The following is an 83828-nucleotide window of genomic DNA, read 5'->3' as shown; positions in this document are numbered from 1 at the left end:
GGGGGTGCCGGGCCCCAAGACCCTTCATCCCCTCCACCTCCGTTGTGCCGGCTTCCCAGGAAAAGGCATCCGCGGCCATGAACGCTCCCCCTTTCATGATGCTGTAGGCGATCGCATAATACAGCCCCGCCGTGAACGCGAAGGGAAAGGCGTACAGCAGGCCCATGCCGAAGCCGAGGAGGATGTACCCCATCTGCGCTATGCTCGAATATGCAAGGATATACCGGAGGTCCTTCTGGTTAAGGGCAAGGAGGTTGCCGGCCGTCATGGTGACAAGGGCAAAGAACGTGACAATGAGCCCGAGAATATAGATCGTCCCGTTGTCGGATGGCAGGGCTGTCAGGGAGAGGAAGAGGGCGACAAGCACCCCGGTCTTCGTGGCGCCGACCATGATCGCCGTCACGCCGGGAGGCGCGAGTGCATAGGCATCCGGAAGCCACGTGTGCAGCGGAACGATAGCGAGCTTGACACCATATCCGAGGAGGATGAGAACTGCCGCAAGCAGGATTACGGCCGGGCTGGTTCCCGAAAGAGCTGCTGGGAGGCTGGAGAGGTCCGTTGTCTTTCCGGCAAGGAACAGGACCGAAACCCCGAGAAGGGCGGTCAGGGTCCCGGAAACCCCCTGGAAGAGATACTTCATTGCGGCGGGGACCGCGTTCTTGTCCTCGCGGTACCGGTAGGCAACGAGGGCATAGACCGGAATGGCGGAGAGCTCGACCATGACAAAGATGGTGAAGAGGTCGGTTGCAAAACCGACCGCGGTGGCTCCGGCAAGGGCAAACAGGCAGAGCGGGTAATAGAACCGCACCGGCCCATCCGGGTCAAGGTTCCCCTGCGAGGCGAACGCAGCAAGCCCTCCGAGGCCGGTCACGAGGAGCCCGCAGGTCAGGCCGAGGTACGGTGTACCCGGGGATGGCGGGCTTTCGAGAATGGTGAAGAGAAGATACAGGAACGCTGCCGCGAGCCAGAGGGCCGTGAGCGTGCCGCTCCACCGCCGGTAGCCGGAAGGAATCCGGCTGATAATACCGTACAGGACGATGCCTCCGAGAGCGATATAGAGGGGCACGAGCATGCCGGGATCTGCCGTAATCATACCCCGACCCCCACAAGCATGATGCCCACCAAGGCTACAACGACTGCGAAGAAGACGGCCATGTCATGGTTCACGTCACGGTTCTCCCATGCCATGGCTATCTTCCCTGCCGTAAAGAGCAGGAGGGTTCCTGCAGTCGCCACCTCATACACCAGCGCGAAGGCATCACGGAGCCGGCCGGCAAACGCAACAAGCCCGCGGCCTGCTGCATGATAAAGAATATCTACATCTTTCAGCCGGGTGTCGTGCGGCCGGAGCAGGATCCTGCCGGCAGTAAAGAAGAAGATTGCGGCAGCGCCCAGGACAACGACTGCGCTGATCACGTGGGCCGGGTCATAGGCGGCATAGGTTACGGGATAGGGAAGGAGGGCATAGAGGGCTGCCGGGTAGATGCCGATGATGATACAGAGGGCTGCGGCGCTGAGCATGGCAGCCTGCATCAGCAGCGGGGGATCGGATGCCTGCGAGTCCCCATCGCGGAGGAACGCGAAATAGCCCAGCTTCAGGAATGACAGGAATGTGCCGAACGAGGCTATCTCCAGGAGAACCCAGAGCCAGATGCTCGTATGCTCCGCGGCGGCGAGGACCATGCCCTTGGAGACAAAACCATTGAAAAGCGGGACACCGGCGATAGAGAACGCAGCAACCCAGAAGGCGAGGGCGGTTACGGGCATCTTCTTCTGCAGGCCCCCGACCCGGCTCAGCAGGTTCTCGCCGGTCTTCCAGATGACAACGCCAATGGCCATGAAGAGGAGGGCCTTGTACAGGATGTGGTTGAAGACGTGCGCCATGCCGCCGTCAAGACCGAGCTGCCCGGTGGCACTTGCGGCTCCCAGCCACCCGAGGATCCCGACCCCGGCAACCATATAACCGACCTGCGAGACGATGTGGTACGAGAGGAGCCGGCGCATGTCATTCTGGAACACCGCAAACACCACGCCGTACACTGCCATCAGGGCACCCATGAAGGCGATGTATTCCGTGCCGGGCTGGGCACGGGCAAGGAGATACACGGCAGCCTTGGTGGTGTACACGGAGAGGAAGACACTGGCGGCAATATGCGCCCGCGGGTAGGCATCCGGCAGCCAGGTATGGAGCGGGATGAACGCAAGGTTCACGCCGATCCCGAGCACGATGAGCACCGAAGCCCAGAGCTGGTACGTAACATCGGGGATGCCGGCAAGGGGCCCGACAATGGGAGAACCACCGCCGATGAAGAGCAGGGCAATGCCGGCTCCAAGCAGCGTGCCGCCAAACCCGTGGAAGAGGAGGTAGCGGTAGCCCGCACCGATGGCTTCACCAGCTTCCTGCCAGATGAGGAAGGCGGAGGTGATTGCCATGACCTCCCAGAAGAAGAAGAGCGTGATCCAGTCGCCGGCAAAGACCACACCCATCGACGCCCCGGCGTAGAGGAGAGCATAGAGATGGAGGCGGGCCGGGGCGAAGGCCGCTGCGTACAGGATCGCAAGGAAGGTGATGATCGCAAAGATCACGCCAGTGAGGTACGAGAGGCTGTCCACCCGGAGCAGGGTGAGGGTATATCCCATGAACGGCAGGTTCCACTGCATGATTCCGCCGGCAACGGGGCCGGAGAAGTATCCCCCTGGCAGGAAGAGAACTGCGGCAAGGGCAAGGGCACCGATGAGGATAAGGATAACCTGCCGCGCACGACCGGTTGCGAGAAGGGCGAGCGGGGCACCGAGGAAGAAGATCAGGAATGGCGGAATTGCAGTCCCGATAACGAGCGTGCCCGATACCACGGCTGCGGTACTGCCTGTTATCCCTGCTGCCACCTGCTGGCAGAGAGCAAAGGGGCTCCAGGGACCAACCGTCCAGAGCCCGCAGGCAAGGGCACCGGCAGCCGTCACAATGACCGGGACGCGGAGAGTCCAGCGCACGTCCGGGATGTCAATCGTGCAGGGCGGGAAGAAGGCACGCATCACCACAGGCAGGAAATAGGCAAGGTTCAGCACGCTTGCTGCAACCAGGATTGTGAGGATCCACCACTCGCCGGTGTACCCGGCACCAATCCCAAGCGAGAGATACCATTTCGCTACGAAACCGGCCATGGGGGGGAGACCTGCCATCGAGAGTGTCGCGAGCGTGAAAGCGGCAAATTCCCAGGGCATCTTCCTCCCGAGGCCGTCAAGCTCGGAGATCTTTGTTTTACCGGTCTCAACCGCAACGGCCCCGGCAACAAAGAACATGGTCAGCTTCCCAAATGCATGGGCCGTGAACGCATAGGCTGCCCCGATCACGGCCGCAGCACCCCAGCCACCGGCTGCAACGGTCAGTCCTGCCGGCAGGAGGACTGCCGCCCCAAGGACCATGTAGCTGAGCTGGCTCACCGTTGAATACGCGAGCCTGAGTTTGAAGTCGTCCTGCCTCAGGGCGAGGAGCGCACCGACAATGATGGTGATGACTGCGATTGCAATAACAAGGTCCCGGAGGCCCAGCTCGAGCATCAGCCGGGGCCCGTACAGGTCCCACATCAGGCGCATCAGCCCGAAGACACCGGTGTTGACAACTGCAACCGCATGGAGGAGCCCGCTGACGGGCGTGGGCGCAACCATCGCGCTCGAGAGCCAGCCGTGGACCGGCACGAGCGCCGCCTTGACCCCGAATCCACCCATCAGGAGGAGGAACCCAATGCGGGCGAACTCCGGCGAGAGGAGGGCGATACCCGGGTTCCCGCCGGCAATGAAATCGAGCGAGCTCCCCATCCCGAGGAGGGTCATCATGCCGGCGAGGATGGCAACCCCGCCTGCCTGCGTGTAGACCAGGTACTTCCGTCCCGCGGCAAGCGCCTCTTTTGTCTCGCCGTGCGCCACCAGGGGATACGCCGCGATCGCGAGGATCTCGTAGAAGACAAAAAGCGAGAAGAGGTTCGAGGAGAGCGCAACCCCCATCACGGCACCGATCGTGATGGCAAAACAGGCATAGTACCGCGTCTGCGCATGCTCGTTCCGGCTCCGCATGTAGCCGATGTTATAGACCGTTGTGACAACCCAGAGCCCCGATGCTATGCAGGCAAAGAGCAGCCCGAGCGCATCCGCGGCAAGGTGGAGGGAGAGTCCCGGGAGGACCGCAAACGCCGGTGTCGAGAGCGGGGCGGGCGCGAACGCCGAGGGGAGTGCAAGGAGACAGAGGGTAAATGTCAGTATGGCGGAAACAAGGGAAACACCCTCACGGGCATCCGGCCGCCGGTCCAGCAGGATGATGAGGCAGGTAGCGATGAACGGTATCCCCACGATCAGCGGCAGTATCCAGGGTCCGTCGGCCATCACGGCTCACCCCGGTCCAGCCGAAGGAGAGCGGAGGAGTCGAAGGTCTTCCAGGTGCGCCGCAGGACAATAACGAGGGCAAGCGCAAGGCCGGCCACTACGGCCTCGATGGCGATGAGGGTGAAGACGACTGCCTGCGAGATTGCGACGTTACCGGCCGCGTATCCTCCAAGGATGAAGAAGACGCTGATCCCTTTCCCGAGGAACTCCAGCCCCATCACCATCTTGATGAGGTGGCTGCGCGATACAAGGCAGACAAGCCCGCAGGCAAAAAGGCCGGCGCCAATGACAAGGCCTGTGAGGATCATGAAAGTCCCCCCCGCGAACGCCCTGGTCCGAGCAGAAGGATGATGGACATGACCGCCGACAGGATCATGATCCCCTGGAGGATCACCTCGAACGCGCGTCCCTTCCAGAGCGCATCCCCGGCACTGGCCGTGACGGGAGATGCCACCGGTCCTGCAGCAATACCCGATGCAAGAATAAGAATAAAAACCAGTAAAAAAAGGATACACAGTGCCAGGCCCAGGACCGACCGATGGTTCATGTCCCGGCCTCCCCCGCTTCTCCGCCGGCAAGGATGAGCGCGACCAGGAACAGGACGGCAACAAGGCCGGCGCCGACAGTCAGTTCGAGTGCTGCTGCAAAGGGGGAGGAAAGCAGGTAAAAGATCGCCGCAAGGCAGACACTGGAGACCGCGTAAGCAGCAACAGACCGGATCAGGTCTTCGTGCATGACCGCGATTAACGCTGACACGATCGTCGCGCATCCGAGCGCAGTCATCACCAGCAGATCAGGATCCGGCACTTCAATCTGTCCCCCCCAAGGTGAGTCACAGGATACCAGTGCTTAACAATGGGACAATATCACAGGGGAGGGCATAAAGGTTCTGCTTTTATCAAAGGCTCCCCGGGCCCGGGGACTCTTTCAATGAGAGGGGCCTGAAGAATTCGTCTCACGGCCCGGATCTGACTGCCCTTACCGTCCCATCGGACCGGGGGGCCTGCTTTGAAAAAAGGGTTCTATTGTATTGGTTCTTCCTTCTTCTCGGGCTTGGGCGGCTTCACGTAGGTAATGGTGAAGACCTCCACACCTTTCGCAGAAGCCGGCGCGGTATAGACCGGATCCATGGAGAGGCACTTGGCCGGGCAGGTATCCACACACGAGCTGCACATCACGCAGCGGAACCGGTCGATCTGCCAGCTCTTCGCCTCCTTGGAGAGAAGGATTGCCTGCGCAGGGCACTTCCGCTGGCAGATGCTGCAGGAGATACACTTGCTCCCGTCAAAAATGATGTGCCCGCGGGTCAGCGGGGTCCTCTTCGCTGCCTGTGCAGGGTACAGGATGGTGGCCGGTCGTGACAGTACGGTCCTGAGCGCTGTCTTTGTCATCTCAAAAAATCCCATCGGACATCACCTCTCCGTGCAGCTGATGCAGGGGTCAATCGACAGTACGATAACAGGCACATCGGCAAGGTCGCATCCCTGCAGCATCTTCACGAGCGGCGGGATGTTGGTCAGGGTCGGGGTCCGGATCCGTGACCGGATGAGGAACTTGGTGCCATTGCCTTTCAGGTAGTGGACCAGCTCGCCCCGGGGCTGCTCGGCCCGCATGAAGAACTCGCCGTTTGGCGCACCGGTCACCTTGACATCGACCGGGCCATCAGGGATCTTTGCAATGGCCTGCTGGATGATATCAACGGAGGTGAAGAGCTCCTTGCACCGCACAAGGCAACGGGAATAGCAGTCACCACAGCTGTCCGTGATTACCGGGAAGTCCAGCTCGCCGTAGGCGCCATAGCCGGTCTTTCTGAGGTCAATGGCAACACCGCTGCCCCGGGCAGTGGGCCCGACAGCGCCGAGGTGGAAGGCATCCTGTCGTGAGATTACACCCACATTCCGCGTCCGGTGGATGACCGTGTCGTCCTTGAGGAAGACGGTCGTCAGTTCCTCCATCTCCCGTTTAATGCTGTCAAGGTCTCGGTTCATCTCGGCGAGTTTAGCATTGGAGATATCTTTCCGGACCCCGCCGATCTTGCAGGATCCCTGGATAACGCGGCCGCCTGTGGTCTGTTCCATCACGTCAAGGATCCGCTCGCGGATCCGCCACGCGTTCATGAAGAGGTTCTCGAAGCCGAAAGAATCGGCATAGAGGCCGAGCCAGAGGAGGTGGGAGTGCAGACGCGAGTACTCGGACCAGATTGTCCGGAGGTAATTCGCCCGTTCGGGGACCTGGATGCCCATAATCTGCTCGATACCCTGGCAGTACGTTGCACCATGAATGAAGCTGCAGATCCCGCAGGTGCGCTCGGCAATGAAGACGTACTCGGTGAACTCCCGCTTCTCCACAAGCTTCTCGAACCCCCGGTGGATGTACCCGATGGAGGGGATGACATCCACAACCTTCTCGTCCTCGAGGACAAGGTCGAGGTGGATCGGTTCGGGCAGCACCGGGTGCTGGGGCCCGAAGGGGACGATGATCTGCTTGGTCATTTCTTCTCCTCCTTTGCAACCGAGACACCGAACGGATACCTGATCGCCGTCCTGATGAACGTGCCCTTGAAATCGATGTTGATGCCTTTCACCTGGATCCCAAAGAGGTCGTGCATCTCGTTCTCATACACAAACGCCCCCCAGTACATGCCGGTAATGCTCGGGACTTCCGTCTCCGCTGTCACAGTGATCCGCAGGTTCTGCAGGACATAGTCCTTGTCAAACGAGTAGTTGATCTCAAAGGAATTGTCGCCCACCTTCGTGCAGCCGATCTGGGCGAGGCGATAGCCCTCGTTCCTGAACTGTTCCACGCTCCCGATGAGCCTGCCGACCTCGATGGGGATTATTGTCTGTTCCTGCTTCATGCTGTATCACCAGCCGGTATCTTCATGGCCTTTCGTTTCTCTTCCAGGATACCAAGAGCCTTCACCACGCCGTCGATGATTGACTCGGGGCGGGCGGCACAGCCCGGGACCCAGACATCGACCGGAATGACCTTGTCGATCCCGCCCATGACATTGTAGCACTCCCGGAAGATACCCCCGGAAGAGGCACAGATCCCGACAGCGATGACAACCTTGGGATTGGGGATCTGGTCATAGGTATTCTTCAGGATCTCGCGGTTCTGTTCGTTGACACTGCCAGTCACAAGGAAGATGTCAGCATGCTTGGGGTTCCCGGTATTGATGATGCCGAAGCGTTCAACATCGTAAACGGGAGTGAGTGCCGCGAGCACTTCGATGTCGCAGCCATTGCAGGACGATGCGTCGTAATGGAGGATCCAGGGGGATTTGGTGAGGTAACTCATGGGACGATCACCATCCTGAGGTAATACAGGACACCAAGGTTGATGATACCGAGGGTACCGGCAACCAGCCAGGCGCTCCGCAGGGTCATCTGCCACTTGACCCTTGAGGTCGTATTGTCGATGAGGATCTCGAGGAAGTAGGCGATGATGATCGCTGCTATCGCAAGCAGGGGGTTGAACCCGAAGAACAGGTATACAACCCCGAGCAGGAAGACGTACTCGTACCAGTGGGCGATCTCGATCTTCGCCAGGTTCGGGCCGGCGAAGTCGGTCGTAACGCCCTTCACGAGCTCCTGGTGCGCATGGTGGGAGGTCGAGAGATCGAACGGGGACTTCCGGAGCTTGATCGTCAGGACAATCAGGTACCCGATGAAGACGCCCGGGAGGTAGAGGACGATCGGTACCGCGGACTGCACGATGTCGCTCACGTAGAAGCTCTTCGTGACCATGTACATGCCCGCTGCCGTGATGATGATCATCGGTTCGTAGGCGATGATCTGGATCAATTCGCGTTCCGCCCCGACATGGCTGTACGGGGAGAACGCGGCATAGGCCCCAAGAACGAGGAATATGTGCGAGAGCGTGAACGCAAAGATCACAAGCAGCATGTCCCCGCCCGAGAAGAACAGGGCTCCCGACACTGCCATGAAGACGAGGTAGCTCAGCACATAGAAGTTCTGGGTCGTCGTTACTACAAGATTCTCCTTCTCGAAGAGCTTCCCCACATCGTAGAAGGGCTGGAGGAGCGGCGGCCCTACCCGGCCCTGCATCCGTGCCGTGATCCTGCGATCGATACCAGCGATGAGCCCGCCGACAACCGGTGCCAGCAGGAGATAGATGACCGCGTTGACGATGGCGGCCCACGGTTCAGGGATCATAGCACCACCCCCACGACCATGACCAGCGCGATGAGGATGATGCCCCAGCATGCAAGGACACCTACCATGAAGAGCTTCTCCTCACCGAAGTAGGTACGGAGGTAATAGTTGGAGAGCACCAGGTCGCGGGACATCCCGAGGGAGCCATGGAACTTCATGCCACCTTCAGTTGTCCTGCCGCCCATGTAGGGCGGGGCAATTCTGGGTGTTTTACTCTCGAACAACATCGAGAACGGCATGATCATGAGGAGGCCGAGCATCAGCAGCATGATGATGATATTGGCCTCGGCAAGCCGGGTTGTGTACCCGTAGACATCCATGATATACGGCTCAATGAGCACGGACGAGATGAGCGGGAAGATCAGGGCCACGATGACGACAAGGGCAGTCAGGATCCAGAGGACAGTATATTTATCCTGCGGGACCGTTTTCTCCACGTTCTCCTGGTTGCGCATAACCGAGATAATTTTTCCCATCCACTTGCTCCAGAAGAAGAGGGTGGCAGAACCCCCAAAGGCAAGGATGATGATGAAGATGAGGCCGAACGGTGCCTGGATGAATGCCTCGATTGCCGCCCACTTGGAGATGATCATACCAAACGGCGCAAGGAACATGCCTGCCATGCCGATGAACATCATGACGGCCATTTTGGGCATCCGCTCGATGAGGCCGCCCATGTCCTCGATATCCCGGCTCCCGATCCGGTGCTCAACGGTGCCGACACAGAGGAAGAGGAGCGACTTTGCGATGGCATGGAAGATGATCAGCAGGATTGCCACCCACATGAGGTTGTAGGTCCCGACCCCGGCGCAGGCCACGATAAGGCCGAGGTTTGCAATGGTCGAGTAGGCAAGCACCTTCTTGGCATTGCTCTGGGAAATGGCCATGCAGGACGTCAAAAGGAACGTGAAGCCACCGACAAGGGCAATCATGAGCCCTTCGGTCGTACCGGTCAGGACCGGGGCAAACCGGACGATAATATAGACACCGGCTTTCACCATGGTGCTGGAGTGCAGCAGCGCCGAGACCGGCGTGGGGGCAACCATTGCTCCCACAAGCCACGATGAGAACGGCATCTGGGCGGCCTTTGTCAGGCCGGCGAAACAGATGAGGACGGCAGGGACGATGGCAACAGCATATCCGGATTTGAGCAGGGTGCTAAGCTCCAGCAGCCGGCCGGATGGGTCAAGGGTCGCAAGGTAGATCAGGGCAACGACAAAGGCAATCCCCCCCAGCATGTTCATGGCAAGGGCGAGGAACGCATTGTTCGTTGCCTCAGTGGTCTGCGAGTACCCGATGAGGAGGAACGAACAGAGCGTCGTGATCTCCCAGAAGAAGAGGACCCAGAGCAGGTTGTTGGAGAAGACCAGGCCGAACATCGCCGAGAGGAAGACAAAGAGAATAAAGAAGAACATCCCCTGCCGGTCCACGATCTCCTTATGGTGCTCGTGGAAGATCTCCATGTAGCCCAGGGCATAGACGCAGATGAGGCTGCCGATAATCCCGATGATCATCGCCATGATGATGGAGAACTGATCAACGAAGAGGTTGTTGGGCAGTTCGACGAGTGTATGGCCGAAGGCCAGCTCGAACCAGAGGAGCAGGGCTGCCTGGATCACGACCAGGATCACGACAGAATATTTCTTGTGTTTCAGGCCGAGCCAGAGCAGGTAGACCGCTATCACCAGCTCGATTGCGAGCATGGCAAGATCCAGCGCTTTGCCGGAAACACCAAACATCATCATTCCCTTGTCGAACCCTGCAACAAGGAGCCAGAGCGAGACCGCACCGATTGCGAGTGCGGCCAGTTTCACGATCCAGTTCCGCTCAAGGCTTTTTCTTGCAAAAAGCAAAAAAAATGCAGCAATCAGTGGAAAAAGGACCAGGAATATTAACAGCTGAGAGACTTGCACCAGATACCCTCCCTCCGGGAATATGGGAATTTTCCATTATTAATCATATTGAATTGTGCACGAAAGGCGTGGGCAGGGGTTTGGTACGGAAATGCGAAATCACCAGATACTGCGTTAAAACGGTAAATATCTCCCAATTCTTCCGCTTTTCCCGAGCGGTGCACGGCAGGGATATAAGATAAAAATTTAATGCTACAAAAATGCACTAATAATCTCTTAGGATGGGTTATGTACGTGTGCAGGGCATCATCCCTGAAGCATAGAGTGCCCTCCTTTGGGTCATTTGAGCAGGTCTCTGCTGATGCCAATTAATCATACCTGATGCGTCTGTGCACGTATCCAGTCAGTAAGAGGCGTTACCGGGATATGCCGGGTGCAGCCTCCCTGAGGGAGAGGTCTGACGCAACAGGGAGGTCATGGAATGATCGACTTTGCATTACTAATCGTGATTGCGATCTGTGTCATCGCACTGGGCCTTGCAGCGGTCCTGACGCGTAACCTGCTCTCGAAGGACCAGGGTACGCCCAAGATGCGCGAGGTTGCCGATGCGATCCGGGTGGGTGCGGAAGCATTCATCAAACGTCAGTATTCGACTATCGCCGTGCTAGCCATCGTGCTTGCCATCGTGATCTTCGCTGTCTATTACCTTACCGGCCAGCAGGATCTTGCACTTGCCACCGCAGCTGCGGTCATCGTCGGTGCCGCCTGCAGTGCAATCGCCGGTGTCGTTGCGATGTGGATTGCCGTCCGGACCAACATCCGCACGGCAGCCGCAGCCCAGACCAGCGACGGTAAAGCACTCGACTACTCGTTCCGCGGCGGGGCCATCTCCGGCCTGATCATCACCTCGATGTCGCTCCTCGGTGTCTCGCTCACCTACATTGCGCTCGGTGCAGATCCGCTGCATACCCCGTTCGTCATCATCGGCTTCGGCTTCGGTGCCTCGTTCGTTGCGCTCTTTGCCCAGCTCGGTGGCGGTATCTATACCAAGGCCGCGGACGTGGGTGCAGACCTTGTCGGCAAGGTCGAGGCCGGTATCCCTGAAGACGATGTCCGCAACCCCGCGGTCGTTGCTGACCTTGTCGGCGACAATGTCGGGGACTGTGCCGGACGTGGCGCTGACCTCTTCGAGTCTACCGCAGCCGAGAACATCGGTGCGATGATCCTCGGTGTCGCGCTCTTCCCGATCTTTGGCGTTAACGGCATCCTCTTCCCCCTTATCATGTGTGCGCTCGGTCTCCTTGCCAGCATGATCGGTATCCTCTGCGTCCGCGGTAAGGACGGTGCAGACCCGATGGATGCCATGAACATGGGGTATTACATCACCGCGGTCATCTCGGCCATCTTCCTCTACTTCGGTGTGCAGTGGCTTCTCGGTGCAACCCCCAACTGGATCTACTTCTTCGTAGCAGGTCTCGTGGGTATTGCACTCTCAGTTGCCTTCCTCCGGATCACGCTCTACTACACCGACCACAACTACCGCCCGGTGCAGGAGATTGCCCAGGCATCCGAGACAGGACCAGCAACCAACATCATCTCCGGTTTCTCGGTCGGTCTTGAGACCACCGCCGTTCCGGCAATCCTGATCGGTATCTCGCTCCTCCTCTCCTACTGGTGCGGCACCATGACCGGCATCGAGGGCGGTGGCCTGTACGGTACTGCCGTTGCAACCATCGGTATGCTGATGGTCTGCGCCTATGTCCTGACCATGGACACCTTCGGGCCCATCGCCGACAATGCCGGCGGCATCGTCGAGATGAGCGGCGCACCGGACGAGGTCCGCCACCGCATGGACAAGCTCGATGCAGCCGGTAACACCACGAAGGCACTCACCAAGGGGTACGCCATCGGCAGTGCATCCCTCGCGGTGTTCCTGCTCTTCAATGCCTACATGGCCGACATCACCAAGCTCACCGGCAAGGCGTTCGAGATCGTCAATCTGGCAAGCGTCCCGGTCTTTGTCGGCGCACTCCTCGGGGCAATGCTCGTCTTCCTCTTTGCAAGCCTTGCCATCCGGGCAGTCTCCAAGACCGCCCAGGATGTCATCGATGCCGTCCGTATCCAGTTCAAGGACCCGGCTATCATGGCAGGCACCAAGAAGCCCGACTATGCAGCAGTCATCGATATCACCACAGCGGGTGCTCTCAGGAGCATGGTTCTCCCGGGCATCCTCGTGGTCGCCTTCCCGGCAGTCATCGGTATCCTCATGAAGTACGAAGCCCTTGCCGGCTTCCTGATGGTTGCTACCATCACCGGCATCCTCCTCGCACTCATCCTGAACAATGCAGGCGGTGCATGGGACAATGCCAAGAAGTACATCGAGACCGGTGCCCACGGCGGCAAGAAGAGCGAAGCCCACAAGGCAGCAGTCATCGGCGACACCATCGGTGACCCGTTCAAGGACACTGCCGGCCCGTCGCTCCACGTGCTCATCAAGCTTCTCGCTACGCTGACACTCGTGCTTGCGCCGATCTTCATCTAACCATACTTTTTTCTTTCGCGTTTCTCTCCCGCTCACGCCGGGCAATTGTAAAAAAGATCATGCACATCAGGCGCCGGCCGGTGCCAGGCCGTGGCCGCGATCTGGTGCGATCGTGGCAAGCCGGTACTGGCAGTCGGCCGCGTCTTCTTCTCTCCCAAGCCGGGACAGGCAGGTTCCCAGTGCCCGGTACGCCACGGCAAACCGTGGTGCGATGATGATGGCCTGCCGCAGGTATCTCACCGCCGCTTCATCCTTCCCCTGCTCCGAAAGGTCCAATCCCCGCCGGTAAAGAATCCGGGCTTCCAGCGGGATCATTGCAAAACCATACATGTTCATTTCCCTCCTTGTTTTTCCCCCTCATGCAAACACTGCTTCTTCTTTCTGCATCTCGTGCGTTCTGTCCCGGGAACCCGCCGGCAGATGTTCTCCCGGCGCTCCCTCCTTCTCATAGGCTGCTCTCACTGTCCTGCTCCAGCTTCAGTCTTGTCAGCGCCTCATCCGCAACAAGGCGGATCATGCAGTGATCGCAACTGAGTGCCGGCGGGATGACCGCTGGCTGTGAAGAGCGGATCCTGGCAAGCGACCGGGCGGCAGCCAGCCGCAGATCGCTGTCCCATCCGGCCAGGAGTGGCTGGAGATACTTTGCTGTACGGGGATCCCCGAGAGCCCCAAGCAGCTCGGCCGCCATAACCCGGACCCACTTGTCATTGTCATCGAGCCCGTTGATCAGGTATTCAACCAGCGGTTTTTGGAATTTTTGAACAGCTGTTACTGAAACAACGTGCGATTCCATTGTCCTCACCGGTGTTGATCCTGCGATTCCCTCCATAGCACTTCACACCAACCCGATCCGGGGTCAGCCATCCGTTCTTTGCCGTGGATTATTCAATATTTGCCCGGTGTTTTCGCAAGACGGGTGTGCTGGGGGGGTCTGCCATGCACTCAGGGATACGCCGGAACGGGACGTTGCTGGAAACGAGCCTGTGCCCGGTGAGAGGGGATGATATCCGCCTTTGTTGAACAGAATCCATCCTGCCCGAATTATTGAGGGGAGAGTATATCTACTACCGCATATGCACAATACAGATATATGGGAGTTCTGGATTCTGAAAAGGTTGACAGGATCAAGAGAATCCTCAAGTGGCACCCGCGGGGAATGACCATTTCAGACCTTGCCTCCGAGATGAAGATGAACCGCAACCTTGTTGCCAAGTATCTCGACATGCTCCTTGTTTCCGGACAGGTTGAGATGCAGGTTGTGGGCGCGGCAAAAGTCTACTTCGTCTCCCGTCGGGTGCCGATCTCTGCCCTGCTCGAATTTTCCAAGGACCCGGTCATCGTCACCGGCAGTGACCGGAAGATCCTCCAGGTTAACGAGCCCGTGATATCCCTGACCGGGATGCCCCGCGACTCGCTCCTCCACCACCCTCCAGAAGAGATAGACAATCCCTTTTTTCACCTTATCTGTTCCAGCGGGGAGTCGCGCGATCCCCATGCAACCGGTGAACATGTCAGCGATCTCAGCTGCGAGATCCATGGCGATGAATTCCATTTCCGGATCAAGCAGGTGCCAACGGCTTTCGAGGACGGTAGCGACGGCTTCACGTTCATTGCAGAAGATGTCACCGGCAGCAAGAAATACGAGGAAATGCTCCGCATCAGCGAGGCGCGGTACCGGGGAATTGTCCAGTCCATCGGGGAGGCCATCATCGGGAGTTCTCCGGAAGGATTGATCACCAGCTGGAATAAGGCAGCGGAGCGGCTGTACGGGTTTACGGACGGCGAAGTCCTTTCCAAGCCCATCACGGATCTTCTACGCGGGCCGTCACGGGATGACCTCGCATCAATTCTCGGGCAGGTGGCACGCGGGGAGACTGTCCGAAGACGGGAGATGCGGATGACCACGCGGGGAGGCCGGGTCCTCGATGTCCTGCTCTCGATATCTCCCGTTGTCGGGGAGAACGGGGCGATCCTGGGGACTTCATCTATCGTGCAGGACATCACCGGCGAGAAGATGGAGCAGTACCTGCGCCAGCACGAGGACCAGTACCGCACTCTTGTGGAAGACTTAAATGTCGGGATCTACCGGAGTACCGGGGACCCCCGCGGCAGGTTTGTCTGGGGAAACACGGCTCTCCTCAATATCCTCGGCTACCAATCCATCTCCGATCTCCGCGATGTCCCGGTTGCCGAGATCTTCAACCAGCCGGATGGTCGGCGCGAGCTGATCGATGACCTCAGGAGAAACCGGTTTGTGAAAAATCGGATCCTTGACCTGAAGAAACCCGACGGGACACTGTTCTCTGTCAATGTCACGGCACTCGCGGAGTTTGATGAGGACGGAAACGTTGTTTTCATCAACGGGATCGTCCAGGACATCTCCCACATTGTTCTGCAGAATTCTAACCGCTGAACAGGACTGCACATACCATTGGGTGGGGACGCCCGATCAGCGAACCTGTTGCCATTTTGGTGCACTTGCCTCTAATCTGTCCGATCGCGTGGTGCACCTTTCATGACTGCTTCCGGATTATTTTCTGCAGTCCCGCCCGGATTTTCAGTAAAAATGTGATCGCGATGAAAAAATTTTGCACGCGGTGACATCCCAATGTGAAAAAAGTTAAACAGGTTTGCCGGAGGGGAGGTGTGGAGGGCATGTGGTGCAGTGGGTGTGGTGCAGGGAACGCGTTTTGCTGGATCATGTGGGGGATTTGACGCTCTATTATGACGGCGAGTACCGTAAAAAGGACGCGAATAGTGAGTGTGCTGCCCTCATCACCGGAAGGATTGTCCTCACAAGACTCCAGATCCCGATCGGTATGGATGCCAGCCGGTCCGGGCACTGACTGGCAGGTAACTCACAGGGGTATTCTGGACGGAGGCGGAGGTTAGAGGGAATTGGCGGGCTTCATGTGGGAATGCCCGTTGGCGGAGATCCTGAATGCCTCCTTCGGGACCAGGATCTCGAACCGGGCGCCCCTGCCGTACTCACCCACCTCACGGATCGTGAGGCCCGTGATCCCGAGTGCCTCCTGCACAAGGAAGAGGCCAAACCCGGTGTGTTTACCCACCCCTTTCTGGAAGATCCGCTGCTTGTCGCCGTTGGGAATGCCATCGCCATCGTCCTCAACAACGATGAGATACCCGTCCCGGCTCTCCTGGCCCATGACCCGTATCATGGTTATTTTTCCCCCGTGCATTTCGGCATTCTCGAAGAGATTGGCAAAAACTGTCCTCAGCAGGGGATCGGCATAGACCTCGCAGGAAAGCAGGGAATCATCGATATCGACGATACAATACCCGTCATCCATGCAGACTGTCGTGACCGCGGCATGAAGGTTCTGCCACCGGGGCTTGTGAATCCCGATATCCTGGTACTGCTGGGTGAACGAGATCTGGCTCCTGATGATCTCGCTTGACCTTACTGCGCGGGAGAGGAGCCTCCGGCAGTCCGGGTGTGCAATCTGCATCTCAAGGAGCCCGAGGGAACCCTGGAGCACAGTCAACTGGTTCAGGATGTCATGGCGGGTAATGTTCGAGAGCAGGTTCAGCTTCCGGTTCGATTCATGGAGTGCCTGCTTGATCCGCTTGCTCTCTGTAATGTCCCTGCCAACAGACTGGAATTCGATAATCTGTCCCCTGGTGTCAAAGATGGCGCGATCGCTCCAGCGCTGCCACCTTATCTCACCGGAAGGCATGATGATCCGGTTATCAATGGTCACAACGGGATTCTCCCGTGTAACCTTTTTCAGCGCTTCATTGATCCGCCGGGCATCTTCCGGAGGGACTATCACAGGATGATGGCGACCAAGGCATGACTCCCGGTCAAGGCCGAAATACTGGCAATAGGCCTCGTTCACAAACGTCAGCTTCCCGTCAGGCGTGAACCGGCAGATGAACTCGGTCTGGTCCTCGACCACGTTCCGGTACCGCTCCTCGCTCCGGATAAGGTCCTCCTGGCTTTTCGCCAGTTCCTCGTAGTTCTGCCTCAGTTCCTCTTCGGTTGCGGCCAGTTGCTCATACGCGGAATGCAATTCTACCTGGCTCTGTGCCAGTTCTTCATAGTTCTGACGGAGCTCCTCCTCGGTTGCTGTAAGTTGCTGGCAGGTCGCGTTCAGTTCCTCATGGGCACGTTTCAGCCTCTTCTCGGTCTCCTTTCTCTGGGTGATGTCACGGACAGACTCAATAGCACCGACAATCCTTCCCCCGGAATCATAGAGCGGTGATGCCGTGAGCCAGTAATAGCTGCCTTTCTCATCCGTTCGTGGCGGGGTGTATGCCTCGACGATCAGACGGTCTCCGCTCCGCCGCAGGTCCGGATACGCTTTCTCCGGCTCTTCTTCCGCCCGGACGATGCAATCTGCAAGAGCGTGACCATGGTTCCTGTACAGGGAGAGGGTTGAGGGGACATTCTCTTTTCCGAGGACTGCCGCGGGGGGGATGCCGGTCAGCTCCTCCATCATCCGGTTCCAGACAATGACATGGCCCTTCATATCGATGGCATAGGTTGCGTCCGGCAGGAAATTGATCAGGTCTGCAAGCTGCTTCTGCGAGTCCCTGAGTTCATTCCGTACCCGCCTGCGGTCTATCGCGGTCCGGATCTTGTAATCCAGCTCCGCAAACTGGGATTTTGGTTCCCCGCCTTTCTGGAGGTAAAAATCAGCACCGCTGTTGAGGGCTTCGATAACCACTTCCTCGCGGCCTCTTCCCGTGAAGAGGATGAACGGGATGTCCCGGTACTGATCCCGGATGAACCGGAGGAAGTGGATCCCGTCGGTATCCGCCATCTGGTAATCCGATACGATGGCATCGTACGTCAGGGTTTTCAGTTTATGTTTCGCTTCATCAACCGAAGCTGCCACATCGACATGGAAATGCCCGGCCTTTTCGAGATAGATCTTGCCGATATCGAGAAGAGCTGGTTCATCATCGACATATAATACTGAATACATCTGGGTTGTGGATCCTTCAGGAATATTAGCTGAATAAAAATATATGTCCACCGATTCCCTTCGTATGGCCGGCGATAAATATTCATATTATAATAAGAAAGATTATCCCACGGAATAATAATGCTGATATCCGGCAGCAGGAAGCCGGAACCGGAGCAGAGGAATGTGGGCACCCGATCTCAGGACCGTCTTTTTGCTGATATGCTTAATAGACGCGTTTCTCGCGCTCATGATCCTCATCTACTGGAAGACACAGAAAGCGTATGAAGGGCTTGCATTCTGGTCGCTTGGCCTGCTCTCCCAGTCCATTGCCTTCCTCCTTTTCATGCTGCAGGGTGCTGCCCCTGCACTTCTCACAATCCTCCTTGCCAATGCGTTCAGCATGCTTGCCATCTTACTTCGTATCGATGCCATAAGGAGGTTTTTCTGGTCCCGGCCAATGCCGGACCATTACTACCTTCTCATCGTTCCAATCCTCCTCACATACGCGTATTTCACGTTTGTTGCAGACTCCATAACGATGCGGGCGGTCATCTCCGCATTTTTCATTGCACCGGCCCTCATCATCGCAGCAACTCTCGCCATCCGGTCAAACCAGAGAGAGAACCGCATTATCCGGTATTCCTTTGCGGCAGCTCTTGTGGGGCCGGTTGTCTTCCTCGCAGCCCGAACGGTTGTATGGTTTTTTGTTCCCGGGTACTACACGCTTTTCAGCACTGATGCCTTCAACACCGCATTCTTCAGTGTCGCCATAATCGCGGATATCCTTGCAACAGGATTTTTCCTGATGCTGAACATGATCCGCTCCCGGACTGAACTCGAAGAGAGCGAGGTGAAGTACCATTCTCTTTTCGAGAACATGCTGGAGAGCGCGGCCTACGGCAGGCTGATCCCTGACACCACGGGAAAGCCTTCCGACTGGTTATATCTCGATGCCAATGCTTCATTCAAGCAGACGTGCGGGAGAGAGGACATCATCGGGAAACGGAACAGGGAGATCTTTCCTGAAATTCCGGACGAGCGCCCCGAGCTGCTACAGACCTTTTCACGGGTTGTTTTAACCGGAAAGCCGGAACGTTTCGAGATCCGGTTTCATGAAATCGGCAGGTGGTTCAGGTGTTCGGTGTTCAGCCCGAAAGCCGATCACTTTGTCACCATTTATGATGATATCACGCAGCAGAAACGCGCTGAGTCAGCCCTTCTCCGTACAAACGCAAAGCTGAACCTGCTCTCAAGCATCACGCGGCATGATATCCGTAACCAGCTCCATGCCCTGTCTGGATACCTGGAACTGGCCCGGCTCAATTCCCAAAAACCGGAATCACTTACGGGATCTCTGAAAAAGGCTGACGCGGTCGTTGAAACGATCACCCGTCAGCTGGAATTTACGAAGGATTACGAGGAGATGGGTGTCAATGCTCCCACGTGGCAGAATGTCGATGCAATCGTCTCCCAGGCCGTTGCTTCACTGCCACTCAGGGGAACCCTGATTGAGATCGAACGATCGGATCTGGAGGTCTATGCTGATCCGCTCCTCAGTAAGGTCTTCTACAACCTGATCGATAATGCTCTTCGGTACGGGGGAGCGGGCCTGACAAAAATCCGGATCTCTTCGCGGGAAACTGACACCGGGCTTGTTCTCACGTGCGAAAACGACGGGAACGGGATACCCACAGAAGAAAAGAAGCGGCTTTTCGAGCGGGGGTACGGGAAACACACGGGGCTTGGTCTCTTCCTCTCATCAGAAATCCTGTCCATCACCGGCATCAGTATTTCCGAGAACGGGAACCCGGAGAGTGGGGCGCGGTTCGACATGGTTGTGCCAAAAGGGGAGTACCGGTTCCAATAACCACTGGTGATCGACCTTTTTTTGCAAGGGAGCACTTCCAAAAAATTGATTTTCGCGGCAATTTGCTGATAATTCCGGTGATTGGTCGTAGAAGTGCCAGCACTAGTTCGAAATAAAAGACACGCTATTGATCCGTGCACTCTTCACACCATCATTTCCGTTCTGGTTGCTGTCAATGGCATCGGTATCGTTACTGCAAGGATTAGTCTCTTCCGAGAACGACTTTTCTGCCAACGGGCAATCTCTCATGACAGAGACGGTAAATGCCTGTTGCCATGCAGACCTGATCTGCAAAATCCCTTGGCAAATTTTGATATTTATCTCACTGTGATGCTCCAGTTGTCCCGATTGGGAGGAGGAGTGGAATATGGAACAAGCACTAATGGATTTAAAGGACCGGGTGCGACCGGAGCGGTGGAAATCCATCGTCACCCTGGGAACACACGGTGAGCCGGCACTTGAATACCTGCACCATGCCCTGGCTGATGAGGATAAATGGGTACGGTTCTTTGCTGTGGATGCTCTGGGGAATATCGGCAACAGGAGTTCAGTCGATTATCTCGCCCGGACACTGATGGACGAGGACCAGGATATTCGCTGGGTCACTGCATCTGCCCTGGGAAAGATAGGAGGGCCACGGGCAGCACATGCCCTGCAGCAGGCCTACAACAGCGACAATGCATTCGTCAAGATCTTCATTGCAGAAGCGCTGGAAAAAATCTCCGCTGAAGATATTACAGGACCGGGGATTGCTGTATCCCAGTGAATGCCACATCATTTTTTTATACAATCTTTACACTGAATTTCCCTGACAATCTTGAGGCAGTGCATCACCTTCACTCCCCGCATACCGCGTCCCTTATCCATGATTCCGGCAACACATTGGTATGGACCCGGTTATTGCCCGGATACGGATGGAACTTGAGATCATTGCCGATCCCGCACTACAGGAGAGCTCGAAGCGGTTCTTCAAAGAAGAGATCCGCTGTTATGGCACGAAAACTGCTGCCGTCATCGCACTGGCAAAAAAATACTGGAAAAAAGTAAAGAGCCGGCCGAAGCCGGAGATCTTCGCCCTGTGCGAGGAACTCTGCCAGTCCGGGTACATGGAAGAGTCTTTTATCGTATCCGAATGGGCGCATTCCCTCTCAGGGCAGTACGAACGAGACGATCTCCCCGTGTTCCGGCGCTGGATCGAGACGTACATCACCAACTGGGCATCCTGTGACGGGTTCTGCAACCATACACTGGGAGATTTTGTTGAGCAATTCCCGGACACTGTTGATGAACTGAAACGCTGGACGCAGTCAGAGAACCAGTGGATGCGACGGGCAGCAGCGGTTTCCCTCATTGTCCCCGCAAAGCATGGGAAGTTCCTTTTAGAGTCCATGGAAATTGCCGATCTGCTGCTGACCGACACTGATGACATGGTGCAGAAAGGATATGGCTGGCTCTTAAAAGAGGCCAGCAGAAAGCATACCGGGGAAATTTTTCAGTATGTCATGAAGAACAAGCAACGGATGCCCCGGACGGCATTGCGGTATGCAATCGAGCTCATGCCACCGGAGCTGCGCTCCGAGGCGATGAAAAAAGACTGGAAGAGATAGTCCGCCGCGGATTTATGGAATCTCCAGCGATCGCTGACGCACAAGGCTGATGAGATCATCAAGGCTGGCGCACCTGTTGATCTCTTCGCTGCTGGCAACGATCAGGAAATCTTTTCCCATCTGGACAAGAATTGCCGGGAACGTGATGAGCCCGGCCCCGATCTCGGAGATGAATTCATTCCGGTTCAGGAACCGGGCCGGAATGTTTAAGTCCCGGACGAACCGTTTCCAGTCTTTCTTCATGCCGATCGGGGTATTGGTTATTGCAGTTAAGTTGCAGAAATTCCGTTCGTGCACTGTGCCGGCCTTCGAGGAATACTCCTTCAATCCCGGCAGGATGCCACTATCGGCATTGTAGATGAAAAGGAGGGTCTTCCCATATGACATGGAGAAAGGAGTGTTTCTTTCCCCCATATATTTTGAGAGGATGACCGGAGTTCTGGTAATCGTGTAGAACAGGTCGGGTAATCTCAGCTGCACCCGGTCCAGCCGCAGTGCTTGCAGATCCCCTTGTTGCAGCCTTCCCCAAAGTCGAGCGGCTCCCCGCAGTCCGGGCAGGGGTTCTTTGCCCCTATATCACGGATATCCCAGTCTTTCAAGGTGGTGATACTCTGGTTCTTTGCCGAGAGCTCGATGCAACGCCCGACAACATCCGCACACGAATGCCCTTCCGAAGACGGGTTCTTGATGGCCACAACACAGTTGACCTTGGCAAACTGCTTGACGAACTTGTTGAACGGAACCCCGTTCTGGAGGCCGGTACTGATAGCACGGCCAAGAGCGCTGCTGTTCGCTTCGCAGCCCCCGCTCCCGACCGTCCTGATAAATACCTCCATTGGTTTCCCGTCCAGGAGGTTGACCGTGACATAGAGCCGGCAGCAGCCGGACTGGCAGAGATAGGTCCGTCCTGAGAGCTCTTTTGGCCGGTCGATGGAGAGGGACGGGATCGTTTCCGGCACAGTACGTCCTGGTGCCACAGGCACCTCCGCTGAAGGGGCAGGGGCCTTGTCTTTCAGGGAGAGGACAACATCCTCGCGGCTGCCGGTCCGGTAGATAGTGATTCCTTTCAGCTTCAGGCTCCAGGCCATGAGGAGGGCTTCTGCACAATCTTCCCTTGTTGCTGAAGCCGGCATGTTGATCGTCTTGCTGATAGAGGCGTGGACATGTTTCTGGAACGCGGCCTGCATCAGGATATGATCTTTCCAGCTGATATCAAGGGCTGTCTTGCAGAGGCAGCGGAACGCCTCAGGAAGCCAGTCCAGATCCTGCACGGACCCCGTTTCATGGACGTGCGCTACTACTTCCTCAACTTTGTTCTCCAGTGCCTTGCCTGCCAACCCTGTCGCAGAGAGGGTGGCTGCGAGCCGGTCGCGGAAGACAGGGTTGACGATGACAAACACTTTGCCAACAGTATTTTTCCGCGTATAGGCAAACGAGAAGATGGGTTCGATCCCGCTCGAACACCCGGCAAGCAGCGAGATGGTGCCGGTGGGGGCGATGGTTGTCATCGCTGCATTCCTGACCGGGAATTCCTTCCAAATGCTTCCCTCCCATGAGGGAAATGGTCCGCGTTTTGTGGCAAGCTGCCGCGACTCATCAACAGCGGCGCGGGTGACGAACTGCATGACCCGCTCACACCATGCCCGTCCCTCAGGAGAATCATAAGCCAGCCCTGCCATGAGCAGGGCGTCGTGGACTCCCATCAGGCCAAGGCCGATCTTCCGTGTCCGCTTCGTTGCCTCCGCAATCTGCGGGATGGGAAAGGTGTTCTTGTCTATGACCAGGTCGAGGAAGCATGTGCCCATGCGGGCGGTCTCCTCGAGTAATCGTTCATCAAGCACACCACCCCGCATACAGGCGGCGAGGTTGATGCTCCCAAGGACGCAGCTCTCGTAGGGGAAGAGCGGCTGCTCGCCGCAGGGATTTGTGGTATCAATCTCTCCCAGCTGCGGTGTCGGGTTCTTCCGGTTGATCTCATCAAAGAACAGGATCCCCGGTTCGCCATTCTTCCAGATCCCCTCGACAATGGCTGTCCAGATCCGGCCTACCGTTACCGTGTCTCCCGTTCTGGGATGGCTAAGCCAGACGGTATTGAACTGCTTTTTGGAGACAAGGTCCATGAACCGGTCATTGACCATCACGGAGATGTTGAAATTGGCAAACTCACCCTCTTTTGTCTTTGCCGTAATGAAAGGAAGAATGTCCGGGTGCCAGACATTCAGGATCCCCATGTTTGCCCCGCGCCTGCGGCCGCCCTGCTTGATGACTTCCGTTGCTGCGTTGAAGACCCGCATGAACGAGACAGGACCTGAGGCCACTCCCTCGGTTGACTGGACGGGGGAACCTTCGGGGCGGAGACGGGAGAAGTTATACCCGGTCCCGCCACCGGTCTTGTGGATGATGGCCCCCTGCTTCATGGCGTCAAAGATACCATCAATGGAGTCAGGGACCGGCAGCGTGAAGCAGGCAGAGAGCTGGCCGAGCTCGGTGCCGGCATTCATCAGGGTCGGGGAGTTCGGAAGGAACCGGAGAGAGGTCATGGCCTCAAAGAACCGGGCTTCTTCCTCGTTATTGTCGGCAAGGGCTGCTGCTGTGCGGCGGCAGATATCAGAAAAATCCTTCTCACCTTTCCGGAGGTACCGGGCGGAAAGGATGCTGTCAACAACCGGTTGTGAACTCATGGATATCCCTGACCTGATCTTATGAGGGGTTAACGCGTACGGGAGTCTGGATTGCAGACTGGCTGCAGCTGAAAGAAACTGGTATTGTTGTGGTTATTCTCTTGTGCATAGCACCGCGAAAGTAAAATCACTTTCCGATCAGGCACCAGTACCGGACCTGTTCATACTTCTCTGCAACAATCACGAGGCCAGATTCGTAATCCCCTGCCGTTGCAGGAACCGTTCATGGAGACGGGTGTCCTCCCCGAGCTCGGGATGGAAGGAAAACGCCATGTGTTTTCCCTGTTCGACAGCGACGATCCCCTGCGGGATCTCAGCAAGGATATGAACAGCGTTTCCTGCCGATCTGACCACGGGTGCCCGGATGAAGACGGCATGGAACGGTCCTCCCTCAAGCCCGTCCATGACGAGGTCGGCTTCAAACGATTCCCGCTGCCTGCCAAACGCGTTCCGGTCAACGGCCATGTCAATAAGACCAAGCGGGCGGATCCGGGGATCTTCCACGTGGCTGGCCATCAGCACCATCCCGGCGCAGGTTGCAAAGATCCCTCCCGGAAACGCCCGAAGGGGCTCATACAGCCCGTTCTTGTCGATCAGGCGGGAGATGGTTGTCGACTCTCCGCCCGGCAGGGCAAGGGCGTTGCATTCCGCAAGATCGGCCGGGCTCCTCACCTCGAAAACCTCGGAAGAGGGGCCGTGGCCCATCCGTTCGAGCACCGACAGGAACGCGTCGATATGTTCGCTCACGTTCCCCTGGAGCGCGAGAACGCCGATCTTAGCGTCCACGGGTCTGCAGCACCTCGTCGTCCGAGAGCTTGTGGACATCGAGGCCTGGCATGGCGTCGCCAAGGCCTTTGCTGACCTTTGCGAGCACTTCCGCATCATCGAAGTGGTTGACCGCCTCGACAATGGCTTTGGCCATCAGCTTCGGGTTCGAGGACTTGAAGATGCCGGATCCGACGAAGACGCCGTCAGCTCCCAGCTGCATCATGAGCGCAGCGTCTGACGGCGTAGCAATGCCGCCTGCGGAGAAGTTAACGACCGGGAGCCTGCCACGCTCGGCACATTCGAAGACCAGTTCCGCGGGGGCTTCGATCTCGCGGGCATAATCGGCCATCTCCTGTTTGTCAAGGCCGCGGAGCATCCGGATCTCGCCCATAATCGTGCGCATGTGGCGGACCGCTTCCACGACATTTCCCGTACCGGCCTCGCCCTTAGTCCGGATCATGGCCGCACCCTCGTTGATCCTCCGGAGCGCTTCGCCAAGATCGCGGGCACCGCAGACGAAGGGGACCGTGAACTGCTTCTTATCGATATGGTATTGCTCGTCTGCGGGGGTCAGGACCTCGCTCTCATCGATCATGTCGACCCCAAGGATTTCTAAGACCTGCGCTTCGACAAAGTGGCCGATGCGGACCTTTCCCATCACCGGGATGGAGACTGTCTCGATAATCTCGATGACCTTCTCGGGATCTGCCATGCGGGCAACGCCCCCTGCTTTCCGGATATCCGACGGCACCCGCTCAAGGGACATCACGGCAACCGCGCCGGCATCCTCGGCGATCTTCGCCTGCTCGGCATTGACGACATCCATGATCACGCCCCCTTTCTGCATGGCTGCGAAGCCGCGCTTGAGGAGCTCAGTGCCAAATCTCAGCTCTTCCAGTTTCATATGCCTAAATGATTGATCACGGCACCCAATAAAATCAGAGTACTACAGGTAAGAGCTGCATACATCACGGTGACGGCCCTGACCGCAGACAGGATATCCGCGCCCGCTTCATCAAGTGTCCGGTTTCCGTCTCCAATTCTATAGATACCAGGTTTTTCAAACCGGGTGCATGTTCCCCCAGCCATTGCCCCCATAATAATACCCCCGTTGAAACCGGGACGCAGGTGGCCGTCGCGCTGCATTACCCGCCATGCCTGGGGCAGTGTGCCTTTCAGAGCAAACCAGGCGAGAAGGAGGAGGACGGTTACCCGCGCCGGAATGAAATTCATGATATCATCCATCCGTGCAGTACACCACCCGAGGCGTTCACGCTCGTCCTGGTACCCGAGCATGGCATCCATGGTGTTGATGGCCCGGCATGCTGCGGCTCCCGGGAGGCCAAGAAGGGTAAACCAGAAGAGGGGGGCGATGATACTGTCGTTTAAGTTCTCGGTCATGGACTCAAAACCAGCCGAGAGGATATGATCGCGGTCAAGAGACGCAGTGTCCCGGGACACCAGGAGCCCGACTTTCTCCCGACCCTTTTCCATGCCCTCCTTTAGTGCCGAGACCACGGCAAGGGCGTGTTCCTCAAGAGACCGCCAGGCGAAGCAGAATTTCAGGAGCACGGGAGCAAGGAGGAGATACAGGTACCAGGGGGCATAGAGAGAGACAAGGATGAATGGAATACAAAACAGGAGTACTGTCACTACCCATAACAGGACTCCGACAATACGCTGGATACTTACCGGGTAACAATCCGGCTTCCCCCAGAATGCTATAAACGATCCAAGAAGGGCGACAGGGTGATACCGGGACTGCGGATCGCCCATGATCCGGTCAAGAACAAGTGCCGCGCACAGGACCAGGGGTGCAAGCGTTATTGCTGACGGTACCATGTGTAGAGTGCCCCGACAATGAGCGTGATGAATGCCGCGATATTGAGGAACACTGTCCCGGTATAGAACCAGGCGCAGTACAGGAGGAGCGCGACACCCATCATGATCATCAGGGGATGAGGCCGGCCGCGGGCAACAGGTTGGAGAGGATATTCCTCGCGGATGGTCGGGCGTGATGCCTGCGGGGGCAGGATGCTGACAGGAATCTGTGCTTTCATCAAGCCGTAGCCCGAGATGACATCAAGGTCGAACGTGCCCGGCGGGCAGTCTTTGAGAATGGGTATTGCTAGGATCGATTCATCAACAACATACAGGTTCTCATGAAAAAAACTGGTGAATGCCCCGGCATTGGAGGCGGTGATGGTGATATGAATCGGCGCCCCGTGGTTCATGAATCGTATGCGGAGGAGGCCCCCTGGCTCTGCAACGATCTTCTCCCGGGGTACATCAATGGAGTTGATACTGCTCCGGTTCAGATGGACTTCGTACCCGGCATCTCCCTCTCCGCCTGCTGCAACCAGAACAGAAAAAAGAGTGGGGATTGTCATACCGGAACCTTCAGTATCAGGGTCCCTGTGGAGGGAGGAGGTTGGGGATACCCTCGTGGATGGGATAATCCACCCTGCAGGAGGCACAGTGCAGGGTCCCTTCAAGGATTTCTTTTGCATCTTCTGCATCAACTTTGAGAGAAAGATCCCCTTTGCATACCGGGCAGCAGAGGATATCCATCAGTGAACGTTTCATTTCAGTTCATCCCGGATATCGATGATCTGGGTAATCTCCGGTCCGGTGGAGATCAGGGCAACGGGGCAGCCGATGTCTTCCTCGGCCTGCTTGATGAAGTCCCTGGCCTTTTTGGTCAGTTTTGCGTATTCGGTGATCCCGAAACAGTCCTTGTCTACCCGGTCGATGCCGGTGATAGCTGCCTGGGTGCAGCCGTTGATCATGGCCGAGTACCGTGCCATCTCGCCATCCCAGCCACCGATACGGCGCTTTCTGTGGGTAACGGTGCCAAACTCCTGGATTCCCATGGCATCGGACTTCTCGGCCGACATCTCGGTTGAGAACGGCCCTTCGCCGACACGGGTGGGATATGCCTTGAAGACGACAACGACGTCATCGATCCGTGTCGGGCCGACACCGTTGTCTGCGGCAATCTGGGAGGCTGATGTGTCCTTGCTGGTCACGAAGGGGTATGTCCCATAATACAGGGAGATGCCAAATCCCTGGGTGCCTTCGAGAAGAACGTTCTGGTTCTGTTTCAGGGCATCGTCGATTGCTTTTGGCACATCGAGCAGGTACTCAGCAAGTTCGGGAACGTCCTTTGCCTGCGGGGAGGTTCGCATGACCCGGTCGGAATTTGCCGGCCCGCAGCCCGAGCCTGTGCTGCCAATCTTCTTTGCCAGATGGGCGCTTCCCTTGTCGCGGGCAATATGGTCTTCCGTTATGATGCCGCAGCGTTTGTCTACGAAAACACGTCCCCTGACACCCAGTGTCTCGACTTCATGTTTCAGGATCCGGGGATCAACAAGGACTCCGCTGCCAATGCATAACTTTGCGTCCTTATAGACAAATCCGGATGGGACCATGCGGACGCCATATTCCTTGGTTCCAACCTGGACAGTGTGCCCGGCATTCGGGCCCACACCGCCGCGGGAGATGATGACGGGTTTGTCCTTATAGGCAATGTGGGCAACAACCTTGCCCTTCCCCTCATCCCCAAAAAATCCACCAACGATGATAGAACAGCTCATTGTCTTTCATGTAGTATTGTGTGAGTTTCCCAATAAACTATTCCCTGAGACAAATGTATAGAAAAATAGGCCGATAGTGAGGTTGTCCCCACCTGAGAGATTACAGGCTCTGCAGGAACCGGTCCATCCGTTCAAGGGCCTCGCCAAGTTCCTTTCTTGAGACCGCGTAGGCACACCGCAGATGCCCCTCGCCACCGGGGCCAAAAACACTACCCGGGACAACGGCAACCTTCTGCTCCTTTAAGAGGCGCTCGGCAAACTCCGTGTCCGAGAGCCCGGTCTTCTCAACTGACGGGAAGGCGTAGAACGCACCTTCCGGTACATGGCAGGGGAGGCCGATCCGGTTGAGGCCGGCCACGAACAGGTTACGGCGGAGACGGTACTCGTTCACCATGTTGTTCTTATCCTCCTCTGCCGACCGGAGCGCTTCAAGTGCCCCGACCTGCCCCATAACGGGTGCACAGAGCATCACGTACTGGTGGATCTTGAGAGCTGCATCGCAGAGCTCTTCCGGGGCACAGAGGTACCCGATCCGCCACCCGGTCATGGCATAGGCCTTGGAGAACCCGTTCAGGGTGATGGTCCGTTCCCAGAGATCACTGACCGTTGCCGCAACGCAATGGCTCCCCTCGTACGTCAGCTCGGCATAAACCTCGTCGCTGATGAGCAGGAGGTCGTGGTCGATGATGATATCCGCAACAGCTTTCAGGTCGCTTTTGGTCATTACCCCGCCTGTCGGGTTATTCGGGAAGTTCATGACCAGCGCCTTTGTCTTTGGCGTGATCTGTTCGGCAAGCGTATCCGGATTAATTTTGAAGTGGTCCTTCTCCGTGCACCGGAGCGGGACCGGTGTCCCCCCGGCAAGGGTGATACAGGGGCCGTATGAGACGTAGCCGGGCTGGGCAACAATAACCTCATCGCCGGGGTCGGTGATCGCCCTGACAGCGATATCAAGCGCTTCTGACACCCCGGTTGTGATGATCATCTCGCTATTGTTGTCATAATTCACGCCATAGTGCTGGGCGAGATAGCGCGAGAGGGTGTCCCGAAGGGCCTGGAGCCCGCGGTTGGAAGTATAGGACGTCCCCCCCTGTTCAATCGAGTAGATGCCCGATTCGCAGATGTTCCAAGGAGTATTAAAATCCGGTTCTCCTACCCCGAGGGATACTACGTCGTCCATCGTCAGGACAAGATCGAAAAATTTCCTGATGCCCGAGGGTGGGATCTCCTGGGCCCGCTGTGAGACAAAATTCCGCATTCCGGCACCTCACGGGCAGTAGGGAAGACGTTCCGTCTCCGGCTGTTCGAAGAAGGCATTGCCGTTCTCCTTGTACGACTTCATGATAATGTGCGTGGCCGTCTCGCGGATCCGGTCCATGGGGGCCACATGCTCGGAGACAAACCGTGACACTTCCTGCATATTCTTCCCGGAAACAATGAGCTGGAGGTCATAGGTACCGGTGATGAGGCGCAGGCTCCTGACCTGGCGGAACCGTGACAGGCGTTCGGCAATCCGGTCGTACCCGAAATCGCGCTCGGGGCTCACTTTCAGCTCGATGATGGCCGAGACCTCCCCGTTTCCGGCTTTCTCCCAGTTGACTACCGTTGAGTAGCGTTTGATGACCTGGGCGGCTTCAAGGGCCCCGATACGGCGTGCAACCTCGGCTGCGGCGAGGCTGGTCATAGTCGCTATTTCTTCTGTCGACAGCCGGCTGTTCTCCTCCAGGATGCGGAGGAGCTCGAGATCCTTTTCATCCGTCATAGTTCACCTGAACCAGGTCTTGAGCCACTTGGCTTCCATCTGGGAGACATCGAGATCCTTGAGGCCGTTGAGACGCGTGTCCTTTAAAACGACCTCGCGGATCTTGCCCGTGTTGGCATCGAACCACATCTCCTTGGTCCTGCCGTACCGCCCGCGGCTCACGACACGGGTGTTGATGACGCCGAGCATATTCAGCTCGGAGATCAGGTCGGTTATCCTCCGGTGGGTGAGCACATCGAGCTCGATGCTCGGGGCGATGTCCTGATATATACGTGAGACTTCGCCGCTCGTAAAGATATTCTGTCCCAGCTGTTCCAGGATGAGCATGGAATACAGGATCAGCTTGCTCTGGGTTGGCAGCGTTGCGATACACTCTATCATGCTGTCGGTCTCGATCTTGGCCTGAGCCTGCTTGACATGCGCTTCCGTCACCTGTTTGGACACCTCATCCCGGTCAGCAAGCTCCCCGGAAATCCGGAAGAGGTCGAGTGCCCGCCGTGCATCGCCATGCTCCTGTGCGGCAAGTGCTGAGCAGAGCGGGATTACCCCTTCGGCGATTGCACCGGCGACAAACGCCTGCTCGGCGCGCTGGGCAAGGATGTCCACCAGCTGGGGCGCGTTATACGGGGGGAATACGATCTCTTCCTCAGAGAGGGAGGAGAGGACGCGGGGGTCCAGAAAATCCTTGAAGCTCAGGTCGTTGGAGATGCCGATAATGGATACCTTAGAATTTTTCAGATCGGCATTGATCCTTGTCAGATTGTAGAGGGTGTCATCACCACTCTTCTTAACAAGTTTGTCGATTTCGTCAAGGACGATGACAAGGACCCCGCCACCGGCCTCCAGCTGATTCTTCAGTTCGGCATACACCTGGTCGGTCGGCCACCCGGTCATCGGGATGTGGGTCCGGGTCTTGTCACTCGACATCTCATCGACTACATCGAGGCATTTTGCGATCTGGGCCAGGACCCGGTACTGGGTATCGATCACTTCACAATTCAGGTGCACAATCCTGCAAAGCGTCCCCATCTTGCTGCTCGCCTTTTCAAGCTCCGAGCCGACAAACCGGACACACGCCGTCTTACCAGTTCCTGTCTTACCGTAGATGAGAATATTGGAGGGGGTCTCATTTCGCAGGGAGGGGGCAAGAATGGAGGCCACTTCATCGATCTGGGGTTTCCTGTGTGGCAGAATCTGGGGGCGGTAGGAGTGCCGCAGTACTTCCCGGTCTTTAAAAATGCGATTATTGGTGAGATATTTTTTGAATAGTCCCGTTGAGGGGTCATCTGTTTCCGGCATAGTCACACTGAGGAGCTGAGGATTAGTGAGTTAAGACTAAATAACGATCGGTTTGGGTGAGGGTTTATAAACCCCCTTATTTCCAATGGAGATCGCGTGATTATTCGTTCTTTTTTAATTTGGATTGAATTGACGCAAAATTTTTTGGGTTTTTTTAATTTCAATTCCTGTTGATTCTTTACATCTTTAACACTAATGTTTACTCCGATATTGCCGAGCAATGTAACAGAGGATTTAATAGTGTTGTGGGGGAGACCCCTTTATTTCCTGTGGAGCAAAAATAACATCAACACCTGTTTTGTTGATATTTTGAAAATAACAGCCATTTCACAATATATCTTTAATACTATATAAAACAAACGGAATGGCCTGGCAATGATCGCAACCCAAAGTCCTGTATCGGTCCGCACAATGATTAGATGCCGGACCTGCCAAAAGCTACTCCAGAAGAAACAAAGGGGTCCCGGCTATTGACAATAATAAGCTCATCAGAAAAAAACCAGTTTTAATGGAAGAGGATTACTAATAATCCCTCTTTTCCCAATCTTCTTCCACGGGAGAAGTTACCTTTTGGCAGGATTTATCACCAATCACGGAAATTTTCCGGGATAATCCTGCAGGAAAAACTGGAAAAAATACGAAACGGATTCAGGCAGCGCGAGCAATTCCTTCAAACCAATCCAGAATTCTCTTAATCCGGGACAGATAACATCAGAGTATTATGAGCCACGCCCATGCCCGGTCCCTTGAAATTACAGCAGCCATCATCACCGTCTCCACTACAAGAACCCGGGAAAACGACACCAGCGGAAAAACAATCAGGCAGATCCTTGAGGACAAGAATTTTCTCGTTACCTATTATACCATCGTTCCCGACCGGATCGAGGACATCCGCGATGCCTGGTTCCAGGCAATGAAACAGGCTAACTGCATTATCATCAACGGGGGGACCGGCCTGACCCACGATGACTGCACGATAGAGGCGATCTCACCGCTCCTGGAAAAACGGATCGAGGGATTCGGTGAATTCTTCCGGATGAAAAGTATCCAGCAGATTGGTACGGCCGCGATGCTCACCCGCGCAGTGGCCGGGATATGTAAGGGAAACGCAATCTTCTGTATTCCCGGCTCCACCCCCGCAGTAACTCTTGCAACAACCGAACTGATAGTTCCGGAAATTACCCATATCCTCTCTCATGCAAACCTGTAACCAGATACAGTGAAAGATGCGTTGAACGGAAACAGGCCCGATCAGAATGCCGGTTCAGTCCGGACAATCCATACGGATTATCGCAGGACCTCAAGCAGGGCAACACGTTCAAGGACCAGATCACGGATCCGGCAGGGGCTCTCAAGGGACGCAAGCTCCGTTTGCGGGATCCTGAACAACTTCATGAGGAGATCCCGTTTTTCCCCGTTGATTTGATCCCAGGAATTGTCCTGCAGGAATGAGAACTCCCGCTCAAGGGCCTGCCAGACGCCCTCCGGGCTGGGAATACAGCAGATCCAGAGATGGTTCTCACCATTGTGGATCCCGAACGATGCGCCGACATTGCACTGCCGTGACCCTGCCGCATAGAGGAGTGCCTCCATCTCAAGGGTATTTGAGATCGAATCCCCCCGCTCAAATGAACGGACTGCATGATACACGGCCATCTCCGCATGTCGTCTTCCTGCGAGCATATCGGCATTGAAGCAGATGATGTGGGCTTGAAACTGCCGGGACACCTCTTTTAGCCGGAGGAGAAATTCCGCCTTATCCGTAATAAAGCACAGGGCAGCCCGGATTTCACAGGGGTTTTCAGAGCTATCCATACAATCACCCGAAATGAGAGAGCGTTGACTGTCCTGCCGGGGTATCTTCTTCAGCCTGTACAGACAAGCCCCGCCCCGATCGTTCCAGCTGGGCGAACACCTGCTCGGCAATACCCCTCCCGATCAGCTTTGTCACTGCCCCGATCCCCGCATCAAGGACCGCCTCGGGGGAGGTGATGCCGTTGTTGAAGAGCCGGCGGGCACGGACACGCCCGATTCCCCGGAGCTTCACGAGCGGGAGGAGCTCGCGCCGTATCCCGTTCTTCATGCAGGTCTCGAACTCGCGGATCCTGGGATGGAAGGTCCCGGCGAACATACGGGCGAGTTCCCCGCTGGCATGCAGCAGCCAGTTCACACTCTCCACCATACCGTACACATCCCCCGGCCCAACAGAGTACCGTTCGCAGATCCGGGCATCGGGCATCTCGTCAGCCCAGTCCGAGAGGAGCATCGCCGTCTTGAGAGACCGGTAGTACTCTTCCTGATCCTCCTCCTCATAAGGCATCTCAAGCCAGAGCTCGCCTTCATGCTCGTCCAGCATCCTGTCGAGGGCACCGCGGTCCGCGTTACGGACATAGAGCCGGGGCATGTCCGGTGTGCTGCAGATGAGGTGGAGCAGCCCGGTATCGGAATAGTCTTTTGTTTTCCTGAGGGTGGAAACGATCAGGGCGGCGCTCCGGGGATCAATATACAGCCTCGATACCAGGGTGCCGAACTCCGAGGACCCGAGGTGCTCGCCAACCTCGAGGATCATATCATTGTCAACAAGGAATTTCAGTGCGGCATCGACCGCCTTCTGCATCAGCCTGCCCTGCCGGTGCTCGTGGACGTAAAAACTCCTGTCCATGAAGGAGAGGAGCTCGTTTCGCGTGCCCGCAAACCCGGAGGCGATGAGGGAGAGCACATGGGTGTAGAGCGCGGTCGGCTCGGCAATCTTCGAGTGGACCTCTTCGGGGGGTGCATCGATGTAGTACTCGAACAGCTCTTCGACCTGCCCCTCGTCCTTTGCAATGAGCACTGCCTCACCATAAGGGTCCAGCCGGGGCCTGCCGGCCCTCCCCGCCATCTGGTGGTACTCGCTTGCGGGGATCGGCTGCATGCCCTCGCCGGCGGCAAACCGGAGGTAATCGCGGATGATCACCCGGCGGGCAGGGAGGTTCAGCCCCGCGGCAAGTGTCGGGGTTGAGGAGATGCACTTGATCAGGCCGTTGCGGAATCCCGCCTCGACAATCGCCCGCTCCGGCCGGCTGAGCCCGGCATGGTGGAATGCTGCCCCCCGGGCAACACAGGCGGCAAGCGTCTTGCCCATCTCGGTCTCGGCGGTCTTCTCCAGTTCCTGTGCAGACTCTTTCAGGCCCGGGTCCTCGCTCTTGATCGCCCCGGCAGCTCGTTTCGCAAAGGCCTCGGCATTGCGGCGCGATGAGACAAAGACCAGGCACTGGCCCCCCTCGGCAATGGTATCCAGGCAGAGATTGATGTCATCGAAGTTCTTTGAAACCACCTTAACCCGGCGCTCGCCCTCCCGGAAGTGGATCCGGTCATTGCAGAAAACACCCTGCCGGAGGTCGACCGGTCGCCACGTGCTGGTGACCAGTTCCGCATCCAGCCACCCGGCAAGGATTTTGGGATTGCCGACGGTGGCCGAGAGCCCGATCACCTGCATGGCCGGGTTCCGGTGTCGCATCTTCGCTATGACCATCTCGACCACCGGCCCGCGGCGTTCGGAATCAATGAGGTGGACCTCGTCGATAACAAGGAGCGTGATGTCTGCAATCCACCGGGCATTGTTGCGCAGGAGGGAGTCGACCTTCTCGCTCGTAGCAACGACGATGTCGTTTTTCCCCAGGGTATCATCCCGCCGGTCGAAGTCACCGGTGGCAATCCCAACGCGGACGCCCTTGTTGCCAAACTCCTCGAACTTCTCACCTGCCAGCGCTTTGAGGGGGACGATATAAAGGCACTTCCCTCCCCGCGCAATATGGCTGTGCATTGCCATCTCGGCGATGAGCGTCTTGCCGCTTGCGGTGGGGATGGCAACGAGCAGATTCTTGCCCTCGAACATCCCCCGCTCAACGCATTCTGCCTGGGGCGGGTAGAGCTCCAGCATTCCCTTTGCAAGGTACTGCTGTTTCAGGTTTTCCGGAAGGGGGAGCTCAGATATCTGCATGTCACACCCTGGAAATGACCCCTTTAATTCCACTGAAAAAAGCCGATATTTCAGTTCTTTTTGAGAAATCTAACCTTTTAATCAAATTATTTTCCACAGGAAATGCACCAATATACATAAATACGAAATTCTGTTTTTGGAAATCCTCAGTAATAGTAGCTGATCATGTCCTGTTTGGCCTCTTTCTTCTTCCGGTCAAGAAACGCAAAGACGTTCTCATGGGGAACCCCCTCGATGAGCATATCCACGGCTGCCCGGGCGGTCTTGAGCTGCTCGGGATACCCGATCAGGGCGACGGTCTTGCCAAACACCGAGATTTCGACGTCGGTCATGTCCTCGATCTGTTCGCGGGCCCGGCCGTCCTTGCCGATGATCCGCCCCCTGAGACGGTCAAGCTGGCGGGGATTGTCTGCCATACCGGCAAGGTCGATCACTTCAAGGAGGAGGTCCTCGTCCTCGATCATCTCAAACGCCCGCTCGGGCGAGAACCCGCGGTTGATGGCATTGACGATCTCAACAGCCCTGAGGAGCGAGACGGTGTTCTCGTCGCTCCCTTCAACCTTGACGAGGCCTTCCTTGCTGTCGATGGTGATGGTAGTGTGGGTCTTTGTCTCCAGCTCCTTTTTGGTGGCGCCGCCCTTTCCAATCAGCACGCCAACCCTGTTTCCGGCGATTTTTATCTCCTGCATCATAGCGTATCTCTCCCTTGTACGGTGTGGTGGTTCATAGGGCGCTCCAGGCCGGCATCATGGCTCTGCAACATTCAATCCGGTCACGGCATTGAAGACCTCGACCTCATCCCGGGTCTCGCAGCGGTTTTTGAAAAACCGGTTGATATTTTTGATGTCCCTCATCAGGAACGGCAGGGCACGGGGATGATCGCGGGTGACCGACTGGCCCATGTCTATGAGATATGGTTGGTCTCCGTACAATATATTGAACTCGCTTAAGTCAGCATGGACCAGTTCAGCCTTGTTGTACAAGGTATCAATATCGCTGATAATCCGGGCATAGGTATCCGCCGGGTCCGGCAGGTGTGCATTCCGGATCTGAGGCCAGGGAGTCTCTCCCTCGCCCATGAACGACATGATCAGGATATTCCGGTCCCAGACAAACGGTTCCGGCACGGCAACGCCCGCCTCCCGCGCCCGGGCAAGATTGGAGAACTCCTTCCGGGTCCAGGCAAAGATCAGCTCTTTCTTTGCCTTCTTGACGTGCGAAAACCTCCTGTCGCCGACGATGTACGAGCTCATGGTCGTGAAATTCGCTGTGCGGATCCGGTAGATCTTGATGGCGATAGGAACCCCGTCACGCTCACCATAGAAGACGTTTGCTTCCTTGCCGGTGCTGATCGATCCCCCGAGAACCGAGAGCCATTTCTTGTGGACGAGTTTGTACAGGGAAAGAAGGGTGATCTCATCGAAGACATCATCCCTCACTTTGAGATCATTGGCATCCTTGATACGGATGCCCATCTCTTCGAGCTTCTGGTCGAACCGCTCCAGTTTTTTGTCGATGTTTGTCTCCTTTTTCACGTGGTGCCACCGGTATTCTCATGTCCTGCAGTTCACTGGATATAGTCACGGACGGGTGCAAGGATCTCGACGAGGGATTCTCCGCAGGCCTTCTTGAGATCGAGCGGGTGGATCTCGGCTTTCCCATAGGCCGCTTCGAGATCGGCATAGCTGCCAAACGAGCGGTCTCCGCCGAACTTCTCCGGCCGCTTGATGGTGATCTCCGGGAGCCGGGGGAAGACGTGGTGCTGGAAGATCTGGAGAATGGGATTGTCTGCAATTTCAGGGGGACAGAACGCCTTCTGGCATTTCTTCCGGATCTCGTCTTCGGTATCAGCAACGGAGATGTAGTTCCCCTGCGATGACGACATCTTCTTGCCGTCCAGCCCGTTCAGGATCGGGGTGTGGATGCAGACAGGAGCCTTGTACCCGAAGTTAATGAGGTGCTCCCGGGCAAGCATGTGGATCTTCCGCTGGTCGATGCCCCCCACCGCAGCGTCGGCACCCAGCAGGGCGATATCGGCAGCCTGCATGATGGGGTAGATCATCTGGGAGACCGTGGGGGCGTCCATCTGCCGGCCGACCTCGTCCATGCTCCGCGTTGCCCGGTTCAGGGTGATCTCCTGCGCAAGCCGGAGCACCAGCAGCTGGTATTCCCGGTCGAGCTGGAACTCGGATCCGAGAACATACTTTACGCTCTTCAGCCCCAGCCCCTCGAAGCAGCGCTTATTGTAGTCGGCCAGTTCGCGGACCTTCTCCATCGTCCCCTTCCGGTTCAGGAACGCGTGGAGGTCTGCGAGCAGAACGGTGACCTCGAAACCCGCTGCCTGGAGGTCGACCAGTTTATTGATCGTGACAAGGTGGCCGAGGTGGATCTCACCGCTCGGCTCGTAGCCGGCATAGACCCGTTTTGTCGGCTGTGAAAGAAGCGCCCGGAGATCGTCATCGGTGACGACTTCGACAATGTTCCGGGTAACACGCTCGTATGCGTCCATCAAAAAGAATGGGTTATGAAGGGAGTTAATGGTTATTCTGGATTGTTTTGAAATTGAGTGCTGCATTCGTGGCTGCAACGGACTTGGCTGCATCATTCTCGCTGCCCATCATGGCGCGGATTGCGTCTACGTTCTCCACAACAACATCAGCCTCCTGGTGGATTGCCTGGAAGAAGCAGAGTTCGTTCTTGTTTGCATAGATAGATTCCTCGAAGATACAGTTCTCCCAGAGATCAGAGCGCTGGCGGCCGAGGTCCATCGCGAACTCCTTGAGCTCGGCTGTGCTCTTCAGCCCCGCCGTCTTCTTGATGAGACCAAGCCGGGGGTGCTTGTTGATGAGCTCGATGACCCGCTCCTTGATAACCGGTTTCTTCGTGGTCATCTGGATTGCGTGCATGTGCATCATGGTTGTCGGCACAATCATGGCCATAGTGGTGATCGATATGTGAGGGAGGACTGAGAGGACGTCCGGCCCATGGTGGCTGGGGACGCTGACCGGGTCGAGGACGATGGCGTCTATTGGCCCCTTCTTGATCTCACCGGGGTCTGATCCGCGGCGGACCATGATGGCATGGACATGGGAGACATCGTATTCCTTATCGATCTCGTTAATGATCCGGCACAGGCCCGTGGTGTTGCACGAGACCACCCGGACAAACTGCCTGCCGATGGCGTCCTTGTAGTTGCACGATGAGTTAAAGGAGAATCCTGCCAGTTCGTGCTCCTCTCCCCCCTGCCAGAGAGCCTTCTTGCCCAGTTTCTCGTACAAGGCCTTGTTCGTTGCACCGACTTTTCCCGGCGTAGCATCCACGATAACATCAGCAGCTTTGCACATGTCCTCCACGCTGCCGGCAACCTTCAGGCCAGCCTTTTCGAACGCCTCCTTTTTGGAGAGGTCGGCGATATAAAGCGGGAACCCGCGCTGCTTTGCCACGAATGCCTCTGCGTTCGGCCGGGTCTTGGAGACGCCGATCACCTTCATGTCCTTCTGGGCGGCTACAGCATCGGCCACGCGCTTGCCGATGGTCCCGTACCCGTTAATGGCAACCTTGATCATACAATCGTACATTGCGCCGGATGGGAAAAAACTATGCGAAACGCACGCATGCCTGACAGGAAAAAACCCTTATGTCCATAAACGATGCCCCGCTTAAAGAGACATTGGCAGGCCCGGGGGTCGCATGGGTACACATCTCGGGTCCGAATCCTCTGTGAGCATCAGGTATCCCGTCATAAAAATTTGATCCCGAGCTCCGGACCGGGCCTGGAAAACAAGGATTGTACCCATGCGACCCCCCTCCACCCGCCCCGGGATATATGCTCCGCAGTAACCATCCCCGTCGTAAAACAAGGTCTGGGCAAGGAAAGACCATCAGGGGGGTCGCGTGGGTACAGAAAACAGACTGTCCTTTCAGATGAACAGCGCCTGGTACTTCACTACTTCCGTACTGTCCTTTGCCGAGGCATAGAGTTCCAGCGGCTCCTTGTTCACCTCAAGGAACCGGATGCCCCAGTTCACTTTCGAGAGCAGCTCCTTTGCCCGGTCTTTCTCCCCCATGATATAGAGTGCCGCTGCAACCGCCTCTACTGATGAGAGCTTGCAGGGTTTGCCGAAGTTGACCGGGTTTGCTGCCATGAGGAAGGGGAGGGCCCGCCGTATCCTCCACGAGCTGATGGCACCGGTATCGAGTACCTCCCAGGAGCAGTCAAGCACTGTAAGAGATTTTACGAACCGGTCTGCAGGAGAGAGCGCCTGTTCTGCCGTGGGATCGAGGATTAGTGTGTTGCGGGGAATCTGCCCAAGTTTCTGAAAAATTTTAAGAAACCCGGCCCGCTCCAGTTTCTTGACCGTGCATTTCCGGGGATCGCAGCTGTTGTCCCGGAAGGCATACAGGGGTATCATTGATCATCTGTGCGTGTCAACACTCTAAATAATGTACGTGCTCTGCAGCCCCTGTATCCTCAACCCGGACCTCCGTGCCGATGGGATCACGAAGCCATCGGATATCGAGGCGTTCCAGCGCACGAAAGAACGATGCGACAAATTCGGGATACAGATGGTCCCGCTGCCCTGCCCGGAGACGCTGTACCTCGGGCCTGCCCGGCAACCTGGCACCTTCCTGGAACGACTGGACAACCCGGCCTTTTCCGAGCTGCTCGATCAGCTTGAAACTGAGGTGAAGGAGATCATCAGGGAAAACGGCCCCCCACTCTGCATCATCGGTGTCAACTCCTCGCCAACCTGCGGGGTGACCGCCACGTATTACGGCAGCAGGGGCGATGAACCCCCGAAACGGCCAGGCCGCGGGGTGTTCCTTTCACGGTTCCCGGGGATCCCTGCCATAGACACCATCACATTCTCGCGGTACCGGGTCTACCTTGCTGCCCCTCTCTTCTCGGCAGCGGAACGCTCGTATAATGCTGGGATCGCGAGACTCCTGCAGGAGAACTTCTTCTCCGTCCATCTCCCGCAGGATGCCGGTGACGACACTGCAGCCCGTGGGAAAAATGAACATGACCGGCTCTTCCGGCTGAACCTGGCAGCTCTTGAAAAATCTGACATCGTTGTGGCTGTAATTGACGGGGCAGATGCAGATTCCGGGACTTCGTGGGAGATGGGGTATGCTTACGCTAAGGGAAATAAGATCATTGCGCTCAGGACAGACTTCCGGCAGGTAGGCATTGATGAACAGGTCAACCTCATGCTGGAACAGTCGGCAGGACTTGTCTCAACACCGGAGCAACTTCTTGATGCACTGTCCGCACCGGCACTGTTGAAGGAAGACCGGTAGCACAATCCTGAATCTTTTCAAGCGGATGTGTTCCTGTGCCCACCCGCATCCGCAATTCATCCACGGAAACCCGTGCAAGAAACTATAAGGGAATATTCACGCAATAGTACTGAGTTGCCATGGCGAAGAAGCGGGAGGAAAAAGGGAGAAGCGGCCGGAAGGACGTTGCCGGAGCAGGGATTTGCGATCTGGATAACGGGTATGCGTCCCCTGTCAGTTCGTTTCGGGACCTGACCCTGGAAAACCTTCGTTCTCTCCTGCTGCACAGCCGTTACACCCAGCTCCTTCTCGCCCTCACCCTCATCGGTGCCATCCTGCGGTTCGTCAACCTCGGATTCAACTCTCTCTGGCTTGACGAGGCCTCGACCTATACGTTCGCATCGATGTCCCTTCCCGGCATCTGGGCGGCAACAACCGGTGGGGAGTTCAATCCCCCTCTCTTTTACTGGATTGAGCACCTCATGCTCGTATTCGGGAACAACGAGACGGTCCTCCGGTTCGTGCCCGCGGTGTGCGGTGTCCTGACCATCCCTCTCATGTACTGGGCAGGAAAAGAGTTCGTTGACCGGAATGTCGGCATTGTCGCGGCTGCTGCCTGCACCTTCTCTCCGTTCCTGATCTTTTACTCCCAGGAAGCCCGGGCCTATTCCATGGGGCTTTTCTTTGTCACATTTGCCATGGTCTCTTTCTTAAAGGCACTGAAGACCAACAATGTCACGCACTGGGCACTCTTTGGCGCACTATCCGCCCTTGCGTACTGGACACATTTCTATACCCTCGTCATCACCGGGACACTTATCCTGTACGCCATTTTCGTGAAAGCAACTGAATGGAAAAAGAATCTCCAATCGCTGAAGCCGGCTCTCATCGGGGCGGCTACGTTTGTCATCATCAGCCTGCCACTCCTTATCCTTACTGTCCAGCTCTTCGCCAAACGCACGGAGGGCGGGCCAACATTCGGGATACAGGGTGCTGGCATTATCCTGGAGACGTTTCGCCAGCTTTCGGGGTTCTCGGAGCTCGTAATGTTCCTGTTCCTTATCCTCTTCGTGATTGGGATCATCCAGACCCTCCTTATTGGCCGGAACAAAGGGCTTTTCCTTCTGGCTCTGACAATCCTCCCGTTTGTTATCAGCTGGTTCCTCTCGTACAGGATCCCGATGCAGCCACGGTACCTCATCATCCTTGCCCCGGTGTATTTTATCGGCATTGCACTATCATATAAGCCCGTCTATTCCCTGATCTCCAGCCGGAAGATCGTGTACGCGGTCATGGCACTGCTTGTCGTCCTCAGCGTGACAACCCCATTCTTTGTTGGCTATTATACGTCATATTCCAAAGAGGACTGGAGAGGATTTGCCGGCCAGATACGCCAGGCAGCCCAGCCGGGGGATATTCTCGTCTTTGTTCCCGGGTATATCTCACAACCCTTCGAATACTATTACACCAATGCAACCGAAGGAACGTTCAGGTACGGAGCCCAGAGCGCGGAAGAACTGGCATCGTTTGGGGCACTGAATACCAGTCAGAAGATATTCTATATCGTTACCGGTGACATCAGCTCAGCCGATCCCTCTGGTGGTTCTGTAGCCTGGCTCCAGGAACACACGAAAGGGGTTGAACCAACACCCGGAATTTACCTGTTCACCCATACCTGAACACAGTAACAAAGAAACCATTGCACTATCATGTATGACCTGACGGTGATCATCCCCACGTTCAAAGAAGAGGCGAATATTCGGACCATCATCACCGAAGTGGAGACGGTATTCCGGAACAGTGGTCTCAATGGGGAAATCCTGGTTGTCGATGATAACTCACCGGACAATACCATTGCCATTGTCAGCGAACTTAAAAAGACCCTGCCGAACCTGAACCTCCTTGTAAGGACTTCAGATCACGGGCTTTCGCAGTCGGTTGCAGACGGATTCTCGCATGCAAGTGCGGATGTCTTTGTCGTTATCGATGCAGATCTCTCGCATCCCCCGGCCCTTATACCGAAGATGTATGCTGAAATTCGTGCAGGTGCCGATATCGTGATCGGGAGCCGGTATATGGAAGGGGGCGGGATCCGGAAATGGCCGATCAAGCGCCGGGTCATTTCCCTTGGGGCGACGTTCCTTGGGCGGCTCCTCTTCCCGGAAGTGACTGATCCGGTCAGTGGATTCTTTGCCCTCAGGAAGTCAGTTGTTACCCACGCAAAACTGAAACCTCGGGGATACAAGATTCTCTTGGAAGTGTTGGGTAAGGGATCTTGGGAGAACGATAAGGAGATCCCGTTTGAATTCAGCGACCGGGAGGTCGGATCCAGTAAGCTGAAGATTAAAACGATCATCGAGTATGCGCAGCAGGTCATCGATATTACCCTGTATTCATTCTTCCATCACGAGAGCGCCGCATGGCGGGAGTGGAAGAAGGTCTTCAAGTTCGGGATTGTGGGGATATCGGGCATAATCGTAAACCAGGGGCTCCTTATCGCTCTCAAAGAATATGCGGGCCTCCCAATCCCAATCGCCAGTATCATCGCCATTCAGATGGCGATCCTCAATAATTTTCTCTGGAACGATATCTGGACCTTTAAGGAGATGGGCAAGCCCCAGAAAATCTCCAGCCGCTGGCAGCGACTCCTTGCTTTTGAGGTGGTTTCGGCAGGGGGGGCGGTTATCAACTTCGCCGTCCTGAATGCATTTGTGACATTCCTTGTCATGGATTATCAGGCTGCAAACATCATTGGTATCCTGCTTGGATTCGTCTGGAATTTCTTAGTAAACCGGCGGTTCACCTGGGTCAGGAAACACGAATAACCAGTTTTCATAATAGTTATAGCATCAGCGGGACAATGCACCTCCAGAATAAAACAGATGTTTATTGTCAGGACTGGGAGAGGCAGGGATTATCGCTATGGTAAAACACGCCGGTGGGAAAAATACAAGCAGTGAAAGCGGCCGCGCACGGAGAGGTAAGGGTGCAGGAGAACCGTTCGGTTTTTGCGGAATCACGTTCAAATCTGTCGATTCTGTTACAGTGAGGAACCACCTCCTCGCTTTGGTCGGACTCTCTGTGATTGTTAAGATCTGTGTCCTCTTCGCAACGGTATTCATCTTCAACTCGTTCGTTGATACCTTCGACCACCAGTACTATCTCCAGAATTTCATCAATGTGATGGATGGAAAGATCCCCTACGCTGATTTCGGATTCGACTATCCCCCTCTGGCATTCCTGCCGATCGCCCTTGCTTTCCTCCCCGCCCTGCTCTTCAATAGCGCTGGGATGTTCATTCTCTCGTTCCAGGCCCTGATGATCTTATTCGATGCGGTGATCGTTTGCTGTGTATACCTCATCGGACTGAAACTCTATCCTGAAAGGACTGCCTTCCTGGCCGGAATCCTGTATGCAACAGCGTTTGCCGGGGCATATTTCGTCCTGACCAAATACGATGCGTTCCCGACGGCCCTCCTGATGATCGCGATTCTTTTTGCGGTCTACAGGAAACCAAAAGGAGGATATCTATCAGCAACGGCCGGGCTCCTCGCAAAGATTTATCCGGCAGTCGCCCTCCCGTTCATAGTCCTGTATAATTCGGCTGTAACTTCTCTAAAGGAGGAGGTATATTCTATCCTGAAGATCCTTATCCCGATCCTTGTCATCCTGGGTGTCCCAATCCTGGTATTCAGGCCATCCATCATTACATCCTATATTGGCGGGAGCCTTGTTCGTTCGGATGTGTACGTGAATACAGCAACGAACACCATCTATGCTCTCTTCAATAACATCCTGCATGTCAGCGTATCAGCAAACGTAATATCAGCAGGAATGTATGGTTTCATGGTTGTGGCGCTCCTGATATTGCTCTTCTATGGATGGATAGTCCGGATCCAGAAGGAGAAAATGCTCATCAAGCTGGTGGCCCTTGCGTTGTTTGTTATCGTCTTCTGCATGAAGTATCACAGCCCGCAATACATCCTCTGGTTCCTGCCACTGGTTTGCCTGTTAGTGGCCGACAGCCTGGCTGGCATTGCTATGTTCTACATCACCCAGGTTGTTGCGTATATTGAGTTTCCGCTGGCGTTTGGCACACTCTATGTGAATACCAGTTATGTCAGTCCTGTGGACACTCCCGGGTGGTATTTTGCCTGGCTGTTCTTTGCTGTTGAAAGCGTCCTTTTCATCGTTCTTATGTACCTTGCGGTCCGACCCACCAGGGCCCACATTGACAGGATACGTGCATTTTTCCAGAAGGCAGGAACTTCTGTGACCCCCTGAAGGACTTAAGAAATTCCTCGCCCCTTTTTGTTTTCTCTGCTGGCGTCCATTAGCGCTTGCACGCTAAAACCCCAAATACCACTACGCCCAACAATTGATCATGTCCAACCTCACCGTCGCAATCCTCGCTCCCCCGGATTATGCCAGGGATCTGGGAAAGAAGGGGACAGCAAGCGACATCACCTTCTATAATCTCAAAAAAGGCGATGCAACGGTCACGTTCATCGAACCGACCCGGTATCCGGAAAAATTGTCCTCTCTCTTCTATGCAGTCTCCCTGTCGGACCGCATCATCCTCGTGGTTGACGAGATCAATGCAGCGTTCGGGGAATGCGTGCTGATGCTCCAGTGCGCCGGTAAGTCGGCCGGCTGGCTAATCCTCAAGAACTACATCTCTCCGGATCAGATCGCCCCGCTCATCAAGGGAACGGTGCTTGAACACTACGAAATCCTTGAAGAGGACATGGTCGGGATCCGGGAGAAGATGCTTGAGATCTCGGTGAAACAGACCGCTCACCAGAAGCCCCACGATGGCGCAGGGAAAGGCGTTGTCCCGGTGGATGCCCACTTCAACGTCAAGGGTGTCGGTGTCGTTGTCCTCGGGTCCGTTGCCCAGGGCAGCATCAAAAAGCATGATGCGCTGCGTGTCCTTCCCACCGGAAAGACCGCCCAGATCCGTTCGATCCAGAAGCACGACGACGATGCAGAGTCAGCAGTGACCGGTGACCGCGTCGGCCTGGCCTTAAAGAACATCGAGTCCGAGGACCTCGACCGCGGCTTTGTGCTGACTACAGATCCTGCCGTACAGCATGCCGGCACGATAACGGGGAAAGCCCAGCTGGTGAAGTACTGGCCCGCACCTCTCAAGGAGGGTATGGTTCTCTATGCCGGCCACTGGATGCAGTTCCTCCCCACCCGTCTCGAAAAGGCTGTTGTTGACGGGGATTGGCGGATGCCAACCCTGACTCTCACGATGGAAAAGGATCTGGTCTATGTCCCCGGGGCCCGCGTTGTGCTCCACTACCTGGAAGGTGGCAAGCTCCGGGTCGTCGGCTCGATGATTATCCAGTGATATCCCCTTTTTTTCACAACCCGGAATACAATCCGCCAGAGTGTGATTGATCCGGATCATTTTTTCGATCACGATGATAATCGCGATGAAAATTTTTCAGGTGCAGTCTGATGGAAAATCCGCCTCCCTTTTAAGCTCGCGCATACCTGCTAAAATATTGAAGGTTCATGATACCTGTCGAGATTCCTGCCGGTGGCCAATTACCTTATCACTCAAAACGATCATCAGTACAAGCGAGAACAATGCTGGAAGGAATTATTGGTTGGATTATCCCGGGCATCATTATCCTGGTCATCATCGGACTCATCCTCTGGATTGTGAGCATCTACAACCGGTTCGTCAGCCTCAGGAACTCCTCCGAGGCAACGCTCGGCCAGATCCGGGTTGCCATGAAGAAGCGGCTCGATATGATCGATCAGCTGCTCGGGGCTGTGAAGAGCTATGCCAAATTCGAGAAGGAGACTCTTGAAAAAGTCACTGCCATGCGGGCGAGCGTTGCAACAGCCGGTCCCGGCGATTTGAACAAGGTCGAGGCCGAGTCCCGCTCCATCTTCGGGCGACTCCTTGCGGTTGCCGAAAACTATCCAGACCTCAAGACCTCGACCACCGTAACGAGCCTCATGGACTCGGTCAAGGGACTGGAGGACGAGATCGCCCGCCAGCGCTATACTTTCAACAACATCTCGCAGGAGTTTAACACCATGATGGACACCATCCCCTCGAACTTCGTGGCAAAGATGATGCACCTCGTCAAACTCGAATATCTCCAGTTCGAGGAAGCCATAAAGACCCCGCCGAAGATCGAGTTCTGACCGGGTAATTCCTGTGAGCGAGACACGACAACTGGGGCTTGTTGTGGGGGCAGGGCTTGCCCTTGGCATCATCGCCCTCATCCTCGTATTCATCCTCCCCCCGCTCTTTGAAGGTGACCTCTCAGTCACCTCCTACGAAGCAGTCCTTTCCAGGGACGGGGCGCTCTCGGAGCAGTACACGTATCACGTTGGTACCAGCGGCGAGTACCGGATGCTCTACCGCATCTGGGAAGCACCTCTCACGCTGACTGACAGCCTGGAGCCGTTTATCCGCTTCGTGGCCATGGAACCCGCTCCCGGGACAACCGGGTATATCCGGGACTCTGCCGGGAAGGTGACCTTGTACGGAACTTATGCCAGCGAATTATCCCGCAGCAGGCTGGGAGGCCTTGCAGAGTACAACGAAGTCGGGATCTACAATCCTTCGTACTTCACTGCCGGCGAGTATCCTGCACGGTATTCGTACGTTATCAGCCCCCCGCTTGAGTATGAAGCATCTGCAACACACCTCAACCTGAAGCTGGCCGGAACATCACACATTCCCTATCGCAGCGTGAAAGTCACGGTCCCTGCAACAGGGATAGACACTGTGTATGCCTATCCCCCGTCTCTTCAGGTCCGGAAGGTGGACGACAGCTACATCATCACCGGAAGCCTTGCAGCAGACGAGATCCTGGCGGTTGAAATGCTCGGCACAAAAGAGGCGTTCAGCGGGATACCGGGATTCAGATCTGAAACTCCCAACGTGAAAGAGAGTTCAGTGTCAGGAGCATTCTGGTACAATCTCCAGTACTATGCGGCCTGGCTGCTAAACACCCTTGGTATGGTTGCCGTCATCCTCGTCCCCCTCCTGCTGGTCGTGATATGCCGCAGGTACGGCAGGGAGAAGGAGTTCACGGTGCCTGCCTACCTGAGCACAATGCCGAAGACGAACCTGAAACCCTGGCAGGTGAATCTTATCTTTAAAAATGATGCCACAGACTTTGACGCGGACGGGTATTACGCCACCCTGCTCGATCTCCACCGGAGGAAGAATATTGCCATCACGGAAACCGACGGAGGCAAAGGAATCCAGATCCGTGTCCTGTCCGAGACCGGCACGGATATGTACGAGCAGCGCGTCATTGCGTTTCTCAACACCCTTGCCGAAGACGGGATTGTTGAGACGCAGCGGATTGCAGGGCTGACAAAGCTTGCGGAAACAGAGCGCAGCGCTGAGGAGACTGCCCTCCGGTACCAGCGCTCTCTCTCCGATGTGACCAGCCGGGTGGATACCTCGCTCTCCGGCGAGTACATCGTGGATGGCAGGGACCATGTTATCCCCCTCCTCCTCGGGGCGTTCGTTATGCTCGGGATAACCATTATCTTCCTTCTTGTCATGCCCATGCTGTCGTATATCCTCCTTCCCACCCTCGGGCTTTGGATTATCGTCGTGGTCCAGGCAGCGATTGCCTTTGCTGCCCCGACAACCCTCTTCGGGCACTGGAAGGACGACCATTACAGAGACAAGCTCGAATGGGATGCCTTTAGCCGCTTCCTCTCCAACATGGCAATGATCCAGAAATACGCCCCGGCCGACCTCCCGATGTGGGGCGAGTGGCTCGTATATGGTACAGCTCTCGGTGTTGGTGAGAAGGTTGAGGTAGCGATGAAATCCCTCAATATCAGCATCCCGGAGACAGGAGTCCCGCTCGGGGTCATGGGCATGAGCCATGCCTTTGTCCCGCTCTCGACGTTCTCGCCGCCCAGCCAGCACAGCTCGGGCCACGGGGGATTTGGCGGAGGTGGCTTCGGTGGCGGCGGAGGGTTTGGCGGCGGTGGGGCCGGAGGGCGCTGATCCCCCCGTTTTTTGATGATGAGAAGGGGCGGTCGGGAATACATTTCCCTGCCGTATATGATATAAACCGGGGCACACCATATCAATACCAGAAAACGGATCTGAGGATATGCAATACACGGAAGGTCAGATCGGCAGGATCTTTGTCGTGAGGATCGATGACGGGGAAGACCTGTTAGTATCTCTCCGCCGCTTCATCGTGGATAAGAGTATCCAGGCCGGTTCGGTGATCTTCCTGGGTGCCCTTATGGATGGCAAGATGGTAACCGGGCCGGAGAAGCCGGTCATTCCACCGGATCCGCACTTTATCTTTTTTGAAGGTGGCTGGGAAGTTTTTGGCGTCGGGACGATCTATCCGGGCGACGGCGGTCCCCACATCCACTACCATGCATCCGTTGGCCGGGCCGGCCACGCCCTGACCGGGTGTCTTCGCGAACGGGCTGTCACGTACCTGATTGTCGAGGCAGTGATCTACGAGATCACCGGCCTCTCTGCAAGGCGCGAATATGACGAAAAGATGCAGCTCCACCTTCCGGTCCTGAAGGATACCCGGGCGAAGGATTCGGGTCAGGCAACCCTGCCGGGAGAAGAGGAAGAACCGGTACAACCCGGCGAGAAGAACAACGACGGAAGCGAGCTGGAGGGAGGTCTTGCCGAGATCATCCGCGACCTCACGAAAAAGCCACCGGCGTAATCCGGCCCTCCTCACGGCCCCCGGACAATTCTTTTCGTTATGATCCCGCAGTCACGTTTTCTCCCGATGTCCCGGGAAGAGGGAGAGCAGCTTGGCATTGACCAGTTCGACATCATCCTTATCACGGGCGATGCATATGTCGACCACCCGTCATTCGGGACCTCACTTATCGGGAGGGTACTCTGGGATGCCGGGTTCTCTGTAGGGATCATTTCACAGCCTGACTGGAAATCCGATGCGGATTTCACCCGGCTTGGAGTGCCCCGGCTTTTCTTTGTTATCTCCTCCGGCAACGTCGATTCGATGGTGAACAACTTCACCCCGAACCGAAAGCGGAGAAGTGACGATGTCTACTCTCCGGGCGGGATTTTAAAACGGCCGGACCGGGCTGTTATCGTTTATTCCAACAAGGTCCGGCAGCTCTTCCCCGGTGTCCCCATTGTTCTTGGCGGGATCGAGGCAAGTCTCCGCCGGTTCGCCCACTATGACTACTGGCAGGACCGGGTGCGGCAGGGGATCCTTGCCGACGCCCCTGCCGATCTTCTCGCGTTCGGCATGGCCGAGCGGCAGATGGCTGAGATCGCACACCGCCTCAATGCAGGAGACACTGTCAGGTCAGTCCGCGATATCCGCGGGACAGCATACACCATGGAGATCGCTGAATGGCGCAGGTCCCCGCCCGCAGGAGTTGTGGAGATCCCCGGCTTTGCCGATGTGGTAAAGGACAAGGAAGTCTATGCCCGGGCGTTCGCCCTCCATTATGCCGAGCAGGATCCGGTCCGGGGAAAGGCCGTTGCACAGCCCCACCCAAAGACGGTCATCATCCAGAATCCCCCTGCTAAACCGTTGAGCACTAAGGAACTCGACCACATCTATGAACTGCCATTTTCGCGGGAAGCACACCCGTCTTACAAGAAGCCCGTTCCGGCGCTGGAGCCGGTCCGGTTCTCGGTTGTGAGCCACCGCGGGTGTTTTGGCGCCTGCTCGTTCTGTGCCCTCACCCACCACCAGGGCAGGATCGTCCAGAGCCGGAGCAGAGAATCACTGGTGCGGGAGGTGACCCTGATGACGAAGATGCCGGGATTCAAAGGGATTGTGCAGGACGTCGGGGGCCCGACTGCAAACATGTATGGTATGTACTGCGATCTCTGGAATAAGGCGGGAGCGTGCCGGGACAGGCATTGCAGCCCGGCCTGCCGGACCCTGCATGCAAGCCATGCCTCCCAGTGCGAGCTCCTGACAACTCTCAGGAACATCCCGGGCGTTAAGAAGGTCTTCATCGGGTCGGGTATCCGTTATGATCTCGTTGTTGCAGATCCGGGGCAGTACCTCGGACTGATCTGCGACCACCATGTCTCCGGCCACCTGAAAGTGGCCCCGGAACACATCTCCCCCGCAGTGACTGCCCTGATGAACAAATCCCCGCAGGAAGTCTTTGACCGGTTCCGCAGGGAGTTTGCACACCTGCAGGAAGGAAAAACAAAAAAACAGTATCTCGTCCCGTATTTTATGTCCGGCCACCCGGGCTGTACTGTCCGCGACATGGTACGGCTGGCCGAGTACATCCGCGACAATAACCTCTATACCGAGCAGGTGCAGGACTTTACCCCGACACCAATGAGCGTCTCGACCTGCATGTATTATACCGGGCTTGACCCGTTCACCGGAAAGCCCGTGCATGTGGCAACGGGAAGAGAGAAGCAGGTCCAGCGTGCCCTGCTCCAGTACCGCGAACCAAAGAACCGCGGGCTGGTTCTCGAAGGGCTGAAAACCGCAGGGAGAAGGGACCTTATCGGGAGCGGCCCGCAGTGTCTTGCACGAGAATATACCGGAACTATGCAGAAGAGATCCAAAACGTATCAAAAACCAAACAGGTGATTGCCGGAATACGGGAGAGCGGGGCTCTCACTTCCGGCCATATTCGTCATCGAACCGGACGATATCGTCCTCTTCGAGATAATCGCCGAGCTGGACCTCGATCACTTCAAGGGGGATAAGACCCGGGTTCTTCAGCCGGTGTCTCATGCCGCTGTGGACATAGGTGCTCTCTCCTTTCCGCAGGAGTTTCTTCTCGCCGTTCAGCTCGATCTCGGCAGTCCCGTTCACCACGACCCAGTGCTCGCTCCGGTGGTGGTGGAGCTGGAGGGAGAGCCGCTCGCCTGCCCTGACGGTCACCCGCTTGATCTTGTACATCGCACCCTCTTCAAGGACCGTGTACGAGCCCCACGGGCGGTGCACCTGCCGGTGGAACTGCGTCACCGGGTCGTCATTGTTGTTATACCGCATGACAAGATCCTTGACCTGCTCAGCCTGCCGGTTATGGCAGACCAGGAGGGCATCGGCGGTATCCACGACGATGAGATCGCTCACCCCGATCAGGCCCACTCTTTTGCCCGGCGCATGCACGAAATTGTTCCGGGCAGCGATGTACTCGGCCTCCCCGGCATTTCCTTCCCGGTCATGCTGTTCTGTCTCATACATGGCCCTGAAAGTACCGAGATCGTTCCACTCCGCGTCAAGCGGCACCACGGCAACCTTCTTTGAATGCTCCAGCAGCCCGTAATCGATGGAGATGGCGTCAAGCGATCCATAGTCCGGATCCTCTCCCCCGCTGAGTGCCCCGCACAGTCCGGGCTGGTATTTTTTCAGTTCAGCAAAGAAGCAGTCCGTTGAGAGGAGAAAGATGCCGCTGTTCCAGAGATAGCCGCGTCTGACGTAATCCTTAGCGGTTTTCTCATCGGGTTTCTCTTTGAACTGGTCGACAACAGCACCAACGGGGAGTGTTTTCCCGGGCCTGATATACCCGTACCCGGTATGGGGGGAGGTCGGTTTCACGCCGAATGTCACCAGGTATTCTTTTGCCACGGGCATGGCGGCACGGATCTGGTCGAGTGCGGCCTCTCCCAGGATATGATCGCTGGGGAACACCGCGGCCGTTGCGTGAGGTTCTTCCTCCCGTATCCGCTGCAGTGCCCAGCCGATGGCGGGAAGGGTATTTTTGCCTTCCGGCTCGACAAGCAGGCGGGAATCGTCAAGGGTATGCCCAAGCTCCTCGACCTGGTTCCTGACAAGATACCGGTGGATCTCGTTTGTCACAATCCAGATAGTGTCCGGGCCCGAGAGCCGGGCCGCCCGCTCATACGTCTTCTGGAAGAGCGAGGGGCCGCCAAGCTGGATGAACTGTTTGGGATAATATTCCCGCGAGAGCGGCCAGAGCCGCGTCCCGACACCGCCGGCAAGGATGATGGATTTCATGAAGCGCCTGAAGAGAATCCGGAATCGGCCCGGCATCCACCGGGTAACCGGATGTGAATATAATACTCTCGGGAAATGATCATTTATAGGATTCGCTCTCTGCCTGTACCCGGGAAATCCCGGGTATTCTCTCATGAGTTCTCATACCGTTGTTGCCGGTGCAGGGCGCTGGTCAAAGAATTGCCGGAGCCACAGCTCGGTGTTGACGATCCGCCAGATCTCGGGGGAGTACGGGGACTTCTGATCAAGGAAAGCGAGATAATCGCGGATCACTGCGCCGGCATCCCAGTATGGCCGATTACGGAAGGAGTCTGAAGAGAGCACCTCCAGGACAAATGGGCGCAAATCTTCCCTCATCCAGACCTGCTCCGGAGTCACAAATCCCATTTTGTCCATCCTGCAGCGGATCGCTTCCGGGACAATCCCCTTTATGGCACGGCGGAGGCTGGTCTTCGTGATCCCGTGCCGGATCTTCTGGTCCAGCGGCAGGGCTGCGACATACTCCACGAACCGGTAATCAAGGAAAGGTACCCGGGACTCGATCGAGAATGCCATGGAATTCCGGTCCTCGTAATGCAGGAGGGAAGGCAGGTTGGTTGCGGTGAGCTCGCGGTGAAGTACCTGGTCAAGGCTGCCGTTATACCGCATGACGGTCTCCGCCTTGCAGGATAGAAGGCCCCGGCGTGTTTTCCGTTCACGGAGCTGGCCCAGCGCTGAACGGAAGAATCCCCCGTGGCGGCTCATGCTGCCAGCCAGTTCCCGTACTGCCGTCAGCCACCGGAACGAGCGGGCGAGCGTGCCGAGATAGGTTCCCTGGTACGCAATATACCCGGCAAGGAGTTCGTCTGCGCCCTGTCCGTCGAGGACAACCTTTACGTTTTCCCGTGCAAGCCGCATCACGCAGTACTGGGCATAGATAGAGAGGGAGCCAAACGGTTCGTCCTGTATCCAGACGAGATGGTCGATATCGTCCCAGAGCTGTCCGGCCGAGGGTTCGACACGGCGAGCATCGACCCCGGTTGCCTGTACAATCTCGTCAATATAGCGGCTCTCGTCAAACCGCTTGTCGGCGAAGACAGCGGAGAAGGTCTTCTGCCGGGAACCAATGCTTGCCGGGGCATCCTTTTGGATGATGTCGTTTATGAGCACGGTGAGCGTCGAGGAGTCGATCCCCCCCGAGAGGCAGGTCCCCACGGCGACATCGCTCCGGAGGTGGATCCGGGTTGCATCGCGGAGAAGGTTGAGGAGCCGGGCTGCGATATCCGCATCAGGGGTTCTCCCGTGTATTTCCGGATTGACCTTAGCATCCCAGTACCGGACCGGTTGTTTTGGTCCGCCTGCATCCACGACCAGGTAATGGGCCGGCAGGAGCTGGGAGATGCCGTTGAACATGGTCCGGGCCGAGTGGTCGAGCACACCCCATGCAAGAAAGGTGCCAAGCATCAGGTCATCGGGTTTTCTGCCGGTATCCGGGTGGGAGAGCAGGGCCTTGATCTCGGATGCGAAGAGAAAGGACCCTCCCGCCTGTGTATGATAGAACGGCTTGATCCCGAGCCGGTCCCGGGCGCAGAAGAGCTGCTCTTTCTTCCCGTCCCAGAGGGCGAAGGCCCACATGCCGTTGAACCGTGAAAGGCATCCTTCGCCCCACTCCTCGTAGGCATGCAGGACGACTTCGGTATCGGAACGGGAGTGGAACCGGTGACCCTTTGCGAGAAGCTCGTCGCGGAGCTCGATGTAATTATAGATCTCGCCATTGAGCACGAGCCAGAGCGTCCCGTCCTCGTTGGTCATCGGCTGGGCCCCTTCGTCCGTGAGATCGATAATGGCAAGGCGGCGGTGGACAAGGCCCGTGCTGCCGCAGATCCTCATCCCCTCGCCATCGGGCCCCCGGTGGGCGAGCCGCCCGGCCATTGCGGCGAGGAGGTCGTTATCCGGCGCCCCCCCATCAAGGCAGTACTGGCCTGCAATCCCGCACATTATGGTAAAGGTGGGTACCGGTGGGTAATAAGTATGTGAGCAGGCGGGTCGGATCGGAAGCCGGGGATTTCTATGAAATTATCTCCTCCCCGGGATTCTTATGGACCGTTCGGAAGTCGAAGATTTTCCTGATGGAAAATCCTCGAAGAATTGCTATGCAATTCTTCTCGTGCTCCAGGTCGTATGACCTGTCGCATTCTCCTGCTTCGGGTCTGATGACTGCTCGGCATACTGAAATAGTACCGTGCCCAACGACTGTCCGGTATGTGTATCAGAGGTATCTTTCATGACTGTTGAAGTGCGGGAACTGAAACCCGACGAATTTTCTCTAGCCGAAAAGCTTTGGGAGGAGTACCGGGACCAGAAGGCAGACAGGATTCGTGAACGTATTTTTGGGGTTTTCGAAGATGGTCGGCTTGCTGCAACCGCACGGCACACGCTCCACCCGGATGGCGTGGAAATGGACTGTGTCTTTGCCTCGGAAAAGTACCGGGGAAATGGATATGCACGGATGGCAGTCGAGGCACTGCTGAAGGCCTGCGCATCAGAGGAGATATTCATCCATTCAACGCTGGTCCTCATCCCGTTCTACAAGAAGCTGGGATTTGTGCCTATCCCGGAGGACAAACTCCCGCGGACGATCCGGGATCGATTCCTGTTCTGTTTCGGGGAGATGGCCGGGTGTAATGTCTGTCCAATGGTAAGGGTTAAACGGCCGGAGGCAAAAACAGTGCCATAATATCGGGGTGATATTCCGGGTCTGGACAGTCATACGGGCCATTCCTGAGAGCGTGGTGTGTAAGATGTGATGCCAATATTTTCACCGTGTCTCTTTCGAAACAGGTGCAGATTCGTCCGCAGTCAGGAGTGAGATGCAGAGAAATGTAACGAAAAGACCCTACCACAAGCAGGAAGTAACGCCCCTGCCCTGGTTTTTTGCAGAAGGGGGGAATCAGTGATTACCCTCTCTTACCCTCAGTCTTTTTCACCGGAACTTTCTTTCCGGCTCCCGGCCTCCCGCCCATACCTTTCACCTCGCACGGTATGCACCGTTCGAGCTTCTCGTCAACAATGCGGTACGCGTTCGCGAGCACAGACGAGTTGGAGATCATACCAGAGAGTAAGATAACTTCGAGAATCTCCTCGCGGCTGGCACCCATCTTGAGGGCCGCCTGCATGTGGTAACCGGTACAGTGCGGGCACTTCAGGGCGGCTCCCACGGCCATGCTGATCAGCTCCACGTACTTCGGGTCGAGCGGGCTCGTCTCCGCAACGGTCCCCTTGTACAGCAGGTGGGAGATGAGCACCTCGGGGCGCTCGCCCATCCTCCGGAAGATGAGCGGGACCTTCCCGTACTCCTCTTCGATGACCTTCATCCACTCATCCGCGGTTACGTCGGCGCCCTGGTCGACAATCCGCGCAAGCTTCTCCTCAAACGTATCTTTCGATGACTTTCCCATACCGGTTCCTCGTTTCAGACCGCGATGTTCGTCTCCGAGAACGGGAGCACTTTGACGATGACATAGTCCCGCATCCGCGAGGGGAGGACCTCCGCAACCTCGCCGAGCGTGATCCCGTCCTCGATTGCGACCTTCTTCACCCGCTCGGCAAACGTGTCATATGGGAGCTTGACGCGGAGGCCGGCGATCTGGACCGTGAGCGGGGTCGGGGATGTCACGTCCAGGATCTCGGGAATCTGCTCCCTGATCAGGCCCATGAGCCGGGCCGGGTAGACCGAGAGGGGGTCCTTTGCGATCTCCTCCCGCTTCTTCTCAAGAACGCGGGTGATCTCATCGATGATCTCGTCCAGCTTCGCAAGCTCGTCAGCCTCCTTGGTCCTCCGCATGAACCGGCCCACGTTGCCCACGTACCCCTCAACCGGCGGGTCGATGATGCGCTCAAGGACTTCCTTGTCCGGGCCCCCGCAGAGCACGATGGGCACCTCGATCCCGCGCCGGAGCGTGGGCATCTTGTACTCGATGCAGGTCTCGAAGTTGCCCATCAGGTAGACCGCGATGTCGTGCTCGTTGATCACGTCACGCTCTTCGTCGTTCAGGCCGGCGATCCGCTTCCCCGGCCCCCGGGCAAGGCTCACCATGTTGCTCTTGGCCCCGAGCCTGCGGACGTACTCCGCGATGTCGCAGGACGGGTGGGGGAGGTGGTGGATCTCAAGGCTCATGCTCACAATGGCGATCTCGGTGCCGACAAGGGGCGAGTCCGTCACCTCCCCAAAGAGCGGGCGGGAGATCTGCCGGATCAGCTCGATGTCCTCCCGCGGGACAAAGCACTGGAGGACAACCTCCTGAGCAATGATGTGCTTCTGGACAATGTAGCCACCCAGGTCCTCGATTAAGTCGACTACGATGTCGTGCTGGAAGATCCCTCCCTTGTAGGTGACGGGGACAAGCGTCATGGCGGCACCTCTCCCATCAGCCTGAACTTCTCGGCAACCAGGGTATCGATGTCCTCGGCAAGGGTATTCTCGCTCGCCACAAATGTAAATTTCGTGCCAGTGAAGATCTCGCTACGGAGCCGGAAGCCCTCGGGGGCGATGCACCGGAGGGCATAAATGAGGTCTTTATGGAGCGACTCGCTCGGGTCACCCACAACGATATCCTCGATCTCCTTTGGCGTTGCCGGGACATTATAGAGGATTACCGTGAACCGGTCGGGTTGCTCGACCTTCTCCTTCCCGAAACGCTCCCAGAAGATCTTCAGCATGGAGGCAAGGTACGTCTCATCCGATATGACGAGCGTCATCTTTCCCTCCAGCGGGTTCACGTTTGCGAAATCGCCGACACGGACCCGGGTTGAGATCTTCTTGAGAAGCCCGACCGCCACAAAGACCGGTACCTTCGGGTCGATGAAGATGTGGAGTTTGTCAATGACCTTCAACAGGTTGTGGTCAAGCAGGACATCGTTTGCGATCTGCTTGTAGTACTCCCCGCCCAGCGCCTCGGGGCATTCGACCTCGAAATACTCAACAGCCTGCATCTCAATGTTCCTTGATGAACCCGGAAGCCAGCAGTGCCGATCCTACGGACCCGATGTACTGGGAATGGTGCGGGACAACAACCTTTGTCTGGAGCAGCTCGCCCATGGCATGGACGAGCCCTTCGATGAGGGATGTGCCGCCCACCATGATGACCGGTTCCTTGATGTCCACTTCCTGCAGCTGCTGCTCGAAGACCTGCTCAGCCACGCTGTGACAGGCGGCAGCGGCCACGTCCTCGCGGGTTGACCCGGCAGCAAGGGCGTTCACCAGACTCTGGGTGCCAAAGACGATGCAGTAGCTGTTCATCGGCACCCGGCCGCTGAATCCTTTCATGGCAAGGGGACCGAGCTCGGTGATGTCGACACCGAGACGCTTTGCGGTCATCTCCAGGAACCGGCCGCTTGCACCAGCGCAGATACCGCCCATCGTGAAGGTTCCCGGGATCCCATCCATAACCGCGATGGCCTTGTTGTCCATGCCGCCGATATCGATTACTGTGGCCGGCCCGTGCTGGCGGTCGGCGAGGTAGACTGCCCCCTTCGAGTTCACGGTCAGTTCTTCCTGGATGAGGTCGGCGTTGATGTCTTTACCCACGAGGAACCGTCCGTACCCCGTGGTGCCGATCGCCTGGACTTCCTTCATGGTGATCCCGGCCTCGGAAAGAGCAGCATCGATCACGGCATGAGCGCTCTTCAGCACTTCCGTTGTGGGCTGCCAACCGGTACCGATGATCTTATTGTCCTTCATCACGATCGCCTTCGTTGTCGCGGACCCGGAGTCGAGGCCGAGGGTGATCCCCTGCTGGGTTTCGCGGGCAAGGAGGGCACGCCGGCGGGCGATGGTGGTCAGGGCCTCCATTCTTGTCAGGAGCGTCCCGGAGGTTGTCCGCTCGGTGAAAGAATAGCTGACCACCGGCAGCTTCGAGTTCTCGTTGATGTAGTGCCGGAGTTCGTTTCGCACGATGGCGGCCTCGGCGCACCGGAAGCAGGTGGCGATGAAGACAGCATCCGCCTCGACCCGCCCCTCGACAAGGGCTTTTGCCCGGGCAATGGCAAGCTTCAGGTCGGGGCTCCGCACATCGAGCCCGAATGCGTCGAAGTCTTTCCTTATATCCTTTAAGGCAATATCCGGGAAGAAGATCTCGCCGTTGACTTCGCGTGCGGCCTCTTCGATCTCGCGCTGGACGCCGGAGTAATCGGCACCGCAGGAGAGCTGGGCGATCCGTACCGGGGGCGTCATTTCGGTCCTCCCAGCTCACCGAGGAAACGCTTGATCGCGGCAACGAACTGCACGCCCTCTTCCTCGTTCTTCGGGTAGTTCAGGTCAAGTTTCGGGATATCTTTCTGGCGCAGGAGGAACTTGATGAGTTCGTTTGTCCGGGCGCACCCCATGCACCCGAAGGCAAGATCGGCATCGTTGATGATGATCGCAGCCTCAGCCTGTTCGATCATCGGGCCGTAGAGCGACATCCTGCCCCGGACGCCGGCCGGGACCTCGACGGCTGCCCACTTCAGGCCTTTCTTCGGCTCTTCGGGGGTGATCTGGAGGGGCGGGGACTCCAGGCCTGCCGTCTGGATACGCTCGCGGACGGCAATGGCCGACGAGAGGGGGGTGTGGCCGTGCCGGGAGACGAGGTCAGAGAGGATCAGGCTCGTTGCAGGGTAGATGAATACTTTTGCCATGTTCAGGACTCCTGTGCTTTGATAAGTTTCTTGAGCGTGAGAATGTCCAGCGCCGGTTTTTCGAGCGGATCTTTTGGTGCCGGGACGGCTGCGGCGTCGCGCTTCTCTAACGCTTCGAGGCCATGCGAGACATAGGGGATGACGGTCATCTCGTACTCCATGCCGTGGTAGCCGGGACGGGCCCCGCCAAGGTTTGCCCGGCAGCGCCGGGAATCGCCGGGAGGGAAACCCCGGTCCTTCACAAAGATATGGTCCGGGTCCATCTTCCGGAGTTCCGTCACGATCCGGTCGACCTCTTCCTCCTTCCCGTTCACAACGAGCCCAAAACAGGTCTCCTTGATCATGGTGCCCTTCGAGATCTCGTACCCCCGCAGGGCAAGGTCCGTTGGCGTGACCTCGAACGACTCCACCACAACATATTTTGTAACGGTGCCGACATGGGTCGGGGTATACTCCGTCACCGCTTCACCTCCCTGATATACACAGTCTCCCGCTCCTTCACTTTCTTCACTTTCTCTGTATCGATAACACGCCCGATGATGTTCGTCCCCTCGAAGGGCTCCGAAGTAGGCCCGAACTCCTTGTTTGCCGAGAGGCGCACGCCGACGAGCCCGGCCCCTTTCCGGGTGTCGTTTGTTATCGCGAGCGCATTGGCCGGGGACTCGTCCACCGGCTGGTTCTCGGGCGTGATCTTGGTGTCGGGGGCAATGGGCGGCTTGAAGAGGACAACATCCTCGAACTTAAAGAAGACCGGCATCATCCCGGCATCGTGCTCCTTGAGGCCGGTGAACCGCCGGAATATCGCACAGCTCTCGGGAGCCTTTGCATCGTCGAGCTCGATATCGATGACCTTGTCAACCGGTGCGGTTGTTACGGTGGCAAGTTTCTCGTTTAACACATCGAGCGTTGTGCCGGGTTCCTGCGAGACGATGATCCGGTCGTCGCCGTCTTTATCAACCTTCAGCGTGAAACCGGCCGCAGCTGCAATCTCTTTTGCCTTTGCAAGCGGGCGCCCGAGCAGGTCGATCCGTTCCGGGCGGACGCTGATTTGGAGTATGTCGTGCTCTTTTGCCAGTTTAACAAGTTCGATGCCGGAGACCACCTGCCCGGCCATATTGTGGGCGGGGCTGCCCGGGACATCCACGCGGTAGATGAAGATCCCCCCGGCTGCTTTCCCGGTGTTGCGGACCGTGACAGCACCTTCCCGCCGCGGCTTCCGGTATTCCTGGGAAATGTCATCCGATCCCGCAAGGTGCAGGTCGAGGATATGTGCCGATGCGGCCCTCCCGACAACAAACCTGCCGTGCTGGAGGGCAAGGAGCATGTGCTCGACACTTGCTGCCGCTTCGGTCGTGATCTTTTCAGGGGAGTATCCCTGGGCAATGATCCCGACCCGGGTCACGACCTGCATGCCATCCTCGAGCACCAGCCCAAGGTCGGTTGTCGTGAACGAGCGGCTGGTATCGGCCCAGCTGACCACCGGCTCGATCTTCGTGATCCGGTTCCCGGTGGTGAACCGGTCGAGGACGCCGCGGCCGCTGACCACTTTCCCGAGAACACCTCCGGTCTCATCTGCCCCGTGGTCGGCGGAATGGCGGGTCTTAGCAAAGATCAGGTACGAACGATCCGGTTCGTACCCGCCACAGCCAAGAATGACATCGCCCCGCTCGTACACGCTGGGCTTCCGGCGGGGGCGGATTGACGAGGGGAATGGCCCGAATGCAGAAGCGTACCGGTCCCCCCAGTGGAGGGCAAGCTTTGCGATGATCTCCGGCGACTCCAGAAACCTGTTCTCTGTCCCGCCCAGCTCGACCGTGATTTCACCGGCCGTGGTGCTTATGGCAAGGTTCGCGGTCTTTCTCTGTTCCTGCGTTGCCGGGCGGATGATGCCCACGGCACAGTCTGCAGGATGATCGGAAAGGATGGCCTTTAAGGTACTCCCTTTGGCCAGATCCATCTTCTTCCCGTCAAGATGGATGGAAATCATCAGGACTCCTTACGCTGTTGGCTGGCCCATGACCTTCTTCTCTTCTTCGGTTAGGATAGCAAGGACTTCGTTCGTCTTGCCGATATGGACGATCTTTCCTCCCCGCATCAGGGCGAGCCGGTCGCAGATGTCCCGGACAAAGTCCATGTCGTGGGAGACCACGATGAAGGTCTCGTCCATCTCCTCGCGGGAGTGCATGATGGAGTGCTTGACATCGACCTTTGTGATGGGGTCCATGGTTCCCGTGGGTTCGTCGAGAATGACGATCCGGGGCTCGCGGATGAGCACCTGGGCAAGGGCAACGCGGTGCCGCTCCCCTTCAGAGAGCTGGCCGGGCATCCGGTCAAGGATCTCCTTGCTCTTCTCCTCGGTGAAGCCGGCCATCTTCAGGGTGACAAGCGCCTTTCTCATGGCGAGCTCCTTGGGGAACTCGAGGCCGATGGCATCAGTCAGGTTGTCGAGAACGTTCCGGTGGGGGAAGAGGTCGTATTCCTGGTGGAGGAGGCCGATATACCCTGTTGCCCGCCCGCGCTGGTCGATGCCGGGCTTGGTCATGTCGATCCATTCATCGCCGATGCGGACATTGATCTCCCCGCTCGTCGGCTCGATCAGGCCCGCCATGATACCCGAGAGCGTTGTCTTGCCGGCCCCGCTCTTGCCGATGATCCCGAAGATCTCCTTTGCTGCCACCTCGAACGTGACACCGTTGACTGCCTTGACCACGCCACGGTCCACGGAGATGTACCGCTTGATGAGGTCGCGGGCGACAACAATGTTGTCGCCCAGCTCGGTCTCCCCGAACTCCTCGGTGTCATCGTAGCCTTTCATGAACTCGGCGATCACTTCTTTCGGGGATCCGATCTTTGCGATCTTCCCGTCGGTCATGAGGATCGCCCGGTGGGCAACGTCCTCGATGACCTGCGAAAAGTGAGAGGTGACGACCATGCCCATGTTGTTGGCTTTCGCAGCCTCGATGAGCATGCTGTGCACGATCTTTGCCGTGTCGGGATCGAGCGTGCCGGTGGGCTCGTCGGCAAAGAGCATGACCGGCTCCTTGGCCAGCTGCCGGGCGAGCACGACCCGCTGCTTCTCGCCACCCGAGAGGTCGCGGGCGATGTGCATCATGCGGTGGGAGAGCCTGACCTGGTCGATTAAGTCCGCTGCACGGTTAATGGATTTCTCGGGCGGGTAACCGATATCATCGAGTGCATGGAGGACGTTCTCGATGACGCGGTCGTCCCCGTACAGGGCGAAGGTACGCTGGAACATGATCGCGGTCCGCCGCATCACGCGCCGCTTGAGCTCGTCGTTTTTATCGTCCCAGAGGTTAACATCCAGGGCAGCAAGCGTTCTCCCGCAATGCGGGCATGGCTTCCCCGCAGAACTCCCAACATCCATGTACTCGCAGGACGGGCAGGCCGCCATGTGGTAGATGATCTTCCCGCTGGTCGGCGGCTGCTCGACCCCGCGTATGAGGTGCATCAGGACCGTCTTACCGGCACCGCTCCTGCCGATAATCCCGAGGATCTCGCCCTCGCCAATCTCAAAAGAGACGTTCTTGAGGACCTTTTCGCCATTAAAGGCCATGCAGAGGTTCTCAACCGTGATCAATGGAGCCTTCATAATACCCTTGTATCTAATGTAGCACAGGTCGCATATTACCTTTTATATGATACCCCGCTGCCGTCACGATCGCAAATTTTCCCGTGCGCGAGCAGTTCCTCCACGATTGCCTTAACCTCGCTGACATTGTTCACAACGAAGTCCGCTTCCTTGAAGAGCTCCTCGGGCCGGTCGCCCGGCTGTTCAACGGTCAGGATCGCAATGTCGGCGTTCCTCAGGGCAAAGAGGTCGTTGATCCCGTCGCCCACCATCAGGACCTTGTCGTACTCCTGCCGGAGGTCGTGGACGATCTGTGCCTTGATCGAGGGTGTCGCGACCCCGTACACCCGGTCGCGGGGGATGCCGAAGTGGTCGGCCATCTTCTCGAGCTTCGTTACCCGGTCCCCGGACGCGATGAACGTGGGGACGCCCATCCGGTGCAGGGCGGTGATCGTCTCTTTTGCGCCGGGGAATGGCCAGCCGCCGGCCGTGATAGTGAACTCGATGGCCTTGTGCGCCATGTTGATGATTGCCCCGCTGTTGAGGGTGACCATCTCCTCCGCCCTGCAGACAGACCAGACATTCCGGATGCACTCCTGGAGGTCACCAGCCCGGGCTCTTTGGTCAGCATATAAGACGTCCGCGATATCCTCGGCCGTGACAATCTTCCGGGTGCAGCTGACGCCAAAGTAGATGTTCCGGTCGGCGAGGTAGTGGGACAGGAGCGTGTCCGGGGGAGTGGCCATCAGGTCCTTGGAATGGACAGGAAGCACGATCAGGACACGGTCCGGTGAACTGAACGTCAGGGTTGTGGTCTCGATTCCCGGCAGGAGACTCCTGTTGCAGATATCCTTTGCAACCCGGTAGGTGGAGAGAAGCGTTCCGGCACTGTCGAATACAACGGCAACGGACATGGTAAAACCCGGAGATAATCCTTTTTATGCTGCCTGATGAAAGGGATCAGTGAAGCTGATGACCGTACCTGAAACCGCTGAGAAGATAAAGAGCATGGAGATCCGTGGCGCCGGAAGGATTGCACGGGCAGCAGCGGAAGCCCTGCGGGATCATGCCCTCTCCCTGGATGCCATGGATACTGCAGCGTTCAAGAAGGAGATGGCAACAGCCGCGGCGCTGCTCGTCTCGACCCGGCCGACAGCCGTATCGCTCCCGAATGCTGTCCATTATGTCATGACCGGCCTGGCGGCAGCAAAGACCGCAGACCAGGCACGGAACGGCGTCATCCACCGCGCCGAACAGTTCATCCACTCCTCGCAGCATGCAGTTGAGAAGATCGCGGAGTTCGGAGCCCGGCATATCCGTGACGGTGACGTGATCCTCACCCATTGCAACTCGGAGGTCGCGCTCGGGTGCATGATCGAGGCCCACCGGCAGGGGAAGGAGATCGAGGTCTTTGCAACGGAAGTCCGCCCAAGGAACCAGGGGCATATCACGATCCGGACCCTGAACGATGCCGGCATAAAGACGAACTTCATCGTCGACTCGGCAGTCCGGTCGTTCATCAATGATGTCGATCTCGTCATCGTCGGGGCGGATGCAGTGACGGTAAACGGTGCGGTTGTCAACAAGATCGGGACCTCTCAGGTCGCCCATACCGCTGCCGAGGCGAGGGTGAACGTGATCGTTGCCGCTGAGACTTACAAGTTCGCACCCCGGACCGTTGTCGGCGAGCTGATCGAGATCGAGGAACGCCCCCCCCACGAAGTGCTGCCTGACGAGATTGCACGGACGCTGCCGAACGTTACGGTCCGGAACCCGGCCTTCGATGTTACTCCTGCGGAATATATCGACCTCATCGTCACCGAGCAGGGTGCCATCCCCCCGCAAATGGCTTACGTGATTATCCGCGAGTATCTCGGATGGGAGATCGGGGAGTTTACCCTGGCCGGCGATCCAAAGGCGGGCTTTAACGGGGACTAGACTCTCCCGGCAGGGAAGAGGAAAACCGTTCACGGATACCGGACCGTATCGACGGTTTCAGGCACTTCTCAGACAGGCGATTCCGCTTGTCATTGGTTTTCCCCCACCCCCCCGATCATCTCAAAGGATAAGTTTCTTGAGAGACCATTTCTATGCATGCAGGGATCAAAACCCATACAAAAAACCGTTCCATTCTCCCTCTCCCACATTGAGGAGCTGGAGAAGGAATACCCCACGCCGTTCCATGTCTACGATGAGGAGGCGATCCGTGCCGGATCGCGCCGGCTGTACAAAGCATTCTCGTGGGTACCTACAACAGATGGGAAAGAGGGCGGCTTCAAGAACTACTTCGCGGTCAAGGCCCTCCCCAACCCGTACATCCTCCGTCTCCTGCACGAGGAGGGCATGGGAGCGGACTGCAGCTCGCTCCCCGAGCTCCTGCTCTCCGATGCTGTCGGGATCAAAGGGGAGGAGATTATGTTCACCTCCAATGATACGCCCGCAGAGGAGTTTGTCCAGGCAAAAAAGCTCGGGGCGATCATCAACCTCGACGATATCACCCACCTGGACTTCCTCGAGAAGATCGCAGGTATCCCGGATCTGATCTGCTTCCGCTACAACCCGGGGGACGATTACAGCCACGGTAACCCGATCATCGGGAACCCCAGCGAGGCGAAATACGGGCTTACCCACGACCAGATCCTGAAAGCGTACCAGCTTGCACAGCAGAAAGGTGCCACCCGGTTCGGCCTGCACGCCATGATCGTCTCCAACCAGCGGGACGAGAAGATCCTTGCCGATGCAGCCCGGCTGCTCTTTGAGCTTGCTGTCGAGATCCACGAGAAGACCAAAATCAAAGTGGAGTTCATCAACCTTGGCGGGGGTATCGGCATCCCCTATTCCCCGGTCGATCACCAGGTGGACATCGAGGACTATGCCCGCAGGGTGCATGAGCACTACAACGAGATCATTGTCAAAAACGGTCTTTCCCCGATACGCATCGTCATGGAGAGCGGAAGGGCGGTGACCGGGCCGTACGGCTACCTTGTCTCCCGCGTTCGCCATGTTGCAAAAAAGCACCGCGATTATGTCGGGCTGGACGCGTGCATGGCAAACCTGATGCGCCCCGCGTTCTACGGCGCCTATCACCACATAACGGTGCTCGGAAAGGAGGACCGTCCCCTGGACCACGTGTACGATGTGACCGGCAGCCTGTGCGAGAACAACGACAAGTTCGCCGTCCAGAGAGTCCTTCCCGAGATCAGCCCCGGCGACCTCATGGTTATCCATGAGACCGGAGCGCACGGCTCTGCGATGGGATTCAACTACAACGGGAAACTCCGGTCGGCTGAGTTCCTGATGCAGAAAGGCGGCAGGTTCAAACTCATCCGGAGGGCAGAGACCGCGAGCGATTATTTCGCCACACTGGATTTCGAAGGATCGGACTTTGCGGGGCTTGCGAAGAAGACCGTCTCTTCCCCTTCCAAAGCCGGCAACAGGAAACAGTGAGGCATCGTGCAGGCTGAACCTGCGGGATCCCTCACGATCTTTCTCTCTTTTTGCCCTCGTTTCTCCTTCTCCAACCGATGCTTTTATGGAATGGCACATCTCTCCTGAAGTGTACGGAAGAGCTCGTGAGGCGGGATATGGTATGGAAATCCATTTCAGTAAACTGTATGAAAACGGCAATGACTTCATTGTCATCGATGAGCGGGAACACGTAGTTATCCCTGACGACATGAAGGGGCAGTTCGCGGCAATCTACTGCGACCGGCGTTTCGGCATCGGGGCGGAAGGGGTACTCTTTCTTTTGAAGTCGGAGAAGAGTGACCTCCGCATGCGTCTTTTCCGGCCGGATGGGAATGAAAAAGGGATGTGGGGCGATGGTATCCGGTGTCTTGCCAGGTACGCGTACGATGCCGGGAACGTGAAAGAGACCTGCACCATCGAGACAATATCCGGGGCGCTCGGGGTTTCGATGGGATACAGCGAGGACATCTTCACGGCGACCATCACGATGGCCCCCCCGAAGTTCGACCGAAAGGAGATCCCTGCCACCGGCTCCGGTGACTATGAAGAGACGATCGAGGGTTTTGAAGTCCATGCCGTGAACACGGGTGCCCCGCATGCGGTCATCATCGTGGATGCAGTTGACGCCGTGGATCTTGCATTCGTCGCCCCGAAGATCAGCCACCACGAAACATTCTCCGAAGGGGCGAGCGTCAATTTTGTCGAGAGGATCAGCCCGGACAGCATCCGGATCCGCACATTCGAGCAGGGCGTAGAGGACGAGACCCTGTCATGCGGGAGTGGTGCAATGGCTTCGGCTGCCATTGTCCATAAACTGGGCTTTGCCGGCGATGTTGTGAATGTCGAGACAAAGGGCGGTCCGCTGACCATTTACCTCAGAGATGGCGGTGCAAAGATGGAAGGATCGGCTGCAACGGTTTATACCGGAAGGATCGATTACTAATTTTTTTCTCGTTGATTGTTCCTCAGCTGAACAGGGCAAGGGTTGCCTGCCGGGGGGCCTGCGGAAAGGCCAGGTAGGGCATGGCCCGTCTCAGGCAGGCTGTATCCATGTTCATGTCGCCGGGATTACGGATCCACCGGTCCTCCCGTGCTGCGATGATGGCGCGTGCGGTGGCTGGACCGATACCCGGGACCCGGATGAGATCCGCAAAGGATGCCGAGTTCGGGTCAACCGGATCGCTGCCGCGGGCAAGGAGCGCTTTGGGATCGTCGTTGGGAAGGATCCCGTGTTCATCCAGGACAGGCAGGAGTTCCTCTCTTGTGAAGCGGTACTCCCGGATGAGGCTGTCGACCTGGTACCAGCGCCGCGGGCGCCACGCAGGAGTGCTCTCGCGGGAAGAGAGCCGGGTCTTTGGCAGTGACCGGAAGCCGGAATAATAGATCCGCGAGGGCCGCATCTTGCCGTAGAGCGCGGTAACGCAATCGAAGATCTCCCGGTCGGTCTCCCCGGCAGCACCGATGACGAGCTGTGTCATGAAACGCCCCGGAGCAGCCTCGGCAATCCAGCCGATCCGCTTCATGATGTCGTTTGCATAGTCCTTGATGCCCGACAGGAACCGGAGCCGGCTCTCCCCGGTAGTTTCGACATTGAGACTGATGCAGTCCGCAAGCCGTGCAGCCTCACGGATGTCATCGCGGGATGCACCGGGCAGGACCTTCAGGTGCAGGTATCCCGGGTATCCCTTGCCCCTGAGGATCCGTGCCGTCTCGATGAGGTCGCCCATGACATCATCGGTGTCGTGCGGCACCCCGGAACTCAAAAAAAGCCCCATGGCAAGGTTGTTCCGGTACTGTTCGTGGACGATGTCTGCCAGTTCACGGGGGGCAAACGCGTAGTTTGAACGGTCGAGGCGTACCGAACAGTAGGCGCAGTCATACGAGCAGCTGCCGTGGAGGAGCACCTTGAGCATGCGGTTGCACCCGGCAGCGTGCGGGTTACGCGTGATGCAGCTTTCCGTTGAGAGCGGTTGCAGGCATTCCCCCGGAACACAGATGTCATACTGGCTTTGCGAGGTCAGCCGGGCCAGTTTTCCCCCGCATCTTGTCATCACTTCCCGTCTTCTTGGAAGGATTAACAAGTACGGGGTGCGTGGGGTGAAAGTGGGACAACGGGATCAACCCCCGGACCGGCACCTTCATGCTACGGATTCTTTCCCGCCCTGCCCGAGATGTCTCGGGAGATATTCAGGAACTCCATCACCTTCCCGTGCTGGTCACGGATGATGCGGGTCGTTGTTTCGAAGAGGATGTACTGCCCGTTTTTATGCCGGAACCGGAATGCCGATGTTGTGGTCTGTTTTCCGCTCTCGTGGATCCCGTGGAGGTCCTGTATCACACCCGGAAGGTCATCAGGATGGATCATACCAAGAACAGACTTCCCCAGCACCTCCTCTGGTTCATACCCAAGGAGTGTCGTGACGGAAGGAGACGTGTACAGCAGGACGCAGTCCGGATCCAGCCGGTGGATGATGTCAACGCTGTGCTCAGCGATGAAACGGCTCTTTTCCTCGTTCATCCGCTGCTCCTGCTCAGCAGCAATGCGCTTCGTGATGTCACGCGATACACCGAGCACTGATGTGACGTTGCCCGTTGCGTCTGAAATGGGCATCAGCGCATGGTCAAACCACAGGACTTCCCCATTATACAGGGTCATGGGGCCTTCACTCCTGACGGGCTCACCGGTAGAGAAGACCCGATGGAGTCCCCTGAGCTGGCCTTCCGAGACCTCAGGAGAAAAGAACGCGCTCCTTGGCCTCCCGGTTATCTCACCCAGGGACGTATGGAGGAAATCCGCTGCCCGCTGGTTGATGTAGAGCACCCGGTCATCCCGGTCAACAACGAAGATCATGTCACGGGACGCCTCTGCAAGGGAGCGGTACCGGGCCTCGCTCTCCTTTAAGGCACCCTCGATCCGGTTGCGTTCCGTGATATCCCTGACAAAGCAGAACGAGATCTCCTCTTTTTCGCGTGTGACATAGACCGAACCGATCTCCACATCAATGATAACGCCATCCTTTCTCCGGTGCCGTGTCTGGAAGAACTGTTTTTTGTTCTTCCGCAGGTCCGCAATCGACTCCTGCCACCGGGCCGGTGAAAAGTCCGGGTCGAGGTCAAATACCGTCATTGCCATCAGTTCCTCACGGGAATACCCGGTCACCCGGCAGGCTGCATCGTTGACGTACAGGAAGTTACCCGCCATATCCATCCAGAAGATCTCGTCGTAGGCGCTGTCGATGGAGGTCTTCATGAGCTGGAGCTGGTGCTCTGCCTTCTTGCGCAGGGTGATGTCACGGATTATTGCAAGACCCACCGGCTGATCCTTGAAAACGAAGAGGTGGACATTGATCTCAACCGGAATCCTCTTGCGGTCCTTCGTCAGGAGGATCATCTCGAATGTGACGTGCCCCTCATCCAGGAGCTCTCTTCCCAACCCGGATACTGATGCCAGGGAATCCTCGGCAACGAGATCCCGTGGCGCCATTGCCAGGAGTTCCTCCCGGGAGTAGTGCAGTTTTTGGCAGGCAACCTCATTTACCTCGATGTAGTGACCGTCGACCATATCCCCAATAAGACTATGAAGCATGATCATATCGCTTGCATTGTTGAAGAGAGTCCGGAACTTCTCCTCGCTCTCTCTTAAGAGGGCCTCGCCTTGTTTTCGATCCGTGATATCCTCGAAGATGAGGGAGGCGCCTTTCTGCCCGTTGGCAAAGACAATCGGCACAACACGGTACGAGAACGAGCATCCGCATGCGGGGAGATCCAGTTCGCCCCGGAACTCAGTCCCGGAAATTCCCTCCCGGATAGCGGCGAGAAGTTCGGGATACGTATCATCGAAGAATGATGGGATCTTCGTGAATTCGATGTTCTTTCCCGTGAACTCCTTCTCATCGGCGCCGATGAGCAGGGCAAAGGGTTTGTTGAGGAATACGACGCGGAGGCTGTTGTCGATTTGCATCACGAACTCGGAGGAGAGGGAGAGGACCGATGAGACCGGCATTCGCTCGGAAAGACGGTAGATCTTGGCCATACCGAAATGGCGCATCTCGACCTGACCGGAGATGAGGAGATTGTCGAGGTACCGGCCGGCAGTATTCCGGTTGATGTTAATCTGCTTAACGATCTCCGTGATACTGAGCCCCTGCGGATTCTTCCGCAGAAGGTCAGTGAGCCGGGCTGTTATCTCCCTCCGCAATGCCATGTGCGTGGGAACTATTCTCTGTCTCACGATATAATTGTTCCAATCTTGCCTGCCTTTTGAAAGTCCGTGAGATGAAACGGGAGAGGAGACGAATGAAAAGAAGAGAGAGTCTACCGAGAGCTGATGCCATCGCCCGTGATCTCGTACTCGAGAGAAGCTCCTTCCGGCCGGGACCGGTGTTTGACCAGGCGGGCTCTCCGGATCCCGGGAGTATCGGTCTTCTCCAGCCGCACGATCACCTTCGAGATGTGTTCGAGCGCCGTGCCTCCAAGGCCGTAAAAGGTGTTCTTGACGGTATCCATGTACACCTGGTTGGTGATGATGACCGGGATCTCGTACCGCTTGGCATAGCCGAGGAGGTGGATCATCTGACGGGTGAGCGCCTGCATGGCATCGCGCCCCTTCTCAAGGTCGGTGCGGTACAACGCCGTGGCAGAGTCGATCACAAGAAGGCCCGGCTTGTGCGCTTTCAGGATCTTCTCCACCTCGAAGATCATCGATCCCTGGTGCTCGAAATCGACCGGTTCGAAGAGGAAGAACCGCTCCGCAATCTTCTCGGTATCCTCCCCCGCGATCTGCCGGAAACGCTCGGTCGAGAACCCCTCCGAGTCGATCCAGGCAACCGCATGGCCGGCCCGGAGGCACGCAACGGCGGCGACAAGGCAGAGGGTACTCTTGCCGCTTGCCGGCTCACCGTAGAACTGCGTGATCGTCCTCAGTTCGAGGCCCCCCCCAATGAGGGCGTCGAGTGCCGCGTTCCCGGTGGATCGTTTCTCGGTCTTCATGGGTCTGTTATCTCTTCCACATTGGGGCTGGTATCCTATAAAGCCTGAATACCGGGCTATTTCCGGTCGGAAACGGGGCCCTGTTTTTCCCGCAGGTAGCAGAGCGTCCCCTCTTCGGCCCCGGCGCCCGCAGGGACCTCATCCGTCTTCACGAACCCGGTCTTCTCCAGCACCCGGATGGATGCGGGAAGATCGGGATACGTTGTGGCGATGATCCGCGTTATGCCCGGGAGCGAGAAGATGAATGGGAGAAGGGCGCCGACCGCCTCGGTCGCATAGCCCCGGTTCCAGAACTCCTCCAGTACCGAGTACCCGAGAACAGCGGTATCCGGTGCCCCTTCAGCCCGAAGGATGCCGCCGTTGCCAATGAGAGTTCTCGTCCCGGTTCCCGAATCGTCAAGCACCCAGTACCATGTGGCACAGAGCGGTCCCGCCGGATCATCCTGCATCCGGAGGAACTCGCGGATAACGCCCTCGTCCATGAGCGGCGGCGGCCATGTTGCAGGTACCGTTGCCCCGAGAAGACGGGAGAGCCTGTCCCGGGCGTCCAGTTCAGCAGAAAGGATCTCCCGGGTTGCCGGAATGAGAGTAAGCCGTCTTGTTTGCAGTGGGAGCGTCATGATCGTATTCACCAGCCGGAAAACTGGGATCTTTCACCAGGCCTGAGGGGGCGCTAGTTCCGCATCTGCTGCCGGGCCTGTTCCTCAACAATCCGGAGCACATCGCGGACCGGTATCCCGATCTCTTTCGCAAACTCCCGGGCCGGCTCAAACTCCGCCTTGAGCGTATAGACCGAGCCATGCATCCACCCGAGTTTTACCGGGAGCTTCTTTCTCTGTCCCGAAATCTCCACATCGATCTCTTCAATCGTCCGCTCCGCGATGAAACGGTGGACCGAGGGAATACAGCGGATGCCCAGTGTTCCGAGTTCTCTTGCCATCAGTTCGGCGATCACTACGCTTGACTCCGGCAGGCAGATCACCCGTATCAGGTACCCCGGCCTGCCTTTCTTCATCACGATCGGGGTGGCGCTTGCGTCCCTCGCGCCTGCGTCCATGAACCGGGCGATCGCGTGGGCGATCACCTCCCCGCTCACGTCGTCGACGTTCGTCTCGAGGATGTCGACCGTATCCTCAGGGAGACCGGTGGCTGTGCCCGTTGTCTCGACAATCATCGCCCGCAGCACATTTGGCGCATGGGCCGGATCCTTTGTACCGGCCCCGTAACCGAGGGCTTTGATAGTGTAGGCCGGTAATTCACCGGGAGCACCTGCTGCTGCGTGGAACTCTGCCAGGAGTGCACCGCCGGTCGGGGTGCAGAGTTCCGCTGCATGGATCCCTGAAATTGTGGAGAGGTTTGCGTGCCGGAGGATTGCAGCAGTTGCCGGCGCAGGGATGGGGAAGGTGCCGTGGGAGCCGGTACCGGTCCCGTGGCCGAGCGTGATCGGCAGGATATGGACCCGGTCGACACCAAGAGTGTGGAGAGCCGTGCAGGCCCCGACAATGTCCGCGATTGCATCGTCGGCCCCGACATCGTGGAAATGCACGTGACCGCCATGGACCTCTTCCTCTGCGGCATTGAGCCGCTCGAAAACCCTTCGGGCCATCGCCATCGCCGGCGCCGGGACATGGGGAGCGGCAGCATCGAGCCGCTCCAGGACTTCATCCAGCGTCCGGTGGACCGGCAGGGCTTTCGTCTCGATCCGGAGTGCCTGGATCCCGGCCCGGGTCACGCGGGAGATCTTCGGTTCCGCTACCACGGCCTTCATCGCCCGCACGACGATATCCCGGTCAGCCCCGCAGTCCAGCAGGGCAGCGGTGATCATGTCGCCTGCTGCCCCGTGGAAGGGGTCGAGTATGAGGACCCTCATTATCAGTACTTATAAATCCCTGCGTATATGACCTTTAAGGTAATGCCAGAAGTGCAATTGAGGGTGGATTCCGCGTACCCCGGCGACCAGGGCGGCGGAAAGGCCCGGCTGGATCCCGAGACAATGCTCGCACTCAAGATCTCGCCCGGTGACCTGGTCGCGATCGAGGGAAAACGGAAGACTGTTGCCAAGGTCTGGCGGTCGCTTGTCGAGGACTGGAACCAGAAGAAGGTCCGGATCGACAACTTCACCCGCCTCAATGCCGGTGCCAGCATCAACGACACGGTAAGGGTAGCGAAGATCGCCGACGAAATCGAAGCAAAGCGGGTGGTGCTTGCACCCCCGGAGGACCTCCCGAAGAAGATCCCGATCGCAAACAACCCGCACGTTGTCAACGGCCTTATCGACTTTCCGGTGGTGAAGAACGACACCGTCCCGGTGATGCTCGGCCTGCCCTTCATCCAGCCGCAGATCGTTGGCTTCAAGGTCGTTGAGATCGAGCCCGAGGAAGCGGTGATCATCACCAAGAATACCTCGATCGAGTTCTCGGACAAACCCGCGGCAGGGTTCGAGGGTGTCAAGCGCTTCTCGTACGAAGATATCGGGGGGCTCAAGGACGAGCTCCAGCGGCTCCGGGAGACCATCGAGCTCCCGCTCCGGCACCCGGAACTCTTCCAGAAGCTCGGGATCGAGCCGCCCAAAGGGGTTCTCCTGTACGGCCCGCCCGGCACGGGCAAGACCCTGATCGCTAAGGCCGTTGCAAGCGAGAGCGGTGCGCACTTCATCTCGATTGCCGGCCCGGAGGTCATCTCGAAATATTACGGGGAAAGCGAGCAGCGGCTCCGCGAGGTCTTCGAGGAAGCCCGCGAGAACGCGCCCTCCATCATCTTCATCGATGAACTCGACTCCATCGCTCCCCGGCGCGAGGAAGTGACAGGAGAAGTCGAGCGCCGGGTCGTGGCCCAGCTCCTCACCATGATGGACGGCCTTGAAGAGCGCGGGCAGGTCGTTGTCATCGGCGCAACGAACCGTGTCGATGCCATCGATGCAGCGCTCAGGAGGCCCGGCCGGTTTGACCGCGAGATCGAGATCGGCGTGCCGGGTGAGCCCGACCGGATCGAGATCATGAAAATTCATACCCGGGGCATGCCCCTTGCAGAGGATGTCAGCCTTGACGTCCTCGCCCAGCAGACCCATGGGTTTGTCGGGGCGGACCTTGCAGCCCTTGCCCGCGAGGCGGCAATCCGAGCCCTCCGGCGCTACCTGCCTGAGCTCGACCTTGACGCAGAGGAGATCCCCGAGGAGGTGCTCGACAAGCTCAAGGTTCTGGCAAACGACTTCCGGAGCGCCCAGCGTGACGTGGGCCCGAGCGCTATGCGTGAAGTGATGCTCGAGGTTTCGCACGTGGGCTGGCAGAACGTTGGGGGCCTCGATTCTGCAAAGACCGAGGTGAGGGAAGCCATCGAGCTCCCGCTCACCGACCACCAGAAGTTCGAGGATCTTGGCATCGAACCCCCGCGGGGAATCCTCCTGTACGGTCCGCCCGGCACGGGTAAGACCCTGATCGCGAAGGCTGTTGCAAGCGAGAGCGGTGCAAACTTCATCCCGGTCCGCGGCCCCCAGCTCCTCTCCAAGTGGGTGGGTGAGAGCGAACGGGCTGTCCGCGAGGTCTTCAAGAAGGCCCGGCAGGTCTCCCCCTCCATCATCTTCTTTGACGAGATCGATGCCCTTGCCCCGGCCCGTGGCACGAGCAGCGACTCGCATGTAAGCGACAATGTCCTCAACCAGATCCTGACCGAGATGGACGGGATGGAAGAGCTGAAAGATGTCGTTGTCATGGGCGCAACCAACCGCCCGGACATCGTTGATCCCGCCCTCCTTCGCGCAGGCCGGTTCGACCGCCTTGTCTACATCGGTGAACCCGGCATAGAGGACCGGAAGAAGATCATCCGGATCCACACGCGGTTCATGCCCATCGAAGGCTCATCACTCGATGAGGTCGTGCAGATGACCGCCGGATTCAACGAGGACGCACTCGGTGAAATCATCGAGAAGCTCGGGAAAGAAAAAGACATCTCTGTTGCAGATTTTAAGGCAGCAACCACCCCGGTTACCAAAGAGGGAGCGGGGCTTCCTGCCGGCCTGAGACGGAGGCGCATCCTGGAGATGCTGTCCGAAAAGCAGCTGGTCCTTTCTGATCCTGCCCGCGACAAGCTGGCCGCAGACCTTGCCGGTGCAACGGAAGGGTTCGTGGGTTCGGACCTTGAGTCGCTCTGCCGTGAAGCCGGGATGCTCGCCCTCCGGGAAGGAGTCGTCACCGTGGCAAGGAAATATTTCGATGAGGCCCAGAAGAAAGTGCACCCGACGATGAACGAGAACCTCCGGCAATACTACGACAAGATCCAGCAGCACTTCAAGGGCGGGCTCCCCAAGCAGGTCCAGCCGCCGGAATACCAGTAATTTTTTCATTTTCAATATTTCCCAATTCTCTTTTCAAAAATATTAGACAGTCAAGGATCCGAAGGCTCCCCTCGACTGAGGAGATCCCACCCCTGCCGGAAGTGTAATCTCCGTCGGAGAATAATCCTCATGGGAATCCCTCCGCACCCCGAATAGCCCATTCTCAAATCAGGCGTATTTTTCCGATCGGGGGCCATTTTGACCCCTCTTGATCCAGCCGGTATTTTTCAGGAACCATGAAATTGACGTATTCGACCGGATTACCAGTCATAAACGTCAGGAAACGTTTATTTTCGCCTCCGATTTTGGTGATTTTACAACGGTAGGTCGAAAATGCGCTAATAGAACCCTAACAGATCGCGAAAGTCGCCTGCGATCGGGCTATGGGGGGGTGTTTTGGCGGCCGGATCGAGCGATCGGGTGGCCGGGGGATTTCCGGCAGAAAAATTATCGGAACATCCTGAATAATTACCCGCTCACGAGCATCGCCACACCGATCAGGACAAGCAGCCCGGCAAAGAGGATCTGCAGGTTCCTGCCGGAACACGCGTGCGCAAACCGGACACCGACCCGGGCGAACGGGATGGTTGTTGCGGCAAGGACTGCGAACGCGATAAGGTCAACGTACCCGATCGAGTACGGCGGCAGTCCGCTCACACCGATCCCGTTGACCATGTACGCAATCATGGCCCCTGCGGAAGAGAAGATGAGGCAGGCCGAGGAGGTCCCTACCGCCCGGTGAATCGGGTACCTGAGCATGATGACAAGGATCGGTACCAGAAGGGCCCCTCCCCCAAGTCCCGTCAGTCCCGAGAGGATGCCGATGAAAAACCCGATCAGGAGATACTGGCCGGTGGTCCCATGGGGCTCGCAGACCGTGCAGTCGCGGATATGCCAGACCATCCGGACTGCCATGATCAGAAGGAAGATGGCAAAGAAAACCCGGAGCAGAAGGCCCGGCAGGTGAGCTGCAAGCGTTCCCCCAAGAAGGCCCCCGAAGACCGCGGCACAGCCCATTGGCACGGCCGCCCGCCAGTCCACCACCCCGTGTTTCTGGTGGGCGAGCGCGCCACTGATCATGGTGGGGATGATCACGGCAAGCGAGGTGCCAAAGGCGATCCGTGTTGCAAGCGTGGTATCCATGCCGCCGGCGGAATAGAGCCAGAACTGGACTGGTGTCATTAAGGATCCTCCCCCGACACCAAAAAGCCCCGACTCCGTTCCGGCGATAATTCCTGTTACAGCGAGGCAGGCATACTGGAAGAGGGGATCCATGGAGGGCACCGGATTCAGTGCAGGATTATTATCTGCCGGATATCAATAGTCTAACGGGGAACAAGAAATGGAAAGACCGGCACTGTTGATCATTGACATGCAGAATGATTTCGTTTGTGAGGACAGCCCGTACCGGGTGGCAGGGGCGGCATCCGTTATCCCCAGGATCCAGGCAGTTCTTGCAGAATTCCGGAAAAGGAAGCTTCCCGTCTTTCACATCCTCCGCGTTCACCGCCCGGATGGATCCGATGTGGAGATCATCCGACAGGAGAAATTCCGGAAACACCCCTTTGCCGTTGCCGGAACGCACGGTGCTGCCGTGATCGATGAACTGGCTCCTCGTGCAGGAGAGTACATTCTTACAAAGACGCGGATGAGCGCATTCATCGGCACGGAACTTGACCTGATGCTCCGCACGCTGGGCATCACAACTGTCATTATCACCGGAATTCAGACGCCCAACTGCATCCGGACAACGGTCTTCGATGCAATCGCCTACAATTACCCGGCCATAATAGTCGACGATGCGGTGGGTGCGGCGACAGAAGAGATCCACCGGGCCAACCTGCGCGACATGGAGAACATTGGCGTCCGTATTGTCAAAAGTACCGATATACCAAGGCTGATTGGCTGAAAAAGAAAAATGAGTTATGGGAGATTGAGGCCACGGGAACTTTATTCGCAGTAGATATCATTGGCCCATTCTTCGATGATCTTTCTCGGGGGCCGCCCGCCCCGGTGGTGCCGGCGCGGCTGCGAGGAGCGGTCGTGTCCCCGTTCGTCCTCACCTGCATCGGCATCCTCTGTCTTCTCTCCCGTTTCAGCGGGAGCCTGCTGCGGCCGCGGGGGATGATCCCTCCGGAAATGATGGCGCTGCCCCCCCGGGTGACGGCCCTGTGACGGGGAGCGGTCCCTGCGGTCATCCCGCCGCCGCTGGCCGGACTGTTGCTGGCCCTGCTTCTGTTGCGCCTGAGGATTCGCCTGCCGTGATCCTTCTGGCTGCTGCTGCGGGGCATCCGGGCGGGATTCTGTCTTCTGGGGCTGTTTTGTCTCTTCCGCCATGATTGTCCGGCAGATACATCGGGCCAGAGAGAAGAAATAGTTTGGCATCGCTGCCCGCTCTGCTGCTTTCACGGGAAACCGGGGAACAGATAATGAACAACTATATACATCAGCGCCCAATTTTGTAAAAGCGGACGTTATTGTATGTCCAATGTTACCACTCTCCTGGATGCAAAGAGCGTTCCCGAAGCCAAGGCTGCACTCATCTGCCCGTCGCGGAACGAGACGTACAGCTACAAGATGCTTAAGGAGGAGATGAACCGGATTGGCGCAGGTCTTCGCTCGCTTGGGCTCAGGAAAGGCGACCGGGTCTGCATCTACCTTGACAGCTCCCCCGAGTACCTGGTCAGTTATTTTGCGATCTGGAGGATCGGCGCTGTTGCGGTTCCCACGAATATTGTGTATCGCGGGGAAGAGCTCCTGCATGTCCTGAATGACGCTGGTGCAGTCGCGGTCATCACGGACCGGCAGGATGCCCCGGTCATTGCCGGGATACGGAAGAACGCACCCGGTCTTATCCATGTCATCTGTATCGGGGGAGCCTGCGATGGCACGGTTGCTTATGAGTCGTTCCCTCCCGCTCCCGAGAACATGCGGGCCGAGAACTGCTCGACGGAGGATATCTGCCATATCCAGTACACGGCCGGGACAACCGGAAGGCCGAAAGGTGCAATGCTCACGCACGGCAACTGGATGACCGCGCTCGATACGGAACGGGACGCGCTCCGGCTCCGCCCGGTTGATACCTACCTTGGCATCTATCCCATGGGACACGTCGGGCTCTCGTGGGGTCTTTCGGTGATACGTGCCGGTGGCACCTATGTGATGATGGAGCGGTTCGATCTCGAGCGATATCTCTCTCTTGCATCACTGTATGAGGTGACCATCCTTGCCGGCATGCCCCCGGTCATCCATTCGCTCGTTCATGCAGCGGAGGGGACCGAGGAGCGGCTCCGCCATGCCCGCGTGATGATCTCAGGGGGAGGGGGGCTCCTCCCCGCGGTCTGGGAAGCGTTCGACAAGCGCTACCATATCCCGGTCGCGAACTCCTACGGCCTCTCCGAAACGATCGTCATCGGCTCCGGGACAACCACGCTGCCGGAGTACCCCCACCTGACCAAGAACTACACGAGCGTTGGCGTCGCGGTCGGGTACACGGAGATCAAGATCGTGGATACGGGCGATCCGGAGAAGGAGCTGTCGTTTGGCGAGAGCGGGGAGATCGCCCTCCGCGGGCCTGCCGTTGCGAAGGGGTACTGGAACCTGCCCGACGCCACGCGGGACGTGTTCCGGCCGGACGGCTGGTTCCTTACCGGCGACATCGGAAACCTGGACGCGGACGGGATCCTCTGCATCACCGACCGGAAAAAGGATATGATCATCATGTCGGGCTGGAAGATCTACCCGACCGAAGTAGAGAACGTGATCGTTCGTCACCCGGCCGTTGCGGATGTCGCAGTCTTCGGTGTACCGGACGAACGGAAAGGCGAGTTTGCGGTTGCAGCAGTTGTTCTCCGGCCCGGGATGAGCCTGGGCCAGGCAGAGTTCGATGTCTTTTGCCGTGAACACCTTGCTGGGTACAAGGTCCCGCGGAAACTGCTGATCGTTGAATCGCTCCCGCGGGTCCACGGGTGGAAACTCCTGAGAAGGGACCTCCGGCAAAAGTTCGGCGGATCGGGCTTATAATCCGATTTGGCGTGATATTCTGCGACAAATCGCCCCGGGAGCCCACAAACCTTTTAAGCAGCGATTCAATAATACTGTCCGGTGCAACCCCCGATGGCAGCCCCGACTGACACGAGAAGCCGGATCCAGGATATTGCCATTACCGGGAGGTCGAAGAAGCGGACAACCGGGATTGTCGGCCTGAACCTGCTCCTTGATGGCGGCTTCCCTGAAGGGGCCCTGATCATGATCTACGGCACGCCGGTTGCCGGGCTCGACCTTGCTGCCCTCCAGTTCTGGAAAGCCGAGGGTGGGGAGGAAGGTACGTACTTCATGAACGATGGCGATGTTGACATCGGCATGATCGATGCAGCCGAGCTCCATCCCGAGATGTACCTGCCGCAGATGGCGGGAGGCCGGATCGTGGTTGACTCGCTCTCGGCCATAATCCTGAAGTACGGTATTGACGGGGCGTTAAAATTCCTCCGGCTCGCCCGCGAGGATATGAAGAAACGCGGGGCGAACCTTATGTTCATTGTTTTTACCGGCATCCACTCGCCCATGGAGATGACCCGGCTGATGCGTGCAGCCGATGTGGTCATCGAGTTCCGGAACAGCGTCCAGCAGGCGGAGATCGAGCGGACACTTGCAGTCCAGAAGATCCGGGACGCGGCAGCCCCCCAGCGGCTCCTGCCCTTCATCATCACGGAAAAGGGAATCGAGGCCTCGACCACGTCACGCGTGGTGTGATCCACGAGGCTTCCCCGGCATCATTTTTCTCCCTTACGGGAACAGGCGATTATCACATCCTGACCGGAAACGGGTAGATGGCGTCGATGACCGTATACTGGTCACCCGAGGTCATCACGAGTACGACAATGACCCGGTCGTTTCCAGTCGTGCCCATGAGCGTGATGCTGTCTCCCATCTTTGGCGCATTCCGGAATTCCTGTTCCGTGACGCAATCGGAGCGGATCACGGTCACGGTCATCCGCTGGACCATGCCAAGGCCTTTACCGCCGTCGAAACGAGCCGTTATGGTCGGGTCATCGGTGATCGTGTTCCGGTCGATCGTGACACTGACGTCTTCATACGCGGGAAGTGTCTGTAAAGGCCCCGGTGTCGTAAGGCAGGACGTGCCGGGAGCCTGTGTCAGGGGGAGCGGGGTAACGACGGTGGGGGGAGTCGGGGGCACACCGTTGGTTCCGGAAGGGTGGATGCAGCCGGCAGAGAGAAGGAGTACCAGCAGGACGGTGATGGGGATTGACCAGGATCGGGAAAGCATACCAGATAGTTTTTCCCGGCTCTGGTTAAAGGATTCGCGAAAAAAAGAAAACGCAACCGGGGATCTGGTCCCCGTGGATCAGAGCGCCAGCCGCACTTCCTTTGCAGCTTCGCACATGTTCTTGAGCTTCCAGTACGCAGCCTCGCGGCTCCGCATCCGCATGCCACAGTCGGGATCGATGAGGAGGATCTTCGGGTCGAAATATTCCACGGCCTTCTCGATCCGTTTCCGGATCTCCGGCACGGTCTCGACCGTATCGGTTGTCGAGTCCACGCAGCCGTACCCGAGCATCTTGCCGGTCAGGTCCCGGCGCGAGATGATGTCGAGGTTGGCCTGGTTTTTCGAGAACTCGAAGTCAAAGACACCCACATTGTATTTCAGGATCTCGTCGATAACATTGGCGATATTTCCGCAGACATGCATGCAGACCGGGATCCGCACGGACGATGCGATCATCTCCACGGCCTGCTTTCCGGTAGCAAGGTCGGCGACACCGGTCGAGAGGATCGGCTCATCGATCTGGAGCACCGCGGCCCCGGCTGCCTCGAGGCTCCGGGCCTCGACAACAAGCGCAGCGGCAAGGTCGAGTGCCAGCTCCTCTTTGTTCCGGTACATCGGGGTGCTGATATGGAGGCCGTGGGCGAGCGTTGACGGGCCGGTGACGATCCCTTTCACTTTCGGGAATTTCGAGATCGCGTATTTCGTGTCCGCTGCGGTGATCGCGGAGGCAGCAGGCTGGATTTTCCCGACAACCTCCTGCCCTTTGATGCCCGGAAGCTTACCGGCAAATGCCCCGATCATGTCGCCCCGGATCTGGCCGTCAGAGATGATGTCGATGCCGGCCCCGATCTGGTCGGAGACGGCCGTCTCGACGGCACCGCCCAGCGGATCGAAGAGGCTTTTGAGGCCGCCGGCTTTAACCACGGGATAACTGCCAACAACCGTTGTTGCGAGCACTTTGTTGATGAAATATGCCTTGGACATGAGAAACGGCCCCGATTGTACAGATCGATTGACCCGGAAGGAAAAAAAGTTCGTGGTCAGGATTACGGGACCAGCCGGTGCATATCCCGGGGGAAGAGGACCGCTTCGCGCACGTTAGAGAGCCCGAGCATGGTCATGACCAGCCGGTCGGCTCCAAGACCCCATCCTGCATGGGGGGGCATGCCGTACCGGAACGGCTTGAGGTAGAACTCGAAGCTCCCGGGATTGAGACCCTTCTGTTTGATCTGCTGTACGAGCCGGTCATACCGGTGCTCACGCTGGGCGCCGCTCGAGAGCTCCATTCTCGGGTGCATCATGTCGAACGCCTTACAGATCGAGGGGTCGTTCTCGTGCTGCATGGCATAATAGGGCCGGATCTCGGAGGGCCAGTCTACGATGAAGTAATGGCCGCCCATCTCGGCACCGATCGCCCGCTCGGCTGCCGGGCTGATGTCGTCGCCGTACTTGATCGGCTCCTCGATTCCCTTCTTTGCAATCTCGATGGCTTCTGCGTAGGGGAGCCGGGGGAAACCGGCCTTCGGGACAGCAAAGTCCTCGACGCCGATGTTGGCGATCTGCGCGCTGCACGTCTTTTCAACGTAGCCGTACGTGTGGATGATGAGGTTCTCAAGGATGCGCATGACCTCGAGATGGTCGGCAAACGAGACCTCGATATCGATCGAGGTAGCCTCGTTGAGGTGCTTTGTCGTTGCATGCTCCTCGGCACGGAAGATCGGGCCAATCTCGTACACCTTCTCGCAACCGGCTGCCATCATCATCTGCTTGTAGAGCTGCGGGCTCTGGTTGAGAAAGGCCTCCTTGTCAAAGTAGGCAATCGGGAAGAGCTCGGTGCCTCCTTCTGTTGCCGCCGCCACAATCTTGGGCGTGGTTATGGCGGTGAAGCCGGCGTCGTGGAGGAACTGGTTGATCGCGTAACACGCAGCGCTCCGGATCTCGAAGACGGCGGCAACACGGGGCCTCCGCACGTCAAGGAACCGGGCATCGAGCCGGGTGTCGAGCTCGGCCGGGACCTTCTCGGAGACATCGAGCGGGAGGGGGGTTTCGGCAAGGCTGATGATCTCGATCGATTCCGGGACAAGCTCACGGCCGCCGGGCGCCTTGTCGATGGCCTTGACCGGGCCGCTGACCCGGACAACCGATTCCCGGGAGACTGCCTTGACCGCGGCAAGGACCTGTTCGGATACTTTCTTCTTCGGGATGGTCACCTGGATGATGCCGGTCCGGTCGCGGATGAGCATGAAGGCGAGTCCGCCGAGGTCCCTGACCTCGTGGACCCAGCCGGCGATCTCGGCGGAACCGGACGCGGGGGTGACCTGTGCAATGGGCGTGCGCATCAAAATCCTATAACAATGGGCATCGGGAGGTAATGATGTTATTGTGGGTTCGGGGCTCAATCAGAAGTCAGGGGTGGTTTTTCCTTTTCGTGGGTAACCGGACGCAGGAAACGAGAAGGATCTGCCAGGGGTTTGACGAATCCGAGACCTTTATCAAAAGGTTGAGGATGAGAAGAGTCGCAGGCTCTTCGAACCTCTCGGAACTCGAAGATTTTCCTGATGTAAAATCTTCTCCTCCTCAAGGCTCTTCGAACCTCTCGGAACTCGAAGATTTTCCTGATGTAAAATCTTCTCCTCCTCAAGGCTCTTCGAACCTCTCGGAACTCGAAGATTTTCCTGATGTAAAATCTTCTCCTCCTCAAGGTTCTTCGAACCTCTCGGAACTCGAAGATTTTCCTGATGTAAAATCTTCTCCTCCTCAAGGTTCTTCGAACCTCTCGGAACTCGAAGATTTTCCTGATGTAAAATCTTCTCCTCCTCAAGGCTCTTCGA

The 83828-nt window shown here is 57.4% G+C and carries 78 protein-coding genes; 25 read left to right on the top strand and 53 right to left on the bottom strand.

The genetic code is table 11. The annotated features are described in order from the left end of the window. From PHF39_RS04360 to PHF39_RS04310, 11 genes are all read right to left on the bottom strand, one after another. A partial coding sequence (locus PHF39_RS04360; protein WP_300220620.1) for a proton-conducting transporter membrane subunit occupies window positions 1–1093 on the bottom strand: 1093 nt, incomplete at its 3' end. Next, a complete protein-coding gene (locus PHF39_RS04355; RefSeq protein WP_300220617.1) occupies window positions 1090–4377 on the bottom strand; it encodes a Na(+)/H(+) antiporter subunit D in 3288 nt (1095 codons plus the stop codon). The genes PHF39_RS04360 and PHF39_RS04355, both read right to left, overlap by 4 nt. Then, window positions 4377–4685 (bottom strand): NADH-quinone oxidoreductase subunit K, encoded by a 309-nt coding sequence (locus PHF39_RS04350; protein WP_300220613.1) that lies wholly within the window; start codon window positions 4683–4685, stop codon window positions 4377–4379. Before PHF39_RS04350 ends, PHF39_RS04355 begins: the two co-directional genes overlap by 1 nt. Then, the gene (locus PHF39_RS04345) at window positions 4682–4924 is read right to left on the bottom strand and encodes a hypothetical protein (protein ID WP_300220610.1); all 243 of its coding nucleotides are present in this window, start codon (window positions 4922–4924) and stop codon (window positions 4682–4684) included. Before PHF39_RS04345 ends, PHF39_RS04350 begins: the two co-directional genes overlap by 4 nt. Beyond that, window positions 4921–5184, bottom strand: a complete 264-nt coding sequence (locus PHF39_RS04340) for an NADH-quinone oxidoreductase subunit J (RefSeq protein ID WP_300220607.1) — start codon at window positions 5182–5184, stop codon at window positions 4921–4923. Before PHF39_RS04340 ends, PHF39_RS04345 begins: the two co-directional genes overlap by 4 nt. 215 nt (window positions 5185–5399) lie before the next feature. After that, on the bottom strand, window positions 5400–5783 hold the full coding sequence (locus tag PHF39_RS04335; protein ID WP_300220604.1) for a 4Fe-4S dicluster domain-containing protein: 384 nt from the start codon (window positions 5781–5783) through the stop codon (window positions 5400–5402). Window positions 5784–5789: 6 nt separating this feature from the next. Next, on the bottom strand, window positions 5790–6869 hold the full coding sequence (locus PHF39_RS04330; protein WP_300220601.1) for a nickel-dependent hydrogenase large subunit: 1080 nt from the start codon (window positions 6867–6869) through the stop codon (window positions 5790–5792). After that, window positions 6866–7234 carry an NADH-quinone oxidoreductase subunit C gene (locus PHF39_RS04325; protein WP_300220598.1) on the bottom strand — a complete coding sequence of 123 codons (369 nt, stop codon included), beginning with the start codon at window positions 7232–7234 and terminating at the stop codon, window positions 6866–6868. Before PHF39_RS04325 ends, PHF39_RS04330 begins: the two co-directional genes overlap by 4 nt. Continuing rightward, window positions 7231–7677: an NADH-quinone oxidoreductase subunit B family protein gene (locus tag PHF39_RS04320; RefSeq protein WP_300220595.1), complete on the bottom strand. Its 447-nt coding sequence runs from the start codon at window positions 7675–7677 to the stop codon at window positions 7231–7233. The genes PHF39_RS04325 and PHF39_RS04320 overlap by 4 nt, the downstream gene beginning before the upstream one ends. Continuing rightward, on the bottom strand, window positions 7674–8555 hold the full coding sequence (locus tag PHF39_RS04315; RefSeq protein WP_300220593.1) for a complex I subunit 1 family protein: 882 nt from the start codon (window positions 8553–8555) through the stop codon (window positions 7674–7676). Before PHF39_RS04315 ends, PHF39_RS04320 begins: the two co-directional genes overlap by 4 nt. After that, window positions 8552–10369, bottom strand: coding sequence for a proton-conducting transporter membrane subunit (locus tag PHF39_RS04310; protein ID WP_366144168.1), 1818 nt, complete (start codon window positions 10367–10369; stop codon window positions 8552–8554). The genes PHF39_RS04315 and PHF39_RS04310 overlap by 4 nt, the downstream gene beginning before the upstream one ends. Before the next feature lie 520 nt (window positions 10370–10889). Here PHF39_RS04310 and PHF39_RS04305 point away from each other — a divergent pair. Further along, complete coding sequence (locus PHF39_RS04305; RefSeq protein WP_300220586.1) at window positions 10890–12950, top strand: sodium-translocating pyrophosphatase; 2061 nt, start codon at window positions 10890–10892, stop codon at window positions 12948–12950. 66 nt (window positions 12951–13016) lie between these two features. Here PHF39_RS04305 and PHF39_RS04300 read toward each other — a convergent pair whose 3' ends face one another. Then, window positions 13017–13286 (bottom strand): tetratricopeptide repeat protein, encoded by a 270-nt coding sequence (locus PHF39_RS04300; RefSeq protein WP_300220583.1) that lies wholly within the window; start codon window positions 13284–13286, stop codon window positions 13017–13019. A 109-nt stretch (window positions 13287–13395) separates the two neighbouring features. Next, window positions 13396–13779, bottom strand: coding sequence for a HEAT repeat domain-containing protein (locus tag PHF39_RS04295; RefSeq protein WP_300220580.1), 384 nt, complete (start codon window positions 13777–13779; stop codon window positions 13396–13398). Between the two features lie 261 nt (window positions 13780–14040). Here PHF39_RS04295 and PHF39_RS04290 point away from each other — a divergent pair, with 261 nt between their 5' ends. Both PHF39_RS04290 and PHF39_RS04285 read left to right on the top strand, forming a co-directional pair. Continuing rightward, a complete protein-coding gene (locus PHF39_RS04290; RefSeq protein ID WP_300220578.1) occupies window positions 14041–15363 on the top strand; it encodes a PAS domain S-box protein in 1323 nt (440 codons plus the stop codon). 244 nt (window positions 15364–15607) lie between these two features. After that, the gene (locus tag PHF39_RS04285; RefSeq protein WP_300220575.1) at window positions 15608–15796 is read left to right on the top strand and encodes a hypothetical protein; all 189 of its coding nucleotides are present in this window, start codon (window positions 15608–15610) and stop codon (window positions 15794–15796) included. Window positions 15797–15838: 42 nt separating this feature from the next. Here the strand turns inward: PHF39_RS04285 and PHF39_RS04280 are convergent, their stop codons facing one another. After that, on the bottom strand, window positions 15839–17902 hold the full coding sequence (locus tag PHF39_RS04280; protein ID WP_300220573.1) for a response regulator: 2064 nt from the start codon (window positions 17900–17902) through the stop codon (window positions 15839–15841). 163 nt (window positions 17903–18065) lie between these two features. On the opposite strand from PHF39_RS04280, the gene PHF39_RS04275 reads away from it, so the two are divergent. The 3 genes from PHF39_RS04275 (at window position 18066) to PHF39_RS04265 (ending at window position 21358) form a co-directional block, all read left to right on the top strand. Continuing rightward, the gene (locus tag PHF39_RS04275; protein WP_300220570.1) at window positions 18066–19751 is read left to right on the top strand and encodes an ATP-binding protein; all 1686 of its coding nucleotides are present in this window, start codon (window positions 18066–18068) and stop codon (window positions 19749–19751) included. 367 nt (window positions 19752–20118) lie between these two features. After that, the gene (locus tag PHF39_RS04270; RefSeq protein WP_300220567.1) at window positions 20119–20517 is read left to right on the top strand and encodes a HEAT repeat domain-containing protein; all 399 of its coding nucleotides are present in this window, start codon (window positions 20119–20121) and stop codon (window positions 20515–20517) included. Between the two features lie 121 nt (window positions 20518–20638). Then, a complete protein-coding gene (locus PHF39_RS04265; protein WP_300220564.1) occupies window positions 20639–21358 on the top strand; it encodes a DNA alkylation repair protein in 720 nt (239 codons plus the stop codon). Window positions 21359–21370: 12 nt separating this feature from the next. Here PHF39_RS04265 and PHF39_RS04260 read toward each other — a convergent pair whose 3' ends face one another. The 11 genes from PHF39_RS04260 to PHF39_RS04210 all read right to left on the bottom strand — a co-directional run bounded on the left by PHF39_RS04260 (window position 21371) and on the right by PHF39_RS04210 (window position 31464). After that, window positions 21371–21745: a hypothetical protein gene (locus tag PHF39_RS04260; protein ID WP_300220562.1), complete on the bottom strand. Its 375-nt coding sequence runs from the start codon at window positions 21743–21745 to the stop codon at window positions 21371–21373. Window positions 21746–21828: 83 nt separating this feature from the next. Then, entirely contained in the window at window positions 21829–24039 is a 2211-nt protein-coding gene (locus PHF39_RS04255) for an adenosylcobalamin-dependent ribonucleoside-diphosphate reductase (protein WP_300220559.1), read from the bottom strand. A gap of 180 nt (window positions 24040–24219) precedes the next feature. Next, window positions 24220–24825 (bottom strand): pyridoxal 5'-phosphate synthase glutaminase subunit PdxT, encoded by a 606-nt coding sequence (gene pdxT, locus PHF39_RS04250; protein ID WP_300220557.1) that lies wholly within the window; start codon window positions 24823–24825, stop codon window positions 24220–24222. Beyond that, window positions 24815–25711: a pyridoxal 5'-phosphate synthase lyase subunit PdxS gene (gene pdxS / locus PHF39_RS04245; protein WP_300220554.1), complete on the bottom strand. Its 897-nt coding sequence runs from the start codon at window positions 25709–25711 to the stop codon at window positions 24815–24817. Before pdxS ends, pdxT begins: the two co-directional genes overlap by 11 nt. Then, complete coding sequence (gene cbiB, locus PHF39_RS04240; RefSeq protein ID WP_300220551.1) at window positions 25708–26649, bottom strand: adenosylcobinamide-phosphate synthase CbiB; 942 nt, start codon at window positions 26647–26649, stop codon at window positions 25708–25710. Before cbiB ends, pdxS begins: the two co-directional genes overlap by 4 nt. After that, entirely contained in the window at window positions 26631–27197 is a 567-nt protein-coding gene (locus tag PHF39_RS04235; protein WP_300220548.1) for a hypothetical protein, read from the bottom strand. Before PHF39_RS04235 ends, cbiB begins: the two co-directional genes overlap by 19 nt. A 16-nt stretch (window positions 27198–27213) precedes the next feature. Further along, entirely contained in the window at window positions 27214–27393 is a 180-nt protein-coding gene (locus PHF39_RS04230; RefSeq protein WP_300220545.1) for a methytransferase partner Trm112, read from the bottom strand. Further along, window positions 27390–28403: an adenylosuccinate synthetase gene (locus PHF39_RS04225; protein ID WP_300220542.1), complete on the bottom strand. Its 1014-nt coding sequence runs from the start codon at window positions 28401–28403 to the stop codon at window positions 27390–27392. Before PHF39_RS04225 ends, PHF39_RS04230 begins: the two co-directional genes overlap by 4 nt. A 100-nt stretch (window positions 28404–28503) precedes the next feature. Next, entirely contained in the window at window positions 28504–29661 is a 1158-nt protein-coding gene (locus PHF39_RS04220; RefSeq protein WP_300220539.1) for an aminotransferase class I/II-fold pyridoxal phosphate-dependent enzyme, read from the bottom strand. Between the two features lie 9 nt (window positions 29662–29670). After that, window positions 29671–30165 (bottom strand): Lrp/AsnC family transcriptional regulator, encoded by a 495-nt coding sequence (locus PHF39_RS04215; RefSeq protein ID WP_300220536.1) that lies wholly within the window; start codon window positions 30163–30165, stop codon window positions 29671–29673. A gap of 3 nt (window positions 30166–30168) precedes the next feature. After that, window positions 30169–31464 carry an ORC1-type DNA replication protein gene (locus tag PHF39_RS04210; protein WP_300220533.1) on the bottom strand — a complete coding sequence of 432 codons (1296 nt, stop codon included), beginning with the start codon at window positions 31462–31464 and terminating at the stop codon, window positions 30169–30171. A 721-nt stretch (window positions 31465–32185) separates the two neighbouring features. On the opposite strand from PHF39_RS04210, the gene PHF39_RS04205 reads away from it, so the two are divergent. Continuing rightward, a complete protein-coding gene (locus tag PHF39_RS04205) occupies window positions 32186–32674 on the top strand; it encodes a MogA/MoaB family molybdenum cofactor biosynthesis protein (RefSeq protein WP_300220530.1) in 489 nt (162 codons plus the stop codon). 77 nt (window positions 32675–32751) lie between these two features. Here PHF39_RS04205 and cgi121 read toward each other — a convergent pair whose 3' ends face one another. From cgi121 to PHF39_RS04170, 7 genes are all read right to left on the bottom strand, one after another. Further along, entirely contained in the window at window positions 32752–33279 is a 528-nt protein-coding gene (gene cgi121 / locus PHF39_RS04200) for a KEOPS complex subunit Cgi121 (RefSeq protein WP_300220527.1), read from the bottom strand. 4 nt (window positions 33280–33283) lie between these two features. Continuing rightward, entirely contained in the window at window positions 33284–35446 is a 2163-nt protein-coding gene (locus PHF39_RS04195) for an ATP-dependent DNA helicase (RefSeq protein ID WP_300220524.1), read from the bottom strand. Window positions 35447–35592: 146 nt separating this feature from the next. Further along, on the bottom strand, window positions 35593–36138 hold the full coding sequence (locus PHF39_RS04190; protein WP_300220521.1) for a KH domain-containing protein: 546 nt from the start codon (window positions 36136–36138) through the stop codon (window positions 35593–35595). Between the two features lie 54 nt (window positions 36139–36192). Then, the gene (locus tag PHF39_RS04185) at window positions 36193–36921 is read right to left on the bottom strand and encodes a serine protein kinase RIO (RefSeq protein ID WP_300220623.1); all 729 of its coding nucleotides are present in this window, start codon (window positions 36919–36921) and stop codon (window positions 36193–36195) included. A 92-nt stretch (window positions 36922–37013) separates the two neighbouring features. Further along, complete coding sequence (locus PHF39_RS04180) at window positions 37014–37955, bottom strand: tyrosine--tRNA ligase (RefSeq protein WP_300220518.1); 942 nt, start codon at window positions 37953–37955, stop codon at window positions 37014–37016. A gap of 25 nt (window positions 37956–37980) precedes the next feature. Next, window positions 37981–39012 carry a type II glyceraldehyde-3-phosphate dehydrogenase gene (locus PHF39_RS04175; RefSeq protein WP_300220516.1) on the bottom strand — a complete coding sequence of 344 codons (1032 nt, stop codon included), beginning with the start codon at window positions 39010–39012 and terminating at the stop codon, window positions 37981–37983. 354 nt (window positions 39013–39366) lie between these two features. Then, window positions 39367–39858, bottom strand: a complete 492-nt coding sequence (locus PHF39_RS04170) for a DUF367 family protein (RefSeq protein ID WP_300220514.1) — start codon at window positions 39856–39858, stop codon at window positions 39367–39369. 31 nt (window positions 39859–39889) lie between these two features. On the opposite strand from PHF39_RS04170, the gene PHF39_RS04165 reads away from it, so the two are divergent. The 9 genes from PHF39_RS04165 (at window position 39890) to PHF39_RS04125 (ending at window position 51303) form a co-directional block, all read left to right on the top strand. Continuing rightward, a complete protein-coding gene (locus tag PHF39_RS04165; RefSeq protein WP_300220513.1) occupies window positions 39890–40747 on the top strand; it encodes a nucleoside 2-deoxyribosyltransferase in 858 nt (285 codons plus the stop codon). 119 nt (window positions 40748–40866) lie between these two features. Continuing rightward, a complete protein-coding gene (locus tag PHF39_RS04160) occupies window positions 40867–42405 on the top strand; it encodes a glycosyltransferase family 39 protein (protein WP_300220511.1) in 1539 nt (512 codons plus the stop codon). Window positions 42406–42435: 30 nt separating this feature from the next. Then, a complete protein-coding gene (locus PHF39_RS04155; protein WP_300220509.1) occupies window positions 42436–43551 on the top strand; it encodes a glycosyltransferase family 2 protein in 1116 nt (371 codons plus the stop codon). Window positions 43552–43792: 241 nt separating this feature from the next. Further along, on the top strand, window positions 43793–45010 hold the full coding sequence (locus PHF39_RS04150) for a hypothetical protein (RefSeq protein ID WP_300220507.1): 1218 nt from the start codon (window positions 43793–43795) through the stop codon (window positions 45008–45010). 100 nt (window positions 45011–45110) lie between these two features. Next, window positions 45111–46082: an EF-Tu/IF-2/RF-3 family GTPase gene (locus PHF39_RS04145; RefSeq protein WP_300220504.1), complete on the top strand. Its 972-nt coding sequence runs from the start codon at window positions 45111–45113 to the stop codon at window positions 46080–46082. A gap of 242 nt (window positions 46083–46324) precedes the next feature. Further along, complete coding sequence (locus PHF39_RS04140; protein ID WP_300220501.1) at window positions 46325–46894, top strand: LemA family protein; 570 nt, start codon at window positions 46325–46327, stop codon at window positions 46892–46894. Window positions 46895–46907: 13 nt separating this feature from the next. Beyond that, window positions 46908–48731 (top strand): DUF2207 domain-containing protein, encoded by a 1824-nt coding sequence (locus PHF39_RS04135; protein WP_300220498.1) that lies wholly within the window; start codon window positions 46908–46910, stop codon window positions 48729–48731. Window positions 48732–48840: 109 nt separating this feature from the next. Further along, window positions 48841–49425 (top strand): PPC domain-containing DNA-binding protein, encoded by a 585-nt coding sequence (locus tag PHF39_RS04130; RefSeq protein ID WP_300220494.1) that lies wholly within the window; start codon window positions 48841–48843, stop codon window positions 49423–49425. Window positions 49426–49464: 39 nt separating this feature from the next. Beyond that, a complete protein-coding gene (locus PHF39_RS04125) occupies window positions 49465–51303 on the top strand; it encodes a YgiQ family radical SAM protein (protein ID WP_300220491.1) in 1839 nt (612 codons plus the stop codon). 27 nt (window positions 51304–51330) lie between these two features. Here PHF39_RS04125 and PHF39_RS04120 read toward each other — a convergent pair whose 3' ends face one another. Both PHF39_RS04120 and asnB read right to left on the bottom strand, forming a co-directional pair. Beyond that, window positions 51331–52680, bottom strand: a complete 1350-nt coding sequence (locus PHF39_RS04120) for a mannose-1-phosphate guanylyltransferase/mannose-6-phosphate isomerase (RefSeq protein WP_300220489.1) — start codon at window positions 52678–52680, stop codon at window positions 51331–51333. A gap of 141 nt (window positions 52681–52821) precedes the next feature. After that, complete coding sequence (asnB, locus tag PHF39_RS04115; RefSeq protein WP_300220486.1) at window positions 52822–54657, bottom strand: asparagine synthase (glutamine-hydrolyzing); 1836 nt, start codon at window positions 54655–54657, stop codon at window positions 52822–52824. Between the two features lie 286 nt (window positions 54658–54943). Here asnB and PHF39_RS04110 point away from each other — a divergent pair, with 286 nt between their 5' ends. Continuing rightward, on the top strand, window positions 54944–55396 hold the full coding sequence (locus PHF39_RS04110) for a GNAT family N-acetyltransferase (RefSeq protein WP_300220483.1): 453 nt from the start codon (window positions 54944–54946) through the stop codon (window positions 55394–55396). A 220-nt stretch (window positions 55397–55616) separates the two neighbouring features. Here PHF39_RS04110 and PHF39_RS04105 read toward each other — a convergent pair whose 3' ends face one another. Genes PHF39_RS04105 through PHF39_RS04065 form a run of 9 tightly spaced genes read right to left on the bottom strand, consistent with a single transcriptional unit; the run spans window position 55617 to window position 63837 of the window. Continuing rightward, on the bottom strand, window positions 55617–56117 hold the full coding sequence (locus PHF39_RS04105; RefSeq protein WP_300220480.1) for a carboxymuconolactone decarboxylase family protein: 501 nt from the start codon (window positions 56115–56117) through the stop codon (window positions 55617–55619). A gap of 14 nt (window positions 56118–56131) precedes the next feature. Further along, complete coding sequence (locus PHF39_RS04100; protein WP_300220477.1) at window positions 56132–57070, bottom strand: methanogenesis marker 7 protein; 939 nt, start codon at window positions 57068–57070, stop codon at window positions 56132–56134. Further along, window positions 57067–57651, bottom strand: coding sequence for a methanogenesis marker 17 protein (locus tag PHF39_RS04095; RefSeq protein ID WP_300220474.1), 585 nt, complete (start codon window positions 57649–57651; stop codon window positions 57067–57069). Before PHF39_RS04095 ends, PHF39_RS04100 begins: the two co-directional genes overlap by 4 nt. 1 nt (window position 57652) lies before the next feature. Next, window positions 57653–58891, bottom strand: a complete 1239-nt coding sequence (locus PHF39_RS04090; protein ID WP_300220471.1) for a methanogenesis marker 15 protein — start codon at window positions 58889–58891, stop codon at window positions 57653–57655. Continuing rightward, a complete protein-coding gene (locus PHF39_RS04085; RefSeq protein ID WP_300220468.1) occupies window positions 58888–59334 on the bottom strand; it encodes a methanogenesis marker 5 protein in 447 nt (148 codons plus the stop codon). Before PHF39_RS04085 ends, PHF39_RS04090 begins: the two co-directional genes overlap by 4 nt. A gap of 2 nt (window positions 59335–59336) precedes the next feature. Continuing rightward, window positions 59337–59795 carry a methanogenesis marker 6 protein gene (locus PHF39_RS04080; RefSeq protein WP_300220465.1) on the bottom strand — a complete coding sequence of 153 codons (459 nt, stop codon included), beginning with the start codon at window positions 59793–59795 and terminating at the stop codon, window positions 59337–59339. After that, a complete protein-coding gene (locus tag PHF39_RS04075) occupies window positions 59792–61321 on the bottom strand; it encodes a methanogenesis marker 3 protein (RefSeq protein WP_300220462.1) in 1530 nt (509 codons plus the stop codon). Before PHF39_RS04075 ends, PHF39_RS04080 begins: the two co-directional genes overlap by 4 nt. Before the next feature lie 9 nt (window positions 61322–61330). Beyond that, a complete protein-coding gene (gene atwA, locus PHF39_RS04070) occupies window positions 61331–62944 on the bottom strand; it encodes a methyl coenzyme M reductase system, component A2 (protein ID WP_300220459.1) in 1614 nt (537 codons plus the stop codon). A gap of 35 nt (window positions 62945–62979) precedes the next feature. Next, window positions 62980–63837 carry an HAD family hydrolase gene (locus tag PHF39_RS04065; protein ID WP_300220456.1) on the bottom strand — a complete coding sequence of 286 codons (858 nt, stop codon included), beginning with the start codon at window positions 63835–63837 and terminating at the stop codon, window positions 62980–62982. A 58-nt stretch (window positions 63838–63895) separates the two neighbouring features. Between PHF39_RS04065 and PHF39_RS04060 the strand changes: the two genes are divergently transcribed. The 3 genes from PHF39_RS04060 (at window position 63896) to dapF (ending at window position 67334) form a co-directional block, all read left to right on the top strand. After that, window positions 63896–64861: a ribose 1,5-bisphosphate isomerase gene (locus tag PHF39_RS04060; protein ID WP_300220453.1), complete on the top strand. Its 966-nt coding sequence runs from the start codon at window positions 63896–63898 to the stop codon at window positions 64859–64861. 156 nt (window positions 64862–65017) lie between these two features. Next, window positions 65018–66370, top strand: coding sequence for a diaminopimelate decarboxylase (locus PHF39_RS04055; protein ID WP_300220450.1), 1353 nt, complete (start codon window positions 65018–65020; stop codon window positions 66368–66370). Between the two features lie 142 nt (window positions 66371–66512). After that, on the top strand, window positions 66513–67334 hold the full coding sequence (dapF, locus tag PHF39_RS04050; protein ID WP_300220447.1) for a diaminopimelate epimerase: 822 nt from the start codon (window positions 66513–66515) through the stop codon (window positions 67332–67334). Between the two features lie 22 nt (window positions 67335–67356). On the opposite strand, the gene PHF39_RS04045 is transcribed toward dapF, so the two are convergent. The 5 genes from PHF39_RS04045 to larC all read right to left on the bottom strand — a co-directional run bounded on the left by PHF39_RS04045 (window position 67357) and on the right by larC (window position 73250). Then, window positions 67357–68442, bottom strand: coding sequence for a helix-hairpin-helix domain-containing protein (locus tag PHF39_RS04045; protein WP_300220444.1), 1086 nt, complete (start codon window positions 68440–68442; stop codon window positions 67357–67359). 92 nt (window positions 68443–68534) lie between these two features. Further along, entirely contained in the window at window positions 68535–70595 is a 2061-nt protein-coding gene (locus tag PHF39_RS04040) for a PAS domain S-box protein (RefSeq protein WP_300220441.1), read from the bottom strand. A gap of 110 nt (window positions 70596–70705) precedes the next feature. Further along, a complete protein-coding gene (radB, locus tag PHF39_RS04035; protein ID WP_300220438.1) occupies window positions 70706–71380 on the bottom strand; it encodes a DNA repair and recombination protein RadB in 675 nt (224 codons plus the stop codon). A gap of 56 nt (window positions 71381–71436) precedes the next feature. After that, the gene (locus PHF39_RS04030; RefSeq protein ID WP_300220435.1) at window positions 71437–72000 is read right to left on the bottom strand and encodes a GNAT family N-acetyltransferase; all 564 of its coding nucleotides are present in this window, start codon (window positions 71998–72000) and stop codon (window positions 71437–71439) included. A gap of 53 nt (window positions 72001–72053) precedes the next feature. Continuing rightward, window positions 72054–73250 carry a nickel pincer cofactor biosynthesis protein LarC gene (gene larC, locus PHF39_RS04025; RefSeq protein ID WP_300220432.1) on the bottom strand — a complete coding sequence of 399 codons (1197 nt, stop codon included), beginning with the start codon at window positions 73248–73250 and terminating at the stop codon, window positions 72054–72056. A 42-nt stretch (window positions 73251–73292) separates the two neighbouring features. On the opposite strand from larC, the gene PHF39_RS04020 reads away from it, so the two are divergent. Continuing rightward, complete coding sequence (locus tag PHF39_RS04020) at window positions 73293–75710, top strand: CDC48 family AAA ATPase (protein ID WP_300220429.1); 2418 nt, start codon at window positions 73293–73295, stop codon at window positions 75708–75710. A 468-nt stretch (window positions 75711–76178) separates the two neighbouring features. Here the strand turns inward: PHF39_RS04020 and PHF39_RS04015 are convergent, their stop codons facing one another. Further along, window positions 76179–76985, bottom strand: a complete 807-nt coding sequence (locus PHF39_RS04015; protein WP_300220426.1) for a sulfite exporter TauE/SafE family protein — start codon at window positions 76983–76985, stop codon at window positions 76179–76181. Window positions 76986–77052: 67 nt separating this feature from the next. Here PHF39_RS04015 and PHF39_RS04010 point away from each other — a divergent pair, with 67 nt between their 5' ends. Further along, the gene (locus PHF39_RS04010) at window positions 77053–77619 is read left to right on the top strand and encodes an isochorismatase family cysteine hydrolase (RefSeq protein WP_300220424.1); all 567 of its coding nucleotides are present in this window, start codon (window positions 77053–77055) and stop codon (window positions 77617–77619) included. A gap of 41 nt (window positions 77620–77660) precedes the next feature. Here the strand turns inward: PHF39_RS04010 and PHF39_RS04005 are convergent, their stop codons facing one another. Then, entirely contained in the window at window positions 77661–78047 is a 387-nt protein-coding gene (locus PHF39_RS04005) for a hypothetical protein (RefSeq protein ID WP_300220422.1), read from the bottom strand. Window positions 78048–78191: 144 nt separating this feature from the next. On the opposite strand from PHF39_RS04005, the gene PHF39_RS04000 reads away from it, so the two are divergent. Together PHF39_RS04000 and PHF39_RS03995 are read left to right on the top strand one after the other, a co-directional pair. Beyond that, complete coding sequence (locus PHF39_RS04000) at window positions 78192–79733, top strand: class I adenylate-forming enzyme family protein (protein ID WP_300220420.1); 1542 nt, start codon at window positions 78192–78194, stop codon at window positions 79731–79733. 93 nt (window positions 79734–79826) lie between these two features. Then, entirely contained in the window at window positions 79827–80462 is a 636-nt protein-coding gene (locus PHF39_RS03995) for an ATPase domain-containing protein (protein WP_300220418.1), read from the top strand. A 52-nt stretch (window positions 80463–80514) separates the two neighbouring features. On the opposite strand, the gene PHF39_RS03990 is transcribed toward PHF39_RS03995, so the two are convergent. The 3 genes from PHF39_RS03990 to aspS form a co-directional block, all read right to left on the bottom strand. Beyond that, a complete protein-coding gene (locus tag PHF39_RS03990) occupies window positions 80515–80997 on the bottom strand; it encodes a hypothetical protein (protein ID WP_300220416.1) in 483 nt (160 codons plus the stop codon). Window positions 80998–81075: 78 nt separating this feature from the next. Continuing rightward, entirely contained in the window at window positions 81076–81981 is a 906-nt protein-coding gene (locus PHF39_RS03985; protein WP_300220414.1) for a methionine synthase, read from the bottom strand. Between the two features lie 62 nt (window positions 81982–82043). Continuing rightward, a complete protein-coding gene (gene aspS / locus PHF39_RS03980; protein ID WP_300220412.1) occupies window positions 82044–83336 on the bottom strand; it encodes an aspartate--tRNA(Asn) ligase in 1293 nt (430 codons plus the stop codon). Window positions 83337–83503: 167 nt separating this feature from the next. Between aspS and PHF39_RS03975 the strand changes: the two genes are divergently transcribed. Beyond that, window positions 83504–83828 (top strand): hypothetical protein (locus PHF39_RS03975; RefSeq protein ID WP_300220410.1); only part of this gene is annotated, 325 nt, incomplete at its 3' end.

This window comes from Methanoregula sp., assembly GCF_028712425.1.
In the GTDB taxonomy this organism is placed as follows: Archaea; Halobacteriota; Methanomicrobia; order Methanomicrobiales; family Methanospirillaceae; genus Methanoregula.
Note: the sequence above shows the minus strand (reverse complement) of the source record. Positions and strands in the feature narration are given on the sequence as shown.

Coding starts and splice junctions, on each gene's coding strand:
- PHF39_RS03995 (WP_300220418.1), top strand. CDS start 79,827: ATGGCAGCCCCGACTGACACGAGAAGCCGGATCCAGGATATTGCCATT.
- PHF39_RS04195 (WP_300220524.1), bottom strand. CDS start 35,446: ATGCAGATATCTGAGCTCCCCCTTCCGGAAAACCTGAAACAGCAGTAC.
- PHF39_RS04345 (WP_300220610.1), bottom strand. CDS start 4,924: ATGAACCATCGGTCGGTCCTGGGCCTGGCACTGTGTATCCTTTTTTTA.
- PHF39_RS04000 (WP_300220420.1), top strand. CDS start 78,192: ATGTCCAATGTTACCACTCTCCTGGATGCAAAGAGCGTTCCCGAAGCC.
- PHF39_RS04235 (WP_300220548.1), bottom strand. CDS start 27,197: ATGACAATCCCCACTCTTTTTTCTGTTCTGGTTGCAGCAGGCGGAGAG.
- PHF39_RS04275 (WP_300220570.1), top strand. CDS start 18,066: ATGTGGGCACCCGATCTCAGGACCGTCTTTTTGCTGATATGCTTAATA.
- PHF39_RS04020 (WP_300220429.1), top strand. CDS start 73,293: ATGCCAGAAGTGCAATTGAGGGTGGATTCCGCGTACCCCGGCGACCAG.
- PHF39_RS04015 (WP_300220426.1), bottom strand. CDS start 76,985: ATGGATCCCCTCTTCCAGTATGCCTGCCTCGCTGTAACAGGAATTATC.
- PHF39_RS04090 (WP_300220471.1), bottom strand. CDS start 58,891: ATGACGCCCCCGGTACGGATCGCCCAGCTCTCCTGCGGTGCCGATTAC.
- PHF39_RS04075 (WP_300220462.1), bottom strand. CDS start 61,321: ATGATTTCCATCCATCTTGACGGGAAGAAGATGGATCTGGCCAAAGGG.
- PHF39_RS04110 (WP_300220483.1), top strand. CDS start 54,944: ATGACTGTTGAAGTGCGGGAACTGAAACCCGACGAATTTTCTCTAGCC.
- PHF39_RS04140 (WP_300220501.1), top strand. CDS start 46,325: ATGCTGGAAGGAATTATTGGTTGGATTATCCCGGGCATCATTATCCTG.
- asnB (WP_300220486.1), bottom strand. CDS start 54,657: ATGTGCGGGATTGCAGGCCAGTACTGCCTTGATGGGGGGGCGCCGGAT.
- PHF39_RS04225 (WP_300220542.1), bottom strand. CDS start 28,403: ATGAGCTGTTCTATCATCGTTGGTGGATTTTTTGGGGATGAGGGGAAG.
- pdxS (WP_300220554.1), bottom strand. CDS start 25,711: ATGAAACTGGAAGAGCTGAGATTTGGCACTGAGCTCCTCAAGCGCGGC.
- PHF39_RS04045 (WP_300220444.1), bottom strand. CDS start 68,442: ATGACAAGATGCGGGGGAAAACTGGCCCGGCTGACCTCGCAAAGCCAG.
- aspS (WP_300220412.1), bottom strand. CDS start 83,336: ATGCGCACGCCCATTGCACAGGTCACCCCCGCGTCCGGTTCCGCCGAG.
- dapF (WP_300220447.1), top strand. CDS start 66,513: ATGGAAATCCATTTCAGTAAACTGTATGAAAACGGCAATGACTTCATT.
- PHF39_RS04010 (WP_300220424.1), top strand. CDS start 77,053: ATGGAAAGACCGGCACTGTTGATCATTGACATGCAGAATGATTTCGTT.
- PHF39_RS04160 (WP_300220511.1), top strand. CDS start 40,867: ATGGCGAAGAAGCGGGAGGAAAAAGGGAGAAGCGGCCGGAAGGACGTT.
- PHF39_RS04330 (WP_300220601.1), bottom strand. CDS start 6,869: ATGACCAAGCAGATCATCGTCCCCTTCGGGCCCCAGCACCCGGTGCTG.
- PHF39_RS04280 (WP_300220573.1), bottom strand. CDS start 17,902: ATGTATTCAGTATTATATGTCGATGATGAACCAGCTCTTCTCGATATC.
- PHF39_RS04270 (WP_300220567.1), top strand. CDS start 20,119: ATGGAACAAGCACTAATGGATTTAAAGGACCGGGTGCGACCGGAGCGG.
- PHF39_RS04190 (WP_300220521.1), bottom strand. CDS start 36,138: ATGATGCAGGAGATAAAAATCGCCGGAAACAGGGTTGGCGTGCTGATT.
- PHF39_RS04130 (WP_300220494.1), top strand. CDS start 48,841: ATGCAATACACGGAAGGTCAGATCGGCAGGATCTTTGTCGTGAGGATC.
- PHF39_RS04260 (WP_300220562.1), bottom strand. CDS start 21,745: ATGTCATATGGGAAGACCCTCCTTTTCATCTACAATGCCGATAGTGGC.
- PHF39_RS04145 (WP_300220504.1), top strand. CDS start 45,111: ATGTCCAACCTCACCGTCGCAATCCTCGCTCCCCCGGATTATGCCAGG.
- PHF39_RS03985 (WP_300220414.1), bottom strand. CDS start 81,981: ATGTCCAAGGCATATTTCATCAACAAAGTGCTCGCAACAACGGTTGTT.
- PHF39_RS04100 (WP_300220477.1), bottom strand. CDS start 57,070: ATGACGCTTGTCCCCGTCACCTACAAGGGAGGGATCTTCCAGCACGAC.
- PHF39_RS04030 (WP_300220435.1), bottom strand. CDS start 72,000: ATGACGCTCCCACTGCAAACAAGACGGCTTACTCTCATTCCGGCAACC.
- PHF39_RS04175 (WP_300220516.1), bottom strand. CDS start 39,012: ATGATCAAGGTTGCCATTAACGGGTACGGGACCATCGGCAAGCGCGTG.
- PHF39_RS04155 (WP_300220509.1), top strand. CDS start 42,436: ATGTATGACCTGACGGTGATCATCCCCACGTTCAAAGAAGAGGCGAAT.
- PHF39_RS03990 (WP_300220416.1), bottom strand. CDS start 80,997: ATGCTTTCCCGATCCTGGTCAATCCCCATCACCGTCCTGCTGGTACTC.
- cgi121 (WP_300220527.1), bottom strand. CDS start 33,279: ATGGATAGCTCTGAAAACCCCTGTGAAATCCGGGCTGCCCTGTGCTTT.
- PHF39_RS04350 (WP_300220613.1), bottom strand. CDS start 4,685: ATGATCCTCACAGGCCTTGTCATTGGCGCCGGCCTTTTTGCCTGCGGG.
- PHF39_RS04105 (WP_300220480.1), bottom strand. CDS start 56,117: ATGGGAAAGTCATCGAAAGATACGTTTGAGGAGAAGCTTGCGCGGATT.
- radB (WP_300220438.1), bottom strand. CDS start 71,380: ATGAAGACCGAGAAACGATCCACCGGGAACGCGGCACTCGACGCCCTC.
- PHF39_RS04325 (WP_300220598.1), bottom strand. CDS start 7,234: ATGAAGCAGGAACAGACAATAATCCCCATCGAGGTCGGCAGGCTCATC.
- PHF39_RS04060 (WP_300220453.1), top strand. CDS start 63,896: ATGACCGTACCTGAAACCGCTGAGAAGATAAAGAGCATGGAGATCCGT.
- PHF39_RS04125 (WP_300220491.1), top strand. CDS start 49,465: ATGATCCCGCAGTCACGTTTTCTCCCGATGTCCCGGGAAGAGGGAGAG.
- PHF39_RS04230 (WP_300220545.1), bottom strand. CDS start 27,393: ATGAAACGTTCACTGATGGATATCCTCTGCTGCCCGGTATGCAAAGGG.
- PHF39_RS04165 (WP_300220513.1), top strand. CDS start 39,890: ATGTACGTGCTCTGCAGCCCCTGTATCCTCAACCCGGACCTCCGTGCC.
- PHF39_RS04040 (WP_300220441.1), bottom strand. CDS start 70,595: ATGGCATTGCGGAGGGAGATAACAGCCCGGCTCACTGACCTTCTGCGG.
- PHF39_RS04320 (WP_300220595.1), bottom strand. CDS start 7,677: ATGAGTTACCTCACCAAATCCCCCTGGATCCTCCATTACGACGCATCG.
- PHF39_RS04005 (WP_300220422.1), bottom strand. CDS start 78,047: ATGGCGGAAGAGACAAAACAGCCCCAGAAGACAGAATCCCGCCCGGAT.
- PHF39_RS04210 (WP_300220533.1), bottom strand. CDS start 31,464: ATGCCGGAAACAGATGACCCCTCAACGGGACTATTCAAAAAATATCTC.
- PHF39_RS04290 (WP_300220578.1), top strand. CDS start 14,041: ATGGGAGTTCTGGATTCTGAAAAGGTTGACAGGATCAAGAGAATCCTC.
- cbiB (WP_300220551.1), bottom strand. CDS start 26,649: ATGGTACCGTCAGCAATAACGCTTGCACCCCTGGTCCTGTGCGCGGCA.
- PHF39_RS04095 (WP_300220474.1), bottom strand. CDS start 57,651: ATGCAGGCTGTTGAGTATTTCGAGGTCGAATGCCCCGAGGCGCTGGGC.
- PHF39_RS04065 (WP_300220456.1), bottom strand. CDS start 63,837: ATGTCCGTTGCCGTTGTATTCGACAGTGCCGGAACGCTTCTCTCCACC.
- PHF39_RS04255 (WP_300220559.1), bottom strand. CDS start 24,039: ATGAGTTCACAACCGGTTGTTGACAGCATCCTTTCCGCCCGGTACCTC.
- atwA (WP_300220459.1), bottom strand. CDS start 62,944: ATGAAGGCTCCATTGATCACGGTTGAGAACCTCTGCATGGCCTTTAAT.
- PHF39_RS04305 (WP_300220586.1), top strand. CDS start 10,890: ATGATCGACTTTGCATTACTAATCGTGATTGCGATCTGTGTCATCGCA.
- PHF39_RS04215 (WP_300220536.1), bottom strand. CDS start 30,165: ATGACGGATGAAAAGGATCTCGAGCTCCTCCGCATCCTGGAGGAGAAC.
- PHF39_RS04220 (WP_300220539.1), bottom strand. CDS start 29,661: ATGCGGAATTTTGTCTCACAGCGGGCCCAGGAGATCCCACCCTCGGGC.
- PHF39_RS04300 (WP_300220583.1), bottom strand. CDS start 13,286: ATGAACATGTATGGTTTTGCAATGATCCCGCTGGAAGCCCGGATTCTT.
- PHF39_RS04205 (WP_300220530.1), top strand. CDS start 32,186: ATGAGCCACGCCCATGCCCGGTCCCTTGAAATTACAGCAGCCATCATC.
- PHF39_RS04085 (WP_300220468.1), bottom strand. CDS start 59,334: ATGGCAAAAGTATTCATCTACCCTGCAACGAGCCTGATCCTCTCTGAC.
- larC (WP_300220432.1), bottom strand. CDS start 73,250: ATGAGGGTCCTCATACTCGACCCCTTCCACGGGGCAGCAGGCGACATG.
- PHF39_RS04180 (WP_300220518.1), bottom strand. CDS start 37,955: ATGGACGCATACGAGCGTGTTACCCGGAACATTGTCGAAGTCGTCACC.
- PHF39_RS04120 (WP_300220489.1), bottom strand. CDS start 52,680: ATGAAATCCATCATCCTTGCCGGCGGTGTCGGGACGCGGCTCTGGCCG.
- PHF39_RS04170 (WP_300220514.1), bottom strand. CDS start 39,858: ATGATACCCCTGTATGCCTTCCGGGACAACAGCTGCGATCCCCGGAAA.
- PHF39_RS04315 (WP_300220593.1), bottom strand. CDS start 8,555: ATGATCCCTGAACCGTGGGCCGCCATCGTCAACGCGGTCATCTATCTC.
- PHF39_RS04335 (WP_300220604.1), bottom strand. CDS start 5,783: ATGGGATTTTTTGAGATGACAAAGACAGCGCTCAGGACCGTACTGTCA.
- PHF39_RS04295 (WP_300220580.1), bottom strand. CDS start 13,779: ATGGAGGGAATCGCAGGATCAACACCGGTGAGGACAATGGAATCGCAC.
- PHF39_RS04355 (WP_300220617.1), bottom strand. CDS start 4,377: ATGGCCGACGGACCCTGGATACTGCCGCTGATCGTGGGGATACCGTTC.
- PHF39_RS04185 (WP_300220623.1), bottom strand. CDS start 36,921: ATGGGCATCCGTATCAAGGATGCCAATGATCTCAAAGTGAGGGATGAT.
- PHF39_RS04055 (WP_300220450.1), top strand. CDS start 65,018: ATGCAGGGATCAAAACCCATACAAAAAACCGTTCCATTCTCCCTCTCC.
- PHF39_RS04265 (WP_300220564.1), top strand. CDS start 20,639: ATGGACCCGGTTATTGCCCGGATACGGATGGAACTTGAGATCATTGCC.